This is a genomic window from Vibrio galatheae, assembly GCF_000967545.1.
In the GTDB taxonomy this organism is placed as follows: Bacteria; Pseudomonadota; Gammaproteobacteria; order Enterobacterales; family Vibrionaceae; genus Vibrio; species Vibrio galatheae.
In genome coordinates this window covers 173,015-262,442 of the sequence record NZ_JXXV01000028.1, presented here as the reverse complement: position 1 = coordinate 262,442, position 89,428 = coordinate 173,015, and the positions used below count along the sequence as shown (strand labels likewise).

84 protein-coding genes (1 of these 84 only partly in view) are annotated in these 89,428 nt (G+C 46.3%); 47 read left to right on the top strand and 37 right to left on the bottom strand.

Annotation, left to right across the window (positions count from 1 at the left end; genetic code table 11):
- The first annotated feature begins 235 nt into the window (after positions 1-235).
- Positions 236-814, top strand: a complete 579-nt coding sequence (locus TW81_RS16695) for an FMN-dependent NADH-azoreductase (protein WP_045956867.1) — start codon at positions 236-238, stop codon at positions 812-814.
- Positions 815-874: 60 nt separating this feature from the next.
- On the opposite strand, the gene TW81_RS16690 is transcribed toward TW81_RS16695, so the two are convergent.
- Positions 875-1,771 (bottom strand): LysR family transcriptional regulator, encoded by an 897-nt coding sequence (locus TW81_RS16690; RefSeq protein WP_045956866.1) that lies wholly within the window; start codon positions 1,769-1,771, stop codon positions 875-877.
- Positions 1,772-1,915: 144 nt separating this feature from the next.
- Here TW81_RS16690 and TW81_RS16685 point away from each other — a divergent pair, with 144 nt between their 5' ends.
- From TW81_RS16685 to TW81_RS16670, 4 genes are all read left to right on the top strand, one after another.
- Complete coding sequence (locus TW81_RS16685; protein ID WP_045956865.1) at positions 1,916-2,275, top strand: MaoP family protein; 360 nt, start codon at positions 1,916-1,918, stop codon at positions 2,273-2,275.
- Entirely contained in the window at positions 2,275-3,315 is a 1,041-nt protein-coding gene (gshB, locus tag TW81_RS16680) for a glutathione synthase (protein WP_045956864.1), read from the top strand. The genes TW81_RS16685 and gshB overlap by 1 nt, the downstream gene beginning before the upstream one ends.
- Positions 3,316-3,334: 19 nt before the next feature.
- Entirely contained in the window at positions 3,335-5,302 is a 1,968-nt protein-coding gene (locus TW81_RS16675) for a flavohemoglobin expression-modulating QEGLA motif protein (RefSeq protein ID WP_045956880.1), read from the top strand.
- Between the two features lie 214 nt (positions 5,303-5,516).
- Complete coding sequence (locus TW81_RS16670) at positions 5,517-5,882, top strand: MaoP family protein (protein WP_045956863.1); 366 nt, start codon at positions 5,517-5,519, stop codon at positions 5,880-5,882.
- A 46-nt stretch (positions 5,883-5,928) separates the two neighbouring features.
- Here TW81_RS16670 and TW81_RS16665 read toward each other — a convergent pair whose 3' ends face one another.
- From TW81_RS16665 to TW81_RS16650, 4 genes are all read right to left on the bottom strand, one after another.
- Positions 5,929-6,180, bottom strand: coding sequence for a DUF3081 domain-containing protein (locus tag TW81_RS16665; protein ID WP_045956862.1), 252 nt, complete (start codon positions 6,178-6,180; stop codon positions 5,929-5,931).
- Positions 6,181-6,298: 118 nt separating this feature from the next.
- Positions 6,299-7,546 (bottom strand): NAD(P)/FAD-dependent oxidoreductase, encoded by a 1,248-nt coding sequence (locus tag TW81_RS16660; RefSeq protein WP_045956861.1) that lies wholly within the window; start codon positions 7,544-7,546, stop codon positions 6,299-6,301.
- A gap of 33 nt (positions 7,547-7,579) precedes the next feature.
- Positions 7,580-8,644 carry a methyltransferase gene (locus tag TW81_RS16655; RefSeq protein WP_045956860.1) on the bottom strand — a complete coding sequence of 355 codons (1,065 nt, stop codon included), beginning with the start codon at positions 8,642-8,644 and terminating at the stop codon, positions 7,580-7,582.
- Between the two features lie 31 nt (positions 8,645-8,675).
- Entirely contained in the window at positions 8,676-9,068 is a 393-nt protein-coding gene (locus tag TW81_RS16650) for a hypothetical protein (protein WP_045956859.1), read from the bottom strand.
- Positions 9,069-9,156: 88 nt separating this feature from the next.
- Here TW81_RS16650 and TW81_RS16645 point away from each other — a divergent pair, with 88 nt between their 5' ends.
- From TW81_RS16645 to cspE, 20 genes are all read left to right on the top strand, one after another.
- Positions 9,157-9,885 (top strand): beta-ketoacyl synthase chain length factor, encoded by a 729-nt coding sequence (locus TW81_RS16645; protein WP_045956858.1) that lies wholly within the window; start codon positions 9,157-9,159, stop codon positions 9,883-9,885.
- A complete protein-coding gene (locus tag TW81_RS16640) occupies positions 9,885-10,646 on the top strand; it encodes a lysophospholipid acyltransferase family protein (protein WP_045956857.1) in 762 nt (253 codons plus the stop codon). The genes TW81_RS16645 and TW81_RS16640 overlap by 1 nt, the downstream gene beginning before the upstream one ends.
- A 19-nt stretch (positions 10,647-10,665) precedes the next feature.
- The gene (locus TW81_RS16635) at positions 10,666-10,926 is read left to right on the top strand and encodes a phosphopantetheine-binding protein (RefSeq protein WP_045956856.1); all 261 of its coding nucleotides are present in this window, start codon (positions 10,666-10,668) and stop codon (positions 10,924-10,926) included.
- Positions 10,927-10,941: 15 nt separating this feature from the next.
- Positions 10,942-11,199 (top strand): acyl carrier protein, encoded by a 258-nt coding sequence (locus TW81_RS16630; protein ID WP_045956855.1) that lies wholly within the window; start codon positions 10,942-10,944, stop codon positions 11,197-11,199.
- The gene (locus tag TW81_RS16625; protein WP_045956854.1) at positions 11,199-11,768 is read left to right on the top strand and encodes a COG4648 family protein; all 570 of its coding nucleotides are present in this window, start codon (positions 11,199-11,201) and stop codon (positions 11,766-11,768) included. The genes TW81_RS16630 and TW81_RS16625 overlap by 1 nt, the downstream gene beginning before the upstream one ends.
- Positions 11,765-13,141: an AMP-binding protein gene (locus tag TW81_RS16620; RefSeq protein ID WP_045956853.1), complete on the top strand. Its 1,377-nt coding sequence runs from the start codon at positions 11,765-11,767 to the stop codon at positions 13,139-13,141. Before TW81_RS16625 ends, TW81_RS16620 begins: the two co-directional genes overlap by 4 nt.
- Positions 13,142-13,156: 15 nt before the next feature.
- Entirely contained in the window at positions 13,157-13,516 is a 360-nt protein-coding gene (locus tag TW81_RS16615) for an ApeI family dehydratase (protein WP_045956852.1), read from the top strand.
- A 1-nt stretch (position 13,517) separates the two neighbouring features.
- Positions 13,518-15,227 carry a glycosyltransferase family 2 protein gene (locus tag TW81_RS16610; protein ID WP_045956851.1) on the top strand — a complete coding sequence of 570 codons (1,710 nt, stop codon included), beginning with the start codon at positions 13,518-13,520 and terminating at the stop codon, positions 15,225-15,227.
- Positions 15,208-16,761 (top strand): HAL/PAL/TAL family ammonia-lyase, encoded by a 1,554-nt coding sequence (locus tag TW81_RS16605; RefSeq protein WP_045956850.1) that lies wholly within the window; start codon positions 15,208-15,210, stop codon positions 16,759-16,761. Before TW81_RS16610 ends, TW81_RS16605 begins: the two co-directional genes overlap by 20 nt.
- Entirely contained in the window at positions 16,761-17,207 is a 447-nt protein-coding gene (locus TW81_RS16600; RefSeq protein ID WP_045956849.1) for an acyl-CoA thioesterase, read from the top strand. The genes TW81_RS16605 and TW81_RS16600 overlap by 1 nt, the downstream gene beginning before the upstream one ends.
- Positions 17,207-17,815, top strand: coding sequence for an outer membrane lipoprotein carrier protein LolA (locus TW81_RS16595; protein WP_045956848.1), 609 nt, complete (start codon positions 17,207-17,209; stop codon positions 17,813-17,815). Before TW81_RS16600 ends, TW81_RS16595 begins: the two co-directional genes overlap by 1 nt.
- Positions 17,787-20,135 carry an MMPL family transporter gene (locus TW81_RS16590; RefSeq protein ID WP_045956847.1) on the top strand — a complete coding sequence of 783 codons (2,349 nt, stop codon included), beginning with the start codon at positions 17,787-17,789 and terminating at the stop codon, positions 20,133-20,135. Before TW81_RS16595 ends, TW81_RS16590 begins: the two co-directional genes overlap by 29 nt.
- Positions 20,132-20,743 carry a DUF3261 domain-containing protein gene (locus TW81_RS16585; protein ID WP_045956846.1) on the top strand — a complete coding sequence of 204 codons (612 nt, stop codon included), beginning with the start codon at positions 20,132-20,134 and terminating at the stop codon, positions 20,741-20,743. The genes TW81_RS16590 and TW81_RS16585 overlap by 4 nt, the downstream gene beginning before the upstream one ends.
- A 21-nt stretch (positions 20,744-20,764) precedes the next feature.
- Positions 20,765-21,952 carry a beta-ketoacyl-[acyl-carrier-protein] synthase family protein gene (locus TW81_RS16580; protein WP_045956845.1) on the top strand — a complete coding sequence of 396 codons (1,188 nt, stop codon included), beginning with the start codon at positions 20,765-20,767 and terminating at the stop codon, positions 21,950-21,952.
- A complete protein-coding gene (locus TW81_RS16575) occupies positions 21,945-22,409 on the top strand; it encodes a hotdog family protein (protein ID WP_045956844.1) in 465 nt (154 codons plus the stop codon). Before TW81_RS16580 ends, TW81_RS16575 begins: the two co-directional genes overlap by 8 nt.
- Positions 22,406-23,131 carry a 3-ketoacyl-ACP reductase FabG2 gene (locus TW81_RS16570; RefSeq protein ID WP_045956843.1) on the top strand — a complete coding sequence of 242 codons (726 nt, stop codon included), beginning with the start codon at positions 22,406-22,408 and terminating at the stop codon, positions 23,129-23,131. Before TW81_RS16575 ends, TW81_RS16570 begins: the two co-directional genes overlap by 4 nt.
- Entirely contained in the window at positions 23,128-24,351 is a 1,224-nt protein-coding gene (locus TW81_RS16565) for a beta-ketoacyl-ACP synthase (protein ID WP_045956842.1), read from the top strand. The genes TW81_RS16570 and TW81_RS16565 overlap by 4 nt, the downstream gene beginning before the upstream one ends.
- 241 nt (positions 24,352-24,592) lie before the next feature.
- Complete coding sequence (locus TW81_RS16560) at positions 24,593-25,237, top strand: transporter substrate-binding domain-containing protein (RefSeq protein WP_084715944.1); 645 nt, start codon at positions 24,593-24,595, stop codon at positions 25,235-25,237.
- A 242-nt stretch (positions 25,238-25,479) separates the two neighbouring features.
- The gene (locus TW81_RS16555; protein ID WP_045956840.1) at positions 25,480-28,074 is read left to right on the top strand and encodes a cellulose-binding domain-containing protein; all 2,595 of its coding nucleotides are present in this window, start codon (positions 25,480-25,482) and stop codon (positions 28,072-28,074) included.
- Positions 28,075-28,457: 383 nt separating this feature from the next.
- The gene (gene cspE, locus TW81_RS16550; RefSeq protein WP_004744614.1) at positions 28,458-28,670 is read left to right on the top strand and encodes a transcription antiterminator/RNA stability regulator CspE; all 213 of its coding nucleotides are present in this window, start codon (positions 28,458-28,460) and stop codon (positions 28,668-28,670) included.
- An 80-nt stretch (positions 28,671-28,750) separates the two neighbouring features.
- On the opposite strand, the gene TW81_RS16545 is transcribed toward cspE, so the two are convergent.
- The 4 genes from TW81_RS16545 to TW81_RS16530 all read right to left on the bottom strand — a co-directional run bounded on the left by TW81_RS16545 (position 28,751) and on the right by TW81_RS16530 (position 32,543).
- Entirely contained in the window at positions 28,751-29,848 is a 1,098-nt protein-coding gene (locus TW81_RS16545; protein ID WP_338061735.1) for an ABC transporter permease, read from the bottom strand.
- Positions 29,848-30,786 (bottom strand): ABC transporter ATP-binding protein, encoded by a 939-nt coding sequence (locus TW81_RS16540; protein ID WP_045956838.1) that lies wholly within the window; start codon positions 30,784-30,786, stop codon positions 29,848-29,850. The genes TW81_RS16545 and TW81_RS16540 overlap by 1 nt, the downstream gene beginning before the upstream one ends.
- A gap of 3 nt (positions 30,787-30,789) precedes the next feature.
- Complete coding sequence (locus tag TW81_RS16535) at positions 30,790-31,737, bottom strand: HlyD family secretion protein (protein ID WP_045956837.1); 948 nt, start codon at positions 31,735-31,737, stop codon at positions 30,790-30,792.
- A gap of 284 nt (positions 31,738-32,021) precedes the next feature.
- The gene (locus tag TW81_RS16530) at positions 32,022-32,543 is read right to left on the bottom strand and encodes a DUF2058 domain-containing protein (RefSeq protein WP_045956836.1); all 522 of its coding nucleotides are present in this window, start codon (positions 32,541-32,543) and stop codon (positions 32,022-32,024) included.
- Positions 32,544-32,829: 286 nt separating this feature from the next.
- Between TW81_RS16530 and speA the strand changes: the two genes are divergently transcribed.
- Positions 32,830-34,740, top strand: a complete 1,911-nt coding sequence (gene speA, locus TW81_RS16525; RefSeq protein ID WP_045956835.1) for an arginine decarboxylase — start codon at positions 32,830-32,832, stop codon at positions 34,738-34,740.
- Positions 34,741-35,667: an agmatinase gene (gene speB / locus TW81_RS16520; protein WP_045956834.1), complete on the top strand. Its 927-nt coding sequence runs from the start codon at positions 34,741-34,743 to the stop codon at positions 35,665-35,667.
- A 45-nt stretch (positions 35,668-35,712) separates the two neighbouring features.
- On the opposite strand, the gene TW81_RS16515 is transcribed toward speB, so the two are convergent.
- A complete protein-coding gene (locus TW81_RS16515) occupies positions 35,713-36,744 on the bottom strand; it encodes an AraC family transcriptional regulator (RefSeq protein ID WP_045956833.1) in 1,032 nt (343 codons plus the stop codon).
- 151 nt (positions 36,745-36,895) lie between these two features.
- On the opposite strand from TW81_RS16515, the gene TW81_RS16510 reads away from it, so the two are divergent.
- The 7 genes from TW81_RS16510 to guaD all read left to right on the top strand — a co-directional run bounded on the left by TW81_RS16510 (position 36,896) and on the right by guaD (position 46,121).
- Positions 36,896-37,909, top strand: coding sequence for a DUF2804 domain-containing protein (locus TW81_RS16510; protein ID WP_045956832.1), 1,014 nt, complete (start codon positions 36,896-36,898; stop codon positions 37,907-37,909).
- Positions 37,910-37,927: 18 nt separating this feature from the next.
- Positions 37,928-38,776 carry a sterol desaturase family protein gene (locus TW81_RS16505; protein ID WP_045956831.1) on the top strand — a complete coding sequence of 283 codons (849 nt, stop codon included), beginning with the start codon at positions 37,928-37,930 and terminating at the stop codon, positions 38,774-38,776.
- Positions 38,777-38,881: 105 nt separating this feature from the next.
- On the top strand, positions 38,882-39,613 hold the full coding sequence (locus TW81_RS16500) for a GntR family transcriptional regulator (protein WP_045956830.1): 732 nt from the start codon (positions 38,882-38,884) through the stop codon (positions 39,611-39,613).
- Positions 39,614-40,038: 425 nt separating this feature from the next.
- On the top strand, positions 40,039-41,484 hold the full coding sequence (xdhA, locus tag TW81_RS16495) for a xanthine dehydrogenase small subunit (RefSeq protein WP_045956829.1): 1,446 nt from the start codon (positions 40,039-40,041) through the stop codon (positions 41,482-41,484).
- Positions 41,477-43,864, top strand: coding sequence for a xanthine dehydrogenase molybdopterin binding subunit (gene xdhB / locus TW81_RS16490; protein ID WP_045956828.1), 2,388 nt, complete (start codon positions 41,477-41,479; stop codon positions 43,862-43,864). Before xdhA ends, xdhB begins: the two co-directional genes overlap by 8 nt.
- A 27-nt stretch (positions 43,865-43,891) precedes the next feature.
- Entirely contained in the window at positions 43,892-44,743 is an 852-nt protein-coding gene (gene xdhC, locus TW81_RS16485) for a xanthine dehydrogenase accessory protein XdhC (RefSeq protein ID WP_045956827.1), read from the top strand.
- Positions 44,744-44,783: 40 nt separating this feature from the next.
- A complete protein-coding gene (guaD, locus tag TW81_RS16480; RefSeq protein ID WP_045956826.1) occupies positions 44,784-46,121 on the top strand; it encodes a guanine deaminase in 1,338 nt (445 codons plus the stop codon).
- Positions 46,122-46,195: 74 nt separating this feature from the next.
- On the opposite strand, the gene TW81_RS16475 is transcribed toward guaD, so the two are convergent.
- Both TW81_RS16475 and TW81_RS16470 read right to left on the bottom strand, forming a co-directional pair.
- Positions 46,196-48,325, bottom strand: coding sequence for an ATP-binding protein (locus TW81_RS16475; protein WP_239424390.1), 2,130 nt, complete (start codon positions 48,323-48,325; stop codon positions 46,196-46,198).
- Positions 48,318-48,818: a putative pterin-binding protein gene (locus TW81_RS16470; RefSeq protein WP_045956825.1), complete on the bottom strand. Its 501-nt coding sequence runs from the start codon at positions 48,816-48,818 to the stop codon at positions 48,318-48,320. Before TW81_RS16470 ends, TW81_RS16475 begins: the two co-directional genes overlap by 8 nt.
- Positions 48,819-49,156: 338 nt before the next feature.
- Here TW81_RS16470 and TW81_RS16465 point away from each other — a divergent pair, with 338 nt between their 5' ends.
- Positions 49,157-50,530: a uracil-xanthine permease family protein gene (locus TW81_RS16465; RefSeq protein ID WP_045956824.1), complete on the top strand. Its 1,374-nt coding sequence runs from the start codon at positions 49,157-49,159 to the stop codon at positions 50,528-50,530.
- Between the two features lie 35 nt (positions 50,531-50,565).
- On the opposite strand, the gene TW81_RS16460 is transcribed toward TW81_RS16465, so the two are convergent.
- Positions 50,566-51,504: a LysR family transcriptional regulator gene (locus tag TW81_RS16460; RefSeq protein ID WP_045956823.1), complete on the bottom strand. Its 939-nt coding sequence runs from the start codon at positions 51,502-51,504 to the stop codon at positions 50,566-50,568.
- 133 nt (positions 51,505-51,637) lie between these two features.
- Between TW81_RS16460 and TW81_RS16455 the strand changes: the two genes are divergently transcribed.
- Positions 51,638-52,042 carry a RidA family protein gene (locus TW81_RS16455; protein ID WP_045956822.1) on the top strand — a complete coding sequence of 135 codons (405 nt, stop codon included), beginning with the start codon at positions 51,638-51,640 and terminating at the stop codon, positions 52,040-52,042.
- A gap of 62 nt (positions 52,043-52,104) precedes the next feature.
- Here TW81_RS16455 and TW81_RS16450 read toward each other — a convergent pair whose 3' ends face one another.
- Positions 52,105-52,740, bottom strand: coding sequence for a glutathione S-transferase family protein (locus tag TW81_RS16450; protein WP_045956821.1), 636 nt, complete (start codon positions 52,738-52,740; stop codon positions 52,105-52,107).
- Positions 52,741-52,842: 102 nt separating this feature from the next.
- Between TW81_RS16450 and TW81_RS16445 the strand changes: the two genes are divergently transcribed.
- Positions 52,843-53,736 carry a LysR family transcriptional regulator gene (locus TW81_RS16445; protein WP_239424388.1) on the top strand — a complete coding sequence of 298 codons (894 nt, stop codon included), beginning with the start codon at positions 52,843-52,845 and terminating at the stop codon, positions 53,734-53,736.
- Between the two features lie 40 nt (positions 53,737-53,776).
- Here TW81_RS16445 and TW81_RS16440 read toward each other — a convergent pair whose 3' ends face one another.
- The gene (locus TW81_RS16440) at positions 53,777-54,355 is read right to left on the bottom strand and encodes a TetR/AcrR family transcriptional regulator (RefSeq protein WP_045956820.1); all 579 of its coding nucleotides are present in this window, start codon (positions 54,353-54,355) and stop codon (positions 53,777-53,779) included.
- A 98-nt stretch (positions 54,356-54,453) separates the two neighbouring features.
- On the opposite strand from TW81_RS16440, the gene TW81_RS16435 reads away from it, so the two are divergent.
- Positions 54,454-54,918, top strand: a complete 465-nt coding sequence (locus tag TW81_RS16435) for an HPP family protein (RefSeq protein ID WP_045956819.1) — start codon at positions 54,454-54,456, stop codon at positions 54,916-54,918.
- 266 nt (positions 54,919-55,184) lie between these two features.
- Complete coding sequence (locus TW81_RS16430) at positions 55,185-55,529, top strand: YajD family HNH nuclease (RefSeq protein WP_045956818.1); 345 nt, start codon at positions 55,185-55,187, stop codon at positions 55,527-55,529.
- A gap of 92 nt (positions 55,530-55,621) precedes the next feature.
- Here TW81_RS16430 and TW81_RS16425 read toward each other — a convergent pair whose 3' ends face one another.
- The 4 genes from TW81_RS16425 to TW81_RS16410 all read right to left on the bottom strand — a co-directional run bounded on the left by TW81_RS16425 (position 55,622) and on the right by TW81_RS16410 (position 59,870).
- Positions 55,622-56,095 (bottom strand): response regulator, encoded by a 474-nt coding sequence (locus TW81_RS16425; protein ID WP_045956817.1) that lies wholly within the window; start codon positions 56,093-56,095, stop codon positions 55,622-55,624.
- Positions 56,088-57,419 (bottom strand): ATP-binding protein, encoded by a 1,332-nt coding sequence (locus TW81_RS16420; protein WP_045956816.1) that lies wholly within the window; start codon positions 57,417-57,419, stop codon positions 56,088-56,090. Before TW81_RS16420 ends, TW81_RS16425 begins: the two co-directional genes overlap by 8 nt.
- Before the next feature lie 3 nt (positions 57,420-57,422).
- Positions 57,423-58,841, bottom strand: coding sequence for an SLC13 family permease (locus TW81_RS16415; protein WP_045956815.1), 1,419 nt, complete (start codon positions 58,839-58,841; stop codon positions 57,423-57,425).
- 291 nt (positions 58,842-59,132) lie between these two features.
- Positions 59,133-59,870: an SDR family oxidoreductase gene (locus TW81_RS16410; RefSeq protein WP_045956814.1), complete on the bottom strand. Its 738-nt coding sequence runs from the start codon at positions 59,868-59,870 to the stop codon at positions 59,133-59,135.
- Between the two features lie 94 nt (positions 59,871-59,964).
- Here TW81_RS16410 and TW81_RS16405 point away from each other — a divergent pair, with 94 nt between their 5' ends.
- Together TW81_RS16405 and TW81_RS16400 are read left to right on the top strand one after the other, a co-directional pair.
- On the top strand, positions 59,965-60,867 hold the full coding sequence (locus TW81_RS16405; protein ID WP_045956813.1) for a LysR family transcriptional regulator: 903 nt from the start codon (positions 59,965-59,967) through the stop codon (positions 60,865-60,867).
- 278 nt (positions 60,868-61,145) lie between these two features.
- Positions 61,146-63,584, top strand: a complete 2,439-nt coding sequence (locus TW81_RS16400) for a patatin-like phospholipase family protein (RefSeq protein ID WP_045956812.1) — start codon at positions 61,146-61,148, stop codon at positions 63,582-63,584.
- A gap of 411 nt (positions 63,585-63,995) precedes the next feature.
- On the opposite strand, the gene TW81_RS16395 is transcribed toward TW81_RS16400, so the two are convergent.
- From TW81_RS16395 to TW81_RS16370, 6 genes are read right to left on the bottom strand one after another with little or no spacing between them, the layout of a single operon-like run.
- Complete coding sequence (locus tag TW81_RS16395) at positions 63,996-64,619, bottom strand: bifunctional 4-hydroxy-2-oxoglutarate aldolase/2-dehydro-3-deoxy-phosphogluconate aldolase (RefSeq protein WP_045956811.1); 624 nt, start codon at positions 64,617-64,619, stop codon at positions 63,996-63,998.
- Positions 64,620-64,628: 9 nt separating this feature from the next.
- Complete coding sequence (locus tag TW81_RS16390; protein ID WP_045956810.1) at positions 64,629-65,585, bottom strand: sugar kinase; 957 nt, start codon at positions 65,583-65,585, stop codon at positions 64,629-64,631.
- Positions 65,586-65,613: 28 nt separating this feature from the next.
- Positions 65,614-66,921, bottom strand: coding sequence for a TRAP transporter large permease (locus TW81_RS16385; protein WP_045956809.1), 1,308 nt, complete (start codon positions 66,919-66,921; stop codon positions 65,614-65,616).
- Positions 66,921-67,418 (bottom strand): TRAP transporter small permease, encoded by a 498-nt coding sequence (locus TW81_RS16380; protein WP_045956808.1) that lies wholly within the window; start codon positions 67,416-67,418, stop codon positions 66,921-66,923. Before TW81_RS16380 ends, TW81_RS16385 begins: the two co-directional genes overlap by 1 nt.
- 58 nt (positions 67,419-67,476) lie before the next feature.
- Positions 67,477-68,445: a TRAP transporter substrate-binding protein gene (locus TW81_RS16375; RefSeq protein ID WP_052706231.1), complete on the bottom strand. Its 969-nt coding sequence runs from the start codon at positions 68,443-68,445 to the stop codon at positions 67,477-67,479.
- Positions 68,446-68,483: 38 nt separating this feature from the next.
- Positions 68,484-69,593: a hypothetical protein gene (locus TW81_RS16370; protein ID WP_045956807.1), complete on the bottom strand. Its 1,110-nt coding sequence runs from the start codon at positions 69,591-69,593 to the stop codon at positions 68,484-68,486.
- Positions 69,594-69,930: 337 nt separating this feature from the next.
- On the opposite strand from TW81_RS16370, the gene TW81_RS16365 reads away from it, so the two are divergent.
- On the top strand, positions 69,931-71,730 hold the full coding sequence (locus TW81_RS16365; RefSeq protein ID WP_045956806.1) for a glycoside hydrolase family 2 protein: 1,800 nt from the start codon (positions 69,931-69,933) through the stop codon (positions 71,728-71,730).
- A gap of 5 nt (positions 71,731-71,735) precedes the next feature.
- Here the strand turns inward: TW81_RS16365 and TW81_RS16360 are convergent, their stop codons facing one another.
- Entirely contained in the window at positions 71,736-73,319 is a 1,584-nt protein-coding gene (locus tag TW81_RS16360) for a hypothetical protein (protein WP_156980984.1), read from the bottom strand.
- 176 nt (positions 73,320-73,495) lie between these two features.
- On the opposite strand from TW81_RS16360, the gene uxaC reads away from it, so the two are divergent.
- The 5 genes from uxaC (at position 73,496) to TW81_RS16335 (ending at position 80,788) form a co-directional block, all read left to right on the top strand.
- Positions 73,496-74,914, top strand: coding sequence for a glucuronate isomerase (gene uxaC / locus TW81_RS16355; protein WP_045956804.1), 1,419 nt, complete (start codon positions 73,496-73,498; stop codon positions 74,912-74,914).
- Positions 74,915-74,927: 13 nt separating this feature from the next.
- On the top strand, positions 74,928-76,367 hold the full coding sequence (locus TW81_RS16350; RefSeq protein WP_045956803.1) for a tagaturonate reductase: 1,440 nt from the start codon (positions 74,928-74,930) through the stop codon (positions 76,365-76,367).
- A complete protein-coding gene (locus TW81_RS16345; RefSeq protein ID WP_045956802.1) occupies positions 76,364-77,857 on the top strand; it encodes a UxaA family hydrolase in 1,494 nt (497 codons plus the stop codon). Before TW81_RS16350 ends, TW81_RS16345 begins: the two co-directional genes overlap by 4 nt.
- 155 nt (positions 77,858-78,012) lie before the next feature.
- Positions 78,013-79,635, top strand: coding sequence for a dihydroxyacetone kinase subunit DhaK (locus tag TW81_RS16340; RefSeq protein ID WP_045956801.1), 1,623 nt, complete (start codon positions 78,013-78,015; stop codon positions 79,633-79,635).
- Positions 79,636-79,705: 70 nt separating this feature from the next.
- On the top strand, positions 79,706-80,788 hold the full coding sequence (locus TW81_RS16335) for a glycerol dehydrogenase (protein WP_045956800.1): 1,083 nt from the start codon (positions 79,706-79,708) through the stop codon (positions 80,786-80,788).
- A gap of 253 nt (positions 80,789-81,041) precedes the next feature.
- Here TW81_RS16335 and ureG read toward each other — a convergent pair whose 3' ends face one another.
- The 11 genes in view from ureG to urtC are tightly spaced (at most 58 nt apart) and all read right to left on the bottom strand, a layout consistent with a single transcriptional unit that may run on beyond the window.
- Positions 81,042-81,665 carry an urease accessory protein UreG gene (gene ureG, locus TW81_RS16330; RefSeq protein WP_045956799.1) on the bottom strand — a complete coding sequence of 208 codons (624 nt, stop codon included), beginning with the start codon at positions 81,663-81,665 and terminating at the stop codon, positions 81,042-81,044.
- A 42-nt stretch (positions 81,666-81,707) separates the two neighbouring features.
- Positions 81,708-82,397, bottom strand: coding sequence for an urease accessory protein UreF (locus tag TW81_RS16325; RefSeq protein ID WP_045956798.1), 690 nt, complete (start codon positions 82,395-82,397; stop codon positions 81,708-81,710).
- A gap of 9 nt (positions 82,398-82,406) precedes the next feature.
- Positions 82,407-82,973 carry a HupE/UreJ family protein gene (locus tag TW81_RS16320; protein ID WP_045956797.1) on the bottom strand — a complete coding sequence of 189 codons (567 nt, stop codon included), beginning with the start codon at positions 82,971-82,973 and terminating at the stop codon, positions 82,407-82,409.
- 52 nt (positions 82,974-83,025) lie between these two features.
- On the bottom strand, positions 83,026-83,478 hold the full coding sequence (gene ureE / locus TW81_RS16315) for an urease accessory protein UreE (RefSeq protein WP_045956796.1): 453 nt from the start codon (positions 83,476-83,478) through the stop codon (positions 83,026-83,028).
- A 35-nt stretch (positions 83,479-83,513) separates the two neighbouring features.
- Positions 83,514-85,217, bottom strand: a complete 1,704-nt coding sequence (ureC, locus tag TW81_RS16310) for an urease subunit alpha (protein ID WP_045956795.1) — start codon at positions 85,215-85,217, stop codon at positions 83,514-83,516.
- Between the two features lie 22 nt (positions 85,218-85,239).
- A complete protein-coding gene (locus tag TW81_RS16305) occupies positions 85,240-85,581 on the bottom strand; it encodes an urease subunit beta (protein WP_045956794.1) in 342 nt (113 codons plus the stop codon).
- Between the two features lie 8 nt (positions 85,582-85,589).
- Entirely contained in the window at positions 85,590-85,892 is a 303-nt protein-coding gene (gene ureA / locus TW81_RS16300) for an urease subunit gamma (protein WP_045956793.1), read from the bottom strand.
- Positions 85,893-85,950: 58 nt separating this feature from the next.
- Complete coding sequence (locus TW81_RS16295) at positions 85,951-86,859, bottom strand: urease accessory protein UreD (protein WP_045956792.1); 909 nt, start codon at positions 86,857-86,859, stop codon at positions 85,951-85,953.
- Positions 86,856-87,551, bottom strand: coding sequence for an urea ABC transporter ATP-binding subunit UrtE (gene urtE / locus TW81_RS16290; protein WP_045956791.1), 696 nt, complete (start codon positions 87,549-87,551; stop codon positions 86,856-86,858). The genes TW81_RS16295 and urtE overlap by 4 nt, the downstream gene beginning before the upstream one ends.
- Position 87,552: 1 nt before the next feature.
- Positions 87,553-88,404: an urea ABC transporter ATP-binding protein UrtD gene (urtD, locus tag TW81_RS16285; protein WP_045956790.1), complete on the bottom strand. Its 852-nt coding sequence runs from the start codon at positions 88,402-88,404 to the stop codon at positions 87,553-87,555.
- Positions 88,401-89,428: the 3' portion of an urea ABC transporter permease subunit UrtC gene (gene urtC / locus TW81_RS16280; protein WP_045956789.1), read on the bottom strand. It continues 139 nt past the right edge of the window; the window shows 1,028 of its 1,167 coding nt (coding positions 140-1,167); its start codon lies off the right edge, out of view; the stop codon is at positions 88,401-88,403. Before urtC ends, urtD begins: the two co-directional genes overlap by 4 nt.

Here is an 89,428-nt window from a genome sequence, read left to right as displayed (position 1 = left end):
AGTTTATAAACTCTGCGCTAGATGGCCTAGCGCTAGGCCATCTAGCCTGACAGCTCATCCAATCACTAGTCACTGCCCTCGCCTTTAAGAAACTAAAAACTTTACTTATTCGAAATTTTTGAACATTTCGCTCAAATTGTCCGGCTTCATCTGTGATCAGTCTCTCCTTATACTTGCTCCATAAACAAACAACATGGTTTGAATGAATCGAACCTCAAGATATAGAGACACTATTATGACCAATACACTTGTTCTTAAATCAAGCATCTTAGGCCCTCACTCTCAATCAAACCAACTGATTGACCAAGCTCTTGCAGGCAAAACAGGCATTATCGAGCGCGATTTAGCGGCAAATCCGCTGCCACTACTGGATATGGATGTTGCAACCGCGCTACGTGGTGGTGACAACCTTAGCGAGCAACAACAAGCAGCACTTGCGTTGTCAGACCAACTAATTGAAGAGTTAAAAGCGGCCGATCGAATTGTTATCGCAGCACCGATGTATAACTTTATGGTTCCGACTCAGCTAAAAAACTGGTTCGATTTAATCGCTCGTGCAGGAGTGACGTTTTCTTACACAGAAACAGGCCCTGTAGGTTTGATTGAAAACAAGAAAACAACCGTAGTGACCACTCGTGGTGGCTTACATAAAGATTCACCACGCAACTCTATCGAAAGCTATTTGACCACTATGCTTGGTTTTATCGGCATTACCGACGTTGAGTTTGTCTATGCGGAAGCGCTCAACATGGGTGAAGAAGCGGCACAAGAAGCACGTGAAGACGCCATGAAGCAACTGGCTGAACTGGTTTAAAATACGTAAAAAAAACGCCTCGAACTTTTCGAGGCGTTTTTTAATAGTAGGCCGGAGATGTTATTCATCATCAACAGGCAAATCAGCCATCTGCTGAAGACTGTATGCCGTAACCGGATCGATGGTTTTAACCAACTCTTCAACTTGTCTGATCGCTTCAATTGAAGTACTCGCTTTGCGGTAACTCAGATAGATAGGACGTTGCCAATCCTGAACCCCCTCTACCTTGTGTAACTGACCGCTAGAAAGGAAAGGTTCGACCAAAGAGGCAGGGAGATAAGCACTGCCGCCCTTCTCAAGAATAAAGTCCAAGGCAATTCTTGCCGTTGAAGTGCGCAAAAATGGCGCCAGTATCTTAGGGTGACGCTCTGCATGCTCAGACGCAAATTTAGTGCCCCAATCAACATAGACATATTTATCTTTAAATACCGAATCTAGCGCATCTTTTTGAGTCGACACTAAACACAGCACCACATCCGCCACTTTCTTACAGTTAAGTTCATCTGCTTTGATCTGATCAAAGGCAAATGCCATGTCTAATGTGCGTTCCTGAAGACTGCGCATTAACGCTTCTCGACCCATGATTTCCGCCATAAAGCCATAACCTTCAAAGGCATCAGTAACCAAGCTAAGACAGTTCTGCAAATAGGCGTCCCACACGTTGGGCGTTCCACCGAGTGTCAATTGCAACGCTTTGCCACTCTCTAAAGAAAGCTCAAATTTTGCTTGTTGGAGCGTAGTCACCATTACCTCGGCATAGCCAACCAAGCGCTCTCCCGCTGAGGTCAATTTAATGTTATTGCGATCACGAATAAATAATTGCGTATCAAAATAACTTTCTAGCTGTTTAATTCGCGCACTGACTGCAGCTTGCGTTATGTAGAGGTTTTCAGCTGCTTTTCCAAAGTGTCGAACCTTGGCTAACTCTAGGAAGGTTCGAAATACTTTAACGTCCATTTATTTCTCCAGGCGCCGTAGTTACCAGACCAATAAGTAAAAGTTGTCATCACGACAAATAATTTTTGTTTTTCTTTTCGCAAGTTTAAGCCTAAGTTTCGCCTGATTCACAACACACAGGTAATGGAATAGAGGCTGCTTGATATGTCTGACATTCAATTTCGTCTAGGCAAGAAACGTTTTTACGATAACACAAAGTTTCCGCGAGGCTTTGCTAAGTCTGGTGATTTTACTCTGGCAGAAGAGGAAATCCTAATTTTTTATGGTGAGACAATGCTCGGTTTAGAAACCGGACAATTGGATCCTGAAAACGCGGAAGAAAAGCATTTCCTTAAGGTTTTAGATAACCCAGTTAAAGCCAAGTCAAAACTGGAAAGAACGTGGCTGAAATACGCCCAACTCGCTCGAGGTCGTAAGCGCTTTCATACGTTAAACGGCCGTTCTAAGCCTGATGCAAGTAGTGAAGATTTTACTGAAGACACAAGTTTAACTGAGGAAGATTAATGCATATTTGCTTCTTGATGTATCCATGGGAGCGTGTTTGCCCTGAGACTGACACAACACTTCGCCTAGTACACGAATGTGCGGCAAGGGGGCACACGGTCGCCATTACAACAACAAGCGGATTGACTATTCGTGACAGTACCGTTTTTGGTTTCTGCCAAGTCCTGAAGAAAGGACAAAAGATCTCGGAAAAAATTCCTTCATTTTATCGCCAAGCTCAGTTCCAAAAAGCTCGCCTACCTATGGCTGGATTTGACGTCATTTTCATGCGCGCCAATCCACCTTTAGATAACTTGGCTCTGAACTTCTTGGACTCTATTAAAGATGACACCTTAATCATCAATGATCTTGAAGGATTGCGTTTAGCCAATAACAAACTTTACACCGCAAGTATGGGCGGCGCGGCCAGCGAGTTTATCCCTGCGACTCACGTATCGAAAAACCGCGATTATCTGCAGCGTGTTCTCGAAGAGAGTGACAGTGAAAAGATGATCCTCAAACCATTGAATGGTTTCGGTGGACACGGCGTAATTGTTATCGAGAAAAACGCACGGCAAAACTTCCGTTCTTTGCTCGACTTCTATATCGGTGAAGGTGAACAAAGCAACTACGTGATCTTGCAAGATTACATCGAAGGTGCTGAAGAAGGTGATAAGCGTATCTTAATGCTTAATGGCGAACCTATTGGTGCGATGAAGCGCGTGCCAGCAAGTGGTGAGATCCGCTCTAACGTTCACGCAGGTGGTACTGTGGTCAAACATACGATCACCAAAGAAGAGAAACGTCTCTGTGCCGCGATTGGCCCTAAGCTGGTGCGCGACGGTTTATACTTTACCGGCTTAGATGTGATTGGCAATAAGCTGGTTGAAGTTAACGTATTGAGCCCAGGCGGTATCATGCGTATCAACAAGCTCAATCGCGTTCGTCTTCAGCGTCAGGTGATCGACTTTGTCGAAAACATTGTCCACTCAAAAGATCTATTGCAACAACGTAAGAGTGCATACCGCACTGCTGTAGAGAACGCTCACATTGAACCATAAAAGCTACTCTCTTGAAGATATGCTCTCGCTTATCCAGCGAGAGCAACCCTTCTCTGGTGAACTGCAAGACGCAGGTTGTTTCATTAAGATTGATGAATACCTGCCCGTGGTTTGCGCCGCGATTCATGCCGGCAACCGACTGCGCCCTGAACTAGCAAACCAGTGTTTACTCAGTGAGCACGATCGCTTGTTTGAAGAAGACCCGTATACCGACGAGATGATCTCCTCTCAGCCGATCAACATCGTCGGCTTAGACTCTCGCTTTGAGTACGATCTCAACCGAGCCATGTCGTTAAGTACCTACTACCGCTCAGCCTGGAGTCGGAAAGTGTGGGAAAAGCCCATCAGCGCGAAACAGCGGGCAGTGAGTCACCGTAAGCACAGTGCGTTCTATACCGTGTATGAAGCTTTGATCAGTAAGCTAGAAGAGAAACACGGCATGGTGATCGTGTTTGATATTCATTCTTACAACTACAAACGGCAAAAAAGTGATGCACCCGTCTTCAATATCGGTACTTCTCAGATTGATATGGAGCGCTGGGGCTCTGCGGTAAAACGCTTCAAAAGCGAACTGGGTAAAATCGAACTGCCCAATCTGGAAACCACATCAGAAGTCGACGCGGTGTTCGAAGGTCGTGGCTACCTGATTGCTCATACCAATGCGCGATTTGATAAAACGTTAGTGCTACCAACTGAAGTGAAAAAAGTGTTTATGGATGAAGACTCTGGAACCGTTTTTCCGCTGGTTCTAGAATCACTTCAATCCGGTTTGAAAGAAGCATTCAGTCAAACCAGCGCCTTCTTTCAACGCCGCTTCAATCGCCAGAAAAGAGTCAGTAAGTCTGACATGTTGAGTTCATCTATCGAACCATCGATATTGCAGCTCGATAAAGCGCTCTACCGCCTAGCGCACAAAATAGAGACGCTTAAATATGTCAACCCGACCAACTTAAACGCTGAGCGACGTCGATTCGATGCGGCTCCAAATCGATATAAACCTAACTATCGCTATCGACAGTTGCCGATTCAGGCCAATGAGTTTAAATATCAGCTCTACCGTTTGCCGATCGACAACATCTCAGATCCGGACATGCGCCAACTCTATAGCGATATGGTCAACAAACTGGGAGAGAAGGTCGATCTATTGACCAGTGTTGGTCAGGACACATTCCTCTATAACTCGCTGCGCTACCACGGTAGACCAAGTGAAGAAGCCATCAAGAACGCCGAGTTTCTTCTCTACGCGAAGACGCTTGCAGAAGAGCAAGGCGACATCTTGTCAGCCGAGCAAGCCATAGAGCAAATGAAAAAGGCCGCTCAGCGCTGGGAGATGAAATGTAAAATCACGCCAGCAAACTCGCTTGCAGCGCGGGCAATGGTGACCTCGAACCCGCCAACGCTATTCGTTAATTCTAAAGTGAGCTTTTGTCAGTCAGAGATTGAGCGTTTAATCCAGCATGAACTTGGTGTGCACATGGCGACCACATTTAACGCCAAAATGCAGCCTCTGAAAGTGTTTCGTTTGGGTCTGCCCGGCTCTACCGTCACTCAGGAAGGGATGGCGATCATGGCCGAATACAAAGCGGGCTTTATGTCTCATGAGCGCCTCAAAGTACTGGCGACGCGAGTACTGGCTGTTGATTCCATGTTGAAAGAACAAAACTTTTACATGACTTACAGCTATTTAATTGATGAGCTCGGCGTCGACAAGGAAAGTGCGTTTACCACCACAACCCGTGTCTATCGCGGTGGTGGTTTTACCAAAGACCACCTTTACTTAGCCGGGTTTATAGAGATGCTGGCGCTTAGCCAAAAACGCAGCCTCGACAATCTGCTGATCGGTAAATGCAGTTATCGCTATATCGGCTTAATTGACGAATTAGTCGAACGCGGCTGGTTAGTCCAACCTCATCACAAGTTTGATGAAGTCGACCGAGCATTGGATCCCACACTGCAATACTTGATTGAATCGCTAAGAACGTCCTAACCCAATTTAGCCTCGTTAAGCCCTGACTGCTGAACATTCAGGGCTTTTTTACGCTCGTTCGCCGCCCTATCTGACCTAATTTATTCATCAAAATTTGATAAAAACTTAATAACCATGGGCAATTGTTAGGATAAAAATAATTTGTTTTTCTTTTTTTTGATTTGCGCCTATTTTTCGATTAGTTCAACCACGTAGGCATACAGAGGCTACCAAAATGTCAGACACACTATTTCGTCATGGCAAAAAACGTTTTTACGACAACACCAAGTTCCCACGCGGATTTGCTAAATCTGGCGATTTTACCCTTGGAGAAGAGGAGATTCTCACGCTCTATGGTGACACGATGCAAGGTTTGGAATCTGGCCTTCTGGAGCCAGAAAACGCCGAAGAGAAGCATTTTGTTAAAGTACTGGCGAACCCTGGTAAAGCCAAATCGAAACTTGAACGAGTGTGGTTAAAGTACGTTCAACTTGCCCGCGGACGCAAACGATTCCATACATTAAATGGCCGAACCAAACCGGATATTATTGGTGTTGATGACTACTCAGATGAAGAAGCGAGCCTAGTCGAAGAAGATTAACAATCTTAAACTCTTATAAAAAAGCCCTGACCAATCAGGGCTTTTTCTATTTAGCTAACATTGCAACCTTTTTGAGAAAACTATCGCGAAGGTGTTCTTGCTCATAGTCAAGATGATAGGTGTTGTGGAAGCCAACTTTTAACTCCACACCATTTCCTCTCATGTAGACGTTATAACCGTCATAATCAGAGAAGGCTTCAATACCTTCATAAATTTTGCCGAACTCCGTAGGTGAGCCATTGGCCATCACCGTTTCGTATGCTTGGAGAACTTTGGTTGGATCAAGTTCGTTTTTCATGGCTAGCCTCCACATTTCATCCAAACCGAGTTGGCGTGGATGGATACCTACTTTTACTTTAAAAGTATGAGCAGAAGGGGCGTATTTAGCCAATAATTCTCTTGCGCCAAGTCAAAATCTAAGCATCTTTCGCTTCACGAATAAGCTCGGCAAGCGTTTCAAGCCGTTGGTTGCTGTTTTTGACGTAAGGGTTGGCTTGATCCCAGGCATAACCCGCTAATATAGAGCTGATCATCTGTTTAATACGTGGATTGGGCTTCTGATAAAAAATCACCTCTTGCAGCAAACCGCTATACCAGCCTTCGACATAGGTACGAAACGTATTAACACCAACCATCAACGGCTTGGCATATTCTTCCTCCCAATCCACCTTCTGACCGTTGAGTTGTTTCACCACACATTGAGCAGCAAACTGGGCCGATTTCATCGCAATGGTCACGCCCGACGAGAAGACAGGGTCCAAAAACTCGCCCGCATTGCCGAGCAACGCATAATGCGCAGTCGCTAACTGTTTTACGTTAGCAGAATAACCGCCAAGCTCCCCGGCAGGATTAGGATACTGCGCATCTTTAAGCAGTTGCGCCAGTCCAGCTTCTTCATTAGCAAGTTGCTTAAGAGCTTCAATTTTATCCTCGGGATAACCTGCAAAAAATTCAGGCTTACCAACCACACCAAATGAACACACCCCGTTTGAAAATGGGATCAGCCAATACCAGACATCTTGGTTTTCTGGATGCACAGAGATGAGGATTTTATTGCGATCGTAGCTCGTATCTTGCGAGTCAATATTGTCAACGATATGAGTGAAAATCGCTTTACGCGGTGGTAAACAAGATGGCTGTTCTAAATCAAGCATTTTAGGTAACACTCGACCAAAGCCGCTGGCATCGAGCACATAATCGGCTTCAATTTGATAACTGACTCCAACCTCATCTTTGACGGTCAGCAATGAGCGTTCGCCAATAAACTCAAGCGCGGTAAGTTCATGTTGATAACGAATCTCAACGCCTTGATCCGCTGCGCTGTCTGCAAGGACTTTATCAAACTGACCGCGCTGAACCTGAAACGTGGTGCCCGGCCCTGGAGAAAATTTGTCGGTAAAATCAAACTGAGTATAAATACCACGGCGTCTAAAGGCGGCTCCGTCTTTGTATTGAAATCCAAACTGATTGACCGCTTCCAGCATGCCCGCTTGTTCAACCACTTCCATACAGGCGGGAAGCAGACTTTCACCGATGGAGAAGCGTGGGAAAAGCGCCTTCTCGATCACGGTAACTTTGATATTTTGCGCATGCAAAAGTGCAGAGACCGTCGAACCCGATGGCCCAGCACCCACGATAACAACTTGAGTATTTTCTTTATTCATAGTCTGTAGTGCCGCCTAGCAACAATTGAGTAATTATAGTTTTAGCTTGAGCAGCGTATGTCCAAGACCAATATTGTCAGTGCGTTCTTCAACCACTAACCCCGCCTCTGCAATGATCTCTAAAAAATCATCACTGCGATAAAAACGACTGTTGCCATTGGCCAAACAGGTAAAATAAAGGGACGTTGCGTTCAGGCTGTATGAGGCAGCATCGTATTTTTGCGCGTCCCAAAACAGCTCTAAAATATAAATAGCGTCGCCTGGACGCAATTGCTGTTTGACCTTTTTGAGGATATTCAAAATTTCCATTGGTGAGAAGCAATCTAAAAACTGGCTCATCCACCAAACGTCCGCATGCTCAGGCAGCGTTTGCTGCTTATCGAGCATATTGGCAGGGAACGGATGAACGCGCTCAGAAAAACCGTGCTCCGCCGCATTTTGCATTGCCATTTCAAGTTGCTGAGGTAAATCAACAATAGTGATCTCAACATCCGGGTTATGCGTGCAGCACTGCATTGCCCACTTACCCGTGTTACCACCAATATCAACCAAGGTTTTCGGATGATGTCTAAACACCTTTTCCAGCAGGACTGGGAATGAGCGATCTGAATAAAAATGGTCAAACTTGAACCAACTTGCTTTGGCTTGGTCAGGAAGCCGAGACAACCCTTGATAAATGGTTTCCCAATCGCCGAGCTCTTTTAAGCCTGCGGGCTTACCTTCAACGATCGCTTCAGTAAGATGCATCATGGCTGCGTAACAAACATCAGCGGTAAAATCGAGATTAGCATTGGTCATGCCATCGTGAAGAATATAAAAGCCTAAATTGGCCAAGCAATAGTTAGGTTTTTCCCACAGCACAATATTGGCGCTAATGGCCATATCGAGCAGCACCTTAACACCATACTCTGAAACCTGAGTTTGCTGCGCGATCTCTTCTGCGTTCAAACCCGTCTCACCCGCCTTATCCAGAGCGGACAGGATACCTAAATCACGCAACGTTCGCGCGGTGTGAAACACGATGGGCGCAAAGGAGAGTTTTTGAGCTTCCGTTTTGGCTTCAAGAGCATTGAACGGGTCTTTAATTTTTTGTGTCACGAAAAACCTAACTATTGTTATTGAATTGAAATTACTGCGCTGAAGCGGTTACCGCTAACTGACGCTTGATATCTACGTTTAAGTTGTTGATCCAACGATTGTAGTTACGGTGGATTGTGCCATCACTCGCGCGTAAGTTTTCTGAGTTGAGATAAAGAATTGAGTAAAACTTATCGTTAAACGGAATTTTTATTTCAGCGTAATGGCTGCGCACATGCAATTTTGCGTTTAACTCATTTGGGCTCACTTCTTCAACGATCCAACCACGATTTGATGCCGCTTGCATGATCGCCATTTTCACTTGTTTGCTTTGAAGATTATAAGTAACTGGAGTATCCTCAACATTCATAACTGGCTGGACACGACCACAACCAACGAGCAAAAAAGCCAATACTATTGCGCCGAGTAACTTGAGTGGTGACATATTAATCATTCCTTATTTTGTGTTTAAGTCTTGTAACGTCAACTGACCCTACTAGTATTTCGTTGTATAACAGACAATTCAATATTTTATGCTAAATTCAGATACCAACATCTCATTTAATATCGACGCATGGCGAGCACATTCTACCGGACTCTCAACGTCTCAGGATTGGGAATCTTGGACAAAGGACACTCAGTGGCCACAAGAAGGTAAACTGGTCACTTCGGCCATCCCGCCAATGATGCGCCGCAGGATGAGTCATTTGAGTAAACTTGCCGTTCAAACCACCATAGAGCTGCTCAATGAACATGAAGTAGACTACTTAGTATTTGCCAGTCGGCATGGTGAACTGCATCGCAGCCTAAAACTGATTGAAGATATTGTACGTGGTGAAGAAGCCTCTCCAATGGCGTTTTCCCAGTCCGTACATAATACCGCAGCCGGTCTTGCGACCATCGCAACCAAAAAACCTATTCCTCTAACGTCTATTGCGGCCAGTGACAACACTTTCCAAAGCGCCCTAATCGAAGCTTGGCTCTACCTGAGCGCTCACCCGCAACACAAGGTATTGGTCGTTGACTTCGATGAGCCATTGCCAGAAGCTTATCAACAGTTTGAGCAGCAATCGTATTCTGGCTATAGCTTAGGTTTGATTGTTTCAAGTGGCGAAAACTACTCATTGTCCAAGCAAGCACGGCATCAACCCTCAGCCCTAACCTTGCCTCAAGGGTTAACATTCATTCGTCATTTTTTATCTCAAGACCATCAATGGAAGATTGAGTCTCATCAGCAGATATGGACGTGGCAAAGAAATTAATGAAGACATTTGATCAATATTGGCGAGTGTTCGCGACCGGCTTTTGTTTTTCTGTATTTGGACTGGGGGGATTAGGACTGAGCTTCATCGTCATTCCTGCCATTCATTTGTTCACCAGAGATCAAACATTGCGTGAATATCGAGTGCAAGGTGCGATACAGCGATCGTTTAACCTGTTCTGCAAGTTGATGAAATTCACAGGCGCAATTGACTACAAGATTGTCGGTGCCGAGATCATGCAACAAGACAGAAACTGCTTGATTGTCGCTAATCATCCGAGCCTAATTGATTATGTCTTGATTGCCTCTCAGCTCAAACGTTGTGATTGCCTAGTCAAATCAGCAATCTGGGAGAATCCCTTTATGAAACACGTCGTCAAAGGCGCAGGTTATATTCCGAATGAAAGTCCTGACGACCTATTAGCTACGTGTGAAAAACGTTTTGAACAAGGCAATGTGCTACTGGTTTTTCCAGAGGGGACACGCACGACCCCAGGGATTACTTCGAAACTGCAAAGAGGCTCGGCACAAATCGCCGTTCGAACACAGCGTGATTTGCGCGTTGTCCATATTAGTGTTTCTCCGAGCTTTCTCACAAAAGAGAAAAAGTGGTATCAAGTTCCGGCAACTAAACCTTTTTTCCACGTAGAGGTTAAGGATAAAGTTGAGGTTAAACCGTTTATAGAGCAAACTACGTCTCCAACAATTGCTGCGCGCCGATTGCAGCAGCATTTATCTGAGACAATCTTTCCTGAAAATTGATAGTGACAAGTAGGCCAAAGTGGAAAAACTACACAACGAAATAAAACAACTTATAATTGATGCACTCAACCTTGAAGATTTAACCATCGAGGATATTGAAACAGAAGCTCCGTTATTTGGTGATGGTCTTGGCCTAGACTCAATCGATGCATTAGAGCTAGGTTTGGCAATCAAAAAGAAATACAACATTGTGATTGACGCTGACGATACCAATACTCGCGAGCACTTTGCGTCAGTGAGTAATTTAGCGAACTATATTTCTTCACAAACCAGCGAGTAAGCCGTAGGTACACCCATGACAGATGTAAATAAAGAACAAGTATTTGCTCAAGTAAAAGATGCACTTGTAGAGTTGTTTGAAATTGACGCCGCCGATATTGTGCCTGAAGCGCATTTGTACCAAGACCTCGACTTAGACAGTATTGACGCGGTTGATCTCGTGGTTCACTTACAGAACGTAACAGGTAAGAAAATTAAACCCGCGGAGTTTAGTACTGTTCGTACTGTCGAAGATGTCGTTGACGCCGTTGCCGAGCTACTGAAGGAAGCCTAATGCGTCAATTGCTGACAGTCCTGTCTGCAGTTGTTCTGTTCGCCTATCCATTCGCCGTTTATTTCGGCATAGATAAGTACGGTCTATCCATGGTGGGGATTCTATTGTTCGCCGCCATGGGAGTTCGTTTACTCTCAGTACAACGCACCCAATTGCAAGAGCTCAAATACGTCGCTCGCATAACGGCAATCACAGGAATGTCGCTGGTTGGTTTGGGGATACTGTTTAAGCAGCATGGTTGGCTAACCTTCTATCCGGTCATCGTTAACTTATGCATGTTGGTTGTCTTCGCTTCGAGCTTAAAGCAGCCTCAAACCATTATTGAACGCCTCGCACGCCTCCAAGAACCAAATTTGCCACCAAGTGGTGTGAATTACACACGTAAGATCACCGTTGTTTGGTGCCTATTTTTTATCTTTAATGGGCTGGCGGCGCTATATACCTGTTTTCAACCTTTAAAAGTCTGGACTTTATATAACGGGCTTATCAGTTATCTCCTCGCAGGCAGCCTGTTTGCCATCGAGTGGGTAGCGCGTCAGTTTATTCGTAAGGATCATCAAACGAAATGAATCGAGCACCCGCTGAGTTTTCTTCTCTCGCTCACATAATGAATGCCAAGCGTCTGAGCTCCGATTCTGTTGCTTTTAATGGCGACGAGAGCATTAGCTGGCAAACGTTTCAGTATGACGTTGTTCATTTCACTCACCAGCTTGCTCAATTGCCAGCGCAGAGACTCGCGTTGTGTTTCGGTAACAGCTATCTGTTTGCGGTGAGTTTTCTAGCAGCTTGTTATGCCAACAAAACCATCATTCTGCCCGGCAACTACCAAACACAAGCGGTGCTAGAACTCGAACAGTATTTTGATCTCCTAGTTCACGACCAAGAAGTGAAGGTTGCACATCAACTGACCACACTTGAAGTGAGCAGCGGATTGCCTGATATCGTGGTTGAATCTGCTTTTCCAGATCTCAAGCTAAACGAAATTGCTGTTACCCTGTTTACATCGGGCTCAAGTGGCAAAGCCAAAGCGATCCAAAAAACGCTCGCCCAACTCGATGCGGAAATTGAAATTTTAGAGTCGCTGTGGGGTGAACAAATCCAAGGGGCACGTATCGAAAGCACAGTGTCACACCAGCATATCTATGGGTTGCTATTTCGTTTACTGTGGCCCTTGTGCGCAGGCCGTCCTTTTGCGCTGCACAACCTTGAGTTTCCTGAACAAATTGTCCAGCACGCAAACATGGACACCGCCTTAATAAGCAGCCCGGCGCTTTTAAAACGGCTCAGCGAAGAGCAGCAAAGTTCACCGCTGCGCTGCGTATTTTCATCAGGAGGACCACTTGCAACCAGTGCGGCCAACCACAGTAAAGCCTTGTTCGCTCATCTACCAATCGAAGTCTTCGGCAGTACAGAAACCGGTGGGATTGCTTATCGTCAACAACATAGCGCAACCACTCCATGGCAACTCTTTCCCGGCGTTGATGCCGAGCTAAATAGTGAACACTGTTTACGACTTCGCGCAGCGCATATTGCTGGCAACAAGTGGTATCAAACTGCCGATCAGTGCCACTTCCATGATAAAATCAGCTTTGATCTGCAAGGTCGTACTGATCGAGTGGTCAAAATCGAAGAAAAGCGCATTTCCTTAGTGGAAGTGGAACAACGTTTAGAACAACTCGAGTGGATAGAAGAAAGCGCTGTCATTCCGCTTGAGGACGGCAATCGCTTAGCATTATGCGCCGTTCTTGTCTTAACCGATAAAGGACATGATGCCGTTAAACAAGATGGTAAAGGTAAGTTTTGGATGACACTGCGCAAGAATTTGCGTGACTGGCTAGAGCCGATCGCCATCCCAAGAAAGTACCGCTTGTTGGATGAGATTCCATTAAACAGCCAAGGCAAAAGGCAAGTGGCTGAAATCGAAAAGCTATTCCAAGAATAAAGATATAATAATCATATGGATAAAAGAAAACCAACGATCATAGATGTAGAGACAGCAGAGTCTGAGGCGATACTTACCCTCAAGGTTGACGCTGATCTCTTGGACTTCCGTGGTCACTTTAATCACTTCCCATTGCTGCCAGGTGTCACCCAAATAGATTGGGCGCTATTTTACGCGGTTGAATACTTAGATACGCCAGTAACGTTTAAAGGAATGGAGGTGATTAAGTTTCAAGAGCCGATTCGGCCTGATGCGAAAGTCACTCTTGTTTTAAACTGGGACAGCAGTAAACACAAACTGGCATTTAAATACAGTTCACAACAAGCTGACCGTATGGTTGTTCACTCTTCAGGAAAAATGAAGTTAGGTGAATAAGGTGGAAAATTATCAAGCCTGTTTTCTTATCCCATGCTACAACCATGGCAGTACCATTGCTGCTGTGGTGTCATCACTTAAACCTTTTGCACTCCCTTTTATTGTGGTTGATGACGGCAGCAACAGCGAAACAAAACAAGCTCTAAAAGTGGTCGCCGACCTCGATGACGTAACTTTAGTGACGTTAGCCGAAAATGCAGGCAAAGGCGGTGCTGTAATGGCAGGCATTCGCCAAGCCAACCAACTGGGCTACAGTCATGTCATACAAATCGACGCCGATGGCCAACACGATATTGAAGCTCTGCCCAATTTGCTCGCTCGCTCTGAGCAAAATCGTGAACATCTGATATCGGGTCAACCCATCTATGACGAAAGCGTTCCGAAGTCGCGCCTTTATGGCCGATACGCTACTCATATCTGGGTGTGGATAGAAACACTGTCATTCGCGATTAAAGACAGTATGTGCGGGTTTCGCGCCTACCCCGTGGCAAAAACCGTCAGCGTGATCGACAAGTACTCCATTGGTACACGGATGGATTTTGATATAGAGATCTTAGTACGCATGTATTGGGAAGGTGTCGAGATCGATTTTATCGACACACGCGTTATCTATCCTGAAGGCGGTATCTCTCATTTCGATGCACTGTGGGATAACGTAAAAATCAGTTGGATGCACACTAAGCTTTTCTTTGGCATGATACCGAGAATTCCTCTCTTATTGGCACGCAAACGTAACAAAAAAGCGGCCGGCAATACTCATTGGTCAAAGAGACAGGAACAAGGCACCATTTTTGGCATCAAGTTGATGTTGGCTATCTACAGCCTACTTGGACGTAAAGTGTTTAACCAGATCCTCAAACTTGTCATGCGCTATTACCACCTGGCAGGCAAAGAAGCCAAACAAGCCTCTGAGATTTATCTGACCCAGTTGCAAAGTTATGCTCATAAACAAGCTATCGAACTGCCTAAACCATTAAATAGCTATCAGCATTTGCTTTCGTTTGGGCATACTATGCTCGATAAGCTGGCCGCATGGAAAGGCGACTTCAATGTCGACAACCTGACGATTCACGGCCACGAACGCTTTCAAGAAATGGTCGATAAAAACCAAGGTGTGCTTCTTTTAGGCTCACATTTAGGTAATATCGAGTTATGCCGAGCACTTAGTCGACGTCATTCTCACATAAAAATCAATGCGTTGGTTTTCACAGAGCATGCCGAACGATTTAATAGCGTAATGAAGGCCGTCAACCCAAATTCTGAGCTGAACTTGATTCAAGTGAGCTCGTTGGGCCCAGATACCGCCATTCTCCTGCAACAAAAAATTGAGCAAGGAGAATGGGTGGTCATCGTCGGTGACCGAACTTCCACCAGCAAAGAGAGCCGCTCCGTGTGGGCTGAATTCTTAGGCAAGCCTGCGCCATTCCCACAAGGGCCATTTATGCTTGCTTCCGTGCTCAAAGCGCCGGTATACCTATTGTTTGGCCTTAGAGACGATTCGAGTGAAAAGCCTCACTTTAACGTCTATTTCGAACACTTTAGCGATAAAATAACGCTTCCTCGCCAAGCGCGACAGCAAGCGCTAGAGAAAGTGGTACAGGATTATGCGAACCGCCTACAACACTACACCCTGCAAGCGCCACTGCAGTGGTACAATTTTTTCAATTTTTGGACATTAAGTAATCAGAAAAATGACGATGCAAGAAAATAACACCATTACGTTTGGCGCACAGGCGCTGACCATAGAAGACGTGGTTGCTATCGCCCAAGGTGCCGATGCCACTCTTAACAGCAGTGATGAGTTCACCGCTAAGATCGATCGCGGTGTCGCCTTTTTAGAGCGATTGCTAAAAGAAGAAGGCGTCATTTATGGCGTAACAACCGGCTATGGTGACTCTTGTACTGTCGCAATTCCACCCAACTTAGTCGACGAATTGCCGTTGCATTTAACCCGCTTCCACGGTTGTGGTCTTGGAGACATACTGACTCACGAACAAGCGCGTGCCGTGTTGGCGACTCGCCTATGCTCACTTGCCCAAGGTGTTTCTGGTGTTACCCATGACTTGCTTAACCAGATCGTGACCCTCATCAACCAAGATATTGCGCCGCGTATTCCACAAGAAGGATCTGTCGGAGCCAGTGGTGATTTAACCCCGCTGTCATACTTAGCCGCGGCGCTGATTGGTGAACGAGACGTGATTTACCAAGGTGAAGTGCGCCCAACAGCGGAAGTGTTTGCCCAACTGAATATTGACCCGATTCAGCTCAAACCCAAAGAAGGTTTAGCGCTGATGAACGGTACATCAGTCATGACCGCATTGGCCTGCCTCGCCTACAAACGTGCCGAGTACTTAGCCCAACTATGTACCAAGATCACCGCTATGGTTTCTGTTGGCATGCATGGTAATGACTTCCACTTTGACGAAGCACTGTTTGCGGTCAAACCTCACCCAGGTCAACAGCAAGTTGCCGCATGGCTGCGTGACGATCTAAAAGCTGAGCGACCACCACGTAACAGTGATCGCCTGCAAGATAGATACTCATTGCGCTGTGCACCTCATGTGATCGGTGTAGTTCAGGATTCGCTTCCTTGGCTACGTTCAATGATAGAAAACGAGCTCAACAGCGCTAACGACAATCCTATTATCGATGGCGACAATGAGCGCGTATTGCACGGTGGACACTTCTACGGCGGTCATATTGCAATGGCAATGGATACACTAAAAACCGGTATTGCCAATCTTGCTGATCTGCTCGATCGCCAAATGGCGCAGTTAATGGATTACAAATTCAACAACGGTCTGCCATTTAACCTAACGGGTGCCGAAGGTGCACGTAAGCCGATCAACCACGGTTTTAAAGCAGTGCAAATTGGTATCTCGGCTTGGACGGCAGAAGCGCTCAAACACACTATGCCAGCGAGTGTTTTTTCTCGTTCGACTGAATGCCACAACCAAGATAAGGTCAGTATGGGAACCATCGCGGCACGAGACTGTTTGCGTGTGCTAGAGTTGACGGAGCAAGTCGCAGCAGCATCGTTGCTCGCCAGTGTTCAAGCAGTCGAAATTCGCCGCCATCACAACGAACTTGATGAGCACCATATGAGCGAAAATCTGAAGATGATTCGTGATGCGGTTTTGGCTGAGTTTGAATATGTGGTTGAAGATCGCCCACTAGAAAACGATCTGCGCCACTTCATCGCTCGTATCCAACAACGTCACTGGTCGTTGTATTCGGAGGCGTAATGGAACAACCAACTCGCTTTCCCCTCGAAGCAGAGGTGACTTTAGTCACCTCGTTTCAAGACGCAGATCCGATGGGCGTTATTTACCACGGCAACTACTTTCGCTATTTCGAAGAAGCCCGTCGGGTAATGATGGACAAAATTGACTATGGCTACTTAGCCATGAATGCCTCTGGCTATATGTGGCCGATCATCGGCACTCAGGTAAAATACGTCAAAGCGATTCCGTTCCATCACGAAATTCGTATCACGGCTAAGTTAACTGAGTGGGAAAACCGTCTGCGCGTCGATTATGTTATCTATGATGCTCAAACGGGTCAGCGGATGTGCAAAGGCCACACCATGCAAGTGGCGGTGGAGATGGCTTCACAAGAGATGTGCTTTGCTTCCCCTAAGGTACTGTTGGATAAAGTAGAGCATTGGCATCGCAACGGAAATATCGCTTAATGAACAAATGGCTGACACTCGCCCTCATCGCTTTTTCGACACTTAGCTGGGCACAAGTGACCGATCTCGATTCTCTGCAAGCACAGCTCGCGCAGCATAGTCTCGTTCGCGGAGATTTTACTCAGCTCCGTCATATCGAGATGTTTGAGCAACCGCTAAGTTCGCAAGGTAAATTTACTTTAAGTAAACAGCAGGGGCTCCTTTGGCAGCAAACCACGCCGTTTCCCGTCAACTTAGTGCTAACGCAAGACAAACTGCGCCAATCTTTCGCAGGCCAAGATCCACAAGTCATTACCGCTCAAGACAACCCAATGGCGTTTTACTTTAGCCATGTCTTTCTTGCCGTCTTTCATGGAGACACCGAGGCACTGCAAGAGCAGTTCGACATTGAGTTTAAACGAGGCTCTAACCAGTGGACCATCGAGTTAACACCAACACAAGCTCCGTTAAACGCCGTATTTAAATCCATTACCCTCGAGGGTGAGGAAAATATCGAAGGTCTAACCCTGCAAGAGGTCCGTGGCGATAAAACACAAATCCTATTTACCAACCAAACACACCAACCAGAGACACTAACGGATGCTGAACAAGCACAATTCAGCTTCTAACCCGGCTCGTTTCATTGCAACCATAACGAGTAAAAAGCTCGCACTGGCCTGGCTCACGCTCGTGCTGGTGTTTATTGCCATGTTAGCTAAACAGTGGCAGTGGTCTGCGCAATCGCCAATCGAAACCAACATTCTCAAGCTATTACCCGTTAACAAGCAAAACCCTGTCGCAGAGCAAGCGTTCGAAGCCGTGTCTGGCAACTTGAGCGATAAAGTCGTGTTTGTCGTCACAGCAAACGATGAGCGGGTGTTTAGCGCCGCCAGTCAGTTAGCACAATCCTTAACTGAAACGGGACGCTTTAAGCAAGTGGTAGGAAAAGTCAGCGCTAAGCAGCAAAATCAGTGGGCTGAGTATTATTTCAACCACCGTTTTCAGCAGTTGACACCAGAGCAGCGCTTGCGTTTAGAAGTTAACCCCCAAGCGCAAGTTCAATATGTGCTGCAATCACTTTACAACCCGTTTTCGGGCGTCACAGGTAAAGAGCTGACCAGCGACCCATTTTTACTCTTTCGTGATTACCTTAACCAGCTAAGCCAACTCAGCTCAGCATTCACTCTTGAACAAGGTTTTCTCACCACGACGTTTGAAAATCGCAAGTACGTTTTGGTCAGTGCCACGCTCAATGACTCTCCTTACAACCTCAACGCCCAGCAAGGTGTGGCCGAAATAGTCGCGATTGAGGACTCCATCTCAGAGCAGTTTGATGCCCAAATGCTGCATACTGGCGTGCTGTTCTATGCTCAGTTCGGCACTGAGAGCGCAAAGTCTGAAATAAGTACGATTGGCCTATTTTCTTTACTCGGCATCGTGGTGTTAATTGTTGGCGTATTTCGCAGCGCAGCGCCCCTGTCCCTTGCCCTACTCTCGATTGGAATTGGCTTACTGGCGGCTCTGGCAATGACGACGTGGATATTTGGTACAGTGCACCTCTTTAGTTTAGTGTTTGGCGCGAGTTTGATTGGTGTGTCAATTGACTACGCTTTCCATTACCTCACAGAACGGTTGGCAGCGGGTCAGCAGTGGGACAGTAGAAAGGGTCTTAAGCACATATTCGCGGCGATCACTATGGGACTAGTCACCAGCTTAATTGGCTACCTTGGTATGCTGATCGCGCCGTTTCCTGGATTGCAACAACTCGCCCTGTTCTCTTCCATTGGGCTAATTGCCGCCTATGCGACTGTGGTGGCATGGTATCCTGTGCTGGCGATCAGACCCAGCGCAGACAGGCCGCTGCCGGGACAAAAAATTTGGCACCAATGGCTGATGCTGTGGGAAAAGCCACGTGTGAGAGTCGGACTGCCCATTCTATCCTTGGCTGTTGCGCTTTTTCCGCTGGCGAATCTTCACTACGACGATGATATCCGCCAACTTCAAGCGATGCCGGACAATCTCAAACAGCAAGAGCAGTTGATCAATCAACTCAGCGGTATTCAATCTTCACAACAAATGCTGGTTGTCACTGCCGAGGACGATGAAGCGCTTATGCAGCGTTTAGAGTCATTGGAAACAAGATTAAACACGTGGCAACAACAGGATAAGATTCAAGGTTATCAAAGTCTAAGTCAGTATCTTGGATCGTTTTCGCGTCAGGAGCAGGATCACCAACTGATTGCATCACTTTACGCAAATCAAGCCGCTCAACTGCAAAGCAACTTAAAACTGACCACATTACCGAGTCTAAACCAGCTATTCACTGCTGTATCTGTACAAGACTACCTCGCACATCCAGTATCTGAAGCTGTGCGTTTTCTTTATGTCGGTCAAGTCGATAAGCAAGTCGCCGCCGTAGTGGTTCTCAGTGGGCTAAATGCAGTTGAAGAAGTCAGAGCCTTTGCCGCACAACAGAACGATATCAGTTACCTCGATAAAGCCGAGGAAATCTCAATCCTGTTTGCCGACTATCGCGTTAAAGTGATGGAGCTGTTAATTGGCGCACTCACCGTTATTGCCCTGTTATTGGCAAAACGCTATGGGCTAAAACACGCATTTAAAATTCTCATCCCATCATTAATTGCTTGTGTGGCAGGCTTAGCGGCCGCTACTGCTGTGGGTTCAACACTCAATCTATTCAATTTACTCGCTCTGATTCTTATTGTTGGGATTGGTATCGACTACACGCTGTTTTTTGCAGAAAAAGCACGCAGCCACAGTACATTACTGGCCATTACCCTGTCAGCGTTGACCACCTTACTCTCTTTTGGTTTGCTTTCTCTGAGCCAAACACATGCGATACATAGCTTTGGTATCACAGTGTTAAGCGGTATCTTTGTCGCTTGGCTACTGTCACCCTTAGCAATCGAAGATAGGAAACAGCAATGAAGTTTCATCTCGTGGGAAAAATCATCTCAACCACTTTACTTAGCATGGTGTTGAGTGCTTGTACGTTAGCGCCACACAGTAGCGCCCCCACCGTCAGCATTACTCAAAACCAGCAACTGCAGTTACCCAGCCCAGATTCTCTAGGCTATGCGGTGACAGCAAGCCAGCTTATTGAGGCGACATGGAATCAAGGGGATAACCATCGTACAGAGCAATTGCCCGTGCAATTGCAAGTCTCTGGCAACCAGTTGGTTCTGGCGGGCTTTTCATCTTGGGGAACAAGGGTATTATCCCTCAACTATCAAGATGATAAAGTCGACACCGAGGTGATGAACGGACTAAGCGGTGTTTTGCCTGCACCAGAGCAGGTACTATTTAATCTGATGATCACGCTCTGGCCTGATTCTGCTTGGGAAGCCCCATTAAATAAGGTAAGGTGGCATATGGTCGATAATGCCAACTCACGAGCCATATTCGACAATAATGGCAACCAAGTTATCGACATCCAGTACAGCAGCTCAGATAGGCTAGCAGGAGAGATTGTTTTTCATCATTTGACTGACAACTACACGATTAAAATTAAAACGCTTCAATTTAATAGAGCTTAACCAACACCATAGATAGCCATCATGCCAACACACGTTTCTAGACCCATTTTTATCCAAGATTGTGGCTTTCATTCTGCGATGGGCTCAGAGAATATCGCAATTCATCAGTGCCTATCCGGTCAACGCGCATCCAATATGGTACGAGATGACCATGTCCTCAATACCGCTACCTCAACCATCGTTGGTCGAGTAAAAGAAGTACTGCCCGAAATTCCACCACACCTGAGCGATTTCAACAGTTATAACAATCAACTTGCTCTATCCGCTATGCAACAAATCGAGGCAAGTGTCCAGCAAGCAATAGACGAATTTGGCGCATCAAGGATAGCGGTTATTATTGGCACCAGTACATCGGGCATTGCCGACGGCGAAATTGCCTACCAACAAAAATTGACCAGCAGCAGCTTTCCTCAAGCATTCCACTACCGTAAACAAGAGCTAGGTAACACCTGCGACTTCATCGCAGCTTACTTTGGCCTCAGTGGGCCATGCTACGCGGTATCAACCGCCTGCTCATCCAGTGGTCGTGTCTTTATCACCGCCCAGAGATTGCTACGCAGCGGATTGGTGGATGCTGTGATTGTTGGTGGAGTCGATACTCTCTGCCGACTGACATTAAACGGCTTTAATGGATTAGAGGCATTGTCAAACAACCTTTGTGTGCCGTTTAGTCAGGCTCGTGATGGGATCAATATCGGCGAGTCAGCAGCACTAATGTTGCTCAGCAACACCCCCGCCAAAGTCGCGCTGCTTGGTGCCGGTGACAGCTCTGATGCTCACCACATTTCTGCACCTCATCCTGAAGGGGTTGGCGCAGAGCAAGCCATGAAAAAAGCGCTCGACGATGCAGGGTTGACCAGCAAAGACATTGGCTATATCAATGCACACGGGACAGCAACTCCACTCAACGATAGTATGGAAAGTAAAGCCATCTATCGTTTATTTTCCGACCAAGTTCCGGTTAGCTCGACCAAGCCATTGACTGGTCATACTTTAGGTGCCGCAAGTACCACGGAAGCTGCGATTGCCTGGCACATTTTAAAACATGATTTACCACTGCCCATTCAGCATTGCCAAGATAAAGCGGAAGATATTGAGGTTTCATTGGTTGAAACGCCAATTAAACTGCAAGGTAAAGCAATTTTGAGCAACTCGTTTGCCTTTGGTGGTAACAACATCAGTCTAATTTTTGGTTACGCCCATGACTAACTATCCCGATATTGGCCAGCTACTACCCCATAATGAGCCGATGATACTGATTGATCGTGCGCTCGACATACAACAAGATACGATTCACTGTCAGGTTGATGTGGGCGAGAAGAATCCGTTCTTCAATTCACAATCGAAAACGGTTCCAGCCTATGTTGGCATTGAGTTTATGGCGCAATCGGTCGCCGCGTGGTCTGGCTATCATGCAAGACAGCAAGGCCAGCAACCGCCGATAGGCTTCCTGCTCGGTAGCCGACGTTACACCTCCCATTGTGACCAGTTTGGACTGGGCCAAGTGCTTGATGTCTACGCCGAAAAAATGATGGAAGAAAATGGGATGGCGGTGTTTAGTGCGCGGATAGAGTTAGGGAAGCAGGTCGTAGCCAACTGTCAGTTGAATGTGTACGTCCCCTCTGAAGACAAATTAAAAGAAATGAAAATCAGGAGTCAACAATGACCCGACAAGTTTTAGTCACTGGCGCCAGCAAAGGCATCGGCAAAGCCATCGCCATTCAGCTAGCGAAAGACGGTTTTACCATCGCCGTTCACTATATGGGCGATCAAGCAGGCGCTCAAGCGACATTAGCGACGATTGAAGAAAACGGTGGCAGTGGCCGCCTGATCCAATTTGATATCAGTGATCGCGAAGCGTGCCGCACGAAACTGGAAGCAGACATTGCAGAGCACGGTGCTTACTACGGTGTCGTTAACAATGCAGGCATCACCCGCGATACTGCCTTTCCTGCAATGACAGAAGAAGAGTGGGATGGTGTCATCCACACTAACCTAGATAGTTTCTATAACGTACTTCACCCGTGTGTTATGCCTATGGTGCAAAAGCGCAAAGGTGGACGAATCGTGACTCTGGCTTCTGTTTCTGGCCTGATGGGTAATCGTGGGCAAACCAATTACAGCGCAGCGAAAGCGGGCGTGATTGGAGCAACTAAGTCACTTGCTCTTGAACTTGCTAAGCGCAAAATTACCGTCAACTGTGTCGCGCCAGGCTTGATTGATACGGGTATGGTCGATGAACACGTCAAAGAACACGCGATGCCGCAAATCCCACTGCGCCGCATGGGTGAGCCTGAGGAAGTTGCCGGATTGGTCAGCTATTTAATGTCTGATATTGCCGGATACGTCACGCGCCAAGTGATTTCAGTCAATGGAGGTTTAGTATGAGTCGTCGTGTAGTTGTGACCGGAATGTCTGGCGTCACCGCATTTGGTAACGACTGGCAAACCGTTGAGCCCAGACTAAGAGCCTGTGAGAACGCCACTCAATACATGCCCTCTTTTGAGCAATACGAAGGGCTCAATACCAAACTTGCGGCCCCTGTCGACGATTTTGAATTACCTAAGCATTATAAGCGCAAACAAGTACGCGGTATGGGCCGTGTTTCTCGCTTAGCAACCGTTGCCACTGAAAATGCACTTGCTCAGGCAGGCTTATTAGGCGCAGAGGTGCTTACCAATGGTCAAACAGGGATTGCTTACGGCTCATCAACCGGCAGTACCGACGCGGTTGGCGCGTTTGGTGTCATGCTCAATGATAAGTCGACCAGAGCCATCACAGCAACCACATACGTGCAAATGATGCCTCACACTGCCGCGGTCAATGTCGGTCTTTTTTTTGGATTGAAAGGCCGGGTGATCCCGACCAGCAGTGCCTGCACATCAGGTAGCCAAGCAATCGGCTATGCGTATGAAGCAATTAAGCACGGTTACCAAACCGTCATGGTTGCGGGTGGTGGCGAAGAGCTATGTCCAACCGAATCCGCCGTGTTTGACACCCTATTTGCCACCAGTTTAAAAAACGATTCACCAAAGAGCACACCACGTCCATACGATTCAGATCGAGACGGATTGGTGATTGGTGAAGGTGCTGGCACCCTAGTTCTTGAAGAGTATGAACATGCTATCGCTCGTGGCGCAACCATCTATGCCGAGATCATAGGATTCGCCAGCAACTGCGACGCTGCCCACGTCACTCAGCCACAAATGGAAACCATGCAAATCTGTATGGAAATGGCACTCAAAGATGCCGGGATCAGTGCTGAAAAAATCGGTTATGTGTCAGCACACGGCACAGCGACTGACCGTGGTGATATCGCAGAAAGTAACGCAACGGCGAACGCACTTGGCAAGGTGCCGATTAGCTCACTTAAGAGCTATTTTGGCCATACCTTGGGAGCCTGCGGTGCGATTGAAGCGTGGCTTAGTTTAGAGATGATGCACACAGGTTGGTTTAATCCGACGCTAAATCTAGATACGCTTGATGAGCAGTGCGGAGATTTAGACTACATTACAGGGAGTGGTCGTGAACTCGACGTTGAATACTTGATGAGTAACAACTTTGCGTTTGGCGGTATTAACACGTCCATTATCTTTAAAAAGATCTAATCAACTTATCATCGCTTTGATTCCAAGTTTGGTCAGGTTTTAAATCAATATCCCTAATCTATATTTAGGGATATCAATAAAAAGCGCTAGTTAAAGCGACCAAACTGAACAGGTGTCAAACTATGATACGTTGGTTGATTGGCTGTGTACTGTTGTTTTCCAGCAATGCTTATTGTCAGAAAATTGTGATTGCCTACTCCAATGAGGCCTTTCCACCTTATATTGTTGGAGCGCTGCCGATATCAGCCCAGGAGTCACAATAGAACTGCTCCGCCAAGTCGCACAGCAGTTACAAGTCGAGATAGAGTTCACCCGCGCGCCATGGACACGGGTACTCGCCATGGCGAAGCACAGTCGAGTGGATGCTGTCTTTCACGCCGGTTACAAATCCGATCGAGCTCTCTACTTGGCCTATCCGATGAAAAATGGTCTTCCCGACCAGACAAAATTCGTTAAACGGCAGAGATACTTCTTATATAAGTTGCAAGGCAGTAACGTCTATAGCAAAGAAGGAACCGTCTTTAATGTTGATGGCGAAGTCGGCGCGGTTCTCGACTATGCCGTTGTCAGTCAACTCAAAGACCAAGGACTTAAGGTTGAAGAAGTTGATAGTGCAGCGAAAGGTTTGTCGCTGTTGAGCAAAGGTAGATTGGATGCTTGGGTTGGCTTAGAGTCCATTAATGATCTGTTGCTTTCCGAAGCCCCCGACTTTAAACATATCGTCAAAGAAGCCTTACCGCTCAGTGACAATTCATCCTATCTCGCATTTAGTAAAACTTTTTACGCGCAACACCCCTCACTTGCCCACTCCTTTTGGCAGCATATCGAACACCTAACAAGCCACGATAGCTATAGCCGTTTGATTAAAAAATACAAATTCAATTAGGGTGATTTGACAGCTAACCAGAGAACTTGAAGCAATCTCACAAGTTATTTTTAACAAATAAGTAACACCGCAAATTCTGCCTGTTTCCTCGTGATATTTGCCGCATATCAGTACGTTCCCAATTATTTTTCCGCCTAAATCTCATAATCGTTGCTAACTTATTTTCAGATAATAATTTATCTAATCATCAGCATCTTATATGCGTAAAACGTGAAAATAACGATTAACTGAAGGGAACAATTATGTTTAGGATGAGCAAGATCGCGGCTTCATTAGCGTGTATCGCTTTAAGTGGCAGCTTATTGGCTGCCGAGCCCTATGACGCAACCCAATCCTACCCAGGCGGCACACAAGTGACCATTAATGGTCAAACTTACGAAGCGAAATGGTGGGTAAACGCAGGTCAAAGTCCGACCGACAATTATGCCAATGAATGGGACTCACCATGGAAACTCGTCAGTGGCACCACGCCAGACCCCGATCCGACACCCGATCCTGACCCGACTCCGGATCCAGATCCAGATCCAACACCAGACCCGGCTCCTGAACCAACCCCAGGCCCTATTGGCGACGCTTGCGCTGAGTTTAATGTCTACCCTGACTGGACCCAAGGTGATCACGCTAATGGTGGAGACATTATGGTGAACGATAATGTCGCCTACAAAGCAAACTGGTGGACCTCTAGCATTCCAGGCGGCGACAGCAGTTGGGCACACCACCTAGACTGTGACGATGACCCTACAGGCAACACTCCGGCACTAACGTTGCCAAACCCGTTAGATCCGGTGAGACTAGAAGTTAGCGGATGGCCGAATCATTTTGTTGTCGCAGGTCCTTCGACATTAGATACCCCAGCAAATTTGACAGTGGATACGATTCAGAGTCAAGACCTTAGCGATCTAAACAAACTGACCAACGCCTTTGTCGCTTTAATTGATGCGGTCGATCGTGCGGGTTCAAGTACCATTATCCTCAAAGGCGATGTATTAGATGTTGCCACCGCAGATAAAGGTCAAGCACTGGGTAGCGTAGCAGTAAAACAAGCGCTAACCGCTGCAGTCGATGCCACTGGCAGTCAAATCGATATAAACGACATCAATGCGCTCACCGATGACGTGCAAGGATGGGCTCAAGCGCATAACTTGGTGATCTCAACCCTTGCTCCACAGGCAACATTCGGCTGGACATTAAGCATTGGTGATTTCGCTTATGACACTCATTCAGGGAAAAGAGCGGTATGGAATGCAGCTTCAGGCGCGAGCGCCGATTTGCTCTCGACTTTCGAGCTCTACAAAGCAGAATCTACCCATAAGGCTGACTTTGTCGCCTTCACAAAATCCAGCACAAGTGCGGCCTTAACGGATGAGCAGTGGCATTACGCTTTGGAGTATGTCAAACAAGTCACAGACTATGTTCAAACACCCGCATTACTTACATCTCTGCCAACCTCGCAAACGTCAAGCTACTTCCTAGGACAGACATCAGGCGACCGTCATATTCGTAAAGCCGCGCACAGCAACGTTTTTGCGATTTTGTTCGACACAGACAGTGCCGACCTGACCAGCAAAATCGAGCGCTACCAGAGTGCGACGGTACCTTTGTACTATGTGGGTGAAAGCGTTCAGAATGGGCCTTTGACTCGAATTGCATCGCTGAACAGTGAACTTGCCAGTGCGGAAACGGCAATGAACAATCAGGCATTCTTGTTTGAAACACCGCAATCACAATGGATACCCTCCACCGTCTACAAGTGGGCTGATTTCCTTGCAGGCCTAAACTCTATGTATAACGTCGGCGTCGCTGGTAACACCTTCTGGCTGCTGGACGAAAATGCAGATGACGCGACCAATGCAATGTATGCCAAAGTCGCCATTGCGGCATTTTTATCACAAAGTATGCAAGAGACTATTCGTTACAATGCCTGTGATGAAAACAACTGGTCTGAAGTTCGCTATGGCGCGCCGGTCAACTATCCAATGACAGCAAGTTGTGGTCAGCTCGGCCAGAAATATGCCGACTATGGTATGGATCCCGTCACTGGCGTCGATCATCCATATTCATGCCCACGCGATCCAAAGATGGAAGTCAGTGCACTTACCAATGCTAAATGGTACGGTGCTCCTGCGCCAATCTTTGCCGCTCCAGATTCGGTACTGGCCGAAAAAGGGCTGCTGGTCAATGGTAATGTCGGACGTTGGACCAACGATGGTCACTGTATGGAAGTACCTACCAGCGTTGATGGTTCAAAACAAGTTTGGGAACGCGAAGATTGTAAAGTCTATGCCGAACAAAAAGCCGGTAAGTTTATCTGGGATGGCAGTGACACTAACGGCACTGTAGAAGGCTGTGGTTGGTGGGGACGTGGTGTCATTCAAACCACTGGTCGCCAGAACTTCGGTACTTTAAACCACTTCATGGGCCGCTCGCATGTTGATCCAGATACAATTGGTACAACGGTTAACGGGGTTGTGGTTGAAGCACCACCAGAAAACCCTCTCTACGCGGATCTGGATTTCTGTTCTAACCCAGGCTTGATTTGTAGCTCTGAGGAAAACCGAGAAATTAAATGGATCGCAGGTCTGTTCTACTGGGTTACTTCTGTGCAAGCCTACAATGATGAGAGTGGACCATACGCAGACTGGAACTACCATGCTGAGCTGAAAAAGTACGTAGATGGAGGGTTACAAGGCACAGCCTTTATTGATGCCGTATCTGGTATCGTTAACCGCGGCTGTCCCGACAGCACTTGTCCTGTCAGTGGTGAAGTCCACGCAGTTAAAGAGCGACAAGACAACTTTAAACTGGTACTGCAAACTCTGGGGTTAAATCCTCAGTAACTCAGTAAACATCGCAAAAAACCTTTGCTTACTATTCAATGGCTTCCCGCTTAGGGAAGCCATTTTGTCTAAAGACGTCGTTTAGCTGTGCTGGCACAGTCAATTAACCCACCGCTGGATGCCGCATTTGGTGTCAAAAAGGGAGAATTGGAATATAAATCCACTTCGGTCCATAATAAATCTTTACAATGTGCAAAGTTCAGGTACTATCTCCTTGCTCTGCGATTCAGAGTTATTAGTGAAACTGCAAGTCGAAAGTAAATTCTTAGTAAACGCGTTACCGTTGTTATCCTTAGTGTTTCCCTTAGCTTCATCGTTACATTAAATAGTTCAAATATTCAGCGCACCAAGAAGATTGATTTAACTTATATAAGGAAGACATCATGTCTAACAAAACTACTGGTATCGTAAAATGGTTTAACGAAGAGAAAGGCTTCGGTTTCATCACTCCAGAAAACGGCGGTGCTGACGTATTCGTTCACTTCCGTGCAATCGCTTCTGAAGGTTTCAAAACTCTAAAAGAAGGCCAACAGGTTTCTTTTGAAGTTGAACAAGGCCAAAAAGGCCCACAAGCTGCTAACGTAGTACCAGCTTAATTGTAGATTGACGAAAACTTCGGTTTTCTAAGATTTCAAAAAACCAGCCAATAGGCTGGTTTTTTTACATTTATCGACCGCTAATCTAGGGACTTTTTAAATCGTTTCGATGCAACAATAATCCCAATGCAGGTAAATGCCAACAACCACACAGTGTCTTTCCACAACCCAGCTAAATCAGCACCGCGCAGAACAATTCCTCTGATCATACGCATAAAATGCGTCGCAGGTAAAACCTCCGATATCCATTGAGCAGCAATCGGCATTCCCTCATAGGGGAACATAAAACCAGACAATAAAATGGACGGCAATAAAATAAAAACCGTCATTTGCATCGCTTGCAACTGAGTTGAGGCTATGGTCGAAATAACCAGCCCGAGCGTTAAACTGGCCGAGATAAACAGTAAGCAAGCAAGGAAAATTTGCGTAACCGCGCCGTTAATGGGTACACCAAAAATGCCGTTGCCCAAGCTGAGGATGATCAATGCTTGGATAAGTCCGACAAAAATGTATGGAATAATTTTCGCGATCATTAACTCAATTGGTCTAATCGGTGTTGTAATTAACAGCTCTAAATTGCCGTGCTCACGTTCACGAACAATCGCAGAACTGGTAAACAGCACCATGGTCATGGTTAAGATAACGCCGAGTAAACCAGGTACTATGTTCACCGCTGAGCGTCGACTCGGGTTGTAGTACAAGGCCACTTCAAACGTTTTCGCAGCTGGCGGCCGGATGTCGAAGTCAAAATCACTGAGCGGCATGGTTTGCAATGCGAGCAAGGATGAACTGATCATAGTGTCGGAGCCATCGACAATCCATTGCCCAAGTACTCGCCCATCGCTGATACGTTGGGTGAGATCTCTCGGCAAGATCAATACCGCTTTCACTTCGCCATTCTCAATCGCTTGTTCAGCTTCCTCTGCTGTAGGGAATGAAGCCGTCACGTCAACCACTTGCGTCACCTTAACTGACTCTGTAATCAAGCGTCCGACGACACTGCTGCTCTGGTCGACGACGCCGACCGGTATATGGCGAATATCGGTGTTAATCGCGAAGCCAAACAGTAGCAGTTGTACGAGTGGTAGCATTACAACCATGCCAAAGCTAATTCTATCTCGCGATAACTGGCGAATCTCTTTGACAATAATCGCTTTCATTCGAACCAGAGTCTGCATCATTGGCGAACCGCTCCTTGCGCTGACCCCGTGACACTGACAAACACATCTTCCAAACTTGGTCGCGTCAAATTAATTTCTTCTCCTTCCAATTCAAGAAACTGGCCCTTTAGCCACTCTATCGGTTCAGTAACATCTTGTGAGATGAGTACTCGCAGCCGAACCCCTATCTGAGCTGCCGAGCGCACCTGACTCAAATGCAATAAGCGCTGTTTTAGATCACGCAAGTGGTCTGTTTTCACTTCTACAATATGGACCCCCATCTGCGCCATCAGCTGCTCAGGTTCTCCATCAGCGCGAATCTCGCCCGCTTCCATGATTGCCAGACGGTGGCAACGCTCAGCCTCATCCATATAGTGCGTTGTCACCAAAATAGTGGTGCCCTGCTCTGCTAGGTCAAACAGTTGCTCCCAAAAATCACGCCTGTTTTCAGGGTCAACCGCAGAGGTTGGTTCATCGAGAAACAGTAGTTCGGGGCGGTGAATTGTCGCTGCGGCAAGTGACAATCTTTGTTTTTGCCCACCACTCATGCCGCTCACCCTTTGATTGCGCAGCTTGTCTAGACCGTAAGTACAAAGCTGTTCCTCGATTCGTTTGTTTAGCTCGCGATGTGGAATGGCGTAAATTTGGCCAATAAACTGCAAGTTTTCTATCACGGTTAAATCATTGTAGAGAGAAAACTTTTGCGTCATATAGCCAATTTTGGTCCGCAGTAGCTCCGACTGCTCGGGAATGGATAAGCCAAGTACATTCACTTTGCCCTGAGTGGGGTTGAGCAGTCCGGTCAGTACGCGAATCGTGGTCGATTTACCGCAACCATTGGGGCCGAGAAAGCCATAGATAGAACCTCTTGGGACTTGTAAACTGAGGTTATTGATCGCGGTAAAATCGCCAAAATTCTTAACAATATTATGAGCTTGAATAGCGTATTCTGACATGGGTTAGTCCACCAAATCGACTTGCGCAGGAACTCCCGAAGGTAGCGCTTGAGCAGATTCCGGCAAATCCACTTCCGCCAGATACATCAGACGAGAGCGGTCTTCCTCAGTCAACGCATAATAGGGTGTGAATGATGATTCGGTCGCAACCCAACGGACCAAACCCGTAAAGGGGGACGCGACTCCATCGACATGCACCGTAACGCTTTTCCCCGGAATCATGGCAACACGATGTTTGGCAGGGACATAGACACGTGCGTAAGGAATGCGGTCTGCCTGAACCACAGCGACAATAGCGTTGACGGGAACACGTTCACCGAGGTTGTAAGGCAAATTATCCAAAACACCGTCACGGGTGGCGATAATGGTCAGTTCTTCTAATTTTTGCTGCTGAAGATCGCGATTCGCTTTTGCCGCCATCATTGATGCTTTAGCTTGATCGATATCTTCGACTCTAGCCCCTGCGGTCAGTTTGGCATATTCCTCTTGCGCTGAGTTGCGTTCCCCTTGCGCAGAATCTCTTTTGGCGAGCGCGCTATCGAGCTCCGCTTGGCTCAACAAACGTTTTTCAACCAGTTCAAAAATGCGTTTATAGCTTTTTTGCGCATCAACCAACTGAGCCCGCGCACTATCAACTCGAGCTTGGGCCGCAGCAATATCTTCAAACCGCTCGCCATTAGTCAGCTTGAGCAAATAAGCTTCCGCTTGGGCCAGCTCCGCATTGGCACTTGCGAGGATCGCTTGTTGATTGCGTTTGTCCAGCTCAACTAACACATCACCTTGGGAGACCATGCCACCCTCTTTGACTGGCAAAGCGCGAATGATCTCATTTGACGTGGCGGTAAACGTAATACGATCACGCTCAAGTGTGCCTAAAGCCTGATCACTCTTGTTTGGCGAGCAGGCGACTAAAAAGCTCAAACACAGGCAAATCAATAGTATTCGTTTCATAAGCGTATTATCTGGCAAAAGAAGTGGTATCGGGAAAGCACTTTATTGCTAAGTATAGGAAGCATAAACATTTTGTGAAACATTGATTGGCTTGCAAGCTTGTGATCGCCTAACTGTTTTGGCAATAAAATGGAGCAGCTAAGTTACAGGAGAAGGCGCTTATGGAGAATCAAATAAGAGTGGTGAGTGAGGTAAAAAAATATTGAGAGGCTATTTTGAAGGGAAGAGCGCGCAACTTAAAAATTTGAGCCACGCGCTATATGTATTGGCTTGGTCAGTGACGACTACCACATCAGGTCATCTGGGACAACGAAATCAGCGTACGGGTCGTCTTCTGCCGGGATATCTTCGGCAGGTGCATTCTGCTCAATGATGGCGCTTTCATCACGCATCGCGATTTTCTTCGCTACGCTGCTTGGGATAACCACATAGGTGTCATCAGTACGAGCAATCGATAGAATACCTTTTGCTAGCTGATCACGAATAAGCGGTTCAACATAAAGCGACTTAACCAAGGTACCGTCAGTGAAGTTGTATTTAATCTCGCCATCTTTCTGATCGATCTTGTTCATCTCAATCAGCTGTTTGATTTGCGCTTTGATCTCTTTCGACAGGCGTTGCTCTTTTTGCTCTTCAACAAGGGCTTTATCACGCTCTTGCTGCTGGCGCTTGTTCTCTTCAACGGCCGCTTTTACTTCACGCGCTTGTACACGAGATTTCTTCGAGCCTTTTTTCGCTTTCTTAAGCTTTTTCTCGTTCACTAAGCCCGCTTTTAGCATTTGCTCTTGAAGTGTCAGTTTTGCCATGGTTCTTCCAAAAGTATTCAATTTGGCTCCATTTTAGCGGCTCAAACTAGTCAAATAAAGGCTTGGATGTAGATAAAATCCTATTCACATCAAACAACAATTTGTTCGATTATTTCCTAGCATCTACTCAATCGTAACGACAAAACTAATTTGTTAGACTCGCCCCCCGTTTTATCCGTTAATGCGCTCGACACGGAAGCTTAGAGAACCCACTTCAAACCCGTGTCAGGTCTGGCTCTGTCGATATGAGCCATTTATTTCTCTCCCTACCTTTGTGAGATTTGTAGTGGAAAATAATAGCAAACTTGACCGTGTGCGCGCGGATTACAATGTTCATTACTGGAGCCAAGGCTTCTACGGTATCGATAACCAAGGTGAAGTCTATGTTTCACCACGTAGTGACAGCACACACCAAGTACCGTTGAGCAATATCGTCTCTAAGCTGGAGCAAAAACAACTGAATTTACCGGTACTGGTTCGATTCCCACAGATTCTCCACCAACGTGTGCACGGGATTTGTCATGCGTTTAACCAGGCCATTGAAGAGTACCAATACGACAACAACTACCTGCTGGTTTACCCAATCAAAGTGAACCAGCAAAAAGAGGTCGTCGATGAAATACTAGAAAGCCAAGCGCAGCTAGAAACTAAGCAATTGGGCCTTGAAGCGGGCAGCAAACCAGAGCTATTGGCGGTGTTAGCACTAGCGCAAAAAGCAAGCTCTGTGATTGTCTGCAACGGTTATAAAGATCGTGAGTACATCCGTTTAGCCCTGATCGGTGAAAAGCTCGGTCATAGAGTTTTTATTGTGCTAGAAAAGCTCTCTGAACTTGATCTAGTACTTAAAGAAGCGAAAAGTCTCGGTGTTAAGCCACGTTTGGGAATTCGTATCCGCTTAGCTTCGCAGGGAGCTGGCAAATGGCAGTCGAGCGGCGGTGAAAAATCTAAGTTTGGATTAGCGGCTTCGCAAGTGTTGACCGTTATTGAACGCTTAAAGCGCGAAGAACAGCTCGATGCGCTGCAATTGGTTCACTTCCATCTCGGCTCACAAATGGCCAACATTCGCGACATTCGTAACGGTGTCAATGAATCGGCTCGTTTCTATTGTGAACTGCGTGCGATGGGCGCCAATATCAAGTACTTTGACATCGGCGGCGGTTTGGCCGTGGACTACGACGGTACCAGAAGCCAATCAACCAGTTCAATGAATTACGCGCTGATTGAATATGCACGTAACATTGTCAGCACGGTTGGCGATGTGTGTCAGCAGTATCAACAGCCAGTGCCAGTAATCATTTCCGAATCTGGTCGCTCTTTAACGGCTCATCACGCGGTTCTGATCACCAACGTGATCGGTACAGAAGCTTACCAGCCTGAAAGTGTTTGCGAACCAAGTACGGACGATCCAACCTTGCTGCACAACATGTGGCGCAACTGGGAAAACTTGCAAAATGGCAGCGATGCACGCGCCTTAATTGAACTTTACAACGACACGCAAAGTGATTTGGCCGAAGTGCATTCTCAGTTTGCGACTGGTGTATTGAACCTTCAACAACGTGCTTGGGCTGAGCAGCTTTCATTACGAATTTATTTCGAACTAAGCCGCAAGATGAGTAACAAAAACCGTTTTCATCGGCCAATTTTGGATCAGTTAAGTGAACGACTCGCCGATAAGTTCTTTGTCAACTTTTCGCTCTTCCAGTCGCTACCAGATGCATGGGGTATCGATCAGGTGTTTCCTATTCTGCCATTGTCTGGATTGGAAAACGTTGAAGATCGCCGTGCAGTGATGCTCGATATCACCTGTGATTCCGACGGTGCGATTGAGCAATATGTCGAAGGTCAAGGCATTGAAACTACGCTTCCAGTGCCTGCATGGGACAAAGATAAGCCATACTTAATGGGCTTCTTCCTCGTCGGTGCTTACCAAGAGATTTTGGGTGACATGCACAACCTGTTTGGTGATACACACAGTGCGGTTGTCACCGTCGACGACAACGGCGAAGCGATTATTGAACGCATCGATGAAGGTGACACCGTAGAAGATATGATGCGTTACGTACACATCGACGTCGATAAAATTCGCCAAAACTACCGTGAGCTAGTGGCAGAGCGTGTACAAGCCAGCGAGCACCAAACGGTACTTGAAGAACTAGAGGTGGGCTTGTCTGGCTACACCTATTTAGAGGATATATAAATGAATGATTTGTTTACTAAAACCGATTATTCGCTTTACTCAAATTCCATGAGTTTCTTGCGCAGACCCTATCTGCGCGACCCGGTTGCTGCGGATGCTGATCTGGTGATACTCGGCGTACCACTTGATATGGCAACCTCCGGCAGACCTGGAGCGCGTATGGGGCCAGATGCGATTCGTCGTGCTTCGGTTAATCTGGCTTGGGAAGGCAAGAAATTCCCCTGGGATTTTAACCTGCTAAAGCGCGCGTCCATCATTGATGCTGGCGACCTGGTGTTTGATTGTGGTGATGCAGAAGACTTTACTTACCGCTTAGAAGCCGCTACCTGTGAGATTCTAAAAAGTGGTAAAACCATGCTGGCATTAGGTGGCGACCACTTCATCACTTTGCCAATACTGCGTGCTTATGCCAAGCACTACGGTGAAATGGCATTGATTCACTTTGACGCGCATACCGATACCTATGCAAACGGCAGTGCTTACGATCACGGCACTATGTTTTACCATGCGCCGAATGAAGGGTTAATTTCACCTAAACATTCCGTTCAAATTGGTATCCGTACTGAGTACAAGCAGGCTGAGCACGGTTTCAACGTGATTAATGCAATGGAAGCGAATGATCTCAGTGTCGAAGCGATTGTCGCTCGTATCCATGATGTGATTGGTGATAAACCAGTTTATATCACCTTCGACATCGATTGTCTGGATCCCGCTTTTGCTCCAGGTACAGGCACGCCTGTTTGTGGTGGATTAAATTCCGACAAGGTGCTGAAAATTATCCGTGCACTGGCAGGCATTAACATTGTCGGCATGGACGTTGTGGAAGTTTCTCCACCTTATGACAATAGTGACGTTACCGCGCTTGCCGGTGCCACCATAGCGCTCGAATTAATGTACGCATGGGCTGCAAACCGTGTGAGCGAATAGCGGCATAAATAAACGTCTGCTGGTTAATCGAACATCAGCAGGCGTTTAACTTGCGCCACGAAATTGCTGCGGGGTCATTCGCGTCCAGCGTTTGAAACCACGGCGAAAGCTAGCTGAATCGCTGTACCCCAAACGAAAAGCGATCTCCTCTACCGTCAGTTGTGTCTGCATCAAGAATTCTTTGGCAATATCACTACGCGCCTCGGCAAGCAGTTGCTTGTAGCTTGTCCTTTGCTGGGTAAGCTGCCTGCGGAGTGTGCGAGCTGAACAGCCAAATTGCACCGCCATCTCATCGAGTGAAGGAAACGAACCGGCACTCTGATACAAGGCAGTTTTAATTTGATTGGTGAGCAGGTAAGGCGATTGCATTACCGACATCACCGCATCACAAGAGGCTAAGCAGCGAGCCAGTGTGTCAGCGTTGTGAGTTCGCAGCGTCAAATCAAGCAGCTTGGCATCAAAGCTCAGTTTCAGTTGCGCTGCTTCAAACTCTGGCTCACAGCCAAAACATGAGCGATATTCTTGCCTGTAAGTAGGCTCAAGGTAAGTCAGACTCAATGATCTGACAGCTAACATCTGCCCGGTGATTTGCTTAAATAGCGCAGCGACAGCACTAAGAAAATACTCGCTGCAAAATGGCAATAACTCACCAATGTCTAAAGTATTTTCAAGCACAATCGAAACCATCCCCTGCTGTTTGACAACTTGCACCGAAAACACCGGGCCATTGAGATTCAAGTACTTAAACCCCGTTTTGATCGCCTCTTCCACCGTACGACTACTTAAAATCACGTAGCCCAAGACCCCAAAGTGGCTGAGTTGCGCTTTACTCCCTATTCGCAAACCAATCCCTGTATCAGAGAACTGGTGCGCAACGGAGCGAAACAACCTCAGCTTATCAGCATAGGTCATGTAATTTGGTTTGCTGCATCCACTCAAACTTCCCAAACCGGCAACGTCCAACACAGAGTCTAAGTTAACAGCCATATCGTCGAGCGTATTTAACAGCAAGGTGACGTCCATCACGCCTAATTGGTGGCGATGATCGGTAGGTAGGTATTGGGCGACAATTTCCATGATTCGCTCATTTCAGAGGGAGTCTGTTAGCATATGATGTATTAACACCAGATATTGTGATTTACATTCGCTTTGTGTCCTAAAATGACCTGACAAAAATCACTCTCGTCGCGCAAACTAATATTCGTGTTAACAACTTGTAAACAGACAAATGATTTCAACTAGGATGGCACCAGAAAGTTTAGTGACGAACGAGGGTAAGGTTACCTTTGGTCATTTTGACGGCATTCCTCAGCAAATAAACGCACAATGGTTTGACTACCGAACAACCATGGACAAGCGTGCAAGCAGGATCGCTCGCTACTTTGCCTATAAACAGTTTCAGTTTGTCAGCATTATTACGCCCCGATATGTCATAGGTTTTGCGATTGCCGATATCCGTTATCTTGGCTCTTCGTTTTGCTACCTCTACGACATTGAGCGCGACCATTTGTATGAGCAGAACTGGCTAAGACCATTGGCACTGGATAAGCAAATGAGCAGCTCTCCGTTCTCCGGTGTCAGTCACATTGCCGCGGCTAAGTTGCGCATCGAAATAGAGCAAGGCCAATGGCGTGCCCAAGCACACAGCAAGCATCTCAACCTAGATGTGGTGCTGCAATCACCACAGGGCAGCTTACCTTTGTCGCTATGTACGCCAACTGGCTACAATGGTTGGACCTACACCCAAAAACACAATGCCCTCACCGTAGCAGGCTCACTTACTGTCGAAGGGCAAGCCATAGATTTGGATCAAGCCTTAGCCAGTTACGACTTTTCCGCAGGATACATGCGGCGAGAAACCAGTTGGCGCTGGGCGAGCTTAAGTTCTCGTAATAAAAACACATCGCTTGGCCTCAATCTAGCCGCAGGCGTCAACGAGACAGGAAGTTGTGAAAACGCATTGTGGGTGAATGGCACAAGGCACTTACTCAGCCCTGTGCATTTTCTATTTGAACGCGACAACATCACTCAGCCGTGGCGTATTTATTCTGAAGATGGGCGGGTCGAACTCACATTCCAACCCATTAATCAGCGCAATGAAAAAATCAACTTGTTGCTTTTAAAGAGCAACTTTCGTCAGTTTATAGGCTATTTCGATGGATTTGTTACCGATGGTTTTGGACACAAGCATCCCATTGTTCAAGTCATTGGCTTAACTGAAGATCACTACGCTAAGTGGTAAAAGGAGAAAGTGTTACTCATGGACTTGCTAACGATAATTGACCATCCTGAATGGCTGCTCATGCTGCTTGCCCCCTTATTCATCGGCCTTATGCTAGCAGAGTATTTTATCGCCCAAAAGCGCGGTCAATTACCGGAAAATGCGGCGTATAAGTTACCTGAAGTGGTGTGTAATTTCTCTTTAGCGGCTATGCACCAACTGGCTGACCTTATCACGGGCTTGCTGATCGTTAAGCTCTACCTATGGTTATTTGGCTGGCGCTTGTTAGAAATAGAAATAGGGTTAGTTTCGTTCATTTCCCTGCTGATTTTACAGGACTTTTGCTATTACTGGTTTCATCGAGCGAGCCATCGTGTTCGTTGGATGTGGGCCGCTCATGTTGCCCATCATAGCTCGGAAAGCATGAACTTTAGCACCGCTTTTCGTCAAAGCTTGATGTATCCAATTGCTGGGATGTGGCTGTTCTGGGTGCCCTTGGTCATCATAGGTTTTGAACCTAAATGGGTCATCTTTGCCGTACTGCTTAACTTAGGACTGCAATTCTTTGTCCACACTCAATGGGTTGGTTCACTCGGTGTTTTCGAGCAAATTTTCAACACACCTTCGCATCATCGAGTCCATCATGGGCGTAATCCACAGTACATCGATAAAAACTACGCGGGTGTTTTGATCATATGGGACAAACTGTTCGGTACGTTTGAACCTGAAGTGGAAACCGTCCGCTATGGGGTGACAAAGCCGGTCAACAGTTTCAATCCGCTCACCGTCACTTTCGCTGAATGGCGGGATATGTTTCATGAGGTGAAAAGCCCAAATCTGACCTTTACGCAGCGAGTCAAGATCTTGTTTGCTCCGCCAAGGGATTAGTATGCGTCAAAAGTCGCAAAAACAGCCCTTCTCTAGCCACATGTATACAAAGTGAAGTATGATTGTTTTATAAAGGAAATAACGGTTTAAGAGTGAACGCCGCCTATGGCAAACCTAAAAAATTCAGTAGCAAAAAATGTTAAAACGAAAGTCGCAGGTCAGACCCAAGACGACGTCGTTTACTGTCATATTTTCGATGCCATTCTAGAGCAACGTCTGCCACCAGCAACCAAACTCAACGAAGAAGCCTTAGCAGAAATCTTCAGTGTCAGTCGCACCATCATTCGCCGTGCTCTGCTCCGACTGTCGATGGAACAAGTGGTCAGTATACGCCCGAACCGTGGTGCCATGGTTTCTGCACCAACTAAAGATGAAGCAAAGCAGATCATTAAAGCACGCGAAGTTATGGAACTAGCTATCACCGAGTTGGCCGTCGAACACGCCACCCCAGCAAAAATTGAAGAGTGCCGACGCTTAGTTGAAAAAGAAAATGAAGCATTCGACAACGGTGATTATGGTAAAGGTCTGCGCTTGTCGGGTGAATTCCATATTAAACTCGCGGAAATGGCCAACAATACCCCACTGCTGGCGTTTCAGCGCAGCTTAGTCTCGCAAACGTCCCTGCTGATCGCTCAGTATGAAACAGGTAACCATGCCAACTGCTCATTAGATGAACATTCCAATTTACTTGATGCCATCGAATCTGGTGATAGTGAACAAGCGCTAGATTTGATGAGCGAGCACATCAATCACATCCGTTCCAAACTCAACTTAGACAGCGCTGCCGCTTCCAACGACCTGCACGTTGTCTTCTCTGATTTAATTAAAGGACGTTAATCGTACTCTGGGCTGCGGCTTCGTCATTGCTATGAAGCCGCAGCACTCAACAAAAAAGCCCAAATTGGCACTCTGCTGCCGCCAACACTCACCGTATACACTTCGATAACCGAATCTATCTCAAACCAGTCTACTGCCCGACGCCTTGCGCTCTCGGATCATCCCTACCATAATTAATTGTATACAATAAAAAATACAACATTAAAATTCTTTACATTAAGATTTTCAACTTCAAGATCAATAACAAGCCAATGTAAAACAGTAACTTAGCAAAATAACCTGAAGTAAAAACAGCCATAAACCCGCTTAATGGTGTTGCATTTTTGTAAAATTAAAGTTGACCTTATAGTCAATTTATCCAATTATTGACCACAAGGTCAGAAAATAAACATCAGAACATTAGTGTCAATGCACAAGGAGGTCTCTTGATTACTTTCCTACTCAATCAAGAACTCAAACAAGAAAGTGAGCTGTCGCCAAATATGACAGTGCTGCAATACCTGAGAACACATGTACAAAAAACGGGCACCAAGGAAGGTTGTGGATCAGGTGACTGTGGAGCTTGTACTGTGGTACTCGGAGAAGTCGTGGATGGAAAACTTCAATACCGCTCAGTTAACTCTTGTTTGACGTTCGTCTCTAGCCTTCACGGCAAACAACTTATCACCGTTGAAGACTTACAGAATAAAGACAAACTGCACCCAACCCAGCAAGCCATGGTTGATTTCCACGGCTCTCAATGTGGTTACTGTACACCGGGTTTTATTATGTCGATGTTCGCCCTAAGTAAAAACAAACCAGCGGCGAATAAGCACGATGTAATGGAATCTTTGGCGGGCAACCTGTGTCGCTGTACGGGTTACCGCCCAATCGTCGATGCCGCACTGTCTCTGGTATCAAACGAGCCACTGATGGATCAGTTTGTTGAGCTTGAGAAGAAAACGGTCGCGAGACTACAAACCTTGCAAGAGCAACCCGCTAGCTTGAGTCATGGAAACTTAACTGCGTATCTTCCACGTAGCGTCGATGAGTTAGCAGAAATTTACACTGCAAATCCTAAGGCAAAATTGGTCGCGGGCGGTACAGACTTAGCGCTAGAAGTAACTCAGTTCCACCGTGAAATTGAAACCCTAATCAACGTCAATCTTGTTGAAGACATGAAGGTTTGCCAAGAGAGTGAAGACGCACTACACATTGGTGCCAACGTTGCGATTAGTGACGCATACCAACTGTTAACCAGCCACTATGCGGATTTCGGTGAGCTGCTGCACCGCTTTGCTTCACTACAAGTACGTAACCAAGGCACATTAGGCGGTAATATCGGTAATGCTTCCCCTATCGGAGATGCACCGCCACTACTGATTGCACTTAATGCTCAAGTTAAATTGCGCCGCGGTAAGCAAACACGAATTCTGGCTATTGAAGATTACTTTATTAGCTACAAAGTCACAGCCCAGCAAGAAAGTGAATTTATCGAGCAAGTGATCATCCCTAAACCTAAAAGCAATGAAACCTTCCGCGCTTACAAACTTTCTAAGCGTTTGGATGATGATATCTCGGCTGTGTGTGGCGCATTCAATATTCAGATTGAAGATGACAAAGTCGTCAACGCACGCATTGCGTTTGGCGGTATGGCCGCAACGCCAAAAAGAGCCTCGAACTGCGAAGCCTGTTTGATTGGTCAAGCTTGGACGCAGCAAACCATCGATACAGCGATGCAAGAAATTGCTAAAGACTTTGAGCCACTGTCTGATTTCCGCGCCAGTAAAGAGTACCGCTCTATGGCGGCTGCAAACATGCTACGTCGCTTCTTCATCGAGCATAATCATCACAACAACCAGATTGAAACAAGGGTAACGTCTTATGTCTAACGCACATCATCAGACCATGACTCATGACGAGATGGTCGCCATCGTAAAGCAGGACTTAAAAACTGGCGTTGGTAAAAGCGTAAAACACGACAGCGCCCCAAAACAGGTAACTGGCGAAGCCGTCTATATTGACGACCGCTTAGAGTTTCCCAATCAGCTTCATGTCTATGCCCGTTTAAGTACTCACGCGCATGCAAAAATCACTAAGCTGGATGTCTCTCCATGTTACGAATTCGAAGGCGTGGCGATCGCAATTACCCATGAAGACGTACCGGGGCAACTCGATATCGGCGCGATTTTACCTGGTGATCCGCTACTTGCAGACGGCTTGGTGCAGTACTATGGTCAACCCGTATTGGCCGTGGCAGCCAACGATTTAGAAACCGCCCGTAAAGCGGCGCAAGCAGCGATTGTTGAATACGAACCGCTGCCGCCAGTGCTTGATGTTAAAGAAGCGCTCGCAAAAGAGCTATTTGTCACCGAGAGCCATCAACAAAAGCGCGGTGACTCAGCAGCAGCGCTAGCCAATGCCAAACACGTCATCGAAGGCGACTTAGAGATTGGCGGTCAAGAGCACTTCTATCTTGAAACGCAAGTCAGTAGTGTGATGCCAACTGAAGATGGCGGCATGATTGTCTATACCTCAACGCAAAACCCAACCGAAGTGCAAAAGCTGGTTTCGGAAGTGCTGGGGGTGTCGATGCACAAAGTCGTGATCGATATGCGCCGCATGGGTGGTGGTTTTGGTGGTAAAGAGACGCAAGCGGCCGCCCCTGCCTGTATGGCAGCAGTGATTGCTCACCTAACCAAACGTCCGACTAAGATGCGCCTACCACGTGCCGAAGACATGACAATGACAGGCAAACGTCACCCATTCTACAACCAATACAAAATTGGTTTTGATGACAACGGAGTCATTCAAGGTTCAGAAATCATTGTGGCGGGCAACTGTGGTTACTCACCCGATCTTTCCAGTTCTATTGTTGACCGTGCCATGTTCCACTCAGACAACGCTTACTACTTAGGCGATGCAACAGTGACAGGTCATCGTTGCAAAACCAATACTGCGTCTAATACCGCCTACCGAGGTTTTGGTGGCCCACAAGGTATGATGACGATAGAACATATCATGGATGAAATTGCCCGCTATCTAGGCAAAGATCCTCTCGAAGTACGTAAAGCGAATTACTACGGTGGTGAAGGGCGTAACGTCACTCACTACTATCAAACGGTTGAAGACAACTTCTTACCAGAGATCACCGAGCAACTTGAACAAAGCAGCGACTACTACGCTCGTCGTAAAGCGATTGCTGAGTTCAACAAGCAAAGCCCAATCCTAAAAAAAGGCTTAGCGATTACGCCCGTGAAATTTGGTATTTCATTCACTGCGACTTTCCTAAACCAAGCAGGTGCTCTTATTCACATCTACACCGATGGCAGTATTCATTTGAATCACGGTGGTACTGAGATGGGGCAAGGCTTGAATATCAAAGTGGCACAAATTGTTGCACAGGAGTTCCAAGTTGATGTTGAACGTATCCAGATCACCGCTACCAATACCGACAAAGTACCGAACACATCGCCAACAGCGGCCTCATCGGGCACCGACCTCAACGGTAAAGCAGCCCAAAACGCCGCTCTAACGATCAAACAAAGACTGATTGATTTCGCCTCGAGCCACTTTAAAGTTTCGGCTGAAGAAGTGGTGTTCAAAAACGGCATGATTATGATCCGTGATGAAATCATGACCTTTGAATCCTTTGTTCAATTGGCCTACTTCAACCAAGTTTCGCTATCAAGCACAGGTTTCTACCGCACGCCGAAAATCTACTACGATCATGAAAAGGCACGCGGCCGCCCATTCTACTACTACGCCTATGGTGCATCGTGTTCAGAAGTTATCGTTGATACCTTAACTGGTGAATACAAAATCTTGCGTGCTGACATCCTTCATGATGTCGGGGCATCGCTTAACCCGGCGATTGATATCGGCCAGATTGAAGGTGGCTTCCTGCAAGGGGTTGGCTGGTTAACAACTGAAGAGCTAGTTTGGAACGAGCAAGGACGTTTGATGACCAACGGCCCGGCGAGTTACAAAATTCCGGCCATTGCAGACATGCCAATCGAGTTCCACACCCATCTACTGGAAAACAGAGCCAACCCAGAAGATACCGTGTTTAACTCAAAAGCCGTTGGAGAGCCGCCGTTTATGCTGGGTATGTCAGTTTGGAGCGCATTGAAAGATGCCATTGCCTCTGTCGCAGTCGAAGGTGCGATCCCTAAACTCGACACGCCTGCAACACCAGAGCGCGTATTGATGGCGATTCACAAAGTGACTCAGCCACAGCAAACAACGCAGCAGCAGGCAGAGCAGGCTTAAAGCAATATATTGTTCAAGGAGAGAAGTATGTTTAAGGACAATTGGATTCATGAACTGGCACAACTAGAAAAAAACAGTGAACCGTGCGTAATGGTGACCGTATTAGAAGACCGCGGCTCAGTGCCAAGGGACGCGGGCACCAAAATGCTCGTCACCCGCGACAGGCTGATCGCCACTATTGGTGGTGGTCACCTTGAACACGTTGCAACCAAGATGGCACGCGAAATGTTAATCGCAGGTGAGCGCTCACTTAAAGTCGAACGCTTTAACTTAGGTGCGCGTTTAGGTCAATGTTGTGGCGGAATGGCGACCCTGAGCTTTGAGCCTATTGGCACGGCGCAAAAGCATCTGGTTGTGTTCGGTGCCGGACATGTCGCCAAAGCCCTTATTCATATCGTCTCTACGCTTCCATTTCGCATCACCTGGATTGATGAACGTGATGAAGTGTTCCCTGACGAGTTACCCCATGGAGTCACTAAGGTGGTTAGCGATGATCCTATCGCCGAAGTTCGTGATATATCACCAAACAGCTATTATTTGGTTATGACACACAACCACCAGCTCGATTTCGACTTGGCTAAAGCCATCATTGACCGTGGCGATAGCGCCTACTTTGGTATGATTGGCTCACTAACCAAACGCAAAAAATTCGACATGCGCTTAGCTCAACGTGGTTACAGTGACACGCAGATCAATAGCATGATTTGCCCAATTGGCGTCGGCATGGTGACAGGCAAGCACCCGGCCGAAATTGCGGTATCGGTTGCGGGTGAACTGATCGCACACTATCAAGGTAACCCGCTTGAAGAAAAGCGCCCCGTAACACACAGTAACAGCCATCAGATGAGCGATTCACCATTGGAAGAGAAAATCGCCTAACCCAAAAACGATTAGTTTTGGGTGTTAAAAGGAAGTAGAAATGACAACGCAACGCAACGCTTATCGTGCAGCTATTTTGCACAGCATCGCTGATCCGAAAGACGTCGGACTGGACAACTCTTATCAGTTCTTTGATGACGGTATGATAGTCGTTGAAGATGGCCACATCATCGATATTGGCGAAACAGAGCAAGTGCTCGCACGCCAGCCTAACGATCTCAACATCACTGAGTATGAAGACAAACTCATCACCTCAGGATTCATTGATACCCACATCCACTACCCACAAACAGGGATGATCGCCTCATACGGAGAACAGCTACTCGATTGGCTAGAAAATTACACCTTCCCTGAAGAGCGTCGTTTTAAAAATCCAGTTTACGCGCTCAAAGTTGCCAAGTTATTTTTAGACGAGTTAGCCAGCAACGGCACCACGACCGCGCTGGTTTTCGGCACAGTACATAAAGAGTCTGTCGATGTATTCTTTGGTGAAGCGGAGCGACGCAATCTACGTATGATCGCTGGTAAAGTATTGATGGATCGGAATGCACCAGATTATCTGACCGACACGCCGGAGTCAGGTTATGAGGCGTCAAAAGAGTTAATTGAACGCTGGCACAATCGTGGCCGTTTGCTCTACGCAGTAACACCAAGATTTGCGCCCACCAGCACACCAGAGCAGTTAGCCACTGTGGGTAAATTGCTCGAAGAATACCCAGATGTCTACATGCATACTCACCTATCTGAAAATAAGAAAGAGATAGAATGGGTACTCGATTTATTTCCCGAGCGCGACTCTTATTTAGATGTGTACGATCACTATGGCTTGCTACACAAACGCTCGGTTTTTGCCCACGGCATTCACCTCTCTGACTGCGAATGTCAGCGCTTAGCAGACACAGAATCGGCCATCGCTTTCTGCCCAACGTCTAATCTGTTTTTAGGCTCGGGGCTGTTTAAATTGCCGAAAATGGAAGAGTACGGCGTCAGAGTCGGCATGGGTACCGATGTCGGCGCGGGCACCAGTTTTTCTATTCTGCAAACCATGAGCGAAGCGTATAAGATCATGCAACTGCAACAAGAAAAACTGCACCCACTCAAATCACTGTTCTTAGCCACGCTCGGCGGTGCACGTTCGCTCCATCTTGAAGATAAGATTGGTAACTTAGAAGTAGGGAAAGAGGCCGATTTTGTGGTGCTCGATCTGCATGCCACTCAGTTGATGCGTTTTCGCATGAATCAAGCCAAGACACTAGAAGAAAAACTGTTTGTTCTAATGAGTTTGGGCGATGATCGCACTGTGTGCGAAACCTTTATCTACGGCGAAAAAGCCTACGATGAAAAGGGACAGCTTGGTACAAAGAAGTACGCTAGTTAGAGCACTTACTCGCAACACTAGTCAAAAAAACGCTCCCACGAATGGGAGCGTTTTGCTATTGATTCTGCGTGGTATTAACTCGCCGATGCCATATGTTTTTGCACCACATGTTCAACCAGTTCTTTCTGCATAGGCTTGGGTACAACATCGCTAAAACCTAGCTCTAGGTATTGTGTCACCTCTTGATCATAGGCATTGGCGGTTAAGGCAACAATCGCAGTGCCCTGAGCTAGACCCTGCTGACGAATGCACTTTAACGCTTCTAAACCGTCCATGATCGGCATCTGGATATCCATAAAAATAATGTCAAAATGGCGCTGCTTGAGCAGATCTAAGCATTCTTGACCATTGTTTACCGCAGTGGTTGCAACATTTAGTGTCGCTAACATTTTTTGCGCGACAATCTGATTCACTCGCATATCTTCGACAATCAAGGCAGATAGCTGAGGTAACTCTTGCTGTGGGCTGGATACACCTTCACCGGCCTCGCGGTTGAGTTGCTGGTTAAGCACTTTGAGTAGACTAAAAATATCGTAGGGCTTAGCGAGCCGAGTTAGCAAAGGGAGATTGGGCAGCTCTGTTTGCAAATCTCCGATCACCACCCAACGCTTGTCTGGCGTTATCATCTCTTGCACTTCTTGCGAGAGTGCTTTTTCATCCCCTTGATAATAGACGCTAATATCACCCTGTTGATTGAATAGATTTAAGGAAGTGAGTTCACCAGCAATCAGTTCGCGCGCTTGGCGGTTTTCCGTAACAACTCGTACTCGACCAGATAAACCTGTCGGGCAAACCATATCGCGTGCGCCATCAATCTCAACGGGGATCGTCACAGTAAACAGCGTGCCTTTGTTGAGTTCACTCTCCACTTCAAGCGTTCCGCGCATCAAACTGACCAGAGATTGGCAAATCGACAAACCAAGTCCGGTACCGCCATATTTACGGGTAATTGAGTCATCCGCTTGGGTAAATTCTTCAAACACCTTATTCAAATGTTCCTGTGACATACCAATGCCAGTATCGGTAATTTTGATTTTTAGGTGTGATTGTTGACTGGAATCTTCAACAGAGAAATGGGCATCGACATAGCCACTGTCGGTGAATTTAATTGCATTGTAGCAGAGATTATTGATGATCTGCAGCAAACGAGTCTTATCACCAATCAACCGATAGTCTGTATTGAACCGAGAAGAGAAAAACACCTCAACCCCCTCTTTATCGAGGTCAACCAGCAAGGTTTTTGATAATTCAATTAGTTCACTGCAGTAAAAAGCGTCTTGTTCTAACTTCATATTGCCATGTTCTATTTTACTGATATCGAGCACGCTATTGATCAGCTTGAGTAGGTGCTGACCCGAGCGATTGATCATAGAGACGAAGTGGCGTGTTTGTTCATCCGCCGAAGAAAAGTACTCCTGATGACTTAAACCAATAATCGCGTTAAGTGGCGTACGCATTTCATGGGACATGTTGGCAAGAAAGCGCGCTTTGGCGGTCGCACTCTGTTCCGCTAGGATCTTCGCCTCTTCCAATTTATCCGTATGCTGTTGAAGATCGCGGCTGAGCTGACGTTGATTGAGATACATCCAAGAAATGACAAATATCATCACAATCGATCCGCCTAGAATCAACAAAAGGTAGATGTACTGGCGGTTGTAAAAATCGTCTTTGTACAAAATAAACTGCATCTGATTGGTCTGCACGTTGGCAACAAAAGTCGAAATATAGCTATTCACCTCCCTATAGACATTATTGAGTTCGGCGAGCGCCAAATCTAACTGGGCGCGGCTTCCCAACTCCAAGGCGATGACACGACTCAGCACACTTTCGATAAGGCTGGTGATTTTCGCCAGTTGCCTGACATTGCCAAACTGAGAATGAAGTTGCAGTGTTCTTTCAGAGTCAATATCTTGCAGTATGCTTGATTTAAATATTCTCACTTTAAGTTTCATCTGCGCCAAAGATTGCGCGGTGGGACGATTCGCGTAACTCAGCAGCTCATTTTTGACCGAGAGGAGTTTGATTTTCACCGCGAGATTGTTGTTGACGATCGTCACGTAAGGCTGTGGGGTCGCATTGCGAATCTCCGAAAGAGAATAAAACACATAGCCGATCATCAGAACCAGCGCAATCGACAACACACCGACAGTCAAGATAACGGAATGGCGCAGATTAATGCGATAGCCGCGATGAAACCTATTCAACGATAATTTCCTTCACTTGCCAGGCTGACAGACTGTAATAGAGATCGTTTCTTAGCTCAGCATGGTCAGCAAATGGAAACACGACGAAAAACGGCCCTTTTCCGTCAATGGTCATCCGCTGCCCTGCCTCATCCGTTGCCAGCAACACATCATATTTTCTGATGACATCACGCGAGATCGTGATGATATAGTCATCCCAAGCGATCACTTTTATTGAGTCACCAAACGCACCGACATAATCAAGCAAGCTCTCTAACCTCGGACCCGTGTACTCCACCACATCCTCAACCACATGATTGTTGGTGGTGATACTGCCGTGTTCTAGTTTGTCAATCATCGCGCGATCAAATATCGCCCCTTGATCTGAGTTGGTTTGAGTAATATTGCCAGAGACCCACAAAATCGGATCCCCTGTTGGAGCGGTTATGGCAAAAGCAGCAAAGCTGACCAAACAAAAGAGTCCGACAATGCTCAAAAATACCGTTTTTCGCATAAAAGCCTCGGCAAGCAATAAACAAGAAAAATGACATTATTATCAATATTAGTTTGTTGATTTGAGTATAGACAAAGAATTGGATCACGAATGGTCGTACTAGCTATGTGATTGAATAAAATATGGTTTGTAGGCGTATCCACCCAAACTAAGTTGTGTCAGCCACTGATGTGCACCAACAACGCTCTTAGCTGAACACTCTAGGTGCATCTCATCACCTAACACCTCAAAAATGAATAGTAACTCATTGATTTATAATGATTGAAAACTTTGGCATGTCGCTTGCTCTTTCTACTATCGATTAATTGTATACAAACAAAAATACAAAGGAGAACACAATGTCAAAGGATTCTGACCTTATTTACGCACTAGAAGATAAACCTAGCCCCAAAGCCGCCACTTGGGCTGCGATTCAGCATGTGCTCGCAAGCTTTGTCGGCATAATCACTCCCACGCTAATTATCGGCTCCGCACTTGGCCTAGGTGCCCATGTCCCATATCTGATCAGCATGGCACTAATGGTGTCGGGAGTCGGCACATTCATTCAAGCAAAACGCATTGGCCCGATTGGCGCGGGTTTAATCTGTGTGCAAGGCACCAGCTTTGCGTTCTTAGGCTCGATCCTTGCGGCTGGCTTCCTTGTCAAAGGGCGTGGAGGGAGCGCGGAAGAGATTCTCGCGGTCATTTTCGGAGTCTGTTTCCTCGGCGCATTTATTGAGATCTTCTTATCGCAATTAATCGATAAGCTTAAAGTCGTTATCACTCCCATCGTGACAGGCATTGTCATCACCACCATAGGTATTTACCTGATCAAGGCGGGTGTGACCGATTTAGCAGGTGGGTTTAATGCACCAGACTTTGCTAGCCTAGAAAACCTGATGCTAGGTGGTGTGGTATTGGCGACCATTGTTGTTATGAATCTCAGTCGCCATACTTGGGTGCGTCTGTCGTCAATTTTAGTTGGTCTGGTGGTTGGGTGGATTGTCGCGGCACTGATGGGCAAAGTCGGCCCGATTGATTTATCGAGTCAACCACTGGTGAGCGTCCCAGTTCCGTTCAAATATGGTTTCAGCTTTGATTGGCAAGTATTTGTGCCAATTGGGTTTATTTATTTGATCACGGCGATTGAATCCACAGGTGACATCACCGCCAACTGTATGTTTTCCAAACAAGAAGTATCGGGCCCAGGCTATTTGAAAAAACTCAAAGCCGGTGTATTGGGTGACGGGGTTAATTCATTAATCGCTGCGACGTTCAATACTTTCCCTAATACCACTTTTAGCCAGAACAACGGTGTGATCCACCTAACTGGGATTGCCAGCCGTCACGTCGGCTACTTTATTGCGGGTATTTTATTCCTGTTGGGCTTGTTCCCGATGCTAGGCGCGCTGCTAATGACCATTCCTAAACCTGTTTTAGGCGGGGCAACCTTAGTGATGTTTGGTACGGTTGCCGCGGCAGGGATTAAAATAATTGCCAGCGAAACCTTAAATCGTCAGAAGATCATGACCATCGCACTGTCATTTGGTTTTGGTTTAGGCGTAATGTTGGTGCCTGATCTGTTCAGCCAAACGCCAAAACTGGTGCAGAGTGTTTTTGGCTCGCCAGTGACGCTCTCGGGCATCACTGCGTTAACAATGACCGCACTCCTTGCGGTAGTCGATCGTCGTAAAGAAGCGCCACAACAAACGGCTGCCTTCAACGAAAGTTAACCACAAATGAATCCTCAACGTTGTGCGTTGAGGATTCAGCTTGGATTGAGATAGTCGATAAGCGCATCGAGAAATATACGTACTCGGCTTGGCAGAAACTGACGATTCGGATACAAGGCATGAATTGATACATTCTCGCGGTGCAGTTGCTCGATACTCAAAGGAACAAGCCGCCCTTTATCGACATCATTCCTTACTAAAAATTCAGGTAACTGGCAGATCCCCATGCCTTCACGACTCGCCACCCGAATCGCATCACCACTATCAAATTTGATAAATGAAGCCCCGTGAATTTTCGCCACCTTATTGTTCTCTTGTGTTAGTTGAAGGTAGCTCGGGTTTGTTCCTGAAGCATAAATTAATAACTGATGCTCATTTAACTCCTCAATAGAAACGGGAGTACCATTCTCTTGCAAATAATCGGGAGAGGCATATAGACCCACACTGGCTTTATCGATAACACGAGTAACGTATTGAGTACTGGTATACGCTTCTCCAACTCGGATAGCCACGTCTACCCCCTCTTCGACTAAGTCAACGATGCGGTCAGTGAAACTGATATCAAAAGAAAGGTCAGGAAACTTCTGTTGAAACTGGTGGATAAATGTCAGCAACACCGTTTTACCATAACCTTCCGACACGGTAATTTTGAGTATGCCTTTCAATTTGGTTGGCTTATCTCGTAGCCTAGACTCTGCTTCTTCTATGCATCTCAATATCTGCAAACTTCCTTCATAGAAGTCTTGACCTTCAGGCGTTAGCACCACTTTACGAGTCGTTCGGTGAAAAAGCCGAGTTTCTAAATACTCTTCCAATCGGGAGAGTGCTTTTCCTACTGCCGAGCGAGTTAATCCTACGTTTTTTCCCGCTGCGACAAAACTGCCCGTTTCCGCAATCGCGACAAACACGCGAATCGCCGTAAAGTCCAAGGACGTTCCTTGCGGGGCATTATTCGGGAATTTTCTACCGTTCATAAGGGAAATTAATTCGTCAATTATTGAATTATAGTGGCAATTGTAGAATTCATTGTAAGCAAAATGCTAGGCATTAGCCCCAAAAAGTAGCGTTCCCCGCTAATTCCATACTCATATAAATCAGGAGACAAATATGTCTATTGAAAGGTTAAATCCGCCAACAATGCCAAATAGTGAGGCAATTGGTTATTCACAAATATCTATCGTAGAGGCCACAAGAATGGCTTATGTCTCAGGACAAGTCGCAATAACCAAAAATAGTGATGAGGTACCACGAGGTCTGTATGAGCAGATGAAAGTCGTATCCGATAATGTAAAACAAGCCGTCATCGCGGTGGGAGCCTCACCCAAGGATATCGTTCAGGCGCGAGTGTATGTGGTAGATCTGAACCCAGAAAAACTAGAAATACTCATGCCAGCCTTCTTGGACACTTTTGACGGTGAGCAACCCTGCGTTACAGGTATTGGCGTGCAAGCTTTAGCATCTCCGGAATACTTAGTCGAGATGGAGGTCGTTATAAGCTTACCTAATGCTTAGCAACCCACTTAGCGAAAAAAGGCAGCCTACCGCTATAGACGCGGTAGTGCTTGCTAATGTCACTATTTAGTATTTAGTGATGCCTTCCTCAGTCCGACATTCGAAAGCTGCATCGGCACAAAGCCCGGCAGCTCTTCTACTCGTTGTAGCCACGCTTCGATGTTGGGAAAGTCAGTTAAACTGATTCCGCCTTCAGGTGCTAGCTTGATATAACTGTAAAGCGCTAAGTCAGCAATAGTCGGCGTTGTTCCGATCAACCATTGGCGGCCCTCTTGGTAACTTTGCAGTTGTTGGAGCAGCTTATAGGCTTCTTGAGCAAGCGGAGCACTATCGATCTGTCGATTAAACAAGTTCGCTGCGCGCAGTTTGGCTATTGAGCCTGCGAGTCGATGAGCGGCTAGAGAAAGAAACTGTTCAATATTCGCACGTACTTTAGGTGACTCGGGCAGCCATTTACGCTCGCTATCATAAACGCTGGCGAGATAAACCAAGATAGCATTTGAATCAGAAATGACCGTATCACCATCCACCAATACGGGAATTTGACCAAAGGGGTTAAGTGACAAAAATTCTGGTTGTTGATGTTCCCCACCCGGCAAATCGACGGTAATGAGCTCAAATTTAAGTTCAAGCATACTTAGTAGCATGTGCGCGCGGTGTGCATGCCCTGAGATGGGATGCCAGTATAAGGTCAGCATTGTATTCTCCTAACTCGTTGTCTGTTCTATATTTAAGAACAACTTGCTAACAAGAAAAACCCCACTATCATGGAATGATAATTTCCACTATGGTGATAATGGATGGATACTATCGATGGAATGAGAACAGTTGTCGCAGTGATCGAAACCGGATCATTTACTGCTGCCGCTGAGCGTCTTGGTATTTCTAAATCTCTTACTTCTAAGTATGTCAATCAGGTAGAAGATCAGCTTGGCGTCAAACTGTTTCATCGCACGACCCGTAAGCTTTCGATCAATCCGTCTGGTCAAGAATACTATCTTCAAGCCCAACAGGTATTGACTCATATTGACAGGCTTTATCACCAGATCCACTCCAATAATAAAGATGTTTCTGGCCCCTTACGTATAACGGCTTCGCAGGGGTTTGCAGAAGAATTATTGAGCCCACTTATTCCCGAATTTCATGCCCGCTACCCAGACATTCATATTGATATCACCGTTAGCAATCAAAAACTCAATTTAGTGGAGCAAGCCATAGACATCGCTTTTCGTGCCAGTGAACTAGAAGACTCCAACTTTAGATATCGTAAGATAATGTCACTGCAAAGTTCTGTTTATGCTGCTCCAGAGTTAGCTAGGCTGTACGAGCAGAATGCGGAGTTATCTCAGTTACCTTGCCTTATCGATAGTAATACTCATCCCACAGCTCGTTGGCCAGTGGCTGGTTCTTTGGACCAAAGCAATAGTTGTAACGGTCTTGCCGTGCATAGCGTTTTCAAAAGCAACAGCCCAAGAATGATACGTCAATTGACTCTCTCGGCAGTCGGCGCTAGCTATCAACCTGATATTATCGCCGCGCCTTATGTCGAAAAGGGACTGTTAAAAAAGCTTGATGTTGGTTTTGAGCCTCTCAAGTATCCGTTGAATGCGCTCTACCGCGGCGGAGATTACCAGCCTGAACGAGTGAAGGCCTTTTTAAACTTTGTGATCGACAAGTTTGGTACGTCTCACTAAAAGGACGGAAAACCCCATTAATTAGAGCGGATATGTGAAGTCATTCACTCACAGTTGGTTGCCTTAAGCGTTCTTGAAGCACTCTTGATACTTCATGGCAATGCTTTATCACTGTATGACTGTCTCCACTCATATAAGCCGTTGTAATAGCCCCTTCTTTTAGCAAACATATTGATTCCAATAACAAAGGATCTTGATTATGCAGATGCCTTTGGATGACGCTACGTACCTGCTGTTTATGTTGGTAACAAAAACGAGAAATTTCACTGCCTGTATCGCTAAACTCAGCGGACGTATTGATAAAAAAGCACCCTCTAAAATTGCCAAGTTCAGGCTCTTGGTTGTCAAACCAACTCGCAAGTGCATTGAATAAGTTTTGAATGACCTGGGTATCCGATTGAGAGTCTAAAAGCTTGTTTTCTAGCCAATCGATAAAACGTTCATGCCGTTGATGCAAAGCCGCCAATATCAAAGCTTCCTTACTATCAAAATCCGTATATAAGGTTCTTTTCGCAACCCCAGATGATTTCAAAATTTCGTTGATACCAATGGAGTTTATCCCGTTTCGATAAAAAAGCTCTAACGCTGTGTCGATTAATATCTGACGTTTTTTACTCATCTGCATTCTCCTTTAAATCTATCTTGACACAAGTAGATAGACCTGTCTATTTTATAGATGTAGACAAGTTTGTCTACTCACATGGAGAGCAACTAAGTATGCATACTATTATTTTGTCCATTATTGCCGGAATGGGAGCGACTATTGCCATAGGCGCATTGTCGTATTTTGATTATACATTTTTCGATTTGGCTCTTTTGATGGCTCCCTTCGGAGCAACCACCGTACTTGTATTTGGTGTTCCAGATAGTCCGTTGGCTCAGCCCAAGAATGTGATTCTAGGGCATTTACTCACTGCTTTTGTCGGAGTGTTCTTTGTCAAATTTGTCGGTGTAACGCCTATATGCTTAGCTTTGGCCACGGGAATATCTGTCAGTTTGATGCTACTAACTAAAACTACACACCCACCAGCAGGCGCGAACCCATTGTTAATCATGTTATCAGGGCAAAGCTGGGGATTTTTGATTACTCCTGTGCTGATAGGCGCAGTCATTATTGTACTGGTCGGGAAAAGTGTGGGAATTGTCAGAAAAAAATGGGTTTTGAGTAATCCACCTGTTTAATCTTCTGAAGAAAAGAGTGAATAATAGTCGGTGAGATCAGTTGTGCACCATCAAAAGAAAACCGAATTGACTCACCTTGGCTACGAATACTGGCGTTCATTTATCTTGAGTGATCCGTAGATTCAGTGGTCACCATGGTTATGACATTAGAACAAATCCAATGCTTAGCTCAACCTTGATCACGAACAGCAATGTTAGCATTGGTCATTTTTCTCAATTTATACTCGTGCTAGCATCTAACCATGAAGACTATTTAGGGTACAAACATGTCATCAGATCATTACGGAACCAGTGCAAATTACGCACGTAAAGAAGCAGGTTATAGAGAGAAAGCACTAAAGCTCTATCCTTGGGTGTGCGGACGCTGTGCAAGAGAATTTGTCTATTCAAATCTACGTGAACTCACCGTTCATCACAAAGATCATGACCACACAAATAACCCCGAAGATGGCAGTAACTGGGAGCTGCTGTGTCTCTACTGCCACGATCATGAACATAGTAAATACCTAGAACATGAACGCTATGGCAGTGAAATAAAGCCTGGTGAAGATGAACACCAAGGGGCGACGTACAATCCATTTGCTGACTTAGCAAAGATGCTCAAGAAGTGATGCTAACGTAAACAACGTTGAAGTATATGCAGTAACTCTCGGGCACAATCTGAATCAGAAATCGATCAGCGCCCGAGTGTTTTTCACTCACACTATCTTAAGTGATCAAACACGACACTTTGATCTAAGTGTTCGTGGTATTGGCTGTAGTCTAAGCCCATATCAAAAATATATTTAGTGACCAAATTTCTTACACATTCCACTAATTGCGATGCCTGCCATGGCTTTTCAAAATAGCGGTCAATACCCGCCGAGTTAATTGCGTTAATGGTATCAGTGTGGGTTGCCTGCCCGGTCAATAACACTTTGCGTGTGCGTGAAAAACGGCTGTCTTTAGATATGTCGGTGAGCAGCTCAACGCCCGTTTTTCCTGGCATGACATGGTCTGAAATAACCAAGGCGATCATTTCTCCTTCAGCGTCCAGTTCATCCATGAGATCAAGCACTTCATATGCGGACTCACAATCTTCAATATTGAGCCATTGGCTTAACGGCTGTAAGTCTTGCAAAACCGCGCTTAACACCTCTCGCTGATCATCAACGCAAATTAAATTAAGCTTATCCATGTTCACCCTCTATCGGTAATTTAATCCTAAATATGGTTTTTTGATTGTCACTTTTCACTGCAATAGAGCCGTTATAGCCCGCAACGATACGCTTTACAATTGACAACCCTAACCCCAACCCAAACGACAGCCCGCCTTTCTTGGTGGTGAAATTAGGCTGGAAAATTTTTCTGCGTGTTACCTCATCGATCTCAGGGCCATTATTGGCAATGGTCACCAAAATCTTGTTCTTACTTAACCGCGTTTGTATCTCTATTGCTGGCGAGTCAGTTTCAGCCATCGCATCGCAGGCATTTTTCAAAATATTGGCCCAGATTTGCACGAGCTCTGTTTGCGAACCCACTATCAACGGCAGCTCTGCCGGGCTAAACCTCACGCTGACACGCCGTAAATCACTTTGCAGCAAAGCCAACGCCTGATTGATCGAATCGTTAACTTTAAGCCCCTGCTCTTTATCGATATCGGTTCGGCCAAGTTGTTTGACTGACTTCACTATGCCGACGGTATGCTTGGAGGCAATGCGTAAGTCATGCAAATCACGCCCCATTTGCCAATAACGAATGGCCTCTTCTGGCCGCCTTAACCAATGTTCTGTTAGGTAGTCTTGTGGCACAGCACGAGCTAAGTCACGCGCAAGATCTTTAGGTAGACCGTAATACTTTTCGAAATGGCGACCGCGCTTTCTTGCTTCACTTGAAGAAACCTTTTGTCCTTGCAGCAAACCAAAATCAAAGAACTGGCTCGCTTCAGGATGGACCTCTTCTAATAGTTGCAGAATAACCGACTCTAAACGCTCAGATTTGCTACTCACCACACCAATCGCGTTATTCAGTTCATGGGCAATACCAGCGGCAAGTTGCCCAAGCGTTGTCATTTGCTCTGCGGTGTGCAGCTCTTGCAGTGCTTTCTCTTTGGCTAATGCTTCTTGTGTTGCTCGGCGTTGACGACGTGAGAGTTCATTGACCATCACGGGCATGAACTGCGTGGTTAACGGCCCGTAGTTGTCTTCATCCACGACCGGCGTGTTGCGCTCTATCCAAGAAAGCTCAACATCCGTTTGCGCAATGACCGTAGACGATGCCGTCCACGTTCCCGAGAAGAAACTGTGCACACCAATAAACGCGCCTTCCGCTGCAGCAAACACCTGAGTTTGCTTATTGCCATCTTCTGAGTAATAGCCTGCAAGCTCACCAGATAACACATAATAGAGCCGTTCATTGTGTCCATCTTGTTCAATCAATACTGAGCCTGCCGCCACCGTGATGCGACGCTCAATGTGATTGAAATAACGCTCGACCAGCGCCTCTAGCTTGCTTTCGTACATGGCCTAACCAATGTGTCCAACTGTGTGGAGCGCCCACACCATAACAAAGCTTAGTAGTACGCCACTCACACCCAGCACCACACCAACGCGTGCCATTTGACTGCTTTGGACGTTGCCCGTCGCATGGGCCAGAGCATTTGGTGGTGTACTGATTGGTAGCGACATACCCAGCGAAGCAGCAAAGGTGACCACGAGAATCAGTGTTACTTCACCACCCAACGGAGTCAATGAGGCCATCGAGCTGCCTAACGCCGCCATAATAGGCATCAACAAGTTGGCTGTCGCGGTATGAGACATAAAGTTCGCCATCAACAAACACAGCAGTGCAGCCCCAGCTAAAACCACATAAGGTGAGAATTGATCAAACGGAATACTGTCTACCATCAGTTTCGCCAAGCCGGTTTTATCCAGTGCTAAGCCTAACGCAATACCACCGGAGACCAACCAAAGCACATCCCATGAGATCTTCTTCAAATCTTCTTTATTAACAATGCCAGTCAGTGAAAACACCGCAACTGGGATCAAAGCAACTGTATAAGAGTTCATGCCGTGCGCCGAGCCCATCAACCACAATAAAATGGTACCGGCAAAGGTGACATAGACGATCATCGCTTTGGGCGTTTTTAAAAATTTACTCTTGATGTTGAGGTCAATGGTGGTTTGTTCTGCTTGGTACATAAAACCAATCAGAAACCAAGCCAGCGCCATCATGACAATCACAAAAGGCACACCGAACGCCATCCATTCGCCGAAGGTAATTAAGTTATCACCAACTAAGTATTTAAGTGCAATGGCATTGGGTGGCGTACCAATTGGCGTGCCGATACCACCTATGTTTGCCGCAACTGGAATACATAAAGCAAACGCGATGCGACCAGGATCTTTGGGGCCAAATACCGCAATCACAGGGGTGAGAATGGATAACATCATCGCCGTGGTCGCCGTGTTGGACATAAACATCGAGAATGTCGCGGTGATCAGCATTAAGCCCAACATCACGTATTTTGGATTTTGACCAAACGGTTTAAGCAGCACCCGAGCTAAGTTGACGTCTAAACGATATTTGGTCGCCGCCATGGCTAAGAAAAAGCCACCCAAGAACAACATAATGATCGGGCTGGCAAACGTTGCCATGATGTCGTTGTATTTCAGCAATTCACCAAATTGCGGCTGGCCTTCATCAAGCCGAAAGAAAATGATGCTTTTGTTGGAGACCAGTAGCAGCTCAAGCACAATGATCACCACCGAGGTGGCATAAATCGGAATCGGTTCAAATACCCAACAGAGCGCGGCGAGCAAGAAAATCGCTATCACTCGTTGCTGAATAATGGTCATCCCTTCAAATGGAAACGCTGATAGTGGCATCAGCAAAACAAGCAAAGGAATCAACGTAGGAATGATGTATTTGAGATAAGGGCGCATAGGACTAACTCTCTTCCTGAGTTGGTTTGACGTGAGATCATCGGCGGAGAAATTATGCGCGCGTTTTGCAAGAAAAGTTCTGGGGTCAGATCAATGAACCCGTATTCATCGTCCATGAGATGCATGATATGTGTTCAAGCTCACTAATTGGCTAAGCAGTATTTCTACACAACACAATGAGTTAACGTAGCGCCTCGCATTTCTAGTTGTGGCTCTCTTACCCGTTAGCAGCCCTATGTTTTGTAAATTATACCAATCTGAGTAAGTATTCGTGATGTTCCAACTGCCGCGTCACACCTTGATACTTTGTTGCTTGTTATACAGGACTGGCATTTCATTTTTCCATGTGATCCAAGCGTAAGGTGAAGAAATCAATTCGACCATAAAATTGGCAACATTGATGCGGCTGCTTTTCATTGACGCAAATAGCGGGTCACAAATCGGCGATGGATGAACAGAAAACTCACTTTTCATTGATTGGTCAACTAAGCTATCGGGTCTGACTGCGGCCCACTCTAAATAAGTTGAAGAGTCAGACACACTGTATTGCAGATATCGAGCTGCCTCTTCATTGTCAACATGTGGAGGTAAAGTTGTTCTGATTAGCTGAATGACCATGTTATGAATCCACGAAACTGACTCCCCCCTCAGTAGGTTTTGATAGCCAGACGTACTCATCAAAACAAATTTTATCGGCTGCAATGGTTTTAGCCTGACAATAGCTTGGCATACACGCTTTGTGGTGTCTGTCACCAGTTTTCTCGGCTGACCGTAAATACCCTTGAGCGTCAAATTATGTCCAAGACAGCAAATAACCGCTTCGCAATCTTTAATATGGGCAATGAGCTGTTCCTCCGGCAAATCAACAATGTCCGCAACAACGATTTCTACCTGCTTGCTGGCAATCAGGTCAGTGTCTACTCTATCTAATGATCGCACAATCACCTTTACGCAGTTCCCCCGCGATATCAGCTCTCTGGCTACAAGTCGCCCTGTTGCCCCCGTCGCTCCCAATACTAGAACGGTCATAAAATTACCTTAATAAAACAATTGTGCTGACACTATATCTATACATATAGTTAATGATAATTGCTTAGAAACGCATAGAGATATACAGATTCGTATGAACTGGAAATCAATTTCTTTTGACTGGAATCGAACAAGAGCCTTTTTAGCAACAGCAGAACTAGGAAGCTTGTCTGCGGCCGCCAAATCTTTGCGTCTTACACAACCGACGCTAAGTCGTCAGGTGTCTGCCCTAGAAGATGAGCTTGGTGTTGCTCTTTTTGAGCGTTCCGCGCATAAACTACAACTCACGCCCAGTGGTATCGAGTTACTTAACATCGCGCGCGAAATGGGAGATGTCGCCCACAAGTTTTCGATGGCTGCCAATGGTCAATCACAAGATCTGGAAGGTGTTGTCGTCATTTCGGCTTGTCAGCTTGATGCCGTGTATAGATTGCCACCGATTCTTAGCAAGCTAAGACATGAAGAGCCAAGTATATCCATTGAGTTGGTGGTCACAAACGACGTTAGTGATTTAAAACGCAGAGATGCCGATATTGCTATTCGCAGTTTTCAACCTACCCAGCCAAGTCTTATTGCAAAGAAGCTAGGTGATGAGCAGGTGTATTTATATGGAACTAGAGAGTACCTGCAACCCTTCTTAGATTTAGGAGCCATTGAGGGTTTCCAAGATGTACAAATTATCGGCTTTGGCAACAACAGCCAAATCATCGAGCAATTTGCCAAGCATGGTTGGCAGCTAACTGAAGATAATTTTAAGCTTTCTACTGAATTTCAACCTGCCCAATTGGAGTTATGCAAACAGCATTTAGGCTTGATGTATTTACCAGAAGACATAGCGAATAAAGAACCACAACTTGTGCGAGTGCCCAACGAATTTTTTCCGGTGATGCAGATTCCACTATGGCTGGTATGTCATGAGGAACTTAGAACGAACTTACGGGTTCGCCGGGTGTTTGACCTATTGGCCGCAGAGTTGGCAGTACTGGGTGATCCCTGACTATTTCAATTCAATAGTTAGAGAATTACTGAAAAATGAAGACCGTCAATGTCCCTTGATAATTATCATTACGACGAAGTCGCTTGGTGATCACAGGTTACAGTCGTCACTTTCTCACTCGAAAGTGCCCCAAACTTTGTTAGGCGAAAAAATTAAATAGTCAGGTGATTAAATTTCTAAGCGAACTCATACTATGCAACAGATCACATCAAACAAATACTCAACGCTTACACTTCTAGACATGCTAACTAAATCTTAACAGTCTTTAGGAGTTTAATATGACTCAATTGAAACTTGGATTTGCGATGGGAGGAGGCGTCTCTTTAGGTTCTTTTTCTGGGGCAGCACTTACAGAGTCGATTAAGCTGGCCATTATGTATGGCGTGGATGAAAGCGGGCAGTACTACGAAGACATTAACATTGATGTATTTTCGGGGGCTAGTGCCGGAGCACTGAGCCTTGGGTTAATGCTACGAGCATTGGCTATGCCAAGTCAGGACACGCAAAAGAGGCTTAAGGCTGAAGAAAAGTTAACTGATCAGTTTAAAGACACCCCACGAGAAGTTAGCGACTTAGAACCGAGAATGAAAGAAAAGTTAGTTGATGCTCAGCTTGCTCAAGATATGCTTGAAGAAGTTTGGGTCAATGGTATTAATGTCAATAGGTTACTTGCTAAAGAGAGTACAGATAAAATCCCAACCCTTTCTCAGCAAGGTGGGATCTTTAATAGAAGTGCGGTACTGAAAATCGCTCAAGAGTATATTTTACAAGATAGCGATGACTTTTCTGTCGCGGACATCAAGCAAGATGGCTTATTAAGTGAACGAGTCTTGTATGCGTGTACTATCGCTAACCTAGCCCCAATAAAATATGATGCAACAAGTGCTTTTTCACACAACCACGTTGATACAACACCTTTAAATGATGCGCTAACATCGCATCGCCACAAAGAAGTTCGAGTGTTTGATATTAACTTGCAAGAAATCGCAATAGAAAGTTGTGACCATAACGATCAACACCCTTCGCACTGGATGCGCTTCCATACTGGAGGAAAAGTGGAGGGCGTTTGTTTCGACTTTTTATCTAAACAAGACTGGAAGCACATCGTTGGTACTGCCATAGCGAGTGGCTCTTTCCCTGTTGCTTTTGAACCACTTCCTTTGCTTCGCTATAAATGGGAGTATCCACACAAAAACCAGTGGCCATTTGAGGAAAATAAGCACACCTATCTCTATTCGGATGGAGGTGTTTTCAATAATGAGCCAGTAGCTGAAGCGTTTAAACTAGCATCACATATTGATGCGTTAGATGAGAGGACGAATTACAACCGTAAGATCATTTTTGTCGACCCTAATGTCTCAAAATGGCCAACTTACATGCTCAATGGGTTACAAGAATACTCCGACCAAAGCGCATACAACTTGATGGGCTTTAGCTTTAAACTTATTGATGGCATCGATTTACTCAAAACCACTAGCCTCGACAAAATTCTTGGTTTTGGTATGTCACAAGTAGGTATGGTGTCTGCTCAGGCCGAAGCTAAAGAGATTCATGCTACGGTGCAAACGGGCCACAACTTAGATCATCGCAATGCTCTGCGCGAACAGTTAGTGAGTCTTATTACTCCAAGCAATAGTGCATTTATCAGCTTGAAAGCACACGTTGCAAGCGCATTGGAAGCCAATCATAATCAAGAAATTCCTACTTTGCCGTGTCAGCTTGAAGATGAACTCAAACGTCTTGTGCGGGAAGAGCCAGACAAGCTTTCGGCCATTCATGGACTAGAGGGTGTCATCTCAAGTGCCAACAGTCTGGAAGAGCTAGAAACTGAAGAGCAACGTATCGATGCGCTAAGGGCACTCTTGTATAGCTATATTGATATCATTGCACGCTTACAATCAAAAACACGTAATAGTCGCTTAATCGCAATAGCGCCATATAAAATGCTGGATAGTAATGGTAGTAAGCTAGGAAAAATAGAACTTCCTGGTAGTCCCTTATTTGCATTCGCAGGGTTTACTTCTCCTATTCCTAGTCACTTTGAAGTAGGGGTTGCGAAGCATTGTAGTTTTAATTTTATGCGCCAGGCAGGGCTAATTAGTCCCACTATTAGCAACCCAAATGTGTTGAAGGATTCGTTAGATCATACTGAAAAAGAGACTTATGAAAAACACTTCACCAGGGCAATGGAAAAGCTATCGAAGCGGCTAGATGAGATGATAGATAAATCAAACCTACTCAACTTAGGTATCTTTAATGGTGCTGTTTTATGGCCTATATCGAATATGGTTAAAAGTATGATCAAAGAGAAGCCGTTATTTCCACCTTCAAAGCTTAACTTTGAATTCAGAATTCCAGTGGGAGACGATGATTTTGAATTGGACGCATCTGGCAGCTGGAGCGACAGAGAGCCAGTTAGAATCGATGGCAAATTATACTTGGTCTTTACAGCAAATTGGATAGTAAATGACCATGCTTGGGAAAGTGATTTTTTAGACGGCAACACATTAATCATTTATCGAGAACGTTTCTTCAATAAAGCGTGGGATAAAAAGCATGCTGAGGTTGAAATGCCAACAGAGTTACTAATCAAACGTGCACAGTTATGTAGCTATCCAGTATTTTATAGTACCCCAACGATAAATAAAGGAACGTCGAACCCTATTCTATCGTGGAATTTAAGGGATGAGGTAAAGCCGATACACAAACTTTTTTAATAAATAGTGAGTTCAGTTCACCAGCCCTCTAGTGAACGTTAGGTGCCATAAGACCCAGTTAGTTTTAACTGGGTCTTATCAACAGATGGAGTGGTTTAATGGTAATAGCCAACGTAAGCGCAAGTAGGGTCAAGTATTGCTTTTTGCTTATTTTTCGTGTGGTCTAGCTTTTTAGCTAGGCCATTTTTATATCTGGGTGCGTTTAATCGGTTTATGCACCACGACGGTTTAGAAAGTTCGATATAGGTTCTGAATGTTACTGGCATTCAAGCGATACGCTTAAGTTACAGCCCATTTGGTCATTCAGCATGTAATACCAGAACTAATTTATGATTTTCTAAATTAGAAAAGCTCCTGAAACGCTTTTGTCCAGAGGTGAGCGACAAACACACCTCTAGTTTCTGATCAAATTTAGCCCACCAATTCACTAGCTTCTTTCGCTAGTCGACCTATTTCTCGCCAGTTTTTCTCTTGGATCAATTTGCTATCAACCATCCAAGTACCACCACATGCTACGACACGAGGGATTGATAAGTAGTCACGGATGTTAGTAGCGTTAATACCACCTGTTGGCATCAGTTCGATATCCGTGTATGGCGCTAGTAGTGATTTTACCATTGTGATACCACCAGAAGCTTCAGCTGGAAAGAACTTAAGTGTGGTCAACCCCAGTTCTAATGCAGCTTCAACAGCTGAAGGATTGTTAACTCCAGGTACAATTTCGATACCTATTTCTTGACAGGCGATAACAGTATTTGGGTTTAGACCAGGTGACACGACAAACGTCGCACCGGCATTTTTTGCAGCTAGTGCTTGTTCACGGTTGATAATTGTACCTGCGCCAATCAGCATATCTGGCTGAGATTCACGTAGTAGGCGGATAGCTTCTTCTGCCGCTTGAGTTCGAAATGTAATCTCTGCTGCAGGCAAGCCATTCTCTGCTAGCGCCTTGCCCAATGGAATAATATCTTCTGCTGTATCAATAGCGATGACAGGAATTACTTTAATCTCTTTGAGTTGTTGGCTAGTTGTCATTTGCTCTCCTTAAACCCCGACAAGATTGTCAAAGGTTTTAACTACTGGGTTGGTAAATTGCTTTGGAATGATGGCACCTTTGTGCTGAATTACGCATCCAGCCAAAAGGTGACCTTGAGTGATAGAGTCAATGATAGACTTGCCTGTCAGGTGGCCTGAAAGGAATCCCGCATTAAAAGAATCACCGGCCGATGTAGTATCGACTACGTTTTCAACGGGGATAGTCGGTACCGTTGTCGATACATCATCTAGTTCTAAATTCTGGTATTGCGCGCCTTTGCTTCCTTGTTTTAGAACAACTTGTTTCACGCCAAATTCAGATAAACGTTGGATCGTTTCCTCGTCGCATTTGTTGCCCCATAACTCCGATTCGTCTTCATCAGTCACTAAAGCAATATCAGTAATAGCATAGATGCGTTGGTAGCAATCTTCTGCCTGTTGCCGAGTTTCCCAAAGTGCAGGTCTATAGTTACTGTCGAATGCGATTTTTACCCCCTGACGGTGCAGTTTATCTAATAGCGCAAGTAGTTTATCGCGATCCTCTGGCGTTAATATCGCCAGTGAAATTCCGCTAATATAGACCATCTCCATATTTTTCAACTCGGCTACTATAGAGTCGAACGCAGGGTGAGAGAGCATGTGCTTGGCAGCAGACTGGTTACGCCAGTACATAAAACTGCGCTCGCCATCTTCATCTAGCTGAATTAGGTACAGGCCAGGTTTGCGCTGCTCATCAAGCAGCACAAACTCAGTGTTGATGCCTTCTTCTTGCCAACGAGCAATAATGCCCAGACTTAACGCATCTTTTCCCATCGCAGTCACATAAAAAACTTCAATATCTGAGCTGGCACGCGACAGATATACGGCGGTGTTCAGCGTATCACCACCAAAACTTTGTTGAGTAGCACCAAACAACTCGCCACTCACTTCAATCATACATTCGCCAATAATTGCTATTTTTGTCATGGTTATATCCTATAGCTAACGAATTTACTTATTGAACCAAGCCGAATAACCGTGGAACAGTAAGTGTAATTTCTGGAACGAAGGTGATCAGTGCCAACGAAAGTATCAACATGCCAATCATAGGTAAGATTGGTTTGATGATATTTTGGAATGGGATATCTGCAATCGAACAAGACACGAACAATAAGGTTCCAACGGGTGGTGTAATCAGTCCAATACTCAAGTTAAATACCATCATGATACCGACATGGACAGGATCGATACCAAGCATATTGAACACAGGCATTAATATTGGTGTAAAGATGATTACTGCAGGTGTGAGGTCTAAGAACGTACCAATAATTAGAAGCATCACATTAATCAAAATTAATAAAACAATTTTGTTATCTGAAATTGATAAAATAAAGTCACTGATCATACTTGGAATTGATGCAAAACTCAGAGCCCACCCCATGATACCCGAGGCAGCGACAAGAAATACGCAGATCGAGGTCGGTATTATCGCATCAATGAAAATGGCGGGTAGATCTTTTACGCTTAATTCTCGATATATTAGAGATAACAAGAATGAAAATAGAACGGCCATCCCCGCAGCTTCTGTCGCCGTAAATAGACCACCAACGATACCGCCTATGATGGCAATAATCAGAAGAAGTGGCGGTGTTGCTTCCCAAAATGCCATCAGGATACGTTTGGTTGCAGGCAGTTTTTGAGTTGGGTACTTATGCTTAATGGTGAAATAAAGAGCCGGGATCATAACCGACATACACCATAGTATGCCTGGTAAATAACCTGCAACAAACAGAGCAGCAATTGATGTTCCGCCCGAATAAAGAGAGAAAAGAATCAAACTTGCCGACGGTGGAATCACCAATCCAGATGGTGCTGAGGCAGCGTTAACAGCGGCCATAAAGTTGGTATGGTAGCCTTCTTTTTTGGCATGAGGGTTAATTGTCCCACCAACCGCCATGGCTGCGGCAGAAGCGATGCCAGCAAGTGCACCGAACAAAGTATTCGCGATGATGTTGGCATGCGCCAAGGCTCCAGGAAGTGGCGCAGCGATAACTTTGGTTAGGTTAATAAGGCGCAATGCGATAGAGCCACGGTTCATGATACCGCCAGCAATGACAAACAGCGGAATGGCAAGGAAGGTAAAACCGTCAACACCAGTAGCTAATCCTTGAGCTGCAGCATTTAACGCGAGTTCCCAATCGGCAAAAGAAACCATAGCAAATACCGACGCGAGACCGATGCCGAATGCCACCGGAAAGCCCAAGAAAAGCATGATGAAAAAGCTACCGAACAAGACAACAGCAGATAAAACAGCAGGATCCATTAGATAGCCTCCTTGTGTAACTCACGAATAGATTGAATATTCTGAGCGATAAAATAGATAGCGAAACCAATCAATAAGAACCCCGCAATAGGGACTGCAGAGTACACATACCCCATATTGATTTTTAGGACAGGGGATACTTGGCCAAAATCAAAGTTGTTCATAGTCATTTTATAGCCGCCAACTAATCCGATTAAACCAAAACCTATGACCAACACATGATGGAAAATTTCAAGCAGGTAGCCTTTAGCTGTTCCCGCCAAGCGCTCAGGAAGAATGGTGACGGCAAGATGCTTTTTCTTGCTGTAAACAAACGCGCCGCCTAACATAGCTACCCATATCATTGAAAAACGAGCAATTTCATCTGGCCATGTGGCGGGATTAGTGAGTACATAGCGACCGATAACCTGCCAGATTACCGAAGCCGAGAGCAACATGAGTAATCCACATAGTAGATACCCTAGAAATTGCTCAGTGATTGAAAATAGACGGTGCATACAAGACCTTTGAAAGAAGAGGCAGGCCGCTAAAAAACGCGGCCTGCTTTGACATCATTTACGACTCTGTTGACTGGATGCGGTCAGCCAGTTTTTTTAGTTCAGGTTGCTGAGTATATTTGTTTATATACGGTTGAGCTTTCTCACGGAAGTCTTTCATTTCTGGTTCAGTTATCGTCACACCCATCTCTTGCATTTCAACTATTGCGTCGTTCTGCAATGTGAGGAAGAGGCCCATTTGATACTCTGCAGCTTCGGTTGCTGCTTGTTTAAACTCGGCCTTTTCTTGATCGTTCAAGCCTTCCCATACGTGCTTACCAATTACGATCATGCCAGGATATAGAACATGCTGGCTGTTAGAGAAGTACTTAGCAACGTCGCCGTGGCGAGCTAGGGTTAGAGCAGAAGGTCCTCCTTCCGCGCCATCCACAACACCTTGTTGTAGAGCTGTGTACACTTCAGACCAAGAAATTGGCGTTGGCGTTGCCCCCATAGTTTGTGCAACTTCAATTGCATCTGAAGAGTTCATTACACGAATTTTTTGACCGGAAAGATCGTCTGGTGAGGTAACAGGCTGCTTAACCGTGTAGTAGCTGCGTGGTTCATCATATAAGAACGTCATGCCGATAAGATTGCGACCTTCCGCACGCATCAGTAGTTCTTCACCAATCTCACCCTGCAGAGTCGCTTTAAAGTGCTCAGGACCGTTGAACATATAAGGCATTGTAAGTACGGAGTACTCAGGCGCGTATGTCGTCATTAGCGTCGTGGCCGTCTTGGATATATCTAGCATGCGCATTTGCAGTTGCTCTAGCATACGACGCTCATCACCAAGCTGACCATTAGGGTAGGCTTTAACCTTATACTTGCCGTCAGTATACTTTTCTACAAGTTCACCAAACTTTATCATCGCCAGGCCCGTTGGGTGGTCATCTTGGTGGTTGTATCCCATTCGGAGTGTTTTCGCAGAGACACCTGTGGCAGTGATAGCTAGCGCAAGAGTACAGAGAGTAAGAGTCTTTTTCATTATAATGTCCTTATTTATGTTTCTAATGTTGTAGGGGGCTATTTCATTGATTTGAAGTAGCCAATACCAATGGTTTTGCGAAATTGCCAAGTTTGCCATTGTGGCCAAAGCGTTTCCGCAATCATGGCGATGGTTATCCAACGGAACCACGTTGCAAACGTATTGCTGTGACCTTGTGGTTCTTTGTAGCCTTGAGTCCAGCCATCAAACCCTCGTTCACCCAGCAAGGTATCTGGGAATCCACCATCTTCATTTTGGAAATCAAGCAGTTTGACGAGAAGTTCACGAAGCCAATGTTCAACTTCATCACGACGTTCAGGGTGGCGTTGTACGCCGTGAGCCAAGATATCAACGATATCGACATCAATGCACCCACTGCGAACTGCAATGGGTTGCTCTAAGCAGCGTGAGATCGATTGGTTAAAGTGAGGAATATGCGCATCAAGATCATAGAAAATATGCAGGTTATGGGTAGCGCCGCATAAGGCAAACAGAAGCGATTCTTGACTAAATTGCTGCCCTGGCCCCCAGAAACCAGAGTAAGGCTCAGATTGACGATCGTGCCACTCTATGATGTCTTTCAAGCGATCTTTCGCTGGACCTTCGGGGTTGCGAGCCATTTCGACCAGTAGGAAAGAGCCCATGTTGACAATATTGTTCCCTTCTAGCCACGGGTCACGCATGTCACGTTGTCCTAGCCACGCCCACATGTTCTGCTCGTCTAAGAAAGGAGTCAAAAATGGCATACGGAATTCATCTAAGTGGCCTAAAGCCTCCAGTGCTCCCATAGAATAGTTGGTTGCATGAAATTGCATGTATTGCTGGGTGTCTGCAAGCTGTTCACGCTTGTGGCAGTCATCCCACTTCATACCAGGAAGAGTGAAAAAGCCAGTGTCGTGTTGGCAGCTCATTATCCAATCTGCCACATGACTAGGGTTTTCTATTGGGTCATTGAGGAGCGTTCGGGCCATGACCGAATCATAGGTTCCAGAGAGAAGCATTTCGGGCCACCTTTCAGTGTCGTGTAGAGAACTTACACGTGAAACACCGGTTGGTGCATCGACTGCTTGCATGCTTCTAAGCCAAGTAATCGACTTTTCACGTGCAGACAAAATTCTATCTTTCAGTAGTTGATCCGTAAAACTCATCGGAATTTCTCTTTTAGTTGTTTCGCTGATAAAAAACTTATCAAAGCTCTTTTCTTCTCCCCACCTGCCTCGGAAAAGAGTGTGATTTGAAATAGCGAATACCAAATTATCCGTGATTCTCGTCACAACACAAAAAGTGTAATGTGATTAAGATCTCGTAAGTTCCAATCATAAAGTGACACACATCACGGATTATAGCGGCATAATCACCAGAGTTGTCACAAAAGGGTCAATTGTGCACGCTAAAAATGCACTGTTTTTCCTCTTCCTCTGTCACCCGTCTTCAACTACGGATAATTTAATTAGCAAATTGACTCCTCCTTTTGATGGAAAACGTATGCTTGAGAAATCCGATATCGCGGAAAATGCCGTAGAGTGTCTGCATAATGAACAATATGACGCCCCATATAACCTTCAGAACTTGAATCATGAAGGAATGGTTTTCATGGGCGGAAGAAAAACCGAAAGCCTTGCTGGTAAATGGCGTTTCACTCTTGATTTACACGACACTGGATTACGTCAGAAATGGTTCCAAATCGAACCTTTTGATCATGAAACATGTACCAACCCGTACGATTATGACCCTCATACAGGGGAAGAGGTAACCGTTCCATCTTGCTGGCAGATGGAGCGCGAAAAGTGGTTTTACTTCGAGGGAAGCGCTTGGTATACCCGTGAGTTAGACTATCAAGACGTGTCGAGCGATGAAAATGTATTCTTACGTATTGGCGCAGCGAACTACGACTGTAAGATTTTTCTTAACTATCAATTTGTTGGCAACCATTACGGTGGTTCAACTCCATTTTTCGCCGATTTTACTGGCAAGCTGAACACGGGCAAAAACGTCATCATGATTTGTGTGAATAATGCTCGTGATAAAGAGCGCATTCCAATGCGTAATAACGATTGGTTTAACTATGGCGGTATTCACCGTGAAATCGAACTGGTCCGTACCCCTAAAGATTACATCAAAGATCTATTTATTTATCTTGAGCCAAATGGTCGTTTCGACACCATTCACGCAGAGCTTGAAGTTATCGGTGATGTAGCCGAAGTGAACCTCGAAATTGCTGAGTTGGGCATCAATCAATCGTTACCTGTTGCTGGTGGTAAAGCGTCAGTCGATATCAATGTATCTCCAGAACTATGGTCGCCAGAAAACCCTAAGTTATACGATGTTCGCGCATCGCTAGCTGCGGGAGATATTGTGACCGATCGTGTTGGATTTAGAGAAGTGCGCGTTGATGGCACGACCATCTTACTCAACGGGAAATCAGTTTATCTAAGAGGCATTAATTGCCATGAAGATGACGAAAAACTGGGCCGTATAACCAATGAATATGATATCCGTCGACGCTTCGAGCACGCTAAGGAACTGAACTGTAACTACATGCGTCTAGCTCATTATCCGCATCATGAACTGGCAGCACAAATCGCCGATGAAGTTGGCATTATGCTTTGGGAAGAGATACCAGTGTACTGGTCAATCGCTTTCCATAGTGAACAAACTCGTCGAGATGGTAAAAACCAAATGCTTGAGTTAATCAAGCGTGGGCGTAACCGAGCATCGACGATCATTTGGTCGGTAGGTAACGAGAACGCAGATACAGACGAACGTTTGCACTTTATGACCGATCTGGTTGAAGCAACACGTAACACTGACCCTACGCGTCTAGTGAGTGCCGCTTGTTTAGTCAATCACGCCAAAATGAAGATTGAAGATCGCCTCGCTGATCATCTCGATATCATTGGACTCAACGAATACTACGGTTGGTATGAAGAAGATTTCAATGACCTACTGGTATTGGGCGAAAACTCAGCGCCAACTAAGCCTGTCGTAATTAGCGAAACGGGTGCAGAGGGTATGCTTGGAAGTAATGCACCTAAAACAGGCGCATTTAGTGAAGAGTACATGGCTAATGTATACCGCCAACAAACTGAGTTCCTACCTAATCTGGATTACATCAAAGGTTTTACCCCTTGGATTCTTTATGACTTCCGTGCGGAACGTCGTCAAAACCCTTATCAGCATGGTTACAACTGCAAAGGGCTAATCGGCTCTGACAAACAAACTCGTAAAAAGGCATTTTACGTGCTGCGGGATTTCTATGCCAAGTTATCCCAGCAAGAGTCGTAATTAAATCAGTCGAGACGAGCAAGGTCCTCAGCAAGGCTTTTTAGTCGCTGAGGGTCAAACAACAGGTTTGTGTAGTGTGGATGTATATGACGCCCCTCATCAAGCCAGTTGTCGAGTTCTATAGCCAGCTCTCGCATATTAGCGACTTCTTGGTTCAATAGACGAAATGCAATGGGATGCTGGTGGTAACGCTGAATGAAGTAGCGAGCTGCCACGCCTATGCATACACGGGTAAACATGTTGGTGTACCAAGGTACTCGCTCATAAACCCTTAAAACCAGTGCTTTAAATTGCTCTGGCATTGCTATGTTGTTGCAAGCTTCGTGAGCTTGATTGCGCACCTGCTGAGCAAGAAACTTAGCACGCTCTTTTTCCAATTTAATGAGGTGTAGTTCTTCAAGTGCGGTTTCTGGATCGTCAGAGCTGAATAAGCTTTGCCCAATATAACGTGGATCCATATTGAACTGCTCAGAGAACAATAGTTGCAGAGCTTGCTCATAAGACTCTGGTATTTGGCTATGCGTTTGCAAAAGGTGGCCCAACATATAAGGCGTTTTTCTAATCCACTCAAAGGATTGGCTAAATAGTTGGTGCAGTTTATTGGCTTCTTCATCGGTCACTTTTCGCTGAAGAATGTCATGGAGCCAAGAGCGAAAGGCATCTTTTTCGTTTAGCTCAAGCTCATAGCTATTCATGGCGAGGCCTTGCAAATTAACGCTGTTGATAGAGTTTACTAGGGAACTGTTAGATACCCATTCCCAGCTAAGTTTACAGCTAATGGCTTCTAACTCGTCGCCACAAACCGAGTGGGCCCAACTCAATCGGCCCTGAATTTCCTCTAGGAGGTAACAAGGCAATAAGGTCCAACCGAACTCGACACCCCACATGTCATATTCGATCCATTTGGTTCGACCTGGCAGTTCGGCAATGGCGGGGTTATTGGGTAAGCCCGGTCGGTAACCGGAATGTGTCGCTTTCAATGAAACGCGAACATCGCTAGGCATGTGGCTGATGGCATTATTGAAATGCCATCGCTGCCATTTGCTGTCGATATAGTCGCGGACAACAAGGCGTTTTGCGTGGGCACGAGTGAGTCGACTAAAAATGCCGAGCAAAGATTCAGGACTGATTCGATCGACTTCAGGCGCTGACAGGTTGACGATAATACCGCGAATATCGGCTAGCTCTGAGAACAACTCGTTAAGTGAGTCGGAAAGGAATTTATGCCAAAACAACTCATCGGCATCAAGAGAATCGATGAGTGGGTACTCTGGATATTTTTGTAACAGCAAACCATCGGTGGGATTTGCAGAACCTTGCAACCACACACCGATATTGTGCTGCTTACAGTATCGAATCACGCGTTTGAGAAAAAGCAGTGAGTCTATTCGGCCCCGTTCGAGGTTATCGCGCTCAAAGCGGCAATACCGAGATGGGTGAGCCAACAGTGACCAAAGGTTTTCCTGATGAAAGATAAGGCCATTGAAATGCTGGCGCTGCATCAAACTGACGATTTCCTCAATGTGCGGCCATTGCCACATCATTGGAGAGTTCAGTTCTAAAAGCCGGAGCGGAATTCTTGTACGCATTGAGATCTCAAACGGTCAACTAACAAACGGGCTCTAAAGGTAGTCAAGCCTGCAGTAGCACACAATTTTGAATTTGTCATTTTGTGCTAACGGTCATGATTAGCAACTGCGAGCAACGAAACTGTCCACTGTGCTAAATCCACAATGCGACATTTAATAACAAACTAGGTGAGATCATGTCACAATTTATGAATGAGGACTTTCTGTTAAATACAGAACTAGCAAAAGAGCTATACCACAATGTAGCTGCACATCAGCCGATTATTGATTATCACTGTCATTTGCCACCTCAGCAGATCGCCGAAAACGTGAACTTTGCTAATTTAACGGACATTTGGTTGCGTGGTGATCATTATAAATGGCGCGCAATGCGAACTAATGGCGTTGATGAGCGTTTCTGTACTGGTGATGCTAGCGATTACGACAAGTTTATCGAGTGGGCCAATACTGTTCCTCAAACCATTGGTAACCCTCTTTTTCACTGGACTCACTTAGAATTACGTCGACCATTTGGCATCTCAGGCACTGTACTTAATAGTGACTCTGCCGATCGAATCTGGCACCAATGCAACGAGATGTTAGCAACACCAGAGTTTTCATCACAAAGCATCATGAACAAGATGAATGTGAAAATGGTCGGTACTACAGACGATCCCATTGATGATCTTAGCGCTCACAAAGCTATTGCGGAAAATGAAGGTTTTGATGTTCAAGTCCGACCGAGTTGGCGACCTGACAAAGCATTCAACGTTCATGCTGCTGATTATGTTGACTACATCACTAAGCTGGGTGAACTAACCAACCGCAACATTTCAAAATTCCATCAGCTTTGTGAATCGCTATGTGAGCGTTTGGACCATTTTGAAGCGCATGGCTGCAATATATCAGACCATGCATTGGATACGGTGACTTATGAAGAGGCGACTGAGTCACAGCTAGATTCTATTCTTGCAAGGCGTCTCGAAGGCCAAACACTTAACGACACTGAAGCGGCTCAGCTAAAAACGGCTGTTCTGATTTACTTAGGCAAAGAGTACGCACGTCGAGGCTGGGTTCAGCAGTACCACATCGGTGCTTTGAGAAATAACAATGAACGAATGCTTCAGTTGCTGGGGCCAGATACTGGATTTGATTCGATCAACGATGGCTTAGTTGCAGCGCCTTTGTCAAAACTACTCAATGCGCTAGACCGTGAGGATGCTCTGCCAAAAACGATCCTTTATTGCTTAAACCCGCGTGACAATGAAGTGCTGGCGACTATGTGTGGCAACTTCCAAGGTGGGGGAATTGCAGGGAAGATTCAGTTTGGTTCTGGTTGGTGGTTCAACGATCAGAAAGATGGGATGTTGCGCCAGATGGAGCAGTTATCTCAACTGGGTTTGCTAAGCCGTTTCGTGGGTATGCTGACTGACAGTCGAAGTTTCCTCTCTTACACAAGGCATGAGTATTTCCGTCGTTTACTTTGTCGACTGATTGGGCAATGGGTCGCAGATGGTGAAGCGCCGATGGACTTACCGCTACTGAGCAAAATGGTGGAAGATATCTGCTTCACCAATGCCAACCAGTATTTCAACCTCAACATTAATAACCAATAGGAGTGAATGCACCATGCTTAATCGTGAACACTATCCCGCTTATCCAACCAAAGTGATGCAGTTCGGTGAAGGTAACTTTATGCGTGCGTTCGTTGACTGGCAGCTTGATTTGCTCAATGAGCAAACCAAGCTTAATGCTGGCGTCGCTGTTATCCGCCCTATAGATAGCCAGTTCCCTCCATTGTTGAATGAACAAGACGGGTTATACACCTCTGTGATTCGAGGCATTAATGAGCAGGGAGAACCTGTAGAAGAAATGCGTGTTGTACGTTCGATAAACGAAGAAATCGCCATTTATCAAGACTTCGAACGCTACATGACTTTGGCTGAAAACGATGAACTTGAGTTTATCTTCTCTAATACGACCGAAGCGGGGATAAGTTTTAACGCAGATGACAAACTCACTGACGCGCCAGCAAGTAGCTTCCCAGCAAAATTAACGCAGTGGCTTTACAAGCGTTACCAGCACTTTTCTGGCTCGCAAGATAAAGGCTTGTTTATCATTCCGTGCGAACTGATTGACTACAACGGTAAAAAACTAAAACAGTATGTTTTGGACTACGCCAAGCTATGGAATCTGGAAAGTGCTTTCGTCGCATGGGTCAACGAAGCGAACACTTTCTGTTCTACCTTGGTTGATCGAATCGTTACCGGACATCCACGAGATGAGCACGCTGATCTACAAGATCGCGTCGGCTATCAAGATCAGTTTATGGTGACGGCAGAGTACTTCTATCTGTTTGTGATTCAAGGGCCGAAAGCGCTAGCAGAGGCGTTAAAACTTGATGAATGCGATCTCAATATCAAGATCGTCGACGACATAAAGCCATACAAAGAGCGAAAAGTGGCAATTCTAAATGGAGCCCATACTGCAATGGTTCCGGTTGCCTATCTCGCGGGCATTGATACGGTGGGTGAAGCAATGGCAGATGACGAACTGCGTCAGTTTGTTGATGTGCTGCTATCGGATGAAGTTATTCCAGCGTTGGATTTACCGCGTAGCGAGTTGGATAGTTTTGCTGCGAGTGTCATCCAACGTTTTCAAAATCCTTACATTAAACATCAGTTGATGTCGATTTCTCTAAATAGTATGACCAAGTTTAAAACGCGACTATTACCTCAGTTATTGCGTTGCGTTGAACTAAATGGTCAGCCACCGAAACTGATGTCGTTTTCGCTTGCGGCCCAGATTTTGTTTTATCGCGGTAAACGTGGTGAGCAGCAGATTGAATTGGCTGATGATCAAAAGTGGTTGGATGTTTTTGCCGAGCTATGGTTGGCGGTAGAGCAAGGTAATATTTCTTGTCAGCAGTTGGTCAATGCTGTGCTGTCTGATGCTGAGCATTGGGGACAGGATCTAACTCTTACAGCACAATTGGTTGAAACGGTAAGCCAGTACTTAGAAGTCATGCTGCAACAAGGAGTTCGCCAAGCTCTCAAGGAGGTGCTATGAAGCCTTGGATAAGAATTCATGAGCAAGACAACGTTATTATTGCCCTTCAGCCACTTAAACAAGGCGAGTGCGTCTTAATTGATGCAGGGCATGAAGTTACTTTGCTGCAAGATGTTGATAAAGGGCACAAGGTCGCGATTGACAATGTTTCTCAAGGTGAGCACCTAATTAAGTATGGTGAGCCTTTTGGCCATGCCAGCGAAGATATCATCTCTGGGCAATGGGTTCACAGTCATAATGCAAAGACCAACCTAAGTGACAAAAACGATTACATCTATCGACCAGTTGCTGTTGATGATCAACAAAGCGCGAATCAGATACCCGTCAATATCTATAGAAGGCACAACGGTGGTGTAGGGATCCGAAATGAACTTTGGGTCATTCCAACGGTGGGCTGCGTTAATGGCATGGCCCAGCGAATGGTGAACCAGTTTCTAGCTGATTCTGAGACGAGTGATATTGATGGTGTGTACGTATTTCCGCATCAGTTTGGTTGTTCTCAGCTCGGCGATGACCATGAGACGACAAAAAGGCTATTGCAAAGTATGGCACAGCACCCCAATGCGGGTGGCGTACTTATCGTCGGATTAGGATGTGAAAATAATCAAGTAGACCCATTTATGAGTGGTTTGACTGACATTGATCCACAACGAGTGCGCTGTTTAGTCAGCCAAAAAGTTGAAGATGAAGTTGAACATGGCGTCGAACTGCTTACTGAATTACATCAGGTAATGCGCCATGACAAGCGTGAAGCTGGCCACTTATCAGAGCTAAAGCTTGGTTTGGAATGTGGTGGCAGCGATGGTTTGTCAGGTATTACCGCGAATCCTTTGTTAGGCCAGTTGTCAGACTATCTCATCGCTCAAGGGGGGACAACGGTATTAACCGAAGTGCCTGAGATGTTTGGTGCTGAAACTCTCTTAATGAATCGTGCGAGCAATGAATCGGTCTTTAATCAAATCGTTGAGATGGTGAATGGCTTCAAGGATTACTACTTGCAACATGATTTACCTGTCTATGAGAACCCATCTCCAGGAAATAAAGCCGGTGGAATTACTACCTTGGAAGATAAATCTTTGGGCTGTACTCAGAAAGCGGGCCGAAGCGCTGTTGTTGACGTTGTGGGCTATACACAGAGATTGAAAACACCTGGTCTGAACTTGCTTAATGCGCCAGGAAACGATGCGATAGCGACTAGTGCGCTTGCTGCATCGGGTTGTCAAATGGTTCTGTTTACCACAGGTCGAGGCACTCCATATGGGGGTTTTGTTCCAACGCTAAAACTATCGACAAATACAGAGCTCGCTATTCGAAAACCGCATTGGATCGATTTTGACGCGGGAAGACTCGTATCTAGCGATGTATCGATGCCTGAGTTACTCGACGATTTGATTACAACACTTGTCGCAGTTGTGAATGGCGAACCCGCAAAAAATGAGCACAACCAGATAAGAGAGCTCGCTATCTGGAAAAACGGTGTGACTCTATAACTAAAGAATTGAGTGCTTGCCAGTCAGCCAATGATGCGACAAGCAGACGTTGAATTAATTTGACGGTATTCACTTTTATCCCAAGAACCAGCCGCAACTGATGAGCCAGCCTCATTAGTTGTGAGCATTTAAATATAAAAAATCAGGAATATAGAATGTCTGATCTCATCCTAAATACCAAAGAGTCGTTTGTGATGGACTCTATCAAAGGTACGCTCTACACCAATACTCGTGAAAATCTCACGTTTCTCGATTTCGACAACGACATAAAAGTCGTCGCTCGCAATGATTGGAACAAAGATAAAGTCGCGTTGATTTGCGGCGGAGGTTCTGGTCATGAGCCCGCGCATGCTGGCTTTGTTGGCAAAGGCATGTTGACAGCTGCTGTGTGTGGTGACTTGTTTGCTGCCCCAAGTGTAGACGCGGTACTGAACGCCATTCTCCATGTTACCGGAGAGGCTGGGTGCCTAGTGATTATTAAAAACTACACAGGCGATCGTCTGAACTTTGGTTTGGCGGTTGAAAAAGCCAAAGAGCTGGGTCGCAATGTAGACCTGATTGTTGTCGGTGACGACATCTCAATCCCGGGTAACCCGCAACCGCGTGGTATCGCTGGGACGCTGTTCGTGCAAAAAGTAGCGGGTTACGTAGCAGAAAATGGCGGCTCACTAGCTGACGTCAAGCAAGCGGCGATCGATGCACATGAAAAAACGGCATCGATCGGTGTGGCGTTAACCAGTTGCTCACTGCCAGGGGAAAGTAATGACCGCATTGCACAAGGCAAAGCAGAGCTGGGTCTTGGTATTCATGGTGAAGCGGGTATTAAAACCATTGACCTACCGAATGCAAAGCAGCTGGTCGCGACCATGGTGAGTAAGCTAGTAGAAGCTAAACCGACGGCAGAGAATGCAATTCTGCTTAATAATCTTGGTGGCTTATCTCCGATTGAAATGAATATCATCGCCAAAGAAGTGATGGAGTCAGATCTAGGTCAGCAAGCTAAATTCATCGTGAGTGGATCACTGATGACTGCGATTGATATGAAAGGCTTCTCTATTTCTACTATCCAACTTACCGACCATATCGCTGCAGCGCTAACCGCAGATGTGGAAACCGCCGCATGGCCGGGTATGGTAACTCGCCGTCAAGTGCCGGTCACTCCATGTGAGAATCAGATTAGTAAAAAGGCGTTTACGCCTTCTCATGATGAAGAAGCTGCATTAGTCCTTACTAAAGTCTGTCAGTCGATCATCGATATCCAAGGAGAACTGAACCACCTAGATTCAATTGTCGGTGATGGCGATACCGGCTCGACCTTTGCCGCTGGTGCACGCAAAGTCCTCTCTCAACTAGAAGCGAATCAATTGCCACTACAAAATAAAGCTCAACTTCTGACCACGATAGCGGATTGCCTAACATCCGTGATGGGAGGCTCTTCCGGTGTGTTGCTTTCTATCTTGTTTACTGCTGCAGGTCGAGAATTCGAACTTAATGGTTCACTACCAAAAGCTCTGCAAGCGGGTTTGGGCCAGATGATGGCTTACGGTGGCGCTAAACCGGGTGATCGCACCATGATAGACGCTTTACACCCCGCATTAGAAGCTTGGGTGGAAAATGGCTTCTCTGCTGCCATTGATGCTGCAAAGCAAGGGGCAGAGTCGACCACAGCGATGACCAATGCCAAGGCGGGTCGTTCTTCTTACCTCAACAGTGACAGTCTATCAGGAACCAAAGATCCTGGTGCCTTCGCGGTCGAAACCGTTTTCAACCAGTTTTAACGCTTTAGAGGATCGCCACGTCTGACGATCCCACCAATTATGTCAAATAGATTCTAAAAAGGAGTCCGTCATGGACAACATTATTATTTCTCCAAGTAAATACATCCAAGGCGAAGGTTCACTGGATAATATCGGTAAGTACGTCTCAGTCTTTGGTAAAAAGCCATTGGCGATTGCCGATGACTTTGTTATGGGTTTAGTTCGTGATCGCACAGAAACGAGCATTGTCGGCGAAGGACTAGAAGTGAACTTCAATACGTTTGCCGGTGAATGTTCACGTGTCGAAATTGAGCGTTTAATTACGGTAAGCGCAGAGCAAGGCAACGATGTGATCATCGGTGTTGGCGGTGGTAAAACGTTGGATACAGCAAAAGCGGTTGCCTACTACTCAAAAGTACCCGTCGTGATTGTGCCGACCATTGCTTCTACAGATGCGCCGACATCAGCACTGGCGGTTATCTACACACCGGAAGGGGAGTTCAGTGAGTATCTCTTGTTCCCATCAAACCCGAATATGGTGATTATGGATACGGGCATTATCGCGGCGGCACCGGTACGTACCTTAGTCGCGGGAATGGGTGATGCGCTGTCAACGTATTTTGAAGCGCGCGCTAATGGCCTTTCAGGCAAAGCAACCATGGCTGGTGGTGCGCCAACACGCTCCGCTCAGGCATTGGCGAAACTGTGTTACGAGACATTAATTGCCGATGGTGTGAAAGCGAAAGCGGCAGTAGAGAATGGCGTTTCAACCAAAGCAGTCGAGAACATTATTGAAGCGAACACGTACTTGTCAGGAATTGGCTTTGAAAGCTCAGGTCTTGCGGCTGCTCACGCAATTCATAACGGCCTAACTAAACTGGAAGAGTGTCACCACTTGTTGCATGGTGAGAAAGTAGCATTTGGTACTCTCACTCAATTGGTGTTAGAAAATGCCCCTCAAGCAGAAATTGAACAGGTATTGAACTTCTGCCGTTCTGTAGGTTTACCAACTAACTTACATCAAATGGGGGTCAAAGAGCTTAACAATGAAAAGTTGATGGAAGTGGCACAAGCGTCATGTGCCGAAGGGGAAACAATTCACAACATGCCTTTCCCTATCACAGCGAAAGCGGTTTATGCTGCAATCCTGACTGCGCACAAAATAGGCATATAACTGATGCACTAAGCCCATTAGTCTTACTTTGAAGGGTAAGACTATCTATATTCAGAGCTGGGAATAAAGGTTACTATCAGCTAAGCAATCACAGACCGACTTTGCGATAATTCGGTATCCACAGACCATTCAGTTATGTTCTGAGCCTTTAATTCTAAACACTCGATTAAGCACCAGCTATCAATCAGTTGACTTTCACAAATATCGCGACAAAAAAGCACCGAATCCGGTGCTTTTGTCATTCAGGTCAAAGCTAGGCTTTCATCTTCAACATGCCTTGGGTGACGATAAAGTCGATAATCGTATCAAGCCCCTTGCCTTCTTTTAAATTGGTAAACACAAACGGTTTGGTTGGTCTCATGCGTTGAGTATCTTGCTCCATCACTTCTAACGATGCGCCCACATACGGGGCTAAATCGATCTTATTGATGATCAACAGATCAGATCGGGTAATACCTGGACCGCCTTTGCGTGGTATTTTTTCCCCTTCAGCCACATCAATCACATAGATAGTTAGGTCGGCTAATTCGGGGCTGAACGTAGCGCTGAGGTTATCACCGCCGCTTTCAACGAACACCACGTCCAAGTTTTTATGCCTTTTTGCCAGCTCTTCGACCGCCGCTAAGTTCATTGATGCATCTTCTCGGATCGCGGTATGCGGGCAACCACCGGTTTCAACACCTATGATACGGTCCGGCGCAAGTGCTTCGGCGCGAGTCAGGATTTTGGCATCTTCTTGGGTATAAATATCGTTGGTGACTACTGCAATATTGAGCTTGTCGCGAATCGCTTTACATAGCACTTCTAACAGCGCTGTTTTTCCAGAACCCACCGGGCCACCAATGCCAATACGTAAAGGCTGCTTGTAACTTTCCATCATTCTATCCTTGTCATTTTTTGTTGGCTTTGTTGCGTTTATTTATGAACGAAACAGCCGTGTGTATTGCGTCTCATGCAAGCTGCTGGCGATGGAAATCGACGGCGTAAAACTGCCAATCATCCAATCTTCAATCGTACTTGCTCTAACTAGCGCTGCTGGGAATAACTCGCTTAACTGAATTAGCGCGCGCTGGCCATCGGTTTGACCTAACGGCACCAACTTAACGCCCGCCATAATCAGGTTCTCTGCCCAGCTCCATAAATAGCCTTGCTTAAGCCGTTCAATATCAATCCCCCAATGCTTGGCGGCAACGCACAACCCGAGCAGTTGGTTGGGCTGTACGTCTGTCCAATCAAAGCAGTCGTGGTTAATCTCAAGCTGTTTAAGCAAGGTGTATAACGCTTGACCGCGTTGTTTCTCTTCCGCTCGTAGTTCTTTGGTCTCGCGACTGCTGTACAAGAGTTCACTTAGTGCTTTGAGCTGCGCTGTATCTTCGAGCTGCAATGCTTGGTCATAACGCTCAAGAATAGGCAGCTCTAATGTCGCGACACTGTTCATCAGCGCATTTTCCAACCACTCTTGCATTGAGACTCGATTGGTTACCCACTCGGCTTCAACCGCCCACTCTAAGCCTTGCGAGTAAGTAAATCCGCCAATCGGCAAAGAGGGGCTAATTAATTGAAACAAGCGGTAGAGTGCAAGATCTTGTTGCCTGTTGTGATAAGACATAAGCGCGGCTTACATGATCACTAAAGCACTAACAGATGCAACGCCAACCGATAGCCACGGGCTTGAGAGCGAACGACCAAATTGCAAACCGAGTACCATCAGTGCTGTGGCGCCTAACATCATCCCCGCGGCAAATGCAGAGATCGCACCTTGCGCTTCAACGCCGTGAGCATAGCCGTGGAAGAAGACCAAACCGACGCACAAGGTCAGAGCCAAGCGCAGCATATCTTTTGATGCATGGAATGCCTGCCAAATCGCGCCACTGACAACAAACAGCGAGGAACCAATCGCTAACTCAACACCATTAAAGCCGCCGAACCACTGCCCTGCAGCCAAGCCCACCAGCATGGAAACCAATGCGCTAATCACTAAGCCCGTTTTACGTACTGTGCTGGTTTGCACGCAGGCGACCAAAATGCCAAAGGCGACCAACATGATCAGGTGATCAAATCCGGTCACTGGGTGAGTTAAACCCGCAGAGAATGACGCTGTCTCATGGCCAGTATGCGCCAGAGCAGGAGAAGATAGCAGTGCCAGAGATGATAGCGCAGCCAATGATGTGAAGGTTTTTTTCATGATAACTTCCTTGTTGTTATTTGTATTTTTCAATGTGACTCGATTGTTGAGATTAATGATGGTGATGATGACCACTAGAACGACCGCCATAAGCGCCATTTTCTGGTTCGAACGACGCTTCCTCTGTGGTCACTTTCGCACCCAGCCCTTCGACCATTTCGTCGAGCACATGGTCATGCTGATAGCGCACCCAGCCAAATTCGACTTGCAAAGGTACGTGACGGTTACCAAGGTGGTAGGCAACTCGCGTGAGAAGGTGTAAGTCACTGCAATACACTGTCGAGACTTTTTCAGGCGCGGCTTTGATTTCAACGACGAGACCACACTGGCTTTTGAGCTGTTGACCGCCGCGTAAGATATGCCCGCGTGGTAGAAACAGTCCCGCTTCACGCCCGTCATCAAGCACTACTTTAAGTCGGCTCTTTATTCGGCTATCGATAGGTAAACTTAAAAATGCGTTCGGCTTAATGCAGATCTCAGAGCTGATTTCGGTGAGTTCGATCATGGCAAATCCTTGTCCGTTTTTTATTGTCATATTGATTAGAAGAGAAAGTATTTTTGTGCCATAGGTAGCACGTCGGCTGGCTCGCACACCAGCAGCTCACCGTCGGCACGCACTTGATAAGTTTGCGAGTCCACTTCGATGTTGGGCTGCCAATCATTCAGCTTCATGTCTGCTTTGCTGATATCGCGGCAGTGACTGACGACACCAATTTGGCTGCCAAGTCCTAGCTCACTCGCGATTCCGGCTTGATGAGCGGCCTGTGAAACAAACAGCATCGAGGTCTTTTGTGACGCCTTACCATAGCTGCCAAACATACTGCGATAGTGCACAGGTTGAGGCGTTGGGATCGAAGCATTGGGATCCCCCATTGGCGCCATCGCAATCATACCTCCTTTCAAAATGACACTCGGCTTAACGCCAAAAAAGGCCGGTTTCCACAATACCAAATCCGCTAATTTGCCCACTTCAATCGAACCCACTTCATGGGCCATGCCGTGAGTAATTGCGGGGTTGATGGTGTATTTTGCGATGTAGCGCTTAAGGCGGAAGTTGTCGCTGTATGACGAGTCTTCTTTTAAGCTGCCACGCTGTACTTTCATCTTGTGTGCTGTTTGCCAGGTGCGAGTAATCACTTCGCCGACACGTCCCATTGCTTGGGAATCTGAAGCTATCATAGAGAAAGCGCCAAGATCGTGCAGAATGTCTTCTGCGGCGATGGTTTCACGGCGAATACGCGACTCCGCAAAAGCGACATCTTCGGCAATCGACGGCGATAAATGGTGACAAACCATCAACATGTCGAGATGTTCATCAACCGTGTTCACCGTGTAGGGCCGAGTTGGGTTAGTCGACGACGGCAGTACGTTTGATTCACCAGCCGCACGGATAATATCCGGAGCATGACCGCCGCCCGCGCCTTCGGTATGGTAAGTGTGAATCACACGATTACCAATCGCAGCTAGCGTTGACTCAACAAAGCCAGATTCATTCAATGTGTCGGTATGAATCGCGACTTGCACATCCATCTCATCAGCAACCGACAAACAGGTATCGATAGAGGCTGGGGTTGTGCCCCAATCTTCGTGCAGTTTCAGCCCCACCGCACCAGCAGCGACTTGCTCTCTTAATGCCTCTGGCTGACTGGCGTTACCTTTGCCCAGCAGGCCAAAGTTCATTGGAAACTCATCCAAAGACTCCAACATACGGTGCATATTCCACGGCCCCGGCGTACAGGTAGTCGCATTGGTGCCAGTATTTGGGCCAGTACCGCCGCCGATCATGGTTGTGACACCTGACGCCAACGCTTCTTCAATCTGCTGCGGACAAATAAAGTGAATGTGCGAATCAATACCGCCAGCGGTTAGAATAGAGCCTTCGCCAGCAAGAATCTCGGTTCCCGGGCCAATCACAATCGTCACTTCGGGCTGAACGTCCGGGTTGCCCGCTTTCCCTATCGCTTGAATACGACCATCCTTAACCGCAACATCGGCTTTGACGATCCCCCAATAATCCAGTACCACCGCGTTGGTGATGACTAAATCGGGCGTTTCTCGGCTAGGACGCTGACTCTGCCCCATGCCATCGCGGATCACTTTTCCGCCGCCAAATTTCACTTCGTCACCGTAAACGGTAAAATCCTTTTCTACTTCAAGCCACAATTCAGTGTCTGCGAGACGCACGCGATCACCAACCGTTTGCCCAAACATTTCGGCATATGCCTGACGTGAAATGCTAGCCATTACCTATCCTTGTTTTCGTTGTTTATTGAACGAGCTTGCCCATGATTTTGCCTTGAAAGCCGTAGACTTCTCGCTTACCGGCGAATTCAACTAACTCCACTGTCCGTGACTGACCCGGTTCAAAACGGGTCGCGGTTCCCGCTGGGATATTGAGTCGAAATCCTTTGCAAGGTTCGCGATCAAAGCGCAATGCATCATTCGCCTCGTAGAAGTGGTAGTGCGATCCGATTTGTACCGGGCGATCACCAATGTTTTCGACTTTGACCTTGATGGTCGCTCTGCCAACATTGAGTTCTATCTCACCCGCTGCCGATTCAATTTGACCCGGAATGAGTCCGGTGTGTTTACCTGTTGATGCAGACATAATGGCTCCTAGACGATCGGTTCGTGGACAGTCACCAACTTGGTGCCATCAGGGAAGGTTGCTTCAACCTGCACATCGGGGATCATCGAGGCGACGCCTTCCATCACATCATCGACGCTGAGAAGGGTACGGCCAAAGTCCATCAGCTCAGACACAGTTTTGCCTTCGCGAGCGCCCTCAAGAATGGCACTGCTGATAAAAGCGATGGACTCTGGGTAGTTGAGTTTTAAGCCTCTTTCTTTGCGTTGCTGCGCTAGCATTCCCGCGCAAAAAATCAATAGCTTGTCTTTTTCTCTTGGTGAAAGTTCCATTTTATTCCTTGCGATATCCTTATGCGTGAGCGAGAAGGAACAACAAGGTCAACAGAGCTTAGGTTGCCCAAATTCTTGGGGGATGCGGCGTGTCTCCTGTCCAGTATTGGCGGGTATGCTGCCAAACCTGCTGAAAGCTTTGCAAGATCACTTCGCTCCATCGACCTAGTGCACGCACGACAATCAAATCTTCAATCTGCGTCGCAGCAATGACTAAGTCCTCTGTGCCAACTTGTTCCTGTATGTTAGAGAGCAAGCTCTGTACCAATTGGAAAAACTGGTCATTTTGTGCCGATATGTAAAGCGTCCCCGCCATAGGAAAATTTAACAAGCCCTTTTCAATCATAGACTTATCGCCACCAAAAATATTTAACCCTTCGGTCAGAATTTTGTTCCCATCTAGGTAAATCTCTGTTTTTCCAACTAAATGTCCCGAGGAAAATCCCTCATTTAGTGCAGGACGCCCAAAACAGTGCATCTCCCAGCCCAAAAATTGGGCATCGCGTTGCAGATGAATCTGAGTATCTAAACGCGCATGGGCATCAGGGAAAAAGATGTTTTCTTGCGGTAGCCACTCTAGCCGACCGCCACGCTCAACGTGCAAAATTTGCTGCTGATACGCATAGCGCTTTTCTGAGCGGTAGAACTTAGTTGCACCCGGTGTCGTGACCAAGGCATGAGCGCCCTGCTCGACACGGGCGCTTATTTGCAGAGTGTCGCCGCCCACCACACCTCCGGGTGGGTGGAGCAAATAGGTGTGACAGGTTTTTCCTTCTGGGTACAAAGGACGCTGGATAGCCAATGGGCCTTGTTGCTGGCGATCTTTGATCACGGTTTTGTCACCGCGATCTTTAAACAATAGCGACAGAATCGCCTTCCAACCCAGCTCAACATCAGACTCAATACTATTTTTAAGCGTTTGATTTTTATCATCAATATCAAACGCCACTGCAGGTTCACACATCATACGGTGAGATACTCCTTTATCAATCTTTCATCCAGTTCGCCCATATCCCCTTGGGCAACAGTGCGCCCTCTATCCAAGATACAAAACTGATCACCGACCTTGCGGGCGAAGGGCAGTTTCTGCTCGACAAGTAAAACCGTAAGTCCAAATTTCTCATTTAACATGCGAATAATGTCGCCGATTTCCTGAACAATATTGGGCTGAATCCCTTCGGTGGGTTCGTCCAAAATCAGTAGGCTTGGGTTAATCACCAACGCCCTCGCAATGGCTAATTGTTGCTGCTGACCACCGGACAAATCGCCCCCTCTGCGATGCAACATTTCCTTTAACACCGGAAACAGTTCAAAGATAAACTCGGGAATGTTACGGTCTCCTCGCGCTCGGATAGGCAAACCGACTTGCAAGTTTTCTTCCACAGTTAACATAGGAAAAATTTGCCGACCTTGGGGAACGTAACCTATCCCCATTCGCGGACGCGCTTCTGCTTCCTTTTTTATGATTGAATCACCTTCAAGGGTGATGTCACCACTGTGGGTTTTGACCAGCCCCATAATGCATTGCAGTAGCGTGGTTTTACCGACGCCATTGCGTCCCATTAATACGGTACATTTGCCCTTGGGGATTGCCATGTCTAAGTCCCACAAGGTATGGCTCTCGCCGTAGAATTGATTCAATCCTGAAATCGTTAGCATGTTATTCTCCCAAATAGACCTGTTTGACTTCCTGATGAGCCTGAACCTGATCCATGCTCCCCTCCGCCAGTACATGCCCCTGGTGGAGCACAGTGACATGACTGGCGATGGAGCGCACAAAATCCATATCATGCTCAACCACCACCACGGAGTGTTTACCCGCCAAAGAATTAAGCAGCTCTGAGGTTCGGTCCATCTCTTGATGGGTCATACCTGCGACAGGTTCATCAATCAGTAGCAGTTTAGGGTTTTGCATCAATAACATCCCAATCTCGAGCCATTGCTTTTGCCCGTGTGAAAGGTTGCCAGCCAGCAGCGTTTGATGATCTTGCAGATGTATCAGTGCCAAAACAGATTCAAGTTTGTCTTTCTGCTCGCCAGTCATGCGCGCGACATACGAGCCCCAGACAGAGCGAACACCGGACATCGCCAACTCTAAGTTCTCCCACACCGAAAGGCATTCGATCACCGTCGGCTTTTGAAACTTACGCCCAATCCCGGCGTTGGCGATTTCAGCTTCGGTCATGTTGAGTAAATTGAGGTTCGATCCAAGCCAAACCTGACCAGTATCCGGTTTAGTTTTCCCTGTGATGATATCCATCATGGTGGTCTTTCCTGCGCCATTTGGGCCTATGATGCACCTCAGTTCCCCTTCACGAATATACAAATTGAGATCATTGATGGCTTTGAATCCATCAAAGGTTTTGTTGACGCCTTCGATATAGAGCAGGATGTTGTGTCTGGTATCAATTAAGGGATGTACATCAGGCTTAAGAAATGGGAACACCTGATCGCGGCGAGTTATTTCTGCCAATGAATGTTTGAGTTGCTCGCTTCGCTTTAGCTCGGTCATATCATGGCCTCCTTGCTCTGATTTTTGTTTGGTTTTTTCTTGCTCAGCAAACGCCATTTATCGCTGACAAATCCCATCAAACCTTTTGGAAAGTAGAGCGTGGAAAGGACAAATAATCCACCAAGCGCGAACAGCCATACTTCAGGAAACTCAACCGTGAACCAACTCTTGGCATAGTTAATCACTAGCGCACCAACAATCGCACCAAACAAGGTCGCGCGACCACCTAATGCCACCCAAACCACCACTTCTATCGAGTTAAGCGGCGCAAATTCACCTGGGTTAATAATACCGACTTGCGGCACATACAGCGCACCAGCAATCCCCGCAATGACGGCAGAAAGCACGAACACCCATAACTTGATTCCATCGACGTCGTAGCCCATAAAACGAGTACGCGACTCTGAGTCACGAATCGCAACCGCAACTCGGCCTAAACGGCTGGCGACCACGCTGCGACACACCAGATAACTTAAGACAAGTGCCACTCCGGTACAGACAAACAGCGCGATTCGGGTACTGTCTTGTTGCAAGTTATAGCCCAAGATATCTTTGAAATCCGTTAACCCATTGTTGCCGCCAAAGCCCATCTCATTACGGAAAAAGGCCAGCATTAACGCGTAAGTTAACGCTTGAGTGATGATCGAAAGGTAAACGCCCGACACGCGTGAGCGAAACGCTAGGTAGCCAAACACAAACGCCATCGCGCCCGGTACCAGTATCACCATCAGCGCCGCGAACCAAAACTGATCAAATCCGTGCCAGAACCAAGGCAGCTCTTGCCAATTTAGAAACACCATAAAATCAGGCAGGATCGGGTTACCATACACGCCTCGGTCACCAATTTGGCGCATTAGGTACATCCCCATTGCGTAGCCACCTAGAGCAAAGAAAGCACCATGCCCTAAGCTGAGAATGCCCAGATAGCCCCACACCAGATCCACCGCCAGCGCTAACATGGCGTAGCTGAGATATTTGCCAAGCAACGAGATAGTAAACGTCTCGACATACAGCGGATGAGTAG

Excerpts from the sequence above, each read along its gene's own strand:
- TW81_RS16335 (WP_045956800.1), top strand. The coding sequence starts at position 79,706 with ATGGACAACATTATTATTTCTCCAAGTAAATACATCCAAGGCGAAGGT.
- TW81_RS16570 (WP_045956843.1), top strand. The coding sequence starts at position 22,406 with ATGACCCGACAAGTTTTAGTCACTGGCGCCAGCAAAGGCATCGGCAAA.
- TW81_RS16450 (WP_045956821.1), bottom strand. The coding sequence starts at position 52,740 with ATGCTGACCTTATACTGGCATCCCATCTCAGGGCATGCACACCGCGCG.
- TW81_RS16670 (WP_045956863.1), top strand. The coding sequence starts at position 5,517 with ATGTCAGACACACTATTTCGTCATGGCAAAAAACGTTTTTACGACAAC.
- TW81_RS16385 (WP_045956809.1), bottom strand. The coding sequence starts at position 66,921 with ATGGATCCTGCTGTTTTATCTGCTGTTGTCTTGTTCGGTAGCTTTTTC.
- TW81_RS16660 (WP_045956861.1), bottom strand. The coding sequence starts at position 7,546 with ATGAATAAAGAAAATACTCAAGTTGTTATCGTGGGTGCTGGGCCATCG.
- TW81_RS16425 (WP_045956817.1), bottom strand. The coding sequence starts at position 56,095 with ATGGATAAGCTTAATTTAATTTGCGTTGATGATCAGCGAGAGGTGTTA.
- TW81_RS16535 (WP_045956837.1), bottom strand. The coding sequence starts at position 31,737 with ATGAAACGAATACTATTGATTTGCCTGTGTTTGAGCTTTTTAGTCGCC.
- TW81_RS16575 (WP_045956844.1), top strand. The coding sequence starts at position 21,945 with ATGACTAACTATCCCGATATTGGCCAGCTACTACCCCATAATGAGCCG.
- TW81_RS16695 (WP_045956867.1), top strand. The coding sequence starts at position 236 with ATGACCAATACACTTGTTCTTAAATCAAGCATCTTAGGCCCTCACTCT.
- TW81_RS16320 (WP_045956797.1), bottom strand. The coding sequence starts at position 82,973 with ATGAAAAAAACCTTCACATCATTGGCTGCGCTATCATCTCTGGCACTG.
- TW81_RS16435 (WP_045956819.1), top strand. The coding sequence starts at position 54,454 with ATGCATACTATTATTTTGTCCATTATTGCCGGAATGGGAGCGACTATT.
- TW81_RS16595 (WP_045956848.1), top strand. The coding sequence starts at position 17,207 with ATGAACAAATGGCTGACACTCGCCCTCATCGCTTTTTCGACACTTAGC.
- TW81_RS16645 (WP_045956858.1), top strand. The coding sequence starts at position 9,157 with ATGCTAAATTCAGATACCAACATCTCATTTAATATCGACGCATGGCGA.
- TW81_RS16410 (WP_045956814.1), bottom strand. The coding sequence starts at position 59,870 with ATGACCGTTCTAGTATTGGGAGCGACGGGGGCAACAGGGCGACTTGTA.
- TW81_RS16365 (WP_045956806.1), top strand. The coding sequence starts at position 69,931 with ATGCTTGAGAAATCCGATATCGCGGAAAATGCCGTAGAGTGTCTGCAT.
- TW81_RS16510 (WP_045956832.1), top strand. The coding sequence starts at position 36,896 with ATGATTTCAACTAGGATGGCACCAGAAAGTTTAGTGACGAACGAGGGT.
- TW81_RS16515 (WP_045956833.1), bottom strand. The coding sequence starts at position 36,744 with ATGGAAATTGTCGCCCAATACCTACCTACCGATCATCGCCACCAATTA.
- xdhB (WP_045956828.1), top strand. The coding sequence starts at position 41,477 with ATGTCTAACGCACATCATCAGACCATGACTCATGACGAGATGGTCGCC.
- TW81_RS16405 (WP_045956813.1), top strand. The coding sequence starts at position 59,965 with ATGAACTGGAAATCAATTTCTTTTGACTGGAATCGAACAAGAGCCTTT.
- TW81_RS16470 (WP_045956825.1), bottom strand. The coding sequence starts at position 48,818 with ATGCGAAAAACGGTATTTTTGAGCATTGTCGGACTCTTTTGTTTGGTC.
- guaD (WP_045956826.1), top strand. The coding sequence starts at position 44,784 with ATGACAACGCAACGCAACGCTTATCGTGCAGCTATTTTGCACAGCATC.
- TW81_RS16420 (WP_045956816.1), bottom strand. The coding sequence starts at position 57,419 with ATGTACGAAAGCAAGCTAGAGGCGCTGGTCGAGCGTTATTTCAATCAC.
- TW81_RS16585 (WP_045956846.1), top strand. The coding sequence starts at position 20,132 with ATGAAGTTTCATCTCGTGGGAAAAATCATCTCAACCACTTTACTTAGC.
- TW81_RS16400 (WP_045956812.1), top strand. The coding sequence starts at position 61,146 with ATGACTCAATTGAAACTTGGATTTGCGATGGGAGGAGGCGTCTCTTTA.
- TW81_RS16590 (WP_045956847.1), top strand. The coding sequence starts at position 17,787 with ATGCTGAACAAGCACAATTCAGCTTCTAACCCGGCTCGTTTCATTGCA.
- TW81_RS16415 (WP_045956815.1), bottom strand. The coding sequence starts at position 58,841 with ATGCGCCCTTATCTCAAATACATCATTCCTACGTTGATTCCTTTGCTT.
- TW81_RS16375 (WP_052706231.1), bottom strand. The coding sequence starts at position 68,445 with ATGAAAAAGACTCTTACTCTCTGTACTCTTGCGCTAGCTATCACTGCC.
- urtD (WP_045956790.1), bottom strand. The coding sequence starts at position 88,404 with ATGACCGAGCTAAAGCGAAGCGAGCAACTCAAACATTCATTGGCAGAA.
- cspE (WP_004744614.1), top strand. The coding sequence starts at position 28,458 with ATGTCTAACAAAACTACTGGTATCGTAAAATGGTTTAACGAAGAGAAA.
- TW81_RS16555 (WP_045956840.1), top strand. The coding sequence starts at position 25,480 with ATGTTTAGGATGAGCAAGATCGCGGCTTCATTAGCGTGTATCGCTTTA.
- TW81_RS16360 (WP_156980984.1), bottom strand. The coding sequence starts at position 73,319 with ATGCGTACAAGAATTCCGCTCCGGCTTTTAGAACTGAACTCTCCAATG.
- TW81_RS16530 (WP_045956836.1), bottom strand. The coding sequence starts at position 32,543 with ATGGCAAAACTGACACTTCAAGAGCAAATGCTAAAAGCGGGCTTAGTG.
- TW81_RS16675 (WP_045956880.1), top strand. The coding sequence starts at position 3,335 with ATGCTCTCGCTTATCCAGCGAGAGCAACCCTTCTCTGGTGAACTGCAA.
- TW81_RS16630 (WP_045956855.1), top strand. The coding sequence starts at position 10,942 with ATGACAGATGTAAATAAAGAACAAGTATTTGCTCAAGTAAAAGATGCA.
- TW81_RS16625 (WP_045956854.1), top strand. The coding sequence starts at position 11,199 with ATGCGTCAATTGCTGACAGTCCTGTCTGCAGTTGTTCTGTTCGCCTAT.
- TW81_RS16650 (WP_045956859.1), bottom strand. The coding sequence starts at position 9,068 with ATGTCACCACTCAAGTTACTCGGCGCAATAGTATTGGCTTTTTTGCTC.
- TW81_RS16540 (WP_045956838.1), bottom strand. The coding sequence starts at position 30,786 with ATGTCAGAATACGCTATTCAAGCTCATAATATTGTTAAGAATTTTGGC.
- uxaC (WP_045956804.1), top strand. The coding sequence starts at position 73,496 with ATGTCACAATTTATGAATGAGGACTTTCTGTTAAATACAGAACTAGCA.
- TW81_RS16370 (WP_045956807.1), bottom strand. The coding sequence starts at position 69,593 with ATGAGTTTTACGGATCAACTACTGAAAGATAGAATTTTGTCTGCACGT.
- TW81_RS16620 (WP_045956853.1), top strand. The coding sequence starts at position 11,765 with ATGAATCGAGCACCCGCTGAGTTTTCTTCTCTCGCTCACATAATGAAT.
- TW81_RS16325 (WP_045956798.1), bottom strand. The coding sequence starts at position 82,397 with ATGTCTTATCACAACAGGCAACAAGATCTTGCACTCTACCGCTTGTTT.
- TW81_RS16445 (WP_239424388.1), top strand. The coding sequence starts at position 52,843 with ATGGATACTATCGATGGAATGAGAACAGTTGTCGCAGTGATCGAAACC.
- TW81_RS16690 (WP_045956866.1), bottom strand. The coding sequence starts at position 1,771 with ATGGACGTTAAAGTATTTCGAACCTTCCTAGAGTTAGCCAAGGTTCGA.
- ureG (WP_045956799.1), bottom strand. The coding sequence starts at position 81,665 with ATGGAAAGTTACAAGCAGCCTTTACGTATTGGCATTGGTGGCCCGGTG.
- speB (WP_045956834.1), top strand. The coding sequence starts at position 34,741 with ATGAATGATTTGTTTACTAAAACCGATTATTCGCTTTACTCAAATTCC.
- TW81_RS16345 (WP_045956802.1), top strand. The coding sequence starts at position 76,364 with ATGAAGCCTTGGATAAGAATTCATGAGCAAGACAACGTTATTATTGCC.
- TW81_RS16565 (WP_045956842.1), top strand. The coding sequence starts at position 23,128 with ATGAGTCGTCGTGTAGTTGTGACCGGAATGTCTGGCGTCACCGCATTT.
- ureC (WP_045956795.1), bottom strand. The coding sequence starts at position 85,217 with ATGGCTAGCATTTCACGTCAGGCATATGCCGAAATGTTTGGGCAAACG.
- TW81_RS16545 (WP_338061735.1), bottom strand. The coding sequence starts at position 29,848 with ATGCAGACTCTGGTTCGAATGAAAGCGATTATTGTCAAAGAGATTCGC.
- TW81_RS16600 (WP_045956849.1), top strand. The coding sequence starts at position 16,761 with ATGGAACAACCAACTCGCTTTCCCCTCGAAGCAGAGGTGACTTTAGTC.
- TW81_RS16505 (WP_045956831.1), top strand. The coding sequence starts at position 37,928 with ATGGACTTGCTAACGATAATTGACCATCCTGAATGGCTGCTCATGCTG.
- TW81_RS16665 (WP_045956862.1), bottom strand. The coding sequence starts at position 6,180 with ATGAAAAACGAACTTGATCCAACCAAAGTTCTCCAAGCATACGAAACG.
- TW81_RS16605 (WP_045956850.1), top strand. The coding sequence starts at position 15,208 with ATGACGATGCAAGAAAATAACACCATTACGTTTGGCGCACAGGCGCTG.
- TW81_RS16580 (WP_045956845.1), top strand. The coding sequence starts at position 20,765 with ATGCCAACACACGTTTCTAGACCCATTTTTATCCAAGATTGTGGCTTT.
- TW81_RS16390 (WP_045956810.1), bottom strand. The coding sequence starts at position 65,585 with ATGACAAAAATAGCAATTATTGGCGAATGTATGATTGAAGTGAGTGGC.
- TW81_RS16350 (WP_045956803.1), top strand. The coding sequence starts at position 74,928 with ATGCTTAATCGTGAACACTATCCCGCTTATCCAACCAAAGTGATGCAG.
- TW81_RS16460 (WP_045956823.1), bottom strand. The coding sequence starts at position 51,504 with ATGAACGGTAGAAAATTCCCGAATAATGCCCCGCAAGGAACGTCCTTG.
- TW81_RS16615 (WP_045956852.1), top strand. The coding sequence starts at position 13,157 with ATGGATAAAAGAAAACCAACGATCATAGATGTAGAGACAGCAGAGTCT.
- TW81_RS16430 (WP_045956818.1), top strand. The coding sequence starts at position 55,185 with ATGTCATCAGATCATTACGGAACCAGTGCAAATTACGCACGTAAAGAA.
- TW81_RS16395 (WP_045956811.1), bottom strand. The coding sequence starts at position 64,619 with ATGACAACTAGCCAACAACTCAAAGAGATTAAAGTAATTCCTGTCATC.
- ureA (WP_045956793.1), bottom strand. The coding sequence starts at position 85,892 with ATGGAACTTTCACCAAGAGAAAAAGACAAGCTATTGATTTTTTGCGCG.
- gshB (WP_045956864.1), top strand. The coding sequence starts at position 2,275 with ATGCATATTTGCTTCTTGATGTATCCATGGGAGCGTGTTTGCCCTGAG.
- TW81_RS16380 (WP_045956808.1), bottom strand. The coding sequence starts at position 67,418 with ATGCACCGTCTATTTTCAATCACTGAGCAATTTCTAGGGTATCTACTA.
- TW81_RS16640 (WP_045956857.1), top strand. The coding sequence starts at position 9,885 with ATGAAGACATTTGATCAATATTGGCGAGTGTTCGCGACCGGCTTTTGT.
- TW81_RS16465 (WP_045956824.1), top strand. The coding sequence starts at position 49,157 with ATGTCAAAGGATTCTGACCTTATTTACGCACTAGAAGATAAACCTAGC.
- xdhC (WP_045956827.1), top strand. The coding sequence starts at position 43,892 with ATGTTTAAGGACAATTGGATTCATGAACTGGCACAACTAGAAAAAAAC.
- TW81_RS16295 (WP_045956792.1), bottom strand. The coding sequence starts at position 86,859 with ATGATGTGTGAACCTGCAGTGGCGTTTGATATTGATGATAAAAATCAA.
- TW81_RS16685 (WP_045956865.1), top strand. The coding sequence starts at position 1,916 with ATGTCTGACATTCAATTTCGTCTAGGCAAGAAACGTTTTTACGATAAC.
- TW81_RS16340 (WP_045956801.1), top strand. The coding sequence starts at position 78,013 with ATGTCTGATCTCATCCTAAATACCAAAGAGTCGTTTGTGATGGACTCT.
- ureE (WP_045956796.1), bottom strand. The coding sequence starts at position 83,478 with ATGATCGAACTCACCGAAATCAGCTCTGAGATCTGCATTAAGCCGAAC.
- TW81_RS16305 (WP_045956794.1), bottom strand. The coding sequence starts at position 85,581 with ATGTCTGCATCAACAGGTAAACACACCGGACTCATTCCGGGTCAAATT.
- urtE (WP_045956791.1), bottom strand. The coding sequence starts at position 87,551 with ATGCTAACGATTTCAGGATTGAATCAATTCTACGGCGAGAGCCATACC.
- TW81_RS16455 (WP_045956822.1), top strand. The coding sequence starts at position 51,638 with ATGTCTATTGAAAGGTTAAATCCGCCAACAATGCCAAATAGTGAGGCA.
- TW81_RS16500 (WP_045956830.1), top strand. The coding sequence starts at position 38,882 with ATGGCAAACCTAAAAAATTCAGTAGCAAAAAATGTTAAAACGAAAGTC.
- TW81_RS16440 (WP_045956820.1), bottom strand. The coding sequence starts at position 54,355 with ATGAGTAAAAAACGTCAGATATTAATCGACACAGCGTTAGAGCTTTTT.